Consider the following 115,343-nt stretch of genomic DNA (forward strand, 5'->3'; position numbering starts at 1 on the left):
ATTTTGCTACAAATGATTTTTTACGACTTATACCGAATTTTACATCATTGGTATAAAAACTTGCACTTTTATCTGCTTCATAAAGCATGGGTACAAAAAAACTTAAGGAAAAAGTGGCTAATATAGTAAAAATTTCAAAAAAGGCATATATTTCTACACCTTTAAAGCTATTTGGCCCCATTGTATAAAGGGAAAATCCTAGGGCATATAATATTGGTGCAAGCAATAAAACCCACCTTATGGGCTGCCTTTTTGTTCTTAGCCAGTTAGATTTAATTATATTAAGCATTTTCCTTTTCCTTTCTATTTATAGATAAAACCATAAACAAAACATAAACACCAAGGCTTAGTACAATTCCTAAAATGATTACACTTTTATCCCATAGGGGTGAATTGATGTCTAAAAATGTTCCGTTTGGGTGAACTCCGATGATTGGTGCTAGCATCCTCAAACTATAAGACCAAGGATAAAATTTCCACAAATCTTTAACAGCTGGGGTTGGGGAGATGATTGATAAAATAAAGTTTAGAATTAGCAATACAAAAGCTTTGCTAGATAAACTCATTATAAAAAATGAAAATCCTACTAGAGGCATGACCCCCATAAATAAAACCACTCCTGCCTTTATAAGCATAGCAAGGCTTATATTTTCTTTTAAAATAAAATTAGCAACTAAATAAATTATAAGGATTGATACCATAACTATTGCAAGAACCTCTGTAAGTACTAGCAGAGATTTTGCTACTTTTATCTTTTTCCTATCCAAACCCAAACTTTTTTGTAAATTTAATTGACTTTGTTTTTCTTTTGCCAATATATTTATAACAAGCAGGCTAATTACTATTGGTAATATAAGTAAGGGAAACCAATTAAAGGCAGTTGCTAGTAAAAAGCTTTTGCCCTCAGGACTTTTTCCCATAAGAACATTCATTAATAAATTAAATACTATAAAAATTATGGGTGTTAGTAAAAATATTTTTGCATTTGCAGACCTTTTTTCTTTTAATATTTCAGCTTTTAAAATATTTGCCATATTAAAAACCTTCTTTCTTGATAATATCCATAAATAAATTCTCTAAGTGATCGCTTCCCTTATTATTTTCACCTTCATAGGCTAATTTTCCGTTTACAAGGATACCAACTTTATCGGCAACTTGGTCAATTTCACTTAAAATGTGGCTAGAAATAAGAACTGTTATGCCCTCATTTGTAAAAGATTTTATTAATTCTCTAAGCTCTGCTATGCCCACTGGATCAAGGCCGTTGGTTGGCTCATCTAAAATTAATAATTTTGGATTATTTATAAGAGCCATAGCTATTCCCAGTCTTTGTTTCATGCCTAATGAAAATTCGCGGGCTAATTTATTTCCTGTGTTTGTAAGACCAACTATTTTTAAGACTTTATTTATCCTTTCTTCTTCTATATTTAAAAGGATAGTAAGTACTTTTAAATTTTCAAAGGCCGTTAGATTTGGATAAATAGCTGGGTTTTCAACTATTGAGCCTATTTTAGATAAATCATTTTGACTTATTTCATGACCTCTAAAAATAATTTCGCCGTAGCTTGGATTTATTATTTGGGTTATAAGCTTTAGAAAGGTTGATTTACCAGCTCCATTTGGTCCCAAAAGGCCATAAACTTTTCCTTCTTCAATATTTATGGACACCTTGTCTAAGGCTTTAAAATCTTTGTATACTTTTGTTAAATTTCTTGTTTCAATTATGTTTTTCATAATATGCCTCCCTTTATATTTGCTATTATAAAAGCAAAAAATAACTAAATTATAACCAAATCTATCCCGACTTTTTTACTTGTATTTAATTTCAAATATGGGGTAAAATATAAGTGTTAATCAAATAAGAAATAGAGTTAATATATAGATTAATTTTTAATATAGATTAGAATAAGAAAGGCGAATTATGAATTTACATATGGGACTTGATGTAGGGTCTACTACTGTAAAAATTGTCATCACTGATGAGAATTTTAATACCATTCACCAAGTATATAGAAGACACAAATCTGATATCAAAGAAACTGTAAAGGATGTTTTAACTGAGGCTTATGACCAGTTTAAGGATGATTATATAACTATAAATGTAACTGGATCTGGTGGGATGTTCCTAGAAAAATATATGGGCATCAATTTTGTCCAAGAGGTTATTGCAGAAACCGCTGCAATTAGGAAATTTATTCCGGAAACGGATGTGGTTATTGAGCTAGGCGGGGAAGATTCTAAGATTACATACTTATCAGGGTCGGTTGAACAAAGGATGAATTCTATTTGTGCAGGCGGTACTGGTGCGTTTATTGACCAAATGGCAGCACTTTTGGATACTGATGCTTCAGGCCTCAATGATTTAAGCCAAAATTATAAGAAAATCTACCCAATTGCCAGCCGTTGTGGTGTTTTTGCAAAAACTGACATCCAAGCCTTGATGAACCAAGGAGCAAGTCGTGAAGATATTGCAATTTCAGTTTTTCAATCAGTTGTTAACCAAACTATTTCAAATCTTGCCTGCGGGAGACCTATCCGAGGCAATGTTACATTTTTAGGTGGACCACTGCACTTCTTGCCAGCACTTCGTGATAGATTTGTCGAAACCTTAGGTCAAGATGGCAACACTTTCACAACCCCTGAAGATGCCCAACTTTACGTAGCAAAGGGTGCAGCTATCCTTTCAGCTGAGAATGACGATTATGTACTTTACAGTACTTTGATAAAAGAATTAGAAAAAGACGCTCCTGAAGATATGGAAATGACAAAAAAACTCGAACCTTTATTTACAAGTAAAGAAGAGTATGAGAACTTTGTCAAAGACCATAAAACAGATGAAGTAATTTACCAAGATATATCTACATATGAGGGACCTATATATGTCGGCATCGATGCAGGATCCACCACAAGCAAAATGGTGTGGATTACAGAAGATGCACATATTATCCACGAAGATTACAGGATGAACCTAGGTCGTCCTCTTGAAGTAGTTATAAATATGCTAAAAGATGCATATGCTAAGAAAAATCCAAAGGCATACATAGCCTCATCTGGTATTTGCGGTTATGGGGAAGATTTTATAAAAAATGCCCTTCATGTTGACAATGGAGAAGTAGAAACAATTGCCCACTACCGTGCAGCTAAGTTTTTCAATCCAGATGTTGATTTTATTCTAGACATTGGTGGCCAAGATATGAAAGCCATGCATATCCGTGATGGGATTATCGACTCTATCCAACTAAATGAAGCTTGTTCTTCAGGATGTGGGTCATTTTTATCAACCTTTGCAGCAAGTGTAGGTATGTCTGCAGCAGAATTCCAAGAAAAAGCATTATTTTCCAAAGAACCAGCAGATCTTGGTAGCCGCTGTACAGTTTTTATGAACTCAAAGGTAAAACAAGCCCAAAAAGAAGGCTCTGAAGTAGCTGACATTGCAGCAGGTCTTTGCTATTCTGTAATTAAAAATGCTATCCAAAAGGTAATCAAAGTCCGCGATCCGAAATCTCTTGGAGACAATATAGTTGTCCAAGGAGGAACCTTCTACGGTGATGCAATTTTAAGAGCCTTTGAAAATATCACAGGCAGAAAAACAACACGTCCAGAAATTGCAGGACTTATGGGTGCTATGGGTATGGCCCTAATTTCTCGTGATAATTCAACTGGCCAATCAAGCTTATCTGATATTTCAGAACTAGAAAACTTTACTTATGAGCAAAAAAATGCAAGATGTGGTTTGTGCACCAACAATTGTGCTTTAATCATCAATGTTTTCCCAGATGGTACTAGATATGTAACCGGCAATAGGTGTGAACGCGGTGCCGGAGTTAAAAAAGAAGAAACAATGGCAGATTTAAATATGTACAAGTTTAAAAATGACCTGCTATTTAATAGAAAAACTCTGGGAGATGCCGCTCGTATGGGCAAGGTTGGCTTGCCACGCGTATTAAATATGTACGAAGATTATCCATTCTGGCACAAATTCTTTACATCATTAGGTTTTGATGTTGTTTTATCAGGCAAATCAGACAGAGAAATGTATGAAAAAGGGATTTCTTCTATATCTTCAGAAACTGCCTGCTATCCTGCAAAACTTGCCCACGGTCATATAGAAGATTTGGCAGCAAGAGATGATTTGGATTTGATTTTCTATCCAGCAATTTTTTACGAATACAAGCAATTTGACAAGGCCCAAAACCACATGAATTGCCCAGTTGTATCAGGATATCCAGATGTAATAAAAAATAACGTGGAATCCTTAGCTGGCAAAAAATATATGAATCCATATCTTTCACTAGAAAGTGAAAAAATAATTACCAATAGGCTTATTGAAGAATTTGAAGGCTATGATTATAATGGCAACAAGCTTACTAAAAAAGAAATTAAAAACGCAAGTGCGGCAGCTTGGAATGAGCTACAAAATTACCACGATCAAATAAGGATCCGAGGCAAGGAAATAATTGATTATGTAAATACAAATAATCTAAATGCCATTGTCCTTGCTGGTAGACCTTATCATATAGATTCAGAAGTTCACCACGGCATTCCAGAATTAATCGAATCTATGCATATTCCAGTTATTTCTGAAGATGCAGTTGCTTATAATATCGAAGATGTAGATACAAAAGTCCGTGTTCTTGACCAATGGTCATATCACGCAAGACTTTACCGAGCTGCAGAATATGTTGCAGAAAATCCAAACCTACAATTAATCCAATTAAACTCCTTTGGATGTGGCCTTGATGCTGTAACAACTGACCAGGTCCAAGACTTACTTGAAGCTCACGGCAAAATTTATACATTACTTAAAATAGATGAAGTTTCAAATCTTGGTGCAATAAAAATAAGAATCAGGTCTTTACTCCAAGCCCTAAACCAAAAGAAAATGGAGGGCATAGAGTTTAAAAAAGATTTAGACCGCCTAGATTACGAAACTCCAGAATTTACTAAAAAAATGGTAGAAGAAGGCTACACAATTCTCGCCCCACAAATGGCAAGAGAGCATTTTAGAATCCTAGGCCCAGTTTTCCACCACTATGGAATGAATATCGAATTTTTAGATACAGTAAATGACAAAGTCCTTGACCAAGGGTTAAAATATGTAAATAACGACTCCTGCTACCCATCAATTACAGTTGTAGGTCAATTTATGGAAGCAGTAAATTCTGGTAGGTATGACACAGATAAACTTGCAATCGTAATGACCCAAACAGGTGGGGCCTGCAGAGCAAGTAACTATGTTGGTTACATTAGAAAGGGTCTTCGTGATGCTGGATATCCAAATATTCCAGTAATTGCAATATCTGCCCAAGGTATCGAAACAAACTCAGGACTAGATCTTAGAAAACCATCCACAATACCATTTTTAAAAAGAGGAATCAGGGCAATTATTCTTGGAGATTTGATAAATCGAGTTTCCAATGCAACAAGGCCTTATGAAGTGGAAAAAGGTGCAACCGATAGTTTAAAAGAAGAATGGATTAGCCGCTTAGAGACTAGTGCGCCAACTATGAATGATAGAGAGTACAAAAAAGTTGTTAAAGAAATTGTAGATGATTTTGATAATTTACCAGTAAAAGACATCAAAGTTCCAAAAGCGGGTATTGTTGGAGAAATCCTAGTAAAATTCTTGCCAGAAGCCAATAACAACTTACAAAAAGTCCTTGAAGCTGAGGGAGCAGAAGTAATACTTCCAGACCTAACAGACTTTTTTATGTATTGCATGAAAAACTCAGAACTAAAGGCAGAACTTTACGGCAAAAGCAAAATGACTGCAAGTGTTGGAAAAATAGGAATTGCTATTGTCGAACAATACAGAAAACCAGTTAGAAAGGCTCTCCGTGAGTCAAATAAATTTGATGAGCCAGAATACATCGACCAAATTGCAGAATATGCAAAAGATGTGACAAGTCTTGGAAACCAAGCTGGTGAAGGATGGCTACTAGCTGGGGAAATGATAGAGCTAATTCATGCTGATGCACCAAATATTGTCTGCATCCAACCATTTGGTTGTCTTCCAAATCATATAACTGGAAAAGGTGTTATGAAAAAAATTAGAGAAGAATATCCACAGGCAAATATAGTAGCAATCGACTATGACCCAGGAGCAAGCGAGGTAAACCAAATCAACCGTGTAAAACTTATGATGAGTCAGGCCCGCGATGCCTTAAAGCAAAAAGAATTAGCAAAAGAATTATAAGCAAAAAGAGAGATTAAATTCTCTCTTTTCTTATGCTCTTTTTTAATGGGCAAAACTAGGTATAATAGTTTTAATAAGAGAAGAGGTTTTATGAAAGCAAAAAGATTTTTTTTAAGTTTATTAGTTATTCTTTTGGGCTTTTTTGGAACAAAATTTATCCTAGATAGATTAAATGCCAATCAAGCAGACTTAGCCTACAAAGACATACCAAATTATAATGATAATGCAGTAAAAACAGCAGACGGAGAGTACCTTATCCTCTTAGTTGGAGTAGACAAAAATGGGGATGATGATGATAACACTGACTTTACTCGTACAGATACTATCATGCTTTTAAAGGCAGATACAAAAACTGGAAAGATGGATCTTATGAGTATTCCACGTGACAGTAGGATAAAAATCCGCGACAAATTTGATAAGGTAAACCACGCCCATGCCTTTGGTGGTATAGAACTAACCATGCAAACTCTAAGAAGTTTTTTAGGTCTGGATATAGATTATTATGTGCAAATAAATTATCAAGCACTGATAAATATCGTTGATGCCCTAGGAGGGGTTGATTATGATGTGCCGGAAGGAATTACCATTGATAAGGGTAAGGTGCAAATTAAACCAGGTCCAAATCATTTGGATGGTAATGAAGTAATGTGGTTTTTAAGAACCAGAAATATCTATAATAACGGAGACATAGGTAGGGTAAATACCCAACAAGGATTTGTAAAGGCTATGGTAGATGAAATGGTTAAAAAATCAAAAAATATGAATTTGATGACCTTTATTACCAACTACCTAAAATATGTAAAAACAAATCTTCCAATGACAGCTATTATGGATTTAGCAGGAAATATAAATAATTTTTCATCAGATAAGATGGACACCCACATAGTACCAGGTATGGAACAAACCATAGATGGAACTAGCTATTACATCCCAGATTTTGAAAAAACTTGGAAGATAGTCGATGAGGTTTTCCCAAGCTTTAAGCTAGAAAATTGGAAAAAAGAAGACTCTGGCTATCAGGAATATGAACATTACGATGAAATAAAAGATGAGTCGACCGATAGGGGACTTGAGGATGAGAAAAAACAAGAAGAAGAAAATAACCAAGCTCCACTTCCTCAAACCAAGACCATACAAGAGAATCCAGTAAATCAAAAGCAAAATTTAAACACTGGTCAAAATTACAATACTCAAGAAGAAGAAACCTATACCGAAACAATAACAACAACTACAACGACCACTACAACAAGCAGCCCTGACATGGTAGAAGAATCGCTAAATTCAGAAGTAAGAGAGGATAATGCTGATGAATAGTCAAAGACGTGAAAGAAAAGATGCTCATATCGAAAATTATTTAAAAAGCAAATACAGAGGATCCACTCTTTTAGAAGATGTATACATCGAACACAATGCAACTTCTGATGTTTCCCTTGATGAGATTGATACCAGCATAGAATTTATGGGCAAAAAAATTGCCATGCCCCTAATGGTAGATGCCATGACAGGTGGAGGATCTGCATCTGCAAATATAAATGAAGACCTATCATCCATTTGTGAATCGATAAATATACCAATGGCAGTTGGTAGCGAATCAATTGCTATAAGTGATGAAGAGTCCCGTGATTCCTTTGAACTTGTAAAGTACAAGGAAGATTTATTTAGGATTGGTAATCTTGGTTTTGAACGTGAATACGAAGATTTTGTCTTTGCAAGAGATTTAATCGATGCCCATGCCATGCAAGTGCATTTAAACCTTGCCCAAGAGCTTGTGATGAAAGAGGGAGACAACTCCTACCACTCATCCCTTGATTTGATAGAAAATCTTATTCAGAATTTTTCATATCCAATAATTGTAAAAGAAACTGGATCTGGAATTTCAAAATCAGTTGCCCAAAAATTAGTAAATGTAGGTGTAAAATACATCGACGTTGCTGGTAAGGGTGGGACTAATTTCATAGAAATCGAAGATTTAAGAGACTTTGAAGCAGATTACTCAGACCTTTATAATTGGGGAATCCCAACTGCAAAATCAATTATTGATGTAAGAAGTGTTTCGGATGGTAGCTTTATTATAGCATCAGGCGGGATAAGAAATGCTATGGATATTGTAAAATCAATAATAATTGGTGCTGACATGGCGGCAATGAGTGGTGAAGTGTTAAGCTATCTTCTCCATGGTGGTTATGAAGCTTGCGAAAACTTCCTAAAAGAAATAAATCTAAAAATCAAAATAATTATGGCCCTTCTTGGAGTTAGGAGCATTGATGAGCTTAAAAAGGTTGATTATAAGCTAACAGGAGAGCTAAAAGAACTTGTTGAAGGCTAGGTAATGCTAGCCTTTTTTGGTATAAAATATTGATTTTTTAGGATTTTTGTTAGATAATTGAGGTGAAGAAAAAGAAAGGCGGAAAGTATGCTTGAAAATGACTTAGTAATTGCCCTTAGTTTTGTATTGGCAGTTATTTCTGTAATCTCAATACTTTTTACAGAGAAAAAGGTTTTCTTTGGTATATTATCACTGCTATTATTTGGATTTTTTTACTACCAAAACACCATTTATAATGTAGCTGATAATATGACGATATTGACATTTGTGATGGGAATTACCCTACTTGCCATAGAAATTTTCATTCCAAGTTTTGGGGTAATTGGCATAGCTGGTTTGATTTTAACCATGTATTCAGTAATGGATAGTTTTGCTAGTACGCAAATGGGTTTTTTAATCCTAATAGTAAGTGCCATTGCAATAATTCTTACAGTAACTGTATATGTAAAATTGGGCTTTGATAGAAATCTTTTTGATAGATTCATCCTAAAAAACACAAATTCATCTGAAAGAGGTTACAACAGCAAAAGTAACCATAGTATCTTGCTTGGCAAAAGTGGGGTTACAAAAACTATTTTAAGGCCGACAGGTAGAATTGAAGTAGAGGGAAATGCCTATGATGCAAAATCTGATAGTGATTTTATAGGCAAGGACAGAGAAGTAGAAGTAGTTGCCATAAAAGATGGACACATAATTGTAAAGGAGAAAGTATGGAATTCTTAGCACCAGCAATAATTATAATTGTACTTATAGTATTTTTCACAATGGTTCCGATAGGACTTTGGATAACAGCGAGATTTTCTGGAGTAAATATCTCAATGGCATCCCTAGTTGCTATGCGTTTTAGAAGACTAAATCCAAATGTAATAGTAAATGCCCTTATCAAATCCCACCAAGCAGGCATTCCAATTAGAACAGAAGACTTAGAAAGCCACTACCTTGCAGGTGGTAATATCAACCAAGTTGTCGATGCATTAATTGCAGCAGAAAGAGCAAATATTGACCTTCCTTTTGAACAAGCAGCAGCAATTGACCTTGCAGGACGTAATGTTTTTGAAGCTGTACAAGTTTCTGTAACACCAAAAGTAATCAATACACCAGTAATTGCAGCAGTTGCAAAAAATGGTATCGAAGTAAAGGTTATTGCAAAAGTAACAGTAAGAGCAAATATAGATAGATTAGTAGGTGGGGCAGGAGAAGAAACAATTATTGCCAGAGTTGGTGAAGGTATTGTAACTACAGTAGGTTCAGCTGATTCCCACGCCCAAGTCCTAGAAAATCCAGACAATATTTCTCAAACAGTTTTACTAAAAGGACTTGATAGCGGAACAGCCTATGAGATTTTATCAATAGATATAGCTGATGTGGACGTAGGACGTAACGTTGGTGCAGAGCTTCAACGTGACCAAGCAGAAGCAGATAAAAATATTGCCCAAGCAAAAGCAGAAGAACGTCGTGCCCAAGCTATTGCCCTAGAACAAGAAAACAAGGCAAAAGTAGTAGAAGCAGAAGCAAGAATCCCAGAAGCTATTGCCGAAGCATTTGAAAACGGCAATCTTGGAATAATGGACTATTATAATATGAGAAATATCAACGCAGATACAAAAATGCGCGAAAGCCTATCAGATGTAGATGCGGGTGATTACGATGTTTAATAATAATAAGAATAAAAAAACCACTTATCAGTCCTTTGATTCTTGGATAAATACAGCAAAAAATTCTATAAATGAACTTATAGAAGAAGCTGAAAGAGAAATCGAAGAAGAAGAAAAAAAGAAAAAACAAAGCTTTGAGCCTAGCAAAAAACCAACGGTTTTTAGAAAATTTTCTGATAACAAAGAAGTAAAAGAATTATATCCAAGAAATAAGAATAAAAACGTAATGGATAAAAGATCTCACGAGGGAAAAGTAAATTCCAAGGGTAGCATCAGTGGTAGGACTATGATGGGATCTGAGGGAGATCCAGTAAATCCAGACTTACGCAGAAGGCTTGAAGAAAAAAAGGCTAGAGAGCTTAGAGAAAAAAGAAAAGAAAAAATATACAAAAAAGATGCAAATTATAAGAGAAAAAGTGTAAGAGAAGCCGAAAAACACGAAATAATCGAGTCTTACCAAAAAACTCTTAAAAATAAAGCGAATTTTAGAAAAGCAATCATAATGTCAGAAATATTGGCCCCTCCTTTGGCTAAGAGAAAAAAATTCTAAAAAAGGTATAATAAATACACACAAAAACAATCGGAGGGATTGATATTAATAGAACTATAGCAATTAATAATCCAAATAATGTAAGAATTTTATTTGGGAATTTTGACAAGAATAGAAAATATATAGAAGAACGCTTCAATACCAAAATCAAACTAAAAGAAGATGGCCTACAAGTAAGTGGTGAGGGTATAAATACCGAATTTGCCAAAGAACTTCTTATAGAGCTATTAAATGAAGTTGATAAGAATGGTAGTCTTGAATTTCAAAAAATAAAATACTATGCAGATATGCTAGAGCGTGAAAATAAGGATGTCATCAAACAAGCCCTTGATGATGCAGTTATATCAACCGCTACCGGCAAAGCAATCAAACCTAAAACACTTGGACAACAAGCCTATATTGAAAAAATAAAGAATAATGATGTAGTTTTTGGTATTGGACCAGCAGGTACTGGTAAAACTTATCTAGCAGTTGCCATGGCAGTAAGAAGCTTTAAACAAGGCGAAGTAAATAGAATTATCCTAACTCGACCAGCAGTAGAAGCTGGAGAAAGTCTAGGATTTTTGCCAGGAGATTTGCAAGATAAGGTAGATCCATATTTGCGTCCTTTATATGATGGACTTTTTGAAATATTAGGTTTTGAAACCTACCAAGGATTAGTAGAAAAAGGCCTTATTGAAGTAGCACCCCTAGCTTATATGAGGGGGCGTACCTTGGATAATGCTTTTGTAATCCTAGATGAAGCGCAAAACACAACTAGTGAGCAGATGAAAATGTTCCTAACCCGCCTAGGCTACGGTTCAAAGGCAATTATTACTGGGGATAAGACCCAAGTTGACCTACCACGTGGCAAAAATAGTGGGCTAAGAACAGCAGAACGCATCTTAAAAGATGTAAAGGGCATTGAATTTCAAAATTTCACATCGGTAGATGTTGTAAGGCACCCACTTGTTCAAAGAATTATCGATGCTTACGACAAAGAAGATGCTAAAAATGAAGCTCAAAGAGAAGAAAAACAAGAAAAAAAGCTTGATGATAAGCAAATTTAAGGAAAATATATGAATCTTATTATCTCAAATGAAACAAATGAAAAAATTGACATGGATGAAAAGCTAAAAAGCGTTGTAAAAACAGTCCTGGAAACAGAAGGACTGCCATTGGAATACGAAGTTTCCATTACTTTTGTAGATATAGATGAGATTCACAAATTAAATAAAGAATTTAGGAATGTAGATAGGCCAACTGATGTCCTATCTTTTCCTATGGATGAGGACTTTTCTATCGAGGGTGTAGATACAATGCTAGGTGATATTGTAATTTCTATGGATATAGCAAAAGATCAGGCAAAAGACTTTGGCCATTCTCTTGACCGTGAGATTATGTATCTAACAGCCCATTCTATGCTCCATTTACTAGGATATGACCATATGGATGAGGCGGAAAAAATAGAAATGCGCGCCCGCGAGAAGGAAGTTATGAAAATATTAGGGGTCTTTAAAAATGACTGAAAAAAACGAAAGAGATGCCCTTAAAGAAGAAATAAAAAAAGAAGTCCTAGAGGACTGGAAAAAAGAGCAAGAACGCAAGGAAGCAGCTGATCAAAAACTAAATGACCGCAATTTTGAAAAAGAAGAGCTTTCCCACGGGCAAAAATTTTTAAAGGGCTTTGACTACGCCTATGAAGGTTTGGTTTGGGCCATAAATCACGAAAAAAACATGAAATTTCACTTGCTCGCCCTAGCGATTTTGCTAGTTGCTTCTTTGTTTTTTAACCTGTCTAGGGTTGAGATGATCACACTTGTTTTTGCTGTTTGCTTTGTGTTGGGATTTGAATTATTAAACACTGCTATCGAGCAGGCGGTAAATCTAGCCAGTGGTGGCAAATATTCTCCATTTGCTAAAGCCAGCAAGGATTTGTCAGCAGCGGCAGTTTTTATTGCAGCTTTAAATGCGCTTTTTGTTGCTTATCTGATATTTTTTGATAAATTTATTGATTTTTATAACTCGGTTATAGTAAGAATTACCAGACAACCGTCACATTTGGCAGTCATTACCCTTTCTTTGGTAATAGTAGTTACAATTTTTTTAAAGGGTATTTTTTATGAGGGCCACGGTACAGCCTTTAAGGGTGGATTTGTTAGCGGTCATACATCTTTAGGCTTTTGCATTGCAAGTATTGGTATTATGCAAAGCACAAGCCCCCTTGTAAAACTTTTATTTTTAGGACTTGCAATAATTATTGCAGAAAGCAGGTATGAGGCAAATATACACTCCATGCCAGAAATTATTAGAGGAGCCATCCTTGGAGCATCCATGGCCATGGCTATATTTGGGATATTTTCATGAAAGAAATAGAAAATTTAATTGAAATAGCAATAGAAAATAAGAAAAATTCGTACTCACCTTATTCAAATTTTAGGGTATCCTCGGTTGTAAAAACAAAGTCTGGGGCCATTTATAAGGGAGTAAATATTGAAAATGCAGCTTATTCTCCTTGCCTTTGTGCAGAAAGGTCAGCCATGAGTTCTGCCATTAGCGAGGGAGAAAAAGATTTTGTATACATAGTGATAACCGGCGACAGTCACGACACTTTCCCTTGTGGGGTGTGCAGGCAATTTATAAAAGAATTCGCCGATGATGGTACCAAAATTGTGATAGCAAATAGCCTTAACGATTACAATATTTTTACCATAGATGAGCTTTTGCCACACAGTTTTTCAAGTAAGGATTTAGAAAATAAATGAAATCAGGATTTATATCAGTAGTTGGCAGGGCAAATGTTGGCAAATCAACTCTTATGGAAAAGATTTTAAGGGAAAAAATCTCAATCATATCCAACAAACCCCAAACAACCAGGGATAAAATACAAATAATATATAACGATGAGGATAGCCAAATAATTTTTATAGACACTCCAGGCATCCAAACTCCACAAAACAAACTTCAAGAAAAACTTTTTGAATTTAGTGAGGAGTCATTAAAAGAGTCTGACATTGTCACCTTCATAGTCGACAACTCCCTAGAAATAGGCAGGCTTGATAGCGAAATAATTGAAATGCTAAAACGCATCCATGTTCCAAAAATTTTGCTTATTAACAAAACAGATTTGCTAAGCGAAAGTGAATTTGAACAGATAAAAAATAAATTTGAAGACATGCAAATGTTTGAGCATATTATTGGTATTTCCGCCCTAGAAGATAAAAATATTGACCAATATATAGAAACTATAAAAGAAATGTTAGACGAGGGTCCAGCTTATTATGATAGGGATATGATCACTGATAAGTCAGAGAGATTTATCGTTTCAGAAATCATCCGTGAAAAGGCCCTAAACAATTTAAACAAAGAAGTTCCACATGGCATTGCTGTAAGAATTGATAATTTTAAACAAAGGGATAATAAAAACCTTATCGATATAGATGCAACTATCATTGTTGAGAAAAACTCCCACAAGGAAATTGTAATAGGCAAGGGCGGATCTATGGTCAAGCAAATTGGCATGGAGGCCCGCAAAGAAATCGAAGTTTTTTTAGATAGCAAGGTCAATTTAAAACTTTGGGTAAAAGTCGAAAAAGACTGGCGCAAAAAAGAAAAGTTGGTGGACAGGTTTGGCTACAAATGATCTTTCTGATGTGACAGGTTTTGTCCTAAGAGAATTTCCCTACAAGGAAACTAGCAAAATCATCGAAGTTTTTACCAAGGACTTTGGGAGAATTTCCATAATTGCTAAGGGGACTATGAACAAAAAGTCAAAAACTCTGGGAGTTACCCAAAGATTTGTAAAAGCTTCCTACAATCTATACAAATCTGGCAAAGAATTTTATGGTATAAAAGAAGCAAGCCTTATAAAATCATATTCCAAATCAAATAAAAATTTTGATGTGATTTTATATAAATCTGCAATTTGCGATTTACTTTTAAGAACTTATGATCAGATCCAAATTGATGTGGTCTACAAATTAGTTGAAAATACTTTTGATGCCTTTGAAAATGCAGCAAACAATCAAATAAATATTTTTTTGGCATTTTTATTAAAATACATTTCATTTTCAGGTTTTAAACCAAATTTGAGTACTTGCGGTGTTTGTGGTAAAAAAGTTATTAGCGACGAAGTTTTTTTCTCAGAAAGCCAATCATCTTTAATTTGTGAGGATGATAAGTATATGATCCGCGATAGGATTTTCCTAGACAAAGAAGAATTTGCCTATCTTAAGGGTCTTTTGTACACAAAGTCAGAAGATTTAGAAAATTTAAATCCACCCGAAAATCAAAGTAAAATTATAAGATTAATTATTAACTACACCTTTGATAAGCTAGAAATTAATAGATTTTCTTCCATAGAATGGGTGTTAAAAAAAGCTAACGAAAGGAATTAGTATGTATTTTGAAGATTTAATACTAACTTTAGAAGATTACTGGAAAGAGCAGGGATGCTCTGTAATGTTTTCTTACGATACAGAAAAAGGTGCTGGAACTATGAATCCTCACACTTTTTTAAGAGCCCTTGGACCAGAACCATGGTCAGTGGTTTATGTTGAACCATCTAGACGTCCTGCAGATGGCCGTTATGGCGAAAATCCAAACAGACTTTACCAACACCATCAGTTGCAAGTTTTACTAAAACCAAGCCCAGACAATATCCAAGATATTTATCTAAAATGCCTGGAAAGGATTGGAATTAACCCAAAAGAACATGATATTCGTTTTGTAGAAGACAACTGGGAATCACCAACCCTTGGAGCATGGGGTCTTGGTTGGGAAGTTTGGCTTGATGGGATGGAAATCACCCAATTTACTTATTTTCAACAAGTAGGTGGTATAAACTGCGAGATTGAAAGTGGAGAGATTACAATCGGTCTTGAAAGAATTTGTATGTATCTTCAAGATGTGGACAATGTTTATGACATCAAATGGTCAGAGCATTTGACCTATGGAGATGTATTTAAGCTAGCAGAATACGAAAATTCCAAATTTTCCTTTGAAGATGCTGACAATGATGTTTTGATGAATTTATTTGATATTTACGAAAAAGAAGCAAATAGACTAATAGACCTAGATTTAGTTTACCCAGCCTATGACAATGTACTAAAGACAAGCCATACCTTTAACGTCCTTGATGCCAAGGGGGCTATTTCTGTATCAGAACGTAGCCACTACATCAAAAGAGTACGTGATGTAAGCTCAAAAGTAGCTGAAAAATATATTGCAAAAAGAGAAGAGCAAGGATTCCCTCTTCTAAGAAAGGATAATGATGAGTAGATACTTATTAGAAATCGGTGTAGAAGAGATACCTTCAGATTATATAGAATCGACTAAAAAACAACTAAAAGAAAAATTCCAAAAATTAATTGATGACAATAAATTAACAGTAGATGAAATCAGAGTAGAATCAACACCTAGAAGATTTGCAATCTTTTTAGAAAATGTAAATTCTAATCAAACTGATGTAACAATTTGTGTCAAAGGACCAAGTGCTGCCATTGCCTATGATGAAGATGGCAATCCAAATAAGCCACTTTTAGGATTTTTAAAGGGCCAAGGAGCAGAACTTTCTGATGTAGTTATCAAAGATTTAAATGGATCTGACTATGTTTATATAGAAAAAAAAGAAGAAAGCAAATCCCTTGTCCAAGTTTTAAAAGAAAATGTATATGATTTAGTAAAATCTATCAATTTCAAACGCTCCATGCGCTGGGGAGGCAAATCTATCCGTTGGGCTAGGCCTATAAGATATTTTGTTTCTATTTTGGATGATAAAATTCTAGATTTTGATGCAGAAGGCATAACAGTTTCAAATGTAACCCGTGGTCATAGAACACTGGGCAATGATAAAATAGTTATTAATTCTATTGATGAATACGAAAAACTTTTAAAAGAAAATTTTGTCATCCTTCCATACAAAGACCGTCGTGATATTATTATCCGTGGCCTAAATAAAATAAATATGGAGAAGGGTGGGGAATACATGCATGATGATGATTTGCTAGATGAAGTAATCAACATCGTTGAATATCCAACAGTTCTTGCCGGAGATATTGATACAAAATATTTGGAATTGCCAAAAGAAGTTATCATTACTCCTATGAAAGACCACCAAAGATATTTCCCAGTTTTAGATGAAAATGACAATTTACTGCCATATTTCCTATTGGTTCGCAATGGGGATGGCAATCACGGAGAAAATGTAGTTTCTGGTAACAAAAAAGTTCTAGTAGCAAGACTAGAAGATGCTAAGTTCTTCTATGAAATTGATACTGCAAAGAAATTAGAAGACTATGTAGAAGAATTAAAATCACTTACATTCTTTGAAGGTCTTGGTTCCATGTATCAGAAAACTCAAAGATTAGTTGATCTAAGCGAAAAATACCAACAAGACTTAAATCTTGGAGAAGATATAAAAGAAGATTTAAAACGTGCAGCCTATCTTTCAAAAGCAGATCTAGTTACAAAAATGGTAATCGAATTTACAGAACTTCAAGGAACTATGGGCAAAATTTATGCCTTAAACTCTGGGGAAAATGAGAGAGTAGCAAATGCCATTGAAGAACAATATATGCCAAGATCAGCTGGAGGTGCACTTCCAAAGACAATTACAGGCATAGTTTTATCAATTGCTGATAAAATTGACTCAATAGTTGGTCTTTATGCTATCGAAAAATATGTAACAGGTAGCCAAGACCCATTTGCCTTGCGTCGTTCTGCCCTAGGACTTATCAATATAATCTTACAAAACAACATTGACGTTGATTTAAAAGTATTGATAAATGATGCCTTAATCGCTTATACAGAAGAAAATGAATTACCATTTGACTATGATCTTACAATGGAGAAAACTCTAGAATTTATCAAGGATAGGCTAAAAAATATGCTAATCGATGATGGATTTAGATATGATATTGTAAATTCTGTAATAAATGGTGATGATACAAATATTTTAAGAATTTATCAAAAAGTCCAAGCTGTAAGCGAACTTTTAGAAGAAGATGAAGACTGCCTAAGCTACTTTAATAGGATAAATAACCTTGCCAAGGAAGATATTTCAGCAGATATTAGCAAGGATTTATTCGAAAATGACCTAGAAAAAAGCTTTTATGATGAAATCAGAAGCTTAGGCGACAGGGCCTTCCAATCAAGCGAAGACTACAAAAATGAATTAAAAAGTGTGGCTCAAACTTCAAAGGTGGGTAATGAATATCTAGATAATACTATGATAAATGTTGAAGATGAGGCAGTAAAAAATAATAGACTTTCAATGTTAAATGCCCTATCAAAAAGAATCAGAAAAGTATTTGATGTTAGCCAAATAGTTAAGTAAAAGGAAGAAATATGGATGACGCATTAACTATATTTATAATCAGTGACTCGACTGGGGAAACTGCCCAGACCTATCTAAAATCAGTTACAACTCAATTTCCTGATTTAAAAACTAGTGTAAAAAGAAGATCTGAAATCAAAACAAAAGAAGAAATCGATGAGGTTTTTGAGGAAATAACTGAATATTCAATAATCGTACCAACCATGGCTGACAAAGATTTAGCAAATTACATTTGTGAAAAGGCAGCTGATAAAAATATAGAAGTGCTAGCTATCCTAGAAGAAGGCATTAAGGCCGTTGAAAAAGTCACTGGACAAAAGGCAGTTAGGCAGGTAGGACTTACTAGGGCCCTATCTAAAGACTATTTTTCTATGATCGAAGCCATAGAATTTGCCATCCAATACGATGATGGCAAGGATCCTAGAGGATTTTTAAAATCTGACATAGTCTTGCTTGGAGTTAGCAGGACTAGCAAAACTCCTACAACTATGATTCTAGCAACCAAAAATTATAAGGTGAGCAATTTGCCCCTAGTGCCAGAATCTAGACTGCCAAATGAAATTTTTGATGTGGATTCAGATAGGCTGATTGGTCTGATAATAGACCCAGAAAAACTAGTAAATATCAGAGAAGATCGCTCAAAAGAACTAGGTTTTGAGGGCCAATCAAAATATTCCAAGGAAAACCGCATCCAAGATGAGCTAAATTATGCAAAAGAAGTCTTCAAAGACCTAGATTGCAAGGTTATAGATGTGACAAACAATACTATTGAGCAGACAGCAACCCAAATTGTAGAATATTACAAATCCAAATTTGGAGAAGAAAAATAAAAGGGAGAGATGATGAGTTTAAACAAAATTTTTGTACTAAACTTTGGTGGTCAAACCGACCAACTTATCGTAAGACGCGTGCGTGAACTAGGTGTTTACGCAGAGCTTCATCCTTGCGATGTTGACCTTGACACACTTGATTTAGATGGACTTGCGGGAATTATCCTTACAGGCGGTCCACAATCTGTAAATGATGAAAATTCTTTAAAAACAGACAGCAAATTATTTGACCTAGGAGTACCAATTTTAGGTATTTGCTATGGTTTGCAATACATCAACCAATATTATGGTGGTGAAATAGAAACACCAAAAAACGGTGAGTACGGAAAAACACCACTATTAGTAGATAATAAAAGCGAAATATTTAAAAATGTACCACAAGAATCCACAATTTGGATGAACCACAGAGACAGAGTAAGCAAAATAGCTGATGGATTTAAGAAAACTGCATGGACCCTTAACTGCCCAGTAGCAGGTATGGAAAATAAAGAAAAAAATATTTACGCAGTACAATTCCACCCAGAAGTAGTTCACTCAGAATACGGTAAAGAAATGCTAGAAAGCTTTGTAATAGACATCTGTCATGCAGAAAAAACATGGAAAATGGATGACTTTGCAGAAAAAATCATAGCAGACATCAAAGAAAAATATGCTGGCGAAAAAATGATTTGCGCACTTTCTGGTGGAGTAGACTCATCTGTAGCAGCAACTATTGTTTCAAAAGCAATCGGTGATAATCTTCAATGTATATTTGTAGACCACGGTCTCCTTCGTAAAAACGAAGCAGATGAAGTTATGGAAACCTACAGAAACTTAGGATTAAATGTCAAAAAAGTAGACGCAAGTGCAGAATTTTTAGAAAAACTCAAAGGCGTAGAAGATCCAGAAACAAAAAGAAAAATCATTGGTAACCACTTTATAGAAGTATTCGAACGCGAGGCCAAAGAATTTGGCCAAGCAAAATACCTAGTCCAAGGAACAATCTATCCAGATGTAATCGAATCAGGAAAAGATAAGGCAAGTGTAATCAAATCTCACCACAATGTAGGTGGTTTGCCAGAAGATATGCTATTTGAAGGACTGGTAGAACCATTGCGCGATTTATTCAAAGATGAAGTAAGAGAACTAGGAGAAGCAATAGGCGTGCCACACGATATGGTATGGCGCCAACCATTCCCAGGACCAGGATTAGCTATAAGAGTAATAGGAGAAATTACAGAAAAAAGACTAGAAATAGTAAGAGAAACAGATGCAATCCTAAGAGAAGAAGTAAAAAACACAGGACTTAACGAAGACATCTGGCAATACTTCACAGTATGGACTCCAATTAAAACAGTAGGGGTAAAAGGAGATGCCAGAGTATACGAAAACGTAGTAGCAATCAGAGCAGTAGAAACCACAGACGCAATGAGCGTAGAAGCAGCAGAACTACCATTTGAGCTACTACAAACATTATCAAGCAGAATGATAAACGAAGTAGCTGGTGTTGGTAGAGTAGTGTATGATATAACATCTAAACCACCTGGGACTATTGAATGGGAATAAAAGTATAATATGACTAGGTGGGGGAATGCCATTTTTCAACGGTTTAAACAAACATAAAACTACTTAAAACCATATAAATTTATCTTATTCCCTATCAAAATCCTATCAACATAGGAGGTTTAAGAATGGAATACATCACAGAATTTAATAGGTTAAAACATCACATTATAACTAACTACGGACAGCCTAATTGGCTACTACTTGTTAGAGGTACGGGTCTAACTTTACATGATCCAGAAGTACAACCGTTAAGAGATTTATGGTATGGCAGTGATGATAGTAGTAAACTATCATTAAAAGATTTAAATAACCTGCACCCACAAACAAAACTAGAGTATATCGAACTCAATAAAAAATTAGTTGAATTACTAAATGATTTTGAAAAAGAGTTTGAAGTTTATTATAACTATTTAGAAGAAAGAAATTAAAACGAAAAAATCGAAGATTTTAACAATGGCGCCTTTTGCTATTTTACAAATATGAGTATAATCAACCACTCATTTTGTCAAATAGCAAAGGGCGCCTTAACTTTATCCAAATGTTCTGTATATCATAGGCAAGTGTTAACCGAAAAAATACCCGTAATGAAGCGTAATGGAATAATAAATAGAGCGCGTTGTAGGTTATCTTATAGTGCTATATTTAGTATGTAATGGAGCGCAATGAAGGGTAGTTTTGAATTAACTCTTGCCGTAGGATGAGTGTAGGAGCTAAGAACCTAGATAGACCTCCCGGAATGGTTTTTAAATACTGCTATACAAAGTTGGATGCCTCAAATGCCAATGGATGATTTTGAAGCATCAGTTTTTCTTGCAGTTACTATAATTAGCATTGCTTTAATAGTAATAGGTTTCTTGGGGTATAGTAGAAGGGATATGAATGAAGGAGCTTAAATTGATTGAATAGTAAATAGTGTAATCTAATGATTTAAATTCTTGTGTTGTAGGTTTTAACATTAGTCGATGAAAGCAATTAAATTTTATTATTACAGTTTCATATATTTGATAAGGATAGAAGTATTCTAAACTAGAATTATATTTCGATTCTTTTGGCGACCATTAGAAAGCTAGTCGTTATGTTCCCACGAACGTACAAATTAGTCGATATGTTCCCATATACAACAGTTTCGCTAAAAATCATAAATACATCAATGCTATCAACTCGTCCCACGTTGAAGCAGCAATTCTGATGACGTATTGTGGTTTGGACAAGGAATAATAGGAGTCAACCACAACATGTAGTGGTTTGAGTACGAAAATTGGGTCAAAAACAGGCTAAAAAATACCGTTTTTTGACCCTTTTAAATAGGGCATTTGACAGATGACATTTGATGTTTCGGGATTAAAAATCCATAGGGTGAGGTAGATTAGCACAGAACTTTATTGAATAGAGAAATTAAAAGTGATATAATCAGTTGCATAAGGAGGAGTTAAATATGTGTACATGTATTGCAGTAGTAGATATTACTTTATCTCATTTATAATGAAAAAAATTAAAGGAGGTAAAGGTATGGGTATGTTTTCTATATTTGTTATTGAGAGATTTCATTATCAACCAAACCAAAAATAATTGGTTATAATGAGCTCTTAAGATTAGTTCATTATAACCGGCAAGGAGAAGGTTATAATGAAACAGAAAAACCCGAAAAATACGCAAAATTTCATTACATCTAAAAAGCATGTAAAGGAAATATTAAAATATACGAATATCAATAAACAAGATAAAATAATAGAAATTGGGTCAGGAAAAGGACATTTTACCAAGGAACTTGTGGAAATGAGTCAACGGGTGAATGCTATAGAGATTGATGAAGGTTTATGTCATGCCACGAAAAAAGCAGTTGAACCTTTTCAGAATATAAAAGTTATTCATGAGGATATTTTGAAGTTTAGCTTTCCTAAAAATACAGACTATAAAATATTTGGTAATATTCCCTACAATATTAGTACTGATATTGTAAAAAAGATTGCTTTTGATAGTCAAGCGAAATATAGCTACCTTATTGTAGAGAGGGGATTTGCTAAAAGGTTGCAAAATACCCAACGAGCTTTAGGTTTGCTGTTAATGGTGGAAATGGATATAAAAATTCTTAAAAAAGTGCCACGAGCATATTTTCACCCTAAGCCTAATGTAGATTCTGTATTGATTGTACTTGAAAGGCATAAACCATTTATTTTAAAGAAGGACTACAAAAAGTATAGATTTTTCGTTTATAAATGGGTAAACAGGGAATATCATGTTCTTTTTACTAAAAATCAATTAAGACAGGCGCTGAAGCATGCGAATGTTACTGATCTTGATAAATTATCCAATGAACAATTTTTGTCTGTTTTCAATAGTTACAAATTATTTCAATAAATTAAAAATAATTAAGCGTTCTCTAACTTTAAGAGAACGCTTAATCTTATTACATTGAAAAATGCATTCTATTATTTTCAATTATTATGATATAACATAACTATCATTTTACTTATTTGCATATTTGCACGAAAATATAGTTATCGACGACTATTCTGATAATAGCAACTAATATAGTCAATGATAACTCAAAATTTATTGATATAGTAGGTATATGTGCAACTAATTAGGGAAGATTTTAGCTTGCCATTTCTGAAACAGCTAAAACAAGTATTGCGTAAAGAATGCGCCAGTCTTCCCATGGACTTAAAATGCTTGCTTGGGGCACACATAAAACCCCTTGAACAATCTATTGACAGAGTTGAAGGACTGTCGGAGATTCTAAGACGAAGTAATCCTAAAATGGCTCTATGCCATACAGATATTCATAATTGGAACTTGATGCAACGGGATGAGCAGTTAGTTCTAATTGACTGGGAAGGCTTGAAATTGGCTCCAGTAAAAGCTGATCTCATGTTTTTTGTTGATAAGCCATATTATGATGTATTTATGAACATATACCTGAAATTACACAAAGATTTTTTAATCAATACGGATGCTTTGTTATTCTATCATATTAGACGTAAACTAGAAGATATATGGGAGTTTATTGAACAACTTTTATATGACAATCAAGAGGATAAGGAAAGAAATGAAACTATAAAAGTTCTTGATGGTGAACTGAATAACTTAGTGTTTTGAAAAAAGAATAACGTATTATTAAGCTAAATAATATTGGAGAAGAAAATGAATAAACAAGAATTATATCAAATTGCTTTCAGTATAATTAATCATAAAAAGTTACGGAACTTTGGAACTTCAGGGCATGTTGCGTGCGCGTTGGAGACAAATAGCGGTAACATCTTTACAGGAATATGCATTGACTTGCCCTGTTCTATTGGCTTATGCGCTGAACAGTCAGCTATTGCTGAAATGGTAAAGAACAATGAAACTGCAATCAAAAGGATTATCGCTGTATTTGAAGATGGGAGTATACTTCCACCATGTGGAAGGTGCAGAGAGTTTATTGCACAGATAGATAATCAAAATATAGAGACCCAAATTGTATTACCTGAAATGGAAGAAGTGTTGCTGAAAGATTTATTACCAGAAAGGTGGGATGGCAAATGGAACTGAAAAAGATAACTAGCAGGGTCTTTTATTATCCACATCAACCAGAAACTGATAGGCCTATGTTGGCATACTTAAATGGAGATAAAATTGCACTTGCCATTGATGCAGGAAATTCAGCAGACCATGTTGATGAATTTTATAAATCCCTAGAAATCGAGGACCTAAAGAAGCCAGATTTTACTGTCATCACTCATTGGCACTGGGACCATACCTTTGGAATGCATAAAATTCACGGATTGTCCATTGCACACCATAAAACCAACGAGTTTTTGAAACAGGAAAGAGCCAAACTATCTGACAGTGCATATATAAAATTTTTGATAAATGATGATGAGTGCCTAGCTAGAGAATATGTAGATAATAAAAGAATTATTGCCGTTCTATCGGATATCCAATTTGAAAAAGAGCTTACCCTTAATCTCGGTGGAATAACCGCAATGATTTTTCATACGGTTTCACCCCATTCGGAAGATACGGTGCTTATCTATATTCCTGAGGAAAAAATATTGTTCTTGGGAGATTCAACAAGCGAGGATTTCTACAATGATGGGTATATGGATAAAGAAAAATTAATGTCATTAACAAATTTGATAGAAAGTTTCGACTGTAAGTATTGTATTTTAAGTCATGCAGAGCCTCTAACTAAATCAGATTTATTAGATTACTTAAAATCCATTCTAAAATAATAATCCATGAGGTGTATTGATATGTTCCCATCTACCGATAGCCCCAAAAACGCAGTGGATATGTTCCCGAGAACGGACACACTCAAATGACATTCATTCTATCCTCTCAAGCCATGTTGAGAGCGTGGTATTGATGTCAAAAATAAGATTATAGGTTATAATATTGTTGAAAGTAGTAGCTTTTAGGATTTTTAGAGGGTTTTGTATGAATTTTGAAAAAATTGTAATTAGTTTATTACCTATAGCAGGATGGCTTTTGTCTTTCTTTTATAAGTATAAAGCAAATGGAAATATAAGTAAGTATAGTGGATTTAGAACAGCATTAAGTATGAAATCAAAAGAAAATTTCTTCAAAGATACCTAGATTTGTTAGGGCCAAGTCTTCTGTTGGTGCTTTGTATATTGCTTTTAAGTCTTTCATTAATTCTTTTATGTCTTTGTATGATACATATTTTGTTGAGTTTCTTAATTGATGGATTATGCACTTTTGTATTTCTGCTTTTGGATATACTGCTTCTATAGCTTGTGTGAATCCAGGTAGGTTATCTGTTGATATTATTAGTATATCATCAAGGCCTCTTTCTTTTAGCTGGTTTAATACTAGGAGCCAATATTTGCTTGATTCATTCTCTCCTACCCACATTCCTAGAATTTCTTTAAAACCTTCAAGATTGTACCCTAATGCAATGTATACTGCTTTTTTGACTACTATGTTGTTTTCTCTTACATGGTAATCTATAGCGTCTAAAAATACCATAGGATAGACTTTTTCTAAGGGTCTATTTTGTCATTCTTCTATGGTTGGTAGTATTTTATTAGTTATTTTGCTTACCATTGTTTCAGATATTCCAAATCCATAAATATCTTTGATGTGACTTGATATATCTCTTGTGGTCATGCCTTTTGCGTACATTGATATTATCTGATTTTCTATGTTAGATATGTCTTTTTCGTACTTTTTTAATGCTTGTGGTTCAAAGGATCCTTCTCTATCTCTCGGAATATTTAAATCTATATTTCCATAGGATGATTTTACAGTTTTTTTACTTGAGCCGTTTCTTGTATTAAGTGATAATGGCTTTTCACCATATTCATAGTCTAAATGCTCATCTAATTCTGCTTTAAAAGTTCTTCCATTGTATCGCCTAGAAGTTCTTTTAATACTTCTTGAATGTCTCGTGCATTTTGAGGATTATATTCTTCGATTAACATTTTAGCTATTTTGCTTCCTCTTGATTCGGGTCTTTTTCTTGGCATAAAAATTCCTCCTGATTAGTTTTTTCTTTACCCTAATCAGGAGGTTCTATACACAAAATTTTACACATTCTCGGGCCTACTCCTTTCTATTTATATTTTAATTGATTACATGCCAAAGTTTACATTACTAATTAATTTTGCTATTGACCACTATAATCAATTATAAAAGCTTTTCTAGATATTAGCATATTTTTATATTTGAGATATTTTAAAGTATCGTTGTAAAACTCTAATTTCTCGTTATAATCATTATCGTTATCAAAATCTTCTTTTTTCGGCTCGGTTGGATAAGAGTCTACAAAATCTTCATCTACATCGTAGTAATTACGATATCCTTCTGTGAACGCCAGTGCTTCAGCTAATAGCTTATAATTTATTTTAATCTTAAATTTATCCTCTAATATATATTCAAATATTAATCTGGCATTAAAGTCCAAGTCTGAATAGTATTTTTTGACCCCAAATTTTTCATTATATGCTAATGGCTTATACGACTCTTCTTTTGCCGTTTGTATATAATCATATACTATATCATTATTGTTTTTGAAATGTTTTTTGCTAGGTGGGGTGTCGTATGGTAAGAAATAATTAAACACTTCGACAAACTCATCATAATATTTGTCAACTTGTCTTTGACTAGCCTTACTTATCAGATCCGCATAGCTCTTAAATTTTAAATCTTCCATCTGGTTAGGTTTATCTAAATCTTCTAACTGATAGAATTTATCTTCAATTTTAGGCTTGATTCTGTTTTTTATATCTTTTTTTTCGCTTTCAGTAAAGTAATCGCAATCTGAGTCCAAGTACTTATCAGCTAAATCTACATAAATAAATTTATCTTTCTTATGTTGATGTAGCGTATCCCATTCATCTGGCCCTATATTATAAACTCTCTTTAACATGTCTTTTGTATTCTTTACTATATTATTATGTTCCTTACCATATTTACTATAATGGTTGAATACTTTATCAATATCTTTATTAAATTGATTATTAGGTGTATGTCTTGTCATATTATTATCTCCTTTTAATTAAAAGTTTTTATATATTTATTTACAATTTACCTCATTTGTCGAAAAAATCAATAATATGTCGATAATAAATGGCTAATTTGTAAGATTTTAAATAAAATTCTGTACTTTTTATGTCGATAATATCATGGTATTATATTGGTGAGTACAAGATAGCTATCAATAAGTATTCGAATAGCCAAGATTAAAGGGCTACAAAATTAAGACGAATGTTTCAAATTAATTAATAGTCTTAGGCTATTAATTGTGATGAAAGGATGATAAGATGAAAAATCTTAGTAAATTATTGCTCTTCGATAGCAAAACTTTTTTTGATAGGAAAGAGATAAGAGTTGTTGGTGATGAACCTTGGTATAAATATAGTGCTGATAGTAGTACCAAAACAGTAAAAGGTACTAAATATAAGTGCATAATAGTTCAAGACAAAACGAAATACTCTGATGATACTGTAGGTGGCAACGATGGGGAAGCTTTAGTAATTAAAGTAGAAGATAGTGTGAAACCATATAAAAAGTTTGCAGTTATTAATGCAATTGAACCAGAATGTAAAATATATGGCGAATATAGGAATCAACTATCAGTAGTTGCTAAAGACGTTGAGTTTGAGGTCAGAAATGAAAACAAAAAGATATAAAAGGGGTGCTTACGCACTCTTTTTATTCATCATTAACATCATACTCATGATATTTTTCTCAGTAGTATATCCAAAGCTAAGATTAGAATTTGTTAGATTTGGATTAAAGCTTCCATATATAAATTATCATATCTTTTCGTTAGTGATTGTATTAATTGTTGGTGCACTGTTTGTGTCCTGGTCAATTCGAAATTATTTGAGTAAGGGTTATGAATATGCATTTAATCATTACAGGTTAGATAAGAATGTAAGAAAGCAATTAATTGATAGTGGTTATTATATTGAAAATAAAAGTTTCAACTACTTAGCTATTCCCAATGTAGTAATAGAATTAGATGATGATATGATAAAAGGACAAATAAAGATTGAAAACTCAATTAAATTTGATAAAAAGTTAGAAGATTTAAGGCTTAATGCTTCAATACCTAACTATATTGTGACACAACAATTTCTTGATAAGAATGGTAAATATTATATTTACTCAATTGTATCAAATGAAATTTTCAATCAAAGACTATTTGATGAGGAGTATAAATATGTTGCATGGGCTAACAGTATAAATGATGATTATTCATTAAAACTAACTGATTATGAGACAATACCGATTCATCATATGGGTATAGAAGCACAGACAGGTGGGGGAAAGAGTTTTTTGCTCCAAACCTTAATTATACAAATAGTAAATAAGACAGTGAAACATGAGCTTTATATTATAGACCCTAAGCGATCTGACTTATATAATTTCTCAATACGTGGTTTAAATATAGAAAATGTGGCAGATAAAGAAACTTCTATTGAGTTATTAGAAAAGTTCTATAATAAAATGAAAATAAGGCAAGATGAAATGCAACAAAGTTTTAAACTTCACAGGAATATAGATTATACAGATTTAAATTTGCCAGCTCATATATTGATAATTGATGAATTTGCTGCATTGAAAGCATCATGGAACACTCTAGATAAAAAATCAAGAGACCATATAAATGATATGCTCGAAAACATAGTGTTTATGGGCAGACAATTAGGGTTCTTTATGTTTGTGGTAATGCAAAGATTTTCAGCTGATAGCTTGCCCAAAAGTATAACTGAACAATTAGTAGTAAGAATAGTGTTAGGCGATTCAGATGATCTTACTTATCGAACATTGTTTAGCCAGTCGGTGAATATAGGAAAAATAAATTTAAAACCAGGTATGGGCTACTTATCTTGTCCAGGTGTGGCTAGTATTGATAACCCTGCTTTAATGGTGCTACCGTTTTGTGGGTTTTTAAAGACAGGGCCCCCTCAGGGCGAAGCCACTGAGGGGGCATGATATGGGGTTAGGTAATAACCCCATATCCACCCGTTGGATAACAATCTACAAATGTGTATTTAGTCAAGAAAGGAGCATAAATTATGCTGATAGTAGATGTAGATCAATTTACAATGGTTATAAAACCATCTTACCCATTTGAATATGATGATTGGAGATATGGCGTGGCCATTGATTTGATAGATGAATTTATAGATAAGTCAAAAATATGCTATGTACTAGGGAATATAGTTGAGGCTGATAAGAACTTACCATCTGGTTATACTGAAGGCTATACGATTGAAAATTCATTATATTACTTCTCAATAGCCTTTAACGAAGCTATGCCTAATATGGGTGTAATAGTAAAGTTTAGCGGTCATGCTTGGTCAGTATATATGGAAAACTACGAAAAAATATATGGTGAGAGAATGAACTTGTGGAGATTTTTCTCATTAATTAATTCAGACCTATACGAGTATAGGTTAAGCAGAATAGATCCGTTTGTGGATTTCATTAATGAAGGCATTAATGTGGCTAAGATAAAGAAGTCAATTGAGGCTGGGAGGAGTGAAATAAGGTATGGGAAATCAAGACAAAAGTTTATACGAGAAGATAGTTAAAGATAACTGGCACAAGTCTTATAGGAAGAACACATCTGCAATAAGAGATGTATCAAAAAACTTTAACTGTGAAACACTGTACGTAGGTTCAAAAAAGAAAAATGCTAATGCATTACTACGAATATATGACAAGAAAAAAGAGCAGCTATCATGAAGTATTTAAGACATATAGCTGAGAAAGTAGATGATTGGGTTAGACTGGAAGCTCAGTATTCAAATAAGTATGCCCATCAATTAACGGAAATGCTCAAAGTATGTGAGTCAGATCAAGAGTTTAAAGAAATTATATTGTGTTCAATATTAGACAGATATATGTTTTTCTATACAAAGAGCAATAAACCTACTGAGATGACAAAACTCATGCTAGACGAGTTAGATGAATTAAACTTTACAATGAACTTACCTTCACCTAGAGATAACGAACTTGACAGGTCTATTAATTATTTAACAACTAATAGTGGGCTATTCTCGGTTTTTTATAAAATTAAATTTATATATGGTGAGGAAGGTCTAGAGGATTTTATTATGTATTTGTACGAAGAATTTAAACATAACTATATACCAAATGATGATGTAACAAACTGGCTTATTAAACACAAATCAAATTATATAAATCAAAGTAAGCCATGGATAAGAAAGGACAAAACAGATGACAGTGATGGTTGATAAAGATAAATTAATGGACTTAGGGTTCAAAGAAAACCAAGCAAGAACTATTATAAGATGTGCAAAATTTAATCTTGTAACACAAGGATATCAGCTATATAATAATAAAAGACTGGGGTGCGTCCCTAGCTATGCCGTTGAAGAAATAATAGGTGTTCCTATAAGCGAAGATATTAAAGGAGCACAAAATGAGTAAAAGTAAATATCCATGTGTATATAAAGACAAAAAAGGCAATATATACTATCAAGTAGAACTAGGTGTTAATAAAAATACTGGTAAGAGAATTCAGAAAATGGGTCGAAAAGATGATCAGGGCAAACCTTTCAAAACTTTTAAACAATGTCATGATTATGTAATATCACTTAAAAATAAGTATGCAGAATCTAAGGGAATATTTGCCAATGGAATTGAACTAAATTATTTTATAAATAAGTACTATGTGCCTCACTATAAATCGAAAGTTCAGGAATCGACTTATAAAACTCGAATTCACCAAATAAAGATAATAAAAGAGTACTTTATAGGTACAAAAATTGAAGATATATCGGTTAGAGTTTGTGAAATATTCAAGACAAAATTACTAAATAACCCTAAATACTCACAATCATACTCAGCAATGATTTATGGAACATTTAGGCAGATTTTGGATTATGCGGTCACACTAGATTTTGTATACGAGAATATAAGCAAGAAAACGAAGCCTATACCTAAAGGAAAAGTAAATGTACCTTATTGGACTTTGGAAGAGTTTGAGAAAGTTATATCTACTTTTTGCATAGATGTTTTTTACGAGCATATGTGTTTTGTAATGCTTTGGTTATACTTTAATACAGGTATAAGAGTTGGAGAAGGTCAGGCTTTAACATGGGATAAAATTAACTTTAAAGACCAGAACCTAACTATTAACTCGACAATAGACTTAAAAAGTCCAAGTCAATATAAAATAAAGAATAAAACCAAGACTGAATCTGGCAATAGAATTATATCATTAGATGATACAACAATCAATATTTTGAAAGAATGGCACGAAACACAAAAAGCTCATGGCGTAGATAACTTTGTGATAAGTTATTGTGGGAAGCCATTAGGCAGAAATACAATAGCACGAATAATTGATCGTCATTCAAAACTAGCTGAAGTTAAAAAAATACAGGCTAAAGGATTACGACATTCGCATGTAAGCTATTTAATCAATCATTTTAATGCAGATATTTTAACAGTAAGTAATAGGTTGGGTCACTCAAGTCCAGAAATAACATTAAAACATTATAGCCATCTGTGGCCTAATAGAGACCGAATATTGGCTAATAAAATGACTAATGTAATAAAATTTAAAACATCTGAAAAGTCACTTTATGAATTTAATGGAAACCAAGCAATAAAAAATAATTAGTATAATCCCTATCAAAACCCTATCAAAACAATAAAAAGGGTTTTGAGATAGGCAAATTTCAATAATAGAAGTTGATTGGAACAATTGAATGGGAATAAGCAATAGAATTAATTGGTTAAAATAATATATATAACTTAAGTATAAATAGCGTTGCAGTGGTTTTTATAGGTATTTCTAAATACTCATAGTCAATGTATTTGTTAGCTACTTTGAATATATTTAGATTTAATATTTTTAAAGCTAAAATTAGATTTATTATTTAATTGTTTTTTAATTCAATAAGTACGATTTAAGAGATGATTTGAATCTTTCATTATATTTTAAAATTAAATGTGTAGATACTTACTTAATTATAAATATGATACGAATATATATTGAAAGAAGTATAAAAGTGTATTCAAAATTTATTAAATGGTTTATAAATTCCAAATATGCTTAAAGTAATTACATTTACTATAAATTGTCTAATTAAAAAATACAATAAGCATAATTTAATATATTAATGTATTTAATAAAATACTATTTAAAAAAGTAACTACTGAGCTTAATCAATAATAAATATAAGGATTTAAATAAAGTATGAGAGATGAAATTGGCAGTAATCAAATAAAAACGGTACTAGAAATGACAGGAGAAGAAGCTAATCGATTTTTTCTAAAAAAATCTAGTTATTCAAACTTGGAACTACCAAATTATATTTCTTTTGAATCTATACTTAATAAGTGTGAAGAAATCTATAATGGTATAGATGAAAATAATAGAAATATTGATTATATTAAAAACACAAATTTAGGTGATCTACAAAACTTGAATTATACTATATATATAAATAAAGATGGACATCACAGCTGGAGACCAATTACATTGATAAATCCGTTTATTTATGTTGATTTAGTGAACTATATAACTTTAAAGCAAGATGATAATAGTTTCGATTGGGAGAGTTTAAAGGAAAGATTTTCGGATTTTCAGAGAAATGAAAAAATAAAGTGTTTCTCAATTCCTGGTGAGGCTATACAGAGTAATAAAACGGATGATGGAATTAATATAACTAATTGGTGGAAGAATATTGAACAGAAATCAATTTCGAATGGATTAAAGTATTCATACTGTTTATTTACAGATATTACAAATTTTTATCCATCTATTTATACTCATTCGATTTGTTGGGCTATCCATGGAAAAGAAGAAACAAAAAATAATTTAAGGCAATCTAAAAATTGGTATGGAGGAAAAATAGATTCAAAAATTCAACATATGCAGTACAACCAAACGAATGGTATACCCCAAGGATCTGCAATAATGGATTTTATAGCAGAAATTATTCTGGGTTATGTAGATTTAAAGTTATCTGAGGTGCTCTTAGATTTAAAAAAAACAGATGGAATTGAAATTATTGATTATTCTATATTAAGATATAGAGACGATTATAGGATTTTCTCTAATAACAAAAATGAGTTGGAAATAATTGCGAAAAATCTTCAAGAAGTTTTGCAGACTTTAAATCTAGAGTTAAACTCTAAAAAAACATTTCTTTCAGAAAATATTATTTTTGATTCTATAAAACCTGATAAACGCTATTGGGAATCTAAGAGACAGACTCTGAGAAATTCTTATTTAAATAAAGAAAAATATGATAAAGGCGTTGTAACTTTGCAAAAGCATCTTTTGGAGATAAAAGAGCTTGCTAGTAGATACCCTAACTGTGGCATGATAAAAAAATCTTTAACAGAATTTTATGAAGAAAGAGTGAACTTGCTAGATGATAATCCTGAAGACTTAGAAGTTCTTGTAAGTATTTTAGTAAATATAATGCTTGAAAATCCCATAGCTATACCTCTTTGTATTACAATAATTTCTAAGCTTTATAATATTACTGATAATTCAATATCATTAAACCTTATTACAAATATACTTAATAAGTATAGTAAAAAATCTAATATCGAGTATGTTGAAATTTGGCTGCAAAGATTAGTAATATTAAATAAAGAATTAGATTTCGCAAATGATATTAATTTCAGTTCTAATATTGTTAAATATATATTTAAATTAGAGGGAAATTTAGGAAAGTCTTTAAAAGAAACTAAATTAGAAGAAATATTTTATTTAAAGTGGATTGATGAGATAAAAATAGGTGTATCTTTGGACGAAATAAATAGTATAAAATTAGTAGATGAGAATGAGTATGATGACATGAGTATGGGAGTTAGTTTATTTGAAATAGATATCTTTAAGTCTGACGTATACAATAATATGTAACATAATCTTGTTGATTGAATAAATTTTATAAATTTTGGGAATCATATCATCAAACAAAAATTTAAAAGTTAGGCAATTCATTAATGTATAATTTATATATGAATAATTAAAACTAAAGTTTTAATGATACCTTAATTGAATGCTATACTTATGCATAAAATATGTATGTTTTGTCTAATATAATATTATTATTGATACTGATAGATATAATGGAGTTATATTTGTAGTTGTTTTTCCGAGAATCTTAATATAATTATATAACTTAGGTCAAATACGTCCAATTCCTTATTTATAGGAAGATTTCTTGGTGCAAATTTTGGATTACTAATAAAGTTTTAAGTAGAACAAAACGCATAAAAATTTGAATATTAACTACATTCAAAGAATGATAGCAACTTAAAAATGAAGAGCTATCTTTTTAGATGAAAAAAGACTGATAAATATATCTGCGAAGATTGGCAAGATTACTACCTTACAAAATATTCCAATTTTAGGATATGCTATAGTAGTAGCAAGTGTACTTTTAATTTACACTATATCTTTTTATCCAGACATTAGAAAAGATGGGTTTAATGTTTTTATGGGAGGAACCCCCTTTTTAAAGCATATAAGTTTTAAAGATTTAAATGATCTTTCCTTAAAAAAGGATAATAATAATCTGGACTTAATAATAAAAGCATACGGTAGTACATATATTCAAACCTATGATATTGAAAATAAAGATATAATTTTAGCAAATCTTAAACGTAAAAAAATTTGAAAAAGAGGTCATAATTTGGGAGCAGGATTATGAAAAGGCAATTTAAAATCATTTTATTATTGTCATTTGTACTATTTTTATCATCATGTGGTAATCAAGCTAAAGATGATTTAAGTGTAGGTGTAAATGCTGTAATTACTGAAATCGATGAAAAACAAGAAATATTAACTGTTAAGGATAATCCGGAGGATGGGATTTTTGGTAATCATTCTGTAATAGATGCTAAAGATACACCTGTTATTTATTGTAACTACAAAACTGGAAAAGTGAGTGAGATAGACTTTTCTGACTTAAAAGTTGGAGATGCAATTATTGTAAATATTAGAAACTCTGAGCTAGAAAAATTAAGTGATGATAAATCAGAGAAAAATTTAAAGGTAGAACAAATCCAATTATCAACACAGAGATAAATAAGCATTCTAGAAAAATTATGGTATACTATAACTGAATAAAAAATACGGAGGTAAATGTACATTGATTTTATAAGCAATATGGAAATTTTGATACTACTTTTTAGCCTATTTAGGCTATTTTAGTATGCCATATTGTGAATAAGATCTGTATGTTTATCTTAGGAGAGGTCTATTCACTTTTGTGAATAGGCCTTTTTTATATTTTATTTTTGATATGGCATGCTTCCTTTAGGAGGATTTATGCTTACTATAAAAGATTTAACTATTAATTTAAGAGAAGATGATAGGGTCATTTTAAAAGATTTTGACTTTGTTTTAAATGATGGAGACAAGGTGGGGCTAATAGGTGAGGAAGGCAATGGAAAGTCATTGCTTTTAAAGGCAATCGTAAATAGAAAAGAGATTGAAAGGTACTGTGATATAAGCGGTGATATTTTTAAAAATAATGATATAATCGCTTATTTACCGCAATCATTAGAAGAAAAATATTATAACCATACTACTAATGAGTATTTTTATGAAAAAGTTGATTTAAATTTGCTAGATTATAACAAATTGTATAGGTATATAGATGAGTTTAATCTACCAGAGGATATCTTATCGGATAAAATAAAAATGGAAAATCTATCTGGTGGGGAAAAGATAAAATTTATGCTTCTTATAGAGGTGCTAAAAAATCCCACTATATTTCTATTTGATGAACCTAGTAATGACCTTGATTATAATTCTATGATTTGGCTTGAAAATTTTATGAAAGAACTGGATATTCCCTTAATATTTGTATCTCACGATAGAAAATTACTTTCAAATGTAGCTAATAGGATAATACATCTGGAGCAGATAAAAAGAAGAACTGAAGCAAAACACACTATTTCTAATAATTCCTATGAGGATTATGTCAAAAAAAGAGAAAAATTTATAGATACGGAGATAAATAAAGCTAATAAAGATAGGGAAGAGTTTGATAAAAAATTAGACAGATACAAGAAAGTTCATGATTCTGTTGAGCATAGCCTAAGATCTACAAAAAACGATGTGGAAGGTAGATTACTTAAGGAAAAAATGCACACAGTAAAATCTATAGGCAGACGACTAGAAAAAGAAGAAGCAAATCTTACAGAAAAGCCTGATTATGAAGAAGCGATTGATATATTTTTTGATGGAGATATAAAAGTAGCCAATGGCAAGCAAGTCCTAGACTTTAAACTAGATGAACTTAGGGTGGGAGATAGGCTGCTAGCTAAAAATGTTGAACTTGAAGTCATAGGTCCTGAAAAAATATGCATAATAGGCAAAAATGGTGCAGGCAAAACTACCTTACTAAAAAAGATAAAGAATGAATGTCAAACATTGAACTTAAGGGTAGGCTATATGCCTCAAAGTTATTCTGATTTTGAAAAAGGCGATATAAATGCTATAGAATACTTAGCTGATTCTTTTGTGAAAGATGAGCAAACCAAAGCTTCCACTCTTTTAGGCAGTTTAAACTTTAAAAGAGAAGAAATGTTTAGAAATATAGCTGATTTATCAGGAGGACAAAAGGCAAAATTATTTTTTGCAAAGATGAATCTGGATAAGGCAGAAGTTTTAATCCTAGATGAACCAACCAGAAACCTATCACCCCTATCTAAACCTGAAATCATTGAGGCACTTAAAAATTATAAAGGATCGATAATTGCAGTTTCTCATGATAGAGAATTTATAGATCAAGTTTTTGATAAAATATATGAGTTGGATAATCAAGGTTTAAATACTAAGAAGAATAAATTATAAGTATAAAATTCCCACACAAAAATAATGTGGGAATTTTTATATATCTTCTATAGCTAAATACACAAAATTAGTATTTTATTTATAGTATAATATTTAAGAAGATATTCATTTTATGGAGAATTACTAAAAATTTACAATAAAAGGAAATTAAGATTTGAAAAATAGATATAGTTTTTTAAAAAATAAAATATTGTTTATTGTTTTAACCTTGTTTGTGATTACAGGATGTGAAAATAAGACTGAAACTCCAGAGACTGTGAATTTGGAAGAAAAAGAAATCAAGGGTCCTAGTTTAGTAGAACTAGAAAAATTCCTTTTTGAAAAACTAAATGGCCAGCAGCTTATAAGAAATTATGGTGAAGATACTGGTTGGACAAATTTGGAATTTACTGAGGAAGGTAACTTTACAGGATCATATTTTGGGAAAATAAAAAATGATGGATTTGATGCTGGTCTTACAGATTATGCTTGGATTTGGCATAGGGGTGAGGAAATCCATACTTCTGATTTTAAGGGGAAATTTAAAATTGTTGAGCAAATGAATGATAATGTTTATAAGATGCAGCTTGAAAACTTTGAAATCACTTCAGAATATGGACGATATGATGATATTTATTTTAATGTAGATTTTGCTTTAGGAATAAAGCCAGATGCTGATTATTATCTATATATACCAGGTACACCTGCATCTTTATTGCCTAATGAAGATAGTAGATTAGATAATAATTATAAAAAAGAAGATGCCACAGAAGATAAGACCCAAGGATTTATAATTTGGAATAAGTATGAGGATGAGGTCTTTAATCAGTTGTCTTTGTAGGACTTTAAATAGTTTTCTTAATTTAAATTTTATCCTAATATTTTTGTAATTCTTAATATTATTAAAAGTCGAGTATTTATTAATTTCTAAAATAGAATTCGCGAAGCGAACTTCTACTAATCATTGCCCCACGCAGTGGCGGTGGGGGTTTAAAGGGTATAGGGGGACCGGGGGAAAGGGAGTAAGGGGTCTCCGTTACCCCTTAACCCTATCCCCCGAATCGAAGTAAAAAATTAGAATAAACAAATTATTTTATTATATAATTATATAAAATATTTTTAAACTTTTTTCTTCAATATCCTCATTGCCCATAGGACTGCTATTATTGTAACTCCAACATCTCCAAATATTGCTGCCCACATATTTGCATATCCTAGTAGTCCTGCTATTAGGATTCCTATTTTGACAGCCATTATGAAAATCACGTTTTGCCTTACTGTCCTGTTGGTAAGGTCTGAGATTTTCATTAGCTTGCTCATCTGGCTAAATTCTCCGTTAACTACGAGTATATCGGATGATTCTATAGCAAGGTCAGATGCTGTTTCTCCCATTGATATACCAACATCTGCATTGGTAAGGACTGGGGCGTCGTTGATACCATCTCCTACAAAGACTGTAGGAAGTCCTTTATCTTGGTAGCCTTTCATAATTTCTAGCTTCTGGTCTGGCATTACTTCTGCAAAGTAGTCATCTAGGCCAAGTTCTTTGGCTGTTTCTTCAACTGCATTTTTGCCATCGCCTGATACTACAGCTATATTTTCAAAATGGTTGTGAAGATCTTCTATAGTTTCAAATGATTGGTCTTTGATTTCATCTTCGATTATTACCTTTGCAGCAAGCTTGTCATCTATAGAGACATATATTGCTCTGTCATTTTCTTCTCCATCATAGCCAATAAATCTAGCAGAACCTATCTTGATTAGGTCGCCATCCTTGCTATTAGCTCTTACACCAAGGCCCTTTTCATTGGTCACTTCTTCAAACAAATCATGTTTTTCATCACGGTCTAGACTTTTTACTATCCCTTTTGCGATAGGATGGGTACTCATTAGCTCGATATTGTATATATAATCGAGGATTTTTTCCCTATCATGGTCAGTAAAATATTCTATATCTTTTACTTTGAAATTCCCTGTAGTGAGGGTTCCGGTCTTATCTGATAATAGGACTTTGGCATTTTTTAGTCCTTCAAAATACTGGCTTCCTTTTATAAGGATTCCATTTTCACTAGCTAGGCCTAGGCCTGACATAAAGCTTAGTGGGACTGATAGTACTAGGGCACATGGGCATGATATTACTAAAAATGTAGCTGCCAAGAATATAGAGTCATACCAATCTCTTCCAAAAAATAGGGGAGGGATAATCGCTACTATAAGCGCAATAGCTACAACAATTGGGGTATAGATTCTGGCAAATCTTGTTACCATCTTTTCACTTTCAGACTTGCTTTCTGCGGAATCTTCTATAATCTCCATAATCTTTGCTGCAACAGAATCATCAAATTCTTTCTTAGCTTCCATTTTGATAATCCCTTCAGTAAGAAGAGATGAAGATATAATCTCAGACCCTACTTCGGCTTCTACTGGCATGGATTCTCCAGTGACAGATGATGTATCAAGGAGGCCGTGACCTTCTATAACTACACCATCCACACCAATTTTCTCACCATCACGAACCAGGAGGATATCTCCTACTTCTACATCATCTAGGTCGATTTCTGTAGTAGAACCATCTGGGTTTACCTTATTGGCCACATCAGGCACTAAGTCTAGGAGTCCTTCTATGTTTTGGCGGGACTTATGGCTTGCTATATTTTCAAATAAATCACCAAAATTATAAAAAAGTATTACAGCTATAGCTTCTATCTGTTGTCCCAAGAGAAAGGCTGATATGGATGCTATAGTCAAAAGTAAGTTCTCATCCATGGCCTGGCCACGGATGATTCCCTTAAACCCTTTTATCAAAACATTCCATGCGGATAGCAAGTAGGCTAATAAAAACCCACCCACAATCCATATACTTTCTCCTATATTATTCCTTAATACTGCTAATATAGCAGTAAAAATACCTATAGCTATAAGTTTACTCAGCTCCTTTTTGTGAGCATCTGTCATAGACTCAAACATGTCCTACCTCACTAAGACAGTCCCTGGCTCAAGTTTATCAGCAAGTCTATTAGCCTCATCAAAGATAGCATCTTCATTAGCACCATCAGCTAAGTCCATCTTTAGTTTCAAAGTTAGGAATGATAGGTTAGCATCATTCACTCCATCAATTTTCTTAACAGCCTCTTCAATCTTTGCTGCACAATTTGGGCATAGGTCATCACTTTCTACTTTGTATTTTACTTTCATTATATTCTCCTATTCTTTAATATGTTCTAATCCTGTTTTAAAAATTGTCTTTATATGATCATCGGCAAGTGAATAATATATAGACTTGCCATTTCTTTCTGATTTTACTAAGTTACTATCCTTTAGATACTTAAGCTGGTGGCTAATAGCTGATTGGCTCATATCAAGAGCATCAGCAATGCCCCCTACACTTATAGGACCATTAAATAGCTTGTGGAGTATCCTAAGTCTAGTAGAGTCTGCAAAAACCTTAAAAAGGTCCGAAAGCTCCATTATATCCTCAAGTCTCGCACTTTTTATCGATTCATCCATGTTACCTCCTTACTAAATTTGAACATGTGTTCATATGAGCATTATATCATATATATATGTAAAGTCAACTTAAAAAAGCCTAGCTTAGCTAGGCTATCTTTTCTACATTTCAATAATTTGTCCAATATTTTGTTTTTCGGCAGCTTCTAAGATTTTTTGCCCTACAACTAGGTCTAGGACAGCAGAGCCAGTTGTTTCAAAAAATGTAATTTCATCAGGGTTTTCACGGCCGGCTATTTCACCTAATAGTTTTTGACCAAGTTCTCCAGTGATATTTTTATCTGCATCAAAAATACCTTTTTTGATTGGTTTTATAAAATCCCCAGATTCACTCACTGCACCATCAAAGGTATCTACATATATCTTATCGGCATTTGTAATTATATATTCTGGAATTTCGCTCATTTTTGGAGTATAGGAACCAACACCATTTATATGGCAACCTTTTTTTACTTTTGTGCCATCAAATACAGGGTCTTTTGCGGTAGTTACAGTTGTAATGATGTCGGCATTATCTATTGCCTGATCAGCAGAGCCTACAGCTATGATTTCAAAATCAAAATTAGCTTCAAATTTTTCTTTCATACGCTTTGCGAAATCTTCTGCACGGTCTTTTGATAAATCAAAGACCCTTACTTCTTTTATATCACGGACATTTAAAACTGCTTCAAGTTGTGTTTCTGCTTGGCCACCTGTTCCAAAAAGAGCAAAAATTTTGCTATCAGGATTTGATAGCTCATCTGTAGCTGCTCCTGAAATGGCACCAGTACGCAAACGAGTAAGGTAAGTCCCATCCATTAATGAATTTACTTGACCAGTTTCACTATCTAAAGTAACCATGGTAGCAGGCACAGATGTAAGATTTTTGGCAATATTATCTGGATAAACAGAAACAATTTTCACACCCAAGGCACTTTGGCTTGGAACATATCCATACATATATAAAGATTGTCCGTTATGCTCAGCTACATCTAAATTTGCACGAAGAGGAATATCTGCTCCACCACTTGAATAAGCTTTTAAAGCATTTTTTGTAGCTTCAATAGCAGCCTTCATATCCATAACTTTTTTTATATCAGATTCATTTAAAACACGAATTTGCATAAAAACTCCTTTCATAGAATTTGTATTATTTTGTCTTAATTATATAAAAATATTTTGTCAAAAACAATTTATTTTGAAAAATCGGGGTAAAAACAGAACAAAAGGAGGCTTGATATGGCTAATAAATTATTGGAAGTGGATAACTTAGAATCTTGGTATGAAACTGATAAGAATATTTTGAATGGCTGTAGTTTTGATATAGAAGAAAATGAAATAGTTGCCCTTGTTGGTAGCAATGGATCAGGAAAAACCACCTTGATAAAAACTATTACTGACATTCATCCCAAATTTGATGCTAGTAGGATAAATTTTAATGGGAAAAACATTGATTTTTCTAATGAGGATTTTAAACTCAATCGTATTGCTGTATTTTCTGAAGACAATAGTTTTAAATACTGGACCTTTCCAGAATACAATGAATTTTTGCATAAGGTTTATAATAGGGAAATTGATCAAGAATATCAAAATTATATGATAGAAAACTTTAATTTTACCCAGTACATAAACAAACCTGTTAAAGAACTTTCTATGGGTAATAAAAAGAAATTTTTTATAATTGCAGCTATCGGCTTAAAACTGCCTTTAGTAATTCTTGATGAGCCAGTCGATGGATTAGATTTTGAAGGATCAGTTTTCCTATATAAAATCATCCGTGAATATAAAAAATACGGGTCGATTTTTATGGCAACCCATATTTTAGAATCAATTACTGAATCCTGCGATACATATATTTTGCTAGACCATGGCAAGTTGTCAGAAAAAAATAAGGTCGACAGCAGCCTAACATCTGAAATAATTTTACAAAGTTTTAAGGGGTAGGCCATGACAAAAGTTTTTTTAAAGGATATGCTAGATAGAAGAACAATCTTAAAATATTTTGTAGGCCTTGTATTAATATATACGGGTATGGATTTTTTAATCAAAAAAGACCCTAATCTACTAAGTATCAATTTTGATTTAAAACTTGTACTTTTTGTATCATTTGCCCTATTTACAACTATATTTTATTTTGCAAAAACTTATACATCAACTGAAAACACACTTATGTATTACCAGTTGCCAGTAAGGCGCAAAGATGTAAATTTATCATTTATCCTAAGTTTGCTTATCGATTCCATAATAAGAAAATTTTTGCCTCTTGCAGTCATAGCTTATGTTTTAAAGGCACCAGCTGAATTTTATCCCTTAATTTTTCTTATAATTCCAATAATATGCCTGTTGGGCTCTTTACCTACTAGCACTAATGTTGGGAAAGATAAAAAAATAATGGTATTCTTGCTTTTAATTCTTTCAGTTGCTGTAATAATGTTTTTATTTTACAAGACTGATTTAAATATAGGAATAAAGACCTTGTTTTCAATCCTAACTATTTTTATATTAATAATAATTTTAAGCAACTTTTACCTAAATCAAGCTATATTTTCCCAAGAAGAAATGGGAAAAATTAGCAAATACACAGTGTCTAATTACTTTTTAAAATTTATCCTAGCAGAAAATGTATATTTGATTAACACTGTGGGTATTATTTTAATGATAATATTTGTTTCTTTAATGATGCCGGGTGCAATTAAAATCCCACTTGCCCTAGCAATCGCAACGGTAAATACCCCATTGCTCACAATTTTCTCTACGGATATTGGCATTGCTACATATAAAAAAATGCTGCCAAAGTCAAACAAATCCTTGGATAAGGATTATATAAAAGTCTTACTTATATACTTTGCTTTTGTACATTTAATAATTTTATTAGCAAATCAAGGTCAGATGTCAGCAAAACTTGTTATAAGCCTGATAGCTTTTACAATTATTGATACACTTGTAGCATATGTCATGGAAAATAAATATCCTATTGTAGGCAAGAAAACCACAATGGCGGTTTGGAAGTCTCCAAGAAAGTACATATTGGGTGCAGTTGTTTTTATCTTGGCTTTTGTAGTCTTTGTAATGATTTAAGGAGTAAATAATGAATAGAAAAGTTTTAAGAATCATCATTGCAGTAATATGGTTTGCTGTTGCAATTTTATCCTACACTAGAAATGAAATACCTTTTACAATTATAGGTGCTATATTAGGTATAATATTTTTAGTATTCGCCTTTAAAAATGATGATACAAATAACCCTCATAAGAGTTATTAAATTATGAAAAATCTCCATTTTTTTGGAGATTTTTTTATTTTGGGTATAAATAATCTAAGAATTATATAAGAAAGGAATTATTATGGAAACAGGAAAAATTGCAAAAATAATAGGTATTATTGCCATGCTCTTCTCAGTATATATGTTTTTTGATAGCAGAGGAGGCAAGGGCTTTTTCGTACTACTAATCGGACTTGCTGTTTATGCATTCGGTAAAAAATCAGAAAATGACAGAAATTATGTGCCTAGATAAGAACCATTAAAAAACCTCCCAGCTGGGAGGTTTTGTTGTACATATTTAATTATGGAGAATAATTATGAAAAAAACAAAATTAGAAAGTATAATTGGCGTAGTTTTAGTAATCTTATCAGTATTTATGTTTTTTAATAAGAGGGGCGGATTAGGATTTTTTGTATTTTTTATAGGACTTGGACTTTATATTTATAGTAGACGTGGAACTGATTTTAGATCAATGTAATAAAAAAGGACCATTAATGGTCCTTAATTTTTTGATTATTTGTGAAGTATGTCGCCACTTTCAGCATCTAGCTCAACATCATCGCCATCTTCTATATCTATTTCATAAACAATTCTGTCATCGTCATGGTCGATTTCATATGATTTTACATATCCAGTATTATTTTCTAAAGCCTTTGCCATTGCTTCTTTTGGACTTATGATTTTTGTAAAATCAATTGCTATATCATCATCCATGTCATCGTCATTTTCTTCTTCTTTAGCTAAGACTTCTCCGCTTTCAGCATCGATACTTGCTTCATATTCTTTGTTTTCTTTGAATCCTTCTATGTCGTAAGTGTATTTTCCGTCATCTTCGTCAAGCTCAACAGAAGAAATTTCTATGCTATCATCATCAAAAGCTTCTTTGAATTTTGCTACTGCATCATCAAGGCTAATAGCAAATTCTTTTTCTTCGATACCTGATTTTAGGTCGTCGATTTTTTCTTCTACATTGTCTTTAGCCTTATCAACTTCTTCTGTAACTGCTGCTTCTGTATTATTTGCAGCACTTTTCGCATCTTCTTTAGCTTGCTGAGCATTTTCTCCGCCACATGCTGTAAGAATAGCTGCTAGGGCAAGAGCAGATGCTCCATATTTTAAATTTTTAAATTTCATAAAACCCTCCTTAATGAAATTTGTGTTATTAATATACTACCTTAAATTTATTAAACAAGTTTAGATATATATTAATTATAATCCTAGCTATTGATCAAGTTTATTTAAATCATATTCACTAATCATATTTTTTATATCGTCAAGTTCAGTATTTTCATCTATACTAACACTAATTTGTACGCTAGATTCTACAAGGGGTGATCCCGCTAGAACTACCTTTTCTTTTAAATCATCATCTAGCATTTCGTAAGCTGTTTCACAATTCATCATAGATGATCCTAAATCAAAAAATACTACTAAACCATCTTCAGCAAGCCTTGTCATTTTTTCGTTTATTTCTTCAAAATTTGAACCTAGCTCACCATCTTCTGTACCACCAGAGTATTCTATATTTACACCACCAGCCATTTGTCCTACTAATTCAGTGAGACCCTCAGCTAATTTGTGGCTGTGGCTTGCTATTAAAATATTAATCATTTATTTCTCCTAATCCTGTTTTTATCATTATATATGAACTTGCTGCACCTGGATCTATGTGACCAATTGATCTTTCACCCACATAGGATGCTCGTCCCTTATTTGCTTTTATATCTTTTGTTTTATTCATAGCTTCTTCGGCAACTTTTATAACTTCATCATAAGTTTTGCCTTCATTTAATGCATCTGCAACTGGCTCTAAGACATCAACCATAGTTTTATCGCCAACTTCAGCTTTTCCTCTTTGTTTGACACCTTCAAGACCGCTAGCAAAAGCTTTATTTAATGTATCACGATCTAAATCACTTATATCTTTTAAGCTTGCGGCAAATTTCATAAAAAATGAGCCATAAAGTGGACCGCTTGCTCCACCTACTTTTGATAACAATGTAGTAGCTACTTTGTTAAATAATGTTTTATAATCTCCAAAGTCATCCTCTATAGATTCTTTAGTAAATTTAAAGCCCTTAGCCATATTTGAACCGTGGTCAGCATCACCTATTGATCTATCAAGCTCTGTTAGATAATCTTTATTTTCTATAATTTCGTCTGCAATTTTATTTATTATTTCTTGTACTTGTTTAATTTCCATTTTTTCACTACTTTCTAACTATATCTACTTCTTGGTCAAGTAATTTTAATCTCTCATCATCTACTTTGTAAAGAGTGATTGAAAAACCTGCCATATCCATGCTTGTCATAAAGTTTCCAATATATGTTCGGGCAACTTTTATATTTTTTTCTACTAGGTAGTCAGCAAGGGAATTATTGATCACATATAGTTCCATTTCTGGAGTGGCACCCATGCCATTTACCATTACTGCATATTCACTATCGTTATCTTTTATTTCTTCTAGTAATCTATCAACCATTTCTTTTACAATTTCATCGGCTGATTTCATTTCTTCTTTTTTGATGCCTTCTTCTCCATGTATACCGATACCCATTTCTAATTCGTCATCAGAAAGCTCAAAACTTTCTTTGCCATCAGATGGGTTTGTGCATGGTTTGGTTGCCATGCCGATTGTTTTTATATCTCCTATAATTTTTTGGGCTGCTTTTTTTATTTCTTTTAGACTTGCCCCGTTTTCAGCCATTGCACCTAAAGTTTTGTGAACAAAGATAGTTCCTGCAACACCACGTCGATCTTCTTTTTTATCTACAACTATATCATCATTTACAATTATATAGTCAACGTCAATATCTTCCATTTCAGCCATCTCTTTTGCCATTTCAAAGTTCATTACATCACCTTGGTAGTTTTTAATGATCATAAAAACTCCTTTGCCAGCATCAGCTTTTTTTATAGCTTCGAAAACTTGGTCTGGGGTAGGAGATGTGAAAATTTCGCCAGCAACAGCACAATCTAGCATGCCACGACCTACATAACCTGCGTGTGCTGGTTCATGACCTGATCCTCCGCCAGAAATAATACCAACTTTGCCATCAACTGGTGCATCTATTCTTGCAATTACATTTGTATCAGGAATCCTCTCTATTTTATTTGGATTAGCTTTAACCAAACCGTCTAGCATTTGGTCAACTAATTTTTCTGGACTATTAATGATTTTTTTCATATTTACCTCCAAGTATAAATTCATACTAATAATTTTATACCCACAAAGCCCTGTAAAGTAAGATTGAATTTTCCGGCTAAAATAGTATACTTTATGAGAAATTAATAAAAAATTAAAGGTCAGAGTTAGTCAAAAAACTGGCCTATCATATATAGTTTTAAAGGCAAATCTAAATTTTAGCCTTTTTATTTAAGAAAGGATAAATCTTTGCAAAAATTTAAAATAAATTCTGATTATAAGCCAAGGGGTGACCAGCCAGAGGCTATCAAAACCCTTTCAAATGGTATAAATCAGGGCAAAAAACATCAAATCCTCCGTGGTGTAACAGGATCTGGTAAGACATTCACCATGGCAAATATTATAGAAGAAGTGCAAAGGCCAACCTTGGTTTTAGCCCACAATAAGACCTTGGCCTACCAACTTTTTACAGAATTTAAAGAGTTTTTTCCAGACAATGCTGTGGAGTATTTCGTTTCTTACTACGATTACTACCAACCAGAAGCCTATGTTGCAGCAACTGATACTTATATTGCAAAAGATTCTTCAATTAATGATGAGATTGATAAGATGCGCCACTCAGCAACTATGGCGCTTTTTGAACGCCGTGATGTAATAATTGTTGCATCGGTTTCTTGTATTTATGGTCTGGGTGACCCGATAGATTATAAGGAACTTGTTGTTTCTCTAAGACCTGGCCAAGAAATTGCCCCAGAAGAAGTAATGAGAAAACTAATCGATGTTCAGTATGTAAGAAATGATATTGACTTTGATAGGGGTACTTTTAGAAAACGTGGAGACATCCTTGATGTATTCCCAGCAGGTTTTGACCAAAAGGCAATACGCTTTGAGTTTTTTGGCGATGAAATCGAAGAAATCTCCGAATTTGACTCATTGACAGGCAAAGTAACTGCAAAATTATCCCACGCCTACATTTACCCTGCCAGCCACTATGCTACTACTAGTGAAAAAACAGAACGTGCCATAGTGACTATCGAGCAGGAATTAGAAGAACAGTTAAAATATTTTAACGAAAATAATAAATTATTAGAAGCCCAAAGGCTAGAACAAAGAACTAAATATGATATAGAAATGCTAAAAGAAATTGGTTTTTGTTCAGGAATAGAAAACTACTCTAGACACCTTAGCCAAAGACCAGCGGGCAGTAGACCATACACATTAATCGATTATTTCCCAAAAGATTTTGTAATAATGGTCGATGAATCCCACGTGTCAATCCCTCAAGTTGGGGGTATGTATGAAGGGGACAGGGCTCGTAAGCAAAACCTAGTTGATTATGGTTTTAGGTTGCCATCAGCCCTTGATAATAGACCATTAAAATTTAATGAGTTTGAGTCCTTAGTAAATCAAGCCATTTACGTTTCAGCAACTCCAGGCCCATATGAGATGGATAAGACTGGTGGAGAATTGGTTGAACAAATTATCCGACCAACAGGACTACTTGACCCAATAGTTGAAGTAAGACCAACTGAAAATCAAATAGATGACTTGATTGAAGAAATCTATAAGACAACAGAAAAAGGCGACAGAGCCTTGGTTACAACCTTAACCAAAAAAATGGCAGAAGACCTAACTACTTACCTAACAGAAAATGGTATTAAGGTAAAATATCTGCACTCAGATATAAAAACCATAGAGCGATCTGAAATTATCCGTGAATTGCGTTTGGGAGAATTTGACGTATTAGTCGGCATCAACCTTTTAAGAGAAGGTCTTGATATACCAGAAGTAAGTCTAATTGCAATCCTTGATGCTGATAAGGAAGGATTTTTACGTTCAGAAACATCCCTTATTCAAACCATCGGCCGTGCAGCTAGAAATAGCGAGGGCCATGTAATCATGTATGGGGATAATATTACAAAATCAATGAAAAAAGCCATGGATGAAACAGCCCGCCGCCGTGACATCCAAATGAAATTTAATGAAGAGAATAACATCACCCCACAAACTATTAGAAAAAATATCGGGGAAATGATTCAAGTTACAAAGGCAGCTGAAGAAGCTGAAATAGAAGAATTTAATAGAGAAGATATAGATACAATAATAATTAATCTTGAAAGTCAGATGTATAAGGCCGCAGAAGAACTTGACTTTGAACGAGCTGCAAACATCCGCGATCAGATTAAACATATGAAAGAAAATTTCGTAGGAGCATAATTTGACTGAACACGACATAGTTATAAAAGGTGCCCGCACCAACAATTTAAAAAATGTCGACATCACCCTGCCACGTGATGAAATGATAGTTTTTACAGGGCTTTCCGGATCTGGAAAGTCCACTTTAGCCTTTGACACTATTTATGCAGAAGGGCAAAGGCGCTATGTAGAAAGTCTATCATCATATGCCAGACAATTTTTGGGCAATGTCGACAAACCAGATGTTGATAGCATAGAGGGACTTTCTCCTTCTATATCAATCGATCAGAAAACTACTAATAGAAACCCAAGGTCTACAGTAGCAACTGTAACAGAAATTTATGATTATTATAGGCTCTTATATGCAAGGATTGGAGATGCTTATTGCCCAGTCTGTGGAAAAAAAATCGAAGCCCAATCCATCGACCAAATGGTTGATAAAATCCTAGAATTACCAGAAAAAACCAGGATTCAAATCCTTGCACCTATGATACGTGGAAAAAAAGGCCAACACAAAAAAGCCCTAGAAAATATCCAAAAACAAGGTTTCGTAAGGGTAGTCATAGATGGAGAGCGTCACGATTTGGAAGAAGATATAGAACTTTCCAAAACTAAAAAGCACGATATTTCAATTATAGTAGATAGGATTGTTATAAAAGAAGGTATAGAATCAAGGTTAACTGATTCCCTAGAAACCGCCCTAGGCCTTGCGGATGGAATAATTTTGATAGATGTAATTGACGGTGAATCTTTTATGCTAAGTAGTAAACTTGCCTGCCCAGATGGCCACGTTTCACTTCCTGAAATTACACCAAATATGTTTTCATTTAACGCACCTCTAGGTATGTGTCCAGATTGTAATGGACTTGGTTTTCACCTACAAATTGACCCAGAACTAGTAATTCCAGACTTAAACCTATCTATCAACCAAGATGCAGTAGATGCTTATAGCGGTTCTGCCAAGGACTCTTACTATTATCAAACAATCCGCGCCATAGCAGACCACTATGATTTTTCCTATGATGAGCCACTTAAAAATGCACCAAAGGGACTGATTGATGATATCCTTTATGGTACAAAATATGACTTATCTTTTGTATTTGACTCTAGATTTTCAGGAAGAAAAAGATATAAGGGAAAATTTGAAGGTGCAGTAACCAACCTTGCTGACAGATACGAAAGAACAAATTCTGAAACCCAAAGAAAAAGGTTTAGAGAATTTATGGGAGAGGAAGAGTGTAAGACCTGCCATGGAGATAGGCTAAAACCAGAAGTTTTATCAATCAAAGTTGATGAAACTAATATAGCTGACCTTACAAAATTATCCGTAGAAAATTCTGTAAAATTTTTTAAAGACTTAGAATTATCAGAAATGAAGGCAAATATTGCAGAGCTAATTATAAGAGAAATAGAATCGCGACTTAAGTTTTTAAATGATGTAGGCCTTGGATATCTAACCCTTAATCGTTCTGCATCAACCCTATCCGGTGGAGAAAGCCAACGTATCCGTTTGGCAACTCAAATTGGGTCAGGCCTTGTTGGAGTTTGCTATGTCCTAGATGAGCCATCAATAGGACTTCACCAAAGGGACAATGATAAATTGATAACTTCCCTAAGAAATCTAACAGATATTGGAAATACATTAATAGTTGTAGAACATGACGAAGATACTATACGTGAGGCCGACTTTATAGTTGATATAGGACCTAAAGCGGGTGTTCATGGTGGTGAGGTTGTAGCAAAGGGATCTGTAAAAGATATTATAAAATCAAAAAAATCAATAACTGGAGACTACCTATCAGGCAGAAAATATATACCAATCCCAGCTAAGCGCAGAACTAGCGAAAAATTTATAGAAATAAAGGGAGCGCAGGAAAATAACCTAAAGGGTGTTGATGTCAAAATCCCAATAGGTGTCCTTACATCTGTGACAGGAGTATCTGGATCTGGTAAGTCCTCCTTGATAAATGAAATATTATACAAATCAGTAACCAAAAAGTTAAACAAGACTAAGGTTCGTCCAGGAAAACACGATGAAATACTAGGTCTTGATCAAATTGATAAGGTAATAGCTATCGACCAATCTCCAATAGGACGTACTCCACGCTCAAACCCTGCAACATATACAAAGGTCTTTGATAATATCCGTGATGTCTTTGCTATGACAAATGAAGCAAAGATGAAAGGCTACACAAAGGGAAGATTTTCCTTTAATGTAAAGGGTGGTCGTTGTGAGGCCTGCAAGGGTGACGGTACAATCAAAGTTGATATGATGTTTTTACCAGATGTATATGTACCATGTGAAGTTTGCCATGGCAAACGCTACAATAGAGAAACACTAGAGGTAAAATACAAGGGTAAGGATATATCAGAAGTTTTAGATATGACAGTTGAAGAAGGTATAGAATTTTTTGCTAACCACGCTCCAATTGTCAGAAAACTTCAAACCCTATATGATGTAGGACTTGGATATATAAAAATTGGCCAACCATCAACAGAATTATCTGGTGGGGAGGCCCAAAGGGTAAAACTTGCCACAGAACTTGCAAAAGTTGGCACAGGTCAAACTCTATATATCCTAGATGAGCCAACAACAGGTCTTCATATGGCAGATGTCCATAAACTAATTGATGTTTTAAATAGGTTAGTCGATCAAAATAATACTGTAGTAGTAATCGAACATAACCTAGATGTGATAAAAGTATCAGATTACTTAGTAGATCTTGGCCCTGAAGGAGGAGATGGCGGTGGTACATTAGTAGGCTGTGGCACTCCAGAAGAAATATCCAAAAACAAAAAGTCCTACACAGGTAAATATTTAAAGAAAATTTTAAGTGAAAATAAAAATTAGGAGCAAAAAATGAGTTTAGAAGATAAAAGAGATAACAAGGTAGATACAAATAAAAACGGCAGACCAGTTAGTTTTTCAACTGGTGATGGCAATGATTTTGTAATTGATCTTCCAGGAAAAATCCCTGGTGATGAAAATATCACAACAAATGATATGAATGATGATGAATTAGAAAATTTAATTACTGATATAGAATCAAACAATGCGGAAATTGAAGACCTGCTGCACGAAATGGGAGTAAAAGATATTGACAAACTCCTAGCTGGCGACTATTCAGATTTAGATTTAGAATAATTAAAGCTGGTACATACTTGTACCAGTTTTTTATTATATTCATTCTAAAGTTAATTATTTTAATTTATAACAAATTATTTTTAAATGTGATATAATCTTTATTGGAGAAAAAAGAAAGGAATGCTTATGATTGAAATTAATAATGTATCAAAATCCTTTGGCAGCCTTAAGGCACTAGATAATGTGTCATTTAAGGTTGAAAAAGGAGATGTATTTGGTGTAATTGGCCAAAATGGTGCTGGAAAATCCACATTATTTAGGTCAATAATGAACTTTTTTGATGACTATACTGGATCTATTACATATGATGGTCAGCCAATAAATAAAGTCCCACTTGAAAAAATTGGATTTTTGCCTGAAGAAAGGTCTCTTTCACCAAAAAAGACTATCGAAGAAGAAATAAGATACTTTGCAAAACTCAACCAAATGGACAAAATTCCAGATGAAGAGCTAAAAAGATGGTTTGATAGGTTTGAAATTAAGGGAAAATTAACTGATAAAATCAAATCCCTATCAAAGGGTAACCAGCAAAAAGTCCAACTACTAGCAGCAGTTATCTATAAACCAGAATTTGTTATCCTAGATGAGCCACTTTCTGGCCTAGATCCTTATAATATTAGACTTTTAGAAGATATTATTAAGGAATTAAATCAAATGGGCATGACAATTTTATTTTCATCCCACAATATGGAAAATGTGGAGGCCCTTTGCAATAAGCTGGTTATGATTAAAAATGGACAAATAGTCCTAAATGGTACACCAACAGAGATTAGAAATACCTTCCCAAGGGAGAAAGTTATTGTAGAAACTGATAAAGATTTACTTCCACTAATCGATGGAAAAGTGAAATCTTATACAAAATGTGGAGAGTTATGGAATATTTATTTAAATGATCCAGAAGATAGCAGAGCCATTTATGAAGACATAAATAAAAATATTGGCTTTGTATCACAATTTAGCCAAGCTGCTCCAAACCTAAACGAAATCTTTGCAAAGGTGGTGGAAAGTCATGAGTAGAATAAAAATTGTAATGCAAGAAACCCTAAAAAATCACCTGAAATCTGGTACATTTTGGGCTATGATCTTACTGCCAGTTTTATTTGGAGTTATAAGTGGTCTTGCTGGCTACTTTGCTGCAGCACCTGAAGATAGCCATATGGGTATTGTTGCTAGTGAAGATTTAAAAACTTATTTTGATGATGATAAATATAAATTTGTAAACGAAGATGAGCTTGAAACATTGGTTGAAGAAAAGGAAATTTCTTCATATGCCAAAGTCAGGGAAGAAAATGGCCAGATAATTGCTGACTTTAATGAAGCTGATGCCTCTATGATAGAAATCCTAAAATTTCAAGAAATAATAAATAATATCCAAAATCAATTAAATAGTAAAAATGCTGGCTTAGATCAAAATCAGGCACAAATCCTAGCAAAAACACCTCTAATTAACCAAATAACAGATGAAAAATCTGAAAATAAATTTATAGGCCAAGCCATATACTTTGTATTAATATTCTTAATGTACATGGTCTTAATGAGCTTTGTAAACCTAGTACTCGCTGAGATTGCCACAGAAAAAGGTACTAAGATGATAGAATTTATATTTTCATCTGTAAAACCTGGTGATTATTTTGCAGGCAAGATGCTGGGTAACTTTATTGCAGTATTTGTACAAATTTTCACCTATGTAATATTTGCCATAATAGGATACTTTATTGCAAAATCCAAGGGTCTTTTTGATAACCTAGATTTAAACTTTGCATTGACATCCGAATCATACGCAATGATTGCAGAAATAGTATTACTATTCATATTAGGAATATTTATTTTCCTAGTAATAGCAGGTATGCTAGGTTCCTTTGCTACAAAAGTAGAAGATGCAGGTAAAATGGGAACACCACTTATTTTAGTAACAGTAATACTATTTTTCCTTGCTATCAATCTCCAAAAAAGAGGGGATATTATGCTAACACAAGTCTTAAGCTATATACCACTAGCATCAACATTCTTTATGCCACTTAGACTTTTAAACGGCTATGCCGGCTTAACTGAAGGGTTGATTTCCATAGCTATCCTTATAGTTACTATATTCTTAGTGTATAGATTTGGAGAAAGAGTTTATAAGAGAAATATTTTAAACTATTCTACTGATAACTGGGTAACTAGAAGATTCAAAAAATAAATTTAAATGTAAAAGGGACGAGCGTATGCTCATCCCTTTTTATTATGCCTAGTCAAGTACCATAGCGATTATAACTTGCAAAAAACTAGCAATTACAAATATTATCCAGCTAGCTTGCCAATTTCCAGTCCAAAAGCTGTATATAAAGAAAACACCAATGGCTGTTATCCAAAGCACACCTGATACCTTACCAATCTTTCCTTCTTTTTTCTGGATCTTTGGATCCCTATATTTTAATATATCCCTATATGATGAATATTTTATCATACTATATCCCATAAGGCTTGCGCCTATAGCAGTAAGTATCAAAAATAAGTAGACAGGAATATTGTTTGTTACCCCTGCATTTATCGCTAATACATAAACTGCTGGGGATAGGATAAATATTGTGATTGCTAGGATTATATTTCTTTTAAGAATTGGTTGATATTGATCTAAATTTTTCTTAATAACCCCTTCAACTCCATAAGAAAAATTGTAAGGTTCTTTTTCTATAAACTCAAACTTGCTAGCACCAAAGCCAGAATTTATAAATAGCCCTACTGCTAAAGCAATCAGTGCCAAAAATATAATAACACCTAAACTTTCATTAATATTATCTAGGGTCATATAAGCTATAGGTGAAATTATGACAAGAATGGTTGCAAGGGATATAAGCCTAGCTATTTTTTCATATGCACCGTAATATTGATTGAGTAAATCTAGATCTACGAGCTTAGAAGTATCTTCTACCTTTTCGTCTACTATTATTTGTTCCATACCCAAATCATCATTTAGAAGGAAATCTGTACTCACACCAAAAATTTTAGATAATTTCATTATCTTATCCAAATCTGGCATGGCCATAGTACTTTCCCATTTTGAAACGGATTGTCTACTTACACCAACAAGGTTTGCCAAATCTTCTTGAGTCATTCCTTCTTTTTTTCTCAAACTTATAATCTTATCAGCTAGTATCATAAGATCCTCCTTTATTTTTTCTACCATCATTTTATTAAAAATTGTTTTTACATACCAGCAATTAGCTTTTGAAATTTGTCAACCAGTGGTTGCATTGGCGTAAAATAGCGATTTTTTAAGAAAACTATTATATTAATATATTTATATCCCAAAGGTAATTTTTTTAAAAATATTGTATAATAAAAAAAAGGAGGGTTAAAGATGAGGAAGTTTTTTTATATTTTAATGATGATTTTTATGTCTTCTTGCGGGCAAAAAAATATTGAATCAGCAAAAGAAGCAAAAACTTTAGCCCCCTTAGAGATTAGTAAAAATGATTTTGATAAATTTTTCCTAGATGGTCAGTCTTTTTCTTTGCCAGCAGATTATCAAGACTTTGAGCAAAATGGTATAAAACTTAATGAAGAAGAATTTACCTACCAAAAAATGAGCAAAAGTGGTCAGCAAATGGCAAATTTAAAAAGTAGCACCATTGATCTTGGAGCAACATTTAAAAATACAAGTACAAATCCAATTGATATAAAAAATGGGAAGATAATCGAGCTTTATATAAATAATAACAATGGCAAAAACAAAGATTTTTCCATAGGCGGTTTAAAATGGGGAGATTCCTACCAAAAGGCCAGTAAATCCCTAAAGGATATCCGCACAGCTGAGGCCACTATGAATGATGAAAAAACTATAAATTGTTATACAGAAAAAAATTATGTTTCTCTTTATTTCAAGGATGATAAACTAAGTTCAGCTGCAATATTTTCTAAAAAATTTATGAGAGATGAGGCTTATAAAAATGGGGAATTTGTAATATTTGGCCAAAATGTTAGCTTTCCCTTGACTATAAGGGACTTGGAGCAATTATTAGGGTCTGATATAAATATTGACCAGGATTTGGAAAAACTTGACCCAGTACAAGTAGTCACAACAAAGATTTACTCACCACTTCTTAATGATGTAGAAGATCATACAAAAGTTTACGGACTGGATTTTGAAATAAAAAATACTGGTGAAAATGCAATTTCTCCCAAAGATGGGCAAATAATTAGCATTAAGTCAGACAATAGCTCTGACATATCCGTGGGTAACCTTTATGTGGGTGCAAGCTTAGATGAGCTAAAGAAAATGGATAAGAAAAACCAAAACCCGGGTAGGCTAAAAATTGATGGAAAAATAGAAAATAATCTGGTGAAATTTGTATTTAATGCAGAAAATGAGACAGACTATATATTTCATACAGATGAGGATATTATAAAACTAATTAAGATTATAAACAAAAAGGAGCAATAATGAATTTTACACAGGTAGAATTATCAGAAAAAAAATACTTGAACTTTATATTTTTAAATGCGTCAGTTGGGGGCGAGCCAGTAACAGCAATGTTTGATACCAAAGGCAACAGTCTTTTAAAAAAATCAATTGCAGATAAGATTGACATTACTTATATAGATAGTAAGCCAATTGATGAAAAACGTGGCTGGAGAAGGGCTAGGGTAAATCTTCGCCTTGGAGGCCTTGAAATAGGGTCTGCACCAATCATTGTAGCAAATGATGATTCCTTTGACCTGCCAGAAGACCCAACAGGCAACAAATATCCAGCAGATTTTATCCTAGGTTGGAATATCATTTCTCAACTGTGCTTTAGAGGAGATTTAAAAACCAATGATTTCCAAGTCCAAGTGGATGATTTTAGGGAAAATTCTAGCAAGGAATCTGATAATTTACCGATAATATATGTAGAGTTTGAAGGTGAAAAAATCCTTGCAGGTATAGATACTTCAAAGCCAATCACAACAGTTAGCCAAGATATTTTTGATAAGATATTGAAGGATAAGGATGCAGCAAGCACTATTGAAATGCTAGGCCTTGGCAATGAAAAACTAAGCTATGAAACAAAATTAACCTTTAAAATAGACGATGATAGAATAAGCCTGCCTAGTGCTAGCCTAAACCCAAATCTTAATGAGGGTGATGTAAAGATAGTATTTGGGGCAGACTTATTACAAAATACAACATGGGCCATGTACTGTCCAATGAGATATATGAGGGCAAAGCAGCTTTAGAAATAGGGAGATTCATTCTCTCTATTTTTATTGGACTAAATTTGATATTTTAACATTAATTGAGTCCGCATATTCGAGATATCGTCCCAGTCTTTTCCCCAAATCCCTATTTGCAATTACAAATTTATATAAATATCGGGAAAGATTGCCGTATTTTTCTATATATAAGTAGACCTTATCTAAAGCTTGTATTGTGGAAAAAAATCAATTAGAAGTTATAATATACATATATAAACAAAGGAGTATTTATGAGCAAATCATTAGTTATTCAATCCGATTTTGGTTTAGCTGATGGGGCAGTTTCTGCTATGCACGGGGTTGCTAATATTGTCGATCCAAGCATAAAAGTAGATGATTTAACCCATGACATCAAACCATATAATATCTTTGAAGCATCCTATAGACTTATCCAAACTATTAGATATTGGCCGGAAAATACTGTTTTTGTATCAGTTGTCGATCCTGGTGTTGGCTCTGAAAGAAAAAGTATTGCTGTAAAAACTGCTACTGGTCATTTTGTTATCACACCTGATAACGGTACACTTTCACATATTAAAAAATACATTGGCATTGAGTCTGCAAAAATAATTGACGAAAATAACAACCGCCTGCCTTTTTCTGAAAAAAGTCACACCTTCCACGGACGTGATGTATATTCATACAATGGAGCAAAGATTGCATCAGACAAGGCATATTATGAAACACTCGAAGATTTTAATGTAGATAATATAGAAACTTTAGAAATTAAAGAGGCCTATGTAGAAAATGGCACAATCCATGGAACAGTTGATATTCTAGATATTCGCTTTGGTTCACTGTGGACAAATATCCCCCAAGAAATGCTTGAGGAAAATGGATTTAATACTGGTGATGCGATAAAGATCAAAATCTATCACGATGATACAAAAAAATATGAAAATCAAATCATATACGGACACAGCTTCTCAGATGTAAAACAAGGTGAAGTTGTAGCTTATATAAACTCCCTTATAAACCTTGGAATTGCAATTAATCAAAGCAATTTCTCAGAAACTTATCAAATTGGCACTGGGTCTAGCTGGACCATCGAAGTAGAAAAGATTAATTAGGAGTAATAATGAATAAAAATCAATCAACCACAACAAAAATCGTAGCAGTCGGCATAGGAGCTGCAGTATTTTTTATCCTAGGACGTTTCCTATCTATACCAATTGGGATACCAAACACTTCTCTTGAAACAACATATCCATTTTTAGCATTAATGAGTGCACTTTTTGGCCCAGTAGTAGGTGGACTAATAGGACTTATAGGACACGGAGTAAAGGACTTATTGACTTATGGTCTATGGATTAGCTGGGTTATCTCATCTGGCATCACTGGATTTGGATATGGATTAGCTGCAAAGAAAATAAATATTAGCAATGGAGTTTTTGAAAAATCTGACATTATAAGATTTAATATAGGACAATTATTAACAAACATTCTTGCTTGGGCAGTAGTAGCGCCAGTCCTAGACATCCTTATTTATTCAGAACCAGCAAATAAAGTTTTTGTTCAAGGAATCGTAGCAGCCCTAACAAATTCACTAGCTGTAGCAATCCTAGGCACACTTTTAATCATTGCCTACACAAAAACACAAACAGCAGAAAATTCTTTAAGAAGAGATTAAATTGGAAAATAACACACAAATCAAATTTGAAAACTTTACATTTAAATACAAATCCCAGCAAGAGTCAACCTTAAAAAACATTAATTTTGAAGCTAAAAAGGGCGAAAAAATTGTTATTATTGGTCCAAGTGGATCTGGCAAATCCACCCTAGCCAAGGCAATAAATAGCCAAATACCAAATACTTTTGATGGGGTCACCACTGGCAAAGTGAGCATACTAGATAAAGATATCGAAAATTCTACAATTTTTGATATCTCTCTTTTAGTTGGAACAGTTTTGCAAGATACAGACGGGCAATTTGTGGGGCTGACTGTAGCTGAGGATATTGCCTTTTCTCTAGAAAATGACAATGTTAGCCAAGATTTGATGAAAGAAGCTGTATCAAAATGGGCAGATAGACTTGAGATTTCAAATCTTTTGACCCACAAACCCAATCAAATATCTGGAGGGCAGAAACAACGTGTGTCACTAGCTGGAGTTTTGGTTTCAGATACTCCAATCCTCCTGCTCGATGAGCCATTGGCAAATCTAGATCCAGCAAGTGGTATGGCTACAATGAAGCTAATTGATCAGCTAAACCAAAAGTATAATTATACAATTATCGTCATTGAACATAGGCTTGAAGAAGCCCTAAATTTAAACCCAGATCGTATAATGGTTGTAGATGAGGGGCAAATTTTGATGGATACTAGTCCTTCAGAAATTTTAAAATCTGATATTTTAGAAAAAATCGGTGTTAGAAAACCCCTTTATATCAATGCCTTACAATATGCAGGCCTAGACTTATCCAAAATCACAAATCTAGGATCCTTTGAAAATACAGATCTAAATCAAGATCAACTAGTCTTGGTAAAAAACTGGGCGGATAAGATTGAAATATCAAAGGAACTTAGAGAAAATAATGAGATTCTTAGGGTAGATAAGCTATCCTTTGCCTATGAAAAAAACAATCAAATCCTTGATGATGTTAATTTTACAATTAACAAAGGCGAAGTGGTGAGCATAGTCGGTCCAAATGGAGCAGGCAAATCAAGCCTTGCCAAGCTACTATGTGGATTTTTAAGGCCAACAGCTGGGCAGATTATCTTAAATAATACAGATACTATAAATCTCTCCATAAAAGAAATTGCAGAAAATATAGGTTATGTTTTGCAAAATCCAAACGCCATGATTTCAAAGACAAATGTCAAAGAAGAGGTGGGCTTTGGTCTAAAACTTCGTGGGGCAAGTGATGAGAAAATCGAAGAAGAATGCGAAAAAATACTAAAAATTTGTGGTCTTTATCCCTTTAGAAATTGGCCTATATCAGCCCTTTCCTATGGGCAAAAACGTAGGGTAACCATTGCGTCAATTTTAATATTAAACCCACAAGTAATCATCCTAGATGAGCCGACAGCTGGTCAAGATTATAGGCACTATACAGAAATAATGGAATTTATTCAAAAACTAAACCAGGAATATAAGCTTACAATCTTAATGATTTCCCATGATATGCACCTAATCCAAGAATATACCCAAAGAACATTGGTCTTTGCAGATGGAACACTCTTAGCAGATACCAGTCCCAAAGCCTTATTTTCCAATGTAAATCTCTTAAATCATGCTTCGCTAGCAGAAACTTCACTTTCAAAACTTGCTAGAAGCATTGACTATGACCCAGAAGAATTTATAGAGAAATTTATAAGCTACGAAAGGAGCAGGCTATGAATGATAAAATCCTAGGATACATAGAAAATAACACCATCATTCATAGGCTATCTGGAACTACCAAGCTTATTTGTTTTCTCATGCTTTCAATCATAGTGATGACAAGCTATGATACGAGATTTTTACTTTTTGTAACCATCTTTTCTATATTTTTATTTAAACTAGCAGAAATTCCCTGGGATGCGGTTAGTTTTGTGGTCAAGTTTGTCCTAGTTTTTGCACTACTAAACCTACTTGCAATCTACATTTTTGAACCAGAATACGGGGTAAACTTATATAAGAGCAGGACTGTCATTAGGCAAGGTTGGGGCAGGTATTCCCTAACAAAAGAGCAGCTTTTTTATGAACTAAATGTTGCTATAAAATACTTTTCAACCATACCGCTTGCATTAATATTCATTTTTACAACCAGCCCTAGTGAATTTGCATCAAGCCTAAATAAAGTCGGAGTATCCTACAAGGTAAGCTATTCAGTTGCCCTGGCCCTAAGATATATCCCAGACATCCAAGAATCATACAATGACATAAAATTAGCCAGCCAAGCTAGGGGGATAGAGATGAGTAAAAAAGCAAGCTTGATAGATAGGATAAAATCATCGTCAAATATTGTATGGCCTTTAATTTTTGATAGCCTAAACCGTATAGAAACCATTAGCCAAGCCATGGAACTTAGACGTTTTGGCAAAGAAAACACAAGAACATGGTACTCATATAGGCCCTTTAGAAAAATAGATATATTTGCTATTGTGGTTTGTGCTTTGATTACAATGCTTGGCATATGCTTATTCTTTGTTAATGGCGGTAGATTTTACAATCCCTTTGTCCATTAATGGTGAATTGATAAAACATTTACCAGAAATTAAAGGATTTTGAAACTCTGCAAAATATCTCTGGTCAAGTTTACAAACAAATAATTTTACCTATATGCGGCGGTTTACGTCGCATTTTTTATAAATCATAAATTCCTCTTAAATTTTTGTTAAAAATATGTAAAATTCCTTAATTTAGTCGATTAAAACCCCAAATATTAGGTATAATTGTAATAGAAAGACTTAAGGAGAACTCTTATGAAAAAAATATTCACTATTCTCTTATCACTTATTATTTTTACCTCTTGTGGAGGAACTTCTGAAACTACTAGCAATGCTGATTTTCAAAGCTCCTATACCAGTGGAGAGTCTCTTCGCATAGTAGCAGGTTCAGAAAATAAGGAACTTGAACCTATTATTGAGGAATATGCAAAGGCAAATAAGCAAAATATTGAGATTGACTATCTGGGATCTCTTGATATTATGAGGATGATTGGCACAGAAGATATTACATATGATGCAGTTTGGCCAGCTTCCTCTATTTGGCTAAATTTGGGAGATACTAACCACGTATTAAAATATGCAGAAACCACTTCCCAGTCTCCAATTGTTTTTGGTATCAAAAAATCTTTAGCCCAAGACCTTGGTTTTGTAGATAGGGATGTAGAAACTTCTGAGATTATAGACGCTATAAAGTCAGACAAACTCAAATTTACTATGACTTCAGCCACCCAATCAAACTCTGGGGCTAGTGCCTATCTAGGATTTCTAAATTCTCTAGCAAAAGAAAAAGAGGGCCTAACTAGCGAGGACCTAGCAGATGAAAATCTCAAAGAGCAAATCACCTCACTTTTATCAGGTGTAGAGCGTTCATCAGGATCATCAAACTGGCTTGTGGACTTGTTCTTAAATGGTGATTATGATGCCATGGTCAACTACGAGCAACTAATTATTGCAACCAACCAAAAGCTAGAAGAAGAAGGCAAGGAGCCTTTGTACCTAGTTTATCCAACTGACGGCCTATCTATTTCTGATTCGCCATTAGCCTATGTTGACAAGGGTGATAGCCAAAAAGAAGAGGCCTTTAGAAAATTCCAAGAATATTTACTAAGCGATGAGGCCCAAAGCAAGATTGAACAAACAGGTAAAAGGTCAGCCTTTGGTACAGTGCGTGAGGCAAATAGAGGAGTCTATAAAGCAGATTGGGGCATTGATTTGGATAAGACCCTAAGTCCTGTTAGACTTCCAAAAGCTGATGTCATCATGGAAGCCTTAAATATGTACCAAACAGAGTTTAAAAAACCAGCCTTTACCATCTATGTCCTAGATTATTCTGGTTCTATGCATGATAATAACGGCTATACTCAAATGCTTGAAGCCATGAACCAAGTCTTAGTACCGGAAAATGCAAGTGCCAACCTACTTTTAGGTACCAGCAAGGACTACACAGCCCTTATCCCATTTTCTGATAGGGTGCTTGGGATAATTACAGCAGAAGGTAATGCAGATAATTTAAATAAAATGTATGAAGACCTTGAAAGTAACTACCAGCCACAAACATCAACCTTTATGTATGAGGCTATTATCCAAGCAGTTGATATACTAAAAGACAATAAGGAGCAACTGGCTAATTATAGTCCAGCCATAGTAGTATTAACCGACGGCAGGCCAAATGGTCCAGCTGGCTTTGAAGATCTAAAGGCTAGCTACCAAGACTTAGGCTATGACGTGCCAATATTTTCAATCATGTTTGGGGATGCAAAAGAAAGCGACTTGGAAGAGATTGCTCAAATGTCTAGGGCAAGAGTTTTTGACGGCAGGAGCGATATGATCAAGGCCTTCCAAAATGTAAAAGGATACAATTAATGAATGACAGTAGAAGGGACTTTAGGGCACTTCTTGCAGCACTAATAACTTTTTTTGGCCTCCTAATAGGTGCAAAATGGCACTTTTTGGTAGCAGCAATCTTGGCTGTTGGGGTCTATACAGGTGTATATTTGATAAGCAAACCAAAGCTTATGATAGGCAATACAGAAATCGAAGCCTTGGAAAATGCCGAAGAAATCAAGGCAATTTACCAAAAACTTCAAATAGACCAGAAAAAATTGACAGAGGCTGCAGCAAGCATAAAAGATACCAGCATAAAAGCAAAGACAAATGAACTTGCAAAAATTACCAATGACATAGAATTTTACTTAGAAAACAATCCTAAGGAAATCAGTAAATCAAGGCATTTCCTAGACTATTATATAGGCACAGCTCGTGAAATAGTGGATAATTACAACGACCTAGATAGGGCAAATGTCAGTGCTGATAAGTTTAACGACATAAAGGAAAAAACCAAGGAATCACTTGATTTATTAATAAAAATTTTTGCCAGCCAAAGGGATGCCTACCACAAGGACAAAATCAACAAACTTGAGGTCGAAACAGACCTATTAGAGCAAACTATCAAGCTAGGAGGAGATATTAAATGAAAGAGAAAAAATGGGGACTTATAGTACTTCTTTTAGTAATAGTTGGTGCAGGCGGCTATATGTACTATCAAAATCAGACTCCAAATGATGTATCCATAAGTGGATTTATCGGTGGGGAAAAAATCCCCTTGGTAGAAAATGAAGACTTTAAGCAAAGGGCCAAAAAATCTTACGGTCTAAGCATGGACTACAGAAAAGAAGGATCCCTTGCCATGGCAAGTGTAGATACCAGTGACAGAGACTACTTATGGCCATCCAGCCAGCTAGCCTTAGAGCTATTTAGAAAAAATGGTGGCAAGGACTTGCAAAATGAGATAGTTTTTAACACTCCCATAGTCCTATATTCCAGAAAAATAGTAGTAGATGCCCTCATAGATCAAGGTGTAGTCCGTGAAGAAAATGGAGTACATTTTGTAGATATGACCAAGCTTGCAGGTCTTATGAAAGATGAAAAAACTTGGGCAGATATTGGTCTTTCCCAACTCTATGGGCCAATACTAGTTGATACTACAGACCCAAATGAGTCAAATTCTGGAAACATGTTCCTAGGTCTTTTGGCAAATGCATTAAACGACAATAAACCAGTAACAACCGCAAGCATTGATAATGTAAAAAAGGACATCACCCGCATTTACAATCAAATTGGCTATATGCAAACATCATCTATAGATATGTTTAACCAATTTCTCCGACAAGGAGTGGGATCATTTCCAATCATAGCAGGCTACGAATCCCAATTGCTAGAGTTTTCCAAACAAGAGCCAGATATGTATGAGCAAATCAGAGATGACATCATAATCCTCTACCCAGAGCCAACTGTATGGTCATCCCACGTATATATAGCCCTAACAGATCAGGGAAAAGTAGGACTAAACGCCCTAATGGATAAAGAGATCCAAACACTCGCATGGAAAGACCACGGATTTAGAACCATAGTATCAGGAACAGAAAACCCTGACGAATTCAACGTAAACGGCATGGCAGACCAAGTAACCAAAATAATGCAAATGCCAAATATAGATGTGATGTTAGAACTAATGGAAGCAATAAAATAGGAGAAATTATGCCAGATTATTCACTAGACAACCTTATGGACAACAAGGGACCTGCTACAGACATAAGCCTTGATAAAAACGAAATTGCAGAAGTAACTGAAAAAAGAGTTGAAAAAATCAGCCCAGAAGATAGGACAAAGATTGACCAAATTAAAAATCAAATCGACCTTAGAAACTCACAATTATCATCAGTTTATGGAACAAATGCCCAAAAAGGCATTGCCCAATTCTCTGAGCAAATCTTATCTGAGGTAAGAAGTAAGGATGCGGGAGAAGTGGGAGAGCTGATGACAGACCTACTTGTAAAGGTAAATGATGTCGATATACAAAACTTTGGCGAAAAATCACTTATTGACAAATTATTTGGTGGGCCAAAAAAACAAGTTGAAAAATACTTGGCTAGATACCAAAATATGGAAACACAAATCGATAAGATTTCTGCCCAATTAGAAACAGCCCGCATGGAGCTTTTAAAAGACATTGGAGTTTTTGACAAGCTTTACGAGCAAAATATTGACTATTTTAAAGAGCTTGAAAGATATATCATAGCAGGTGAAGAAGCTGTAGCAGAGATGAGAAGTGAGACCCTGCCAGCCCTATATAAAGATGCTGAAAGTTCAGATGAGCCAATGGCCATGCAAGTAGTACGTGACTTTGAAGAAAATGTAAACCGTTTTGAAAAACGTATATTTGACCTAAAAACATCAAAGGCCGTTGCCCTACAAACTGCCCCACAAATTAAGCTTATCCAAAATAACGACCAATTATTGGTAGACAAAATAACTGATTCAGTCAATAATACTATCCCACTTTGGAAGTCACAGGTTGTAATAGCCCTTGGCCTAAACCGCCAACAAGAGATAGTAAATATGCAAAAACAAGTTTCTGATACTACAAATGAGCTACTACGCAGAAACTCAGAAAACCTTAGAAATTCAACAGTAGAAATCCAAAAAGAAGCCCAAAGATCAACCATAGATGTAGATACCATCAAAGAAGTAAATCAAAATCTTATTGCAACCATCAATGAATCTGTCCAAATCCAACGTGATGCTGCCAACCAAAGAAAGCTAGCTGAAAAAGAACTTATAGATATCCAAAACGAATTAAGAGATGAGCTAGCGAAAACCTTGGCACCAGGCACCAGAGGCGAATAATTTTAGATATATTGAGTTAATCTACTAAAATGTTGAAATTTTAGCCATAATTTAATATAATAGAGTAGATTTGGAGGACTCATGAAAGGCAAAACAATCACAAAATACACATCCCTAGCCCTTGCGCTTGCATTAGTTTTACCAACTACAGCAAAAGCAGCAGAGGGCACAAATACTGAAAATACAATAGCTACAACCATTGGACAAACTAATAATGAAGTAAGAGAAGACATCAAATCAGAACTATCAAGCAAGCTAGATGAAAGTGGAAAAACTGTAAATTACACATTAAACATCACAAATGCTAAAGAAGATGAAGACTTAAAAGCAGTTTTTTATATCCTAGATAGGTCAAATCTTGAAAGTCTAGAAGTGCTTGAGGATGAAGATATCAGCAATCAAGCCGTAAAAACAGAAGGATTTGATGGCGGCAAAAAAATTACTGTTGACTTAAAAAATGCAAAATCTATCAGCTTAAGAGCAAATATCAAAGAAGGCAAGACAAATAATTTTGTTTTTGATTACATATTAGCAAATGATAGTATAAGCACTATAAAAAGAGTGGCTTACGCCCTAGCAAAAGACACAGAAGGCAAAGACATTCTAAAAGAAGAAGAAATCAATGAAGTTTCTTCAACTTTAGCTGGTAAATTTATTGACCAAACAAAGATAGAATGGTCAGATTACTTAGTAAATCCAACAAATAAAGATATAATTAGAAATTATGATTTAAACTTAAGCGAAAATCAAAAAAATCCAGGAAAAATCACAATTGAAACATTCAAGGCAGCTAAAGATGGTTTTGTAAAAGAAAATACAATTGACTTAGACTTTGGAAACATTCAAAATCTAAACCTTCCAGCAAAAGGACTAGTGAAAATATCTTTCCAATCTGATGTTTCAAGTGAGGATAATGCATTTTCTCTAAATGGTGTCGAGCTAAAAAGAGATGCAGAAAATACTGACTTAAAAAATCAAATAGATGATTTAAGCAAAACAATCCAAGAAAATGACAAAGAAATCAAAGATGAGCTTAGGACTATAGATAATAGCTCTATAGCTAAGGCAAGCGAAAATACAGAAATTCATGCAAAAACACAATCATCAGACCAAACAAATCAACAATCTCTAGCCCAAGACATTGAGCAAAGAAATGAGCAAATCCTTGAGCAGATGAGAAAAATTGATAAAAGTCAAGAATCTCAAAGTGTGGAGAATCCAAACAATCAAGCATCTCAAAAGGATGTCAAGGTCGTATCCTTAAAAGATAATACAAGCAATAGTTCAACAAACCCATCACTTACAAACATTAGCCAAATTGATGTGGATAATCTAAGAATTGACATCGAAGATAGAAACACTGAAATTATCAATACTCTAAAAGAAATCGATAAGGAGTATCCAACAATAGTAACACTTGCAAACAAGCAAACAGAGACTGATCAAGATATAAACATAGCTGACCTTATCAAAGAAATTGATGATAGAAACCAAGCAATCCAAGATGAATTGCAAAGAATTTATGGCAAATACGCTGTAAATACAGTAATGGATTTAAATAAATCAATAGATGATGACACATACGAATTACTTACACAAGTAGACACAAACAACGAAAAAGTTAGTCAAATCATCGATCAAGTAAACCTATCAATAGAGGCAAATCAAGCCTTAGATAGTGAAGAAGAACTAGCTAAAATCAAAGCTTTACTAGATAATATCGAAAAATTAGAAAAAAATAACGAAAAAGTTCTAGCAAATGTAGACAGTACCAAGCAAAATCAAGAGTCAGGCGAAAACTTCAAAAATCTAGTGCCAGGCTACTCAGAAAATGTCTACAAAGACCTTGAAAAAGTAGTAACAATAACCCTAGATCCGCTAAGTAAAGTAGAAAACACAGCTACAAAAGAAAGCGCAAGCAAGGCATATCCAACACTTGCAAAATATTTAGAAGATTTAGAATTTGTAAAAGCTATACTAAAATAGGTAAATATAATATCCAAAACACCCGGTACAAGCCTGGGTGTTTTTATATTGCAAAACTATAAATCAAATTAAAGATAAATATCTTATAAAAATTCAACTCGATTATACAAATTTTATATATATTTACATTTTCAAAGAAAAAACTAAAAACACTACTAGAATTTATCTAAGCATTATCATATAATCCAAAGTATGACTAAATTAGTCGGGATAACCATTAAGATTGCCAAAATGTTGCAATCACTGAAATGCATTAGGCAGATTAATTAAGATAAATTTGGTTTTTTTAAAAAATATATAAAAAACATTTAAAAATGCTCACAATTCACGTTAATTTAGTAGTATAATAAATAGAAGTAAAAGACTATAGATTGACGAAATTTTAAAAAAATCAATGAAAAAATATAAATCAAGGGGGAAGATTTATGAAAGGCAAGTTACAAGAGTTTTCTGTAAAACTGCTCGCATCTACGCTTGCAGTTATGATGTCTATACCGGCAAATGCTTTTGCTATGGTTGGTGACAATAGCAACACATACACGGAAAACACATCGGTGATGGGCATACAAGCACCAGAAGAAACAAAAGAAGATCAGGTACATACAGCTTTGCTAAAAAGCGAACTAAGCACAGACGAAAGTGATGATTACATAATCGAAAAATCCGCATCTCTTTCAAAAACAACAGGTCAGATTGATTACATAATCAAAATAATTAACAAAACACCTGAAAAAGAAAGTTCAGATAAGCAAACCACAACATTTGCTATCACACAAAATACAGATTTACTAGACCTAAAGGTAGAAAAAGTCCAAGCCTTAGATGCAAATGGCAATGAAGAAGAAATCAACTACACACAAGGCACACCAAATGCATTTAACAGCACAGACAATATAAGATCCACAGGAATCACAACAAACAAGCCACAAAATGGTGTGGTTTATTACTTGAACGCAAAATTAACAGATCAAGCTTTAAAAGATTTAGAGCAAAAATCCCCTCAACTTGCCCTAGATTTCACAATAGCTTCTCCAGACAATAAAATTTACCAAGATAGATATGCTCTAGAAATAGAAAAAGCAAACACAACAGAAATCACAATAGATAATGAAGGCAACATAGCAAACCCAGAAGGCAGACTAGTAGAAAATCAAGAAAGCCTTCACTTGTATAAGGGTGAGTACAAAGAAGAACAAAAAGGAATCTTCCAAAGCACACCAGCACAAATCATTTGGACAGATTATATAAATGCAAAAGATAACAAAGAATTTACCTACGACATAAACCTAGACCAAGGCCAAGACACAACAGAATCTCAAGTAAAGATTGAGTACTACGAGGCCCAAGAAAAAGGTTATGTCCTAAACGAATCATTCACAAAAACATTAGCTTTTGCAAATAATCTAAAACTATCTATCCCAGAAGGATACCTAGCAAAAGTAGAACTTAACACCAGACCAAAAGCAAATACAAAAGAATTTGCCTATAACGACATCAAAATTCCAAACCCAACATATACAGAAGAAAAAAATGAAGCAAAAGAAGAACAAGCCTCAGATGATGCAGATCCTCTGCCTAATATTTTTTCTAAAAATGATGCAGAGGTAAACTCTTCCAATGATAGCATAACAGACCAAAAGGACCAGAATTTTTCTACAAATTCAAAAACTGATCCTGCTGAAAACCTATCAGCAACAGAAGAAAAAAATGAAGCAAAAGAAGAACAAGCCTCAGATGATGCAGATCCTCTGCCTAATATTTTTTCTAAAAATTATGCAGAGGTAAACTCCTCCAATGATAGCATAACAGACCAAAAGGACCAGAATTTTTCTACAAATTCAAAAACTGATCCTGTTGAAAACCTATCAGCAATTGCACTAAATAAAGATGCATATTTTGATAAATTAAAAGCTGATGACAAACTAACAGCAAATATAGAAGAAGCAACAAACGAAATAGAACAAATCCTAGAAGCATATAATAAAGAAGAAATCAATTGGGATGACTTTAAACAATCAGTACAAAATATCAAAAATGACAAAGAAATTGATGAGAGTCAAACCAAAGATATACTAGCTTCTTTATTAATAGGCCTAAACGAAGAAAAATACAAAGTAGCTAATATCGATATAGACCAAGCGGCAGGATCTGATACAGAAGAAAAGACAGAAGAAACTGCTGACCAAGGAAAAACAGAAGAAGGCAAAGACCTATCAGATAAAACTCCATATGAACAAGCAGCAGCAAAACTAGCTGAAGAAGGCGTGACTATTGAAGACTTCCAAAATTATATGTACGAATTGGAAAGAAAATATAATCTTACAGATGAAGATGCTGATAGGGTCTATACAGAAAATGAAGAAGCTATCAAAAAGCTCATCTCAAAAGCTAAGGAAGAGAAAACTACAGGAGATGTGTTTGCAGTAGACAATCAAAGTGCATTTAGAAAAACTTATCCTTATAAGACAAACTACTGGACATATCAATACTATGACCAAACTAAAAAAACAGTAAATTGGGATATTAGGATTGAGACAGATCAAATCAAGCCATCTCATTTAGAATTTGATAACGTAGGACTAAGTTTATATGCTCCTGCAGCTCAGGGATTAACAAACTTTAAGGTAACTGTTAAAGATAATCTAAGCGATGTTTCTACCAATGATAATGCCAAAAAGGTTCGTGAAAGATCAGATAATGGAACAACTACATTTGCTGATAGCACTTTAGAACAAGATGGAAACTTATATAAATTTAATCTAAACATCTCCAAAGAAAAGCTACCAAATGACTTAATCATCCACGTAGAAGCAACTCCAAAAGATAATCATGCCAAATATCAAATGTATGACCTAGGTCTAAGACTAACTCCAGATAAAAACTACATTCAAACAGTTTATGAAGAATTCAAAAACGACTGGGCAAAACTTGTAGCAGCTATGCCATGGATTATCCCATTTAAATCAGGAGATGGTCAAGTAAGGAAATTTGAAGACGGCTTCAACGTAGTAGACACTAGACTGCCAGCAGACGCAATGATAGCAGCCTACCAAGATGATAAGTACAAAGCTAAATCATACACAGATAAATCTAGGTCAGTATTTGGAGAATTTGCTGGAACAAATACAATAAATTGGCAAATATCAGACACCCTAAGACTCCAAGATGATGAAAGATTCTTAAACAATCCAAAAAACAGTCTAGGTAATGATATCTTTGATACTGCCTTTAATAATAACAACAATACTGGTGATAATCTTTCAATAGAAGTATTACAACCAAATAAAGATGGATCATTTACTCCTCTTCAAGGTGGAGCTATTACAGTTTCAAGTGCAGCTGATTTTAGACAACAACTTAGTTCGAAATTATCAGTTTTAGTACCTGGTACAGTAATCAACTACACATTTGCAAATACCGCTTCCAAACCAACAACCGACTCCACAGCCACCATCAAATTTAGCAATAGATTTGATGATGGAGTAGGCTATTATGGTGGAGAGCAGACTGCTAGTTTAAGGAAGCTAACTGGAAAAGAACAAAGTTCTATCGTTCACGTTACCCAATACAATAATGACTCGACATGGATGATTATAAGAGAGAGTGGAGAGTTTGCACTTTGTATCAACTATGGTCTACAGTATCCAATAATTAAATTAACTGGAGATAACTTAAAAATTCATCAAAAAAACATTAAAGATGCAACCATAGATGATTTAAACAATTATGCTGGATATAGATCATCTATTGATGGTAATGGTCTATATAAAGATAGAGATAAGAGAAATAAGGCTAGAATGTATGATGATATTAAAAGAGCGTTATATCTAGTTGAAAATACTGACTTTCAAAGTGAAGAAGAAAAATACTATGTTGCACAAATTCTAATGTTTAGAATTATCGATATATACTCTACTCCAAAGATGATATCAAACCCAGATGATGCATATAATGAAAATACAAGTCTTGGAAAAAAAGTTATAAATGGTGAACTTCCAAGTGAAAGTGGATTATACACTCAAATTCATTATGATAGTTCAGCTAATAAATTTAAACCTCATAAAGATAAAGCTAATGAAGTTTTTAGAAAAATACCTGAGACTAAAAAAGAATCAAGCAACTACTATATTAGTTCTGCGGATGTAAATGAAGCAGTAGAAATAAACATTTACCCGACATTTGAAGATGGAACAGGAGATAAGAAAAAATTCCAAACTGTAATTAGTTATAAAGCTAAAAACCCTCTAAGAATAAATAAGGTAGATTCAGATAATAGACCTATCTCTGGTGTTAGCTTTAATATATCAGGGAATGGCAAAAATATAAACTACACTTCTGGACAAGAACCAAGCAAGTTTTATCTGCCAGTAGGTAAATATACTGTTACAGAGACTAAAACACCACAAGGATATAACACAATTGACCCATTCACTATTGAAGTTAAAGAAGAGACTAATTCTGTCGAAAGAGCATGGGATGATTTGAGAAGAAATGAAAGTGGAAGTACAACTTACTATTATCCTTCTAACACTGCAGTTATATCAGAAAATAATAACTATTATGTAGATCAAAATGGTACAAGAAAATCATTAGTAAATATTGAAAGTAAATATATAAATGACTTCAAAGAATACCAATCTAGTTTAAAGATTATAAATACTAAAGGAAGACTAGAAATATCCAAAAAACTTCTAGTGGAAGATGGGATCGAATACAACCTACCAGGTATTAAGTTTAAACTTACTGGTAAGGGTAGCTCATATTTGAGAGGAAAAAAAGAAGCTACTACTAATAAAGATGGTATAGCAGTATTTGATAACCTACCATTAAATTCACAATGGACTTTAGAAGAAGTGAAAACGGAAGGTCTATCTGAAGTATATACAAAATGGAATGTATCAGTAAATAGTACTGGAAAAGTTACAATTACTGGTGATAAAGATTCTAGAGATCCAGATAACTTATTTACTATTGATCCATCTGACAGTAGTAAGATTACAGTTAGAAACGAACCAGATGTAAAAGAACCAGGTAACTTTAAAATAAAAAAAATTGATAGCGAAACTAAACAACCTATTAAAGAAGTAGAATTTACCCTTTACGGTAGTGATAAAAAGACACAAATTGGTGAGACAACAAAAACTAATGAAAATGGTGAAATATATTATAGCAATCTACCTAATGGTATATATTATCTAAAAGAAAATATACCGCAAGGTTATAAAGCTATAAGTGAATGGACAACCATTATAGTAAACAACGGCCAAACATCGGTAGTGAATGTAGATATTACTGTTGGTGCTAATGGAGATATGATTAGTTTAGATCCTAAATATTCACTGACCATAGTAAACGAGATTGGTAATGCTATAGATACTAATATAACTGATGGAACAATTAATGCAAATAATTTAAATAACGGAACCTATACTATAAAAGATGGTGATAAGGAAGTATTAACTATTGAAGTAAAAAATAAAAAGATAGTTAATTTAACTGATCCAAATAAGCCATTAAATAACAGTGAGGATGATAATAGCACAGATGATAATCCAGTTAAAGAACCTACAGAGGACCCAAAACCTATAGAAACACAATATCCAAAATATATCGAAGTGTCTAATAATGAGAACTCTGTAATAGTTCAATTCCCAGATTATACTAGTAAGTCTGTTAGAGTTTTTCAAGGAAAAGTTGATACATCTAGCTGGAATACAGGCACTTACACTATCGAAAATGATGGATATGGTAACAGATTAGTAGCATCGGTAAAAGATGGACAAGTAGTTAATTTACAAAAATACAGACTACAAACTCCAGTACCGATAAATGGTAAAACACTATATGTAAAACATGATGGTTACCCAAGCTATATGAACTTTAAAGAATATTCTGAAGTCACTAACACTAATACTGGAGAAATTACAACATATATTATGTTAAAGCCAGACGCCAATAATGGCGGTAACGGTACAGATAAGAATACAATATTTAATATTTATTCTTCTAATAGTACAATTAAAAAGGCTGAATTATTTAGAGTTGGCACTGGTTCAACTAAATCTACAGTAAGTAATGCAATGACTAATCAAAATATGAGAAGTTATATGAATACTACTTATGTAGCAAAACCTGGCACACAAGAATATAGCCAGAATCATCCTATATCGATTAATGGAATTCAAAATAACACAGTTGACTTAAATACAACTAGTGTTAGGGTAAACTTACCGAAAGAGAGATTTGCTAATGACTGGTCGTTTGTATTAAAAATTACATCAGATATAGATAATAAACTAGAGCCAGCATTCTTTAACTATATGTGGAATAGCGAGGCTAGCGGGGAAGCGAGCATTACAGGTGATAGAGATATACCAGCATTGCAAAAATATGTAAAAGTCTCTAAATTAGATAATGTGATATTTGCTAATTTACTAAACACAGTAAAAACCTCATATAACACATTATCAGAACTTATTACACCAACTGTATACGCAGCAGAAGCAGATGTAACTAAATTAGAGCCATCGTTAGTGAATGATCATAATTTGGATAATACAATAGAAGAAAAAACAGTTATTGAAAAAATAAATGATGGTCTAGGATTAATTCAAGACACACCGATATCTAATGTATTGAACTTAACGTTTAACGTAGCAGAAGTACTATCACCTCAAAGCACATCGATCACTAAATCGTTCTTCAATAGTGTATTAAATATCGAAGTAGAAGAAGGAGCAGCTCTTCCATCTATTAGCGATATAAAAATATCTAATGACAAGACAGAGTTTACGGATATTAATTTCGATAACGTCGTAGAATATGAGATCGAAAATATACCAGATAAACCAGGCGAGGGTGAAATTATCGTAAATAAAAAAGATGATAGTAATAATCCATTAGATGGAGTTGAATTTACGCTATATGATTTCGATTGGACAAAAGTAGCTTCTACAAGCGACAGATCTAATCCTCAGACTACTAAGGATGGCGGAAGAGTTAAATGGTCTAACTTACCATATGGTAAATACTGGTTAGTAGAAACTAAGTCAGCTGATGGGTATATTAGAAATTCTGAGCCTAGACTTGTGACTATTTCTTATGAATACAATGTACCTGGTCCTGAGACAGAAGGAAAAGATGTCTCTAATCAGCTAACGTTAAATAGATCTTCAAATCCATCACCAAACATTAGCTCTTCTAGTGGGTCAGAATCTGTAGTTTATCCAAATAACGCAGAAGGACTAAAAGTAAATCTAAATTATAGCGTAAATAGTAATTCAGATATAAAGCCAGGTGATTATTTCTACCTATCTATATCAGACAATATAGATTTTGATGGTGTGTTTAATGTAGATACAGTAGTAAAAGCTGGTGGCCACGATATCATTGGTTCACAAGGTACAGTGGCAAAAGCATCTGTAGTAAAGACTGCCGATGGCAAAAAATATCTAAAATACACATTTACAAATTATGTAAAAGAAAGAAAACTTGAAGATATCAATATGACTCTTCCATTATTTATAAACAGGATAAAAGTCCAAAATAATGGCTATCAAAATATGTCTATTGGTATAGGTAGCCCTACTAATCGAAGTCAGATATTTGAAGATAGAATATATGTTAATTATACAGACTTCTATGATAAGCACCCAAGTGCTAGAATGGTAAACTCTCTACCAACAAAGGTAGACCCTGCTACAGGATATTTCAGAACTATAGTATATGCTAATCAAATGAAAGAGTATTCTTGGAATAAACGTATCACCTTTAGTACAAATCAAAATCTAACAGGTCTAACTTATAAAGTATATGTACAAAACGGTGATCTACCACCTTCATACGGGATAACAACCCCTGGTGGGTTAATAAAAACCTATGGAACATATACTTTAGATAAAGGGTACCAACAGACTATTAATCTAGGACCTAATAATCAATATAATAGTAATACCTATTATGTAGTAATAGAAGGTTACCTAGACAATAAGTCCTTTACTGAGTTCAAGTCAAGAGTTATATATGAGTCATATATTGATAATTACTATAACTCAACTAACTATTACTGGGACAATGAAGTTAAAAACTATCAACCAACATATAAATCAGATGGTAATCTAGTTTACCAAATGCCAGTTGAAGTTACAGTATCAAATAGTAAAAATGAAGTAGAATATACTAAGATAGAAGCGCTAGAAGGATCTGTCGAAAATAACGACACAACTAGCACATCTGAAGTTGATTCATCAGTTACTAAAAATAAAGATAATTCTATTACAGCTATCAACGGTGCTAAGTTTGAACTAAGAAAACTAGATGAAACTGGTAAGTATAAAAAAGTTGAAGGCTCTGGCCAAGAGAGTAAGGATGGCGGAAAACTTAAATGGACAAAGTTAGCTCCAGGCAAGTATGAAGTTTGGGAAACTGAAGCTGCACTAGGCTATGAAACACCTAAAGAAGCCGTAGCTAAATTTACCGTTAATAAAGATGGTCTAGTGTCTAAGGTAGAAAGAGATGAAAATAACGAAGATAATAAAGTTATCTCTCAACCATATATCGGAAATAAAAAAATAGCTAAGGGTAAGTTCAAACTTCTAAAAGTAGACTCAGAAAATAACGCTCTAGAAGGTGTAGAGTTTAATCTAACTGGTCCAAACAGCTATAATAAAACTCTAAAATCAGATGGAGCTGGTGAAATAAGATTTACTGACTTAGAACCAGGCACATACACTCTTAAAGAAACTAGCACACTAAGTGGCTATATTAAGACAAATCAAGAGTGGACTGTTACTGTAAGCAATGGTGTTACAAGTATAAAACCTGTCAATAGCGAAAGCCATACAGCTGATAGTTCTTTAGATGATCTTAACCAATTAAAATCAAAAGGATATCTAATTATTGATGAAAATAGTAACGCAGAAGACCCATCAGTATCAACAATAAAAGTACTAAATAGAAAAGCAACCTACCCATCAACCGGTGGAGCTGGTACATTTGTAGGCTTTGCCCTAATTGGTACAGCTATCATGCTTGCGGGTATTGCATACTTTGCTATATTCCAAAACGATAAAAACAGACGTCGTTCTGATAGATATGGCAGGTAAATTTACAATTAAATAACAACTGAATACAAAAAAAACCCTAGGATAGCCAAATCCTAGGGTTTTTTATATTTATTATAAAAGTCTAATTAATCTTATTATTTATGTTTTATATATATTGGGAAAATGCTCATCTCTTTTTTTATAATCTACTCACAATCATAGTGATAGCAAGGCTTGCAGAAATTTAGCAATCTTTTACATAAAATATATCATCCTAAACTACTGCATTTAATCTGATTACATGGTATAATATCAACACTAAAGTAATATTCTTAGGATTTATTTCAACATAGCTAAATTATACTTAACAAAATATCATGATTATTTATTTTAATTTATAAATATGCGAAAGGGGTTTTAATGAAAGGTAAACTTAATAATTATTTGCTAAAGCTATCCTCATTGGTATTAGCTTTTATTTTAGTTTTTCCAACTGAAATATTTGCTATGGCAATGGATGATAAAGCTAGCACTTACAATGCTTCGACAAGCATTATGGGTCTTGCAACACAAACGCAAAATCCAGAGGAAAACAGTACGGAAAGCACAGGAGAAAAACAAACGCTAATCAAATCAGAGATTAGCATAGACGAGACAGATGAATATTTAATCGAAAAATCAGCAAGCTTATCCAAGACTACAGGACAAATCGATTACAAAATTCTAGTAAAATCAAAAAAATCTGATGACAAAGACAAAAATCAAACAGCAATCTTTGCCATTACCCAAAATACAGACCTAAAAGATTTAAAAGTTGAAAAAGTTCAAGAATTATCTGCTGATGGAACAGAAGAAGATGCAGAATATTCACAAAATACTGCAAGTTTATTCACACCACAAGACAATCAAAGAACATTTGGCATATCTACAACCAGCGCAGAAACTGCAATGGTTTATTACTTGAGTGCAAAATTATCTGATGAAGCTTTGGCAGATATTGACAAAAAATCTCCAAATATGGACTTAGAATTTGCAATCAAAAAACTAGAAAATATCTACCAATCACGCTATGCCCTAGAAATCGCCAAACCACAGGAAAACGACATAATAATAGACCACAATGGTGATCTTAAAAATCAAGAAGAAAGCCTAAAAGAAATCACAGATAATACCCACCAATACAAAGCTATATATAAAGAAGAAAGTCAAGGTCTATTCGCTAATACCCCTGCACAAATCACATGGACAGACTACATCAACAACAAAGATGACAAAGAATTTACCTACGACATAAATCTTGACCAAAACCAAGACACAAGTGAAAGTCAAATAAATATCCAATATTACGAGGCAAGCGAAAAAGGCTACATCCTAAACGAATCATTTACAAAAACATTAGAGTTTTCAAATAGCCTAAAACTATCTATCCCACAAGGCTATATTGCAAAATTAGAATTAAACACAAGACCAAAAGCTAAGACAAATGCAAAAGAATATGCATTTAATGGAATCAAAATCCAAAACCCAAGCTATATAGAAGAAACATTTCAAGCAGGAGAAGAAGAAAAACCATCAGAAGATGACGCTGACCCTCTGCCTGCTGATACTTCAAAAGAAGAAAACTCTAAAACTAAAGAAGAAGATGAAAGACAAAAAACAGAAGAATCCAACAAAAGCGCTCAATCAGCAATTGCACTGAATAAAGATGCATATATTTCAGATTTAAAAGAAAATAGTAAACTTTCAACTAATCTAGAAAATGCAACAAATCAAATTGTTCCAGTATTAGAAAGCTATAATAAAGAAGAAATCAACTGGGATGACTTCAAAGCTTCTATCCAAAATATAGCAAAAGCAGAAAATATCGATTCTGCCCAAGCTGAAGAAATTATATCAGCCCTATTAAGAGGACTAAATGAAGACAAATACAAAGTAGCTAATGTAGATATCAAAGAAGCTACAAATTTTGATCAAACAAGTGAAAATGCTTTAACTAGAGAAGAAATTAAAGCTCTAATCAAAGAAGAATTTGCCAAAGAAAAGTCTGGCCAAATTACAGAAGAAGAATTGGAAGCTTCACTAGCAAGCATTAGAGAAGAAAACAACATTACAAGTGAAGACTTCTTCAATATTCTAAGTGACTTATACCAAAATGAAGAAATAGCAAATGATGGCGAAGAAGACACAACTACTATCAATACTGATCAAACAAAAGAGGAAGCGCTAGCAGAAAAGCTTGCAGAAGAAAATATATCAGCAGAAAACTTCATAGCCTTCCTAAAATCATATGCAAAAACATATGACATAGAAGAAGACGACCTTCAAGCAATTCTTACAGAAAATAAAGATGAAGTTGAAAAAGTAATCGGCGACTTCACTATTGACGAAATAGTGGCGGCTTCTTACCTTGATGAACTAAACCCACATGTGTTTGCTGATACAATTAGTCCATCATTCTCTAATGAAAAATTCATTACAGAACTTGAGTACTTCACAGAAACTCTAACTAGGGCAACAAACGAAGAAGAACTTTTTGAAATAGTTAAAAATAACTTTACTAAAGATGATACAAATTCATCAGACCAACTTATTAGAAGTAATTATGTAGGTTGGAAAATAAATATACCTGGTGTTGACGAATCAGGTATGGATATAACAGAAATCAAAAAAGATAAGTACAAATATGATAACTTGAACTTCTCTATCTACGCACCAGTAGGTCAAAGCCTAAAAGACTACAAGGTTGTAGTAGAAGATGGAGAAGGTGAAACTACAAGCTACTCTGGTTCAATGACAGAGAAAAAGGGTGAACATTACCTTTATAGTTTCCCTATCCAAAAAGATAAACTTACAGAAAAAGGCTACAATATCTATGTAGTGGCAAAGGCACCTAAGAAACGTCAAAACTATGCTATTGGCTTAAAAGTTTCTCCAGACAAAAACTATGTAAATCAACTATTAGATGAATTTTATGAAAATTTTGATGAATTATCACATAAATATCCTTTCCTAATCAAATGGAAGGACACATCTGATGCCAACCCATACAGAAACGGCATAAATCTAATAGATACCAGAATGGTATATTTAGAGCCAAATGGCTGGCAAGACCTCTTCCCATACAACGAATTTAGGTCTCTAGACTACAACGACAATATAACAGACACTGACAACATCAAAAATACAGTATCAATGTTTGGAAATATTGACAAAAATGGTCAAATCACATGGACCATTTCAGAAACATTCCCAGCAGAAGATCTTGTCAACAAAAACAGAGTAGGAATAGATGCCTACTCAGCAAAAACTGACGGTCAAGGACTAACAGGACCAAGCATACAAATCCTAGTACCAAATAATACTGCTGGCTATGATGCTAAGAATTTAGGAAATATTAGTATTAACGAATTACAAAATCAAATAGGCAACAGGCCAGGCACAATTGTAAACTACACCTTTACTGACAAAGCTACAAATAAAGAAGAATTTACAACCCTAAGCCTAGACTCTGGCAAATCTGCATCAATTGCCCACAAGCCTGTATTAGAAAGAAAACCAGAGGATACAGTAGACACAACAGGTCTAGAATACCTCCACAAGGTACAAACCCACAACGATGGCTCTGGCTATGAAGTAGCACTTTCAAAAGACCAAGCCAACACAATGAAGGCATTCATTCCTAAAGACCCAAGTAAAAATCCTAGATACAATGATCCAAACTTCATTGACACTGGTGTTATTGTATTTTGTCTAAATCCAGGAAAACCAGAACCAACTAGACAGTACAAATTTAATGGAACTATTACCAAAGGCGAATGGTCTACAGCTAAAAGTGATTGGGTCAAAAATGGCAAGGCCATTGCTTCCCTTGCTACAGCAAATGAGGCAAAGGCGTCACCACTTTATAAGATGAATGGTAGCGTTGTAAACGACAAATTTTATTCTAGCTTATATGAATATGTACTTAGACTATATTGGTATGGCCAAGAATTAGCAGAAGAATACCATCTTGATGAGCAATCTTACTACAAGATCATCCAATACAACCTATACTACTGGATTGCTGGAGAAAACTACGCAGAATCCTTTAGAAATGGCGGAGGTTATAATCCCGACTACTTCTCAAGTGCTGAATACAGCTATGCCAAAGGGTTAAAGAACCGTATAAGCCAAGGAAAAGATTGGGACAAGGTAAACTATGACAAAGACATCCAAATCTTCTACTACGGACATGATAAGACCAGGTCCTACCAAAACACCATCACAGGTGATACTATGAGAAGATCCGAAAAAGGAAGCGTCACAGTAAATAAGCTAGATAAAGCAGGAACTAAACTTCAGGGAGCTGCCTTCCAGTTACTTGATGAAGATAAAAAAACAGTAATCAAAACCCTTGTAACAGATGAATCGGGAGTAGCGAAATTTGATAACCTTGACTACGGTACTTACTACTTGAAGGAAGTCCAAGGACCAAGAGGATATCAATTTAACGACCAAATTTCAGAAGTTGTAGTCGGAGGAGAAAAAGAACCACATATAAATTTCAACGCTACAAATACTATCAATGAAATTGAGTTTAGAAAAATAGATGAAAAAAAACTTGCACTTAAAAATATAGGATTTAGACTAAAGAGAAATGGGCAATTAACCAGTGATGAAATGGTCAAATCTGGAACTAATGGTAAATTTGGCTGGAAAGCTCTACTACCAGGTTCTTATGAAGTAGTTGAGTATGATCTGTCAGCTCAACCAAACTACTCAGACAATGAAGGTAAGACAGTAGCAACATTCACTGTAAATTCTAACAATACCGTAGAAAATAAAGCAATCATCAGTGAGTTTAAAAATGGAAATAGCACTGTAGATATCATCAATAAGAAAAATTCAGCTCTAGCAAATATAGAATTTACAAAAGTAGATTCCAAAGACTCTGAAAAAGTCCTAGCAGGAGCAGAATTTATCCTAGAGTACAAAAAACCTGATTCAACCATCTACAAAGAACTACCAGGAAGTAGAAAAACCACAGATACCAATGGTAAGATTTCTTGGAAAGACCTAGACCTAGGTGATTACAGGGTAATAGAAACAAAAGCTCCAGGAGCAGACTATGACACAGACATCAACCTTGGAGAAAAAGCTAGATTTGAAGTTGTTGAAGATGGTGAATTCTACAAAGCCACAAAGATAAATGTTGAAAATAATATTATCACAAACGAAACCAAACCAAAAGAAGGTCAAGGTGCCTTTGAGTTTGAAAAGATTGATGAGGACACTAAAGAAAAATTACAAGGAGTAGAATTTACCCTTACTTCTGATGGACAAGTTTATGATGGAAATAAATATTTTGAATACAAGGCTAGCAAGCTTACAGATGAAAATGGTAAGATTCGTTTTGATAAACTATTACCAGGCACATATATACTAAAGGAAACAAAATCACTTCCAGGATATGATGCTAATACTAATACTTGGAAAGTTGTAGTATCTGAGAATAATGAAACTAGAGTTTTTGATGATAAGGGAACTGATATTACGAAGTCAAATGCAAGTAAAATCGAAGCTGGAGATGGAAAAGGACCAATAGAAATCAAAGTAGACTTTACCACTCTAGGAAGTATCAAATCTAGTATAAAACCTACAGATAAACCAAATATCTTTGACCTAGACCTTACTATTACACCATTATCAGATTCGTTTTCAAAAAAAGTGAATATATACTATATATATGATAATGATGCTGATCTAAAAATAATAAAAGACTTAATAAACCGTGCGGACATCAGAGGTAAGGCAGATATAATAAAAGGGATAAAAGTAACAGATAACAATGACCTAAATGATTCAAATAGATATACAAATCAATTCACAAAGATAAAGCAACTTATTGGAACATCATATAAAACCACACCTACTATTGTTTTATCAGTCTTTAGTAATTCATATAACATAATTGGCTTCACTGATAATTACAACATGACTCAAGGAAGAAATGAACTAGCTTTACTTGGAATTCCAATATTTGCCTACCATAGGCAAGAAGTTACTGATCAATATCAAATAGATAAGGTTTATAATAGAAATATTTATCATTTTGAAGAGAATTATAAAACTAATAATTTTTCTGAAGTACTAGATTACATTAATGGTGGAAAATCTAGACTTGAAGGAAAAAATATCCAATTAGCTGCCAAAGATGGTATGACTTTAGATAATGATTTAAATAGTAAAACTATAAATGGTTCAAATTTAGTTGCAAAAAAAGAAAATACTATCACGACAAAAATAAATATTACTAATGCTGAAAAGTTTGCTGGTTATACACTTGCTTTGGACTCATTAACACTCGACAGGACTGATTTAAGCGGTGCAATCCCTTCACTAATGTTTAACACAGCAACAGGCTCCGATAATACATCTGGACAAGGAGATTCTGATGGGGCAAATAATTCATCAGCACCTGCTGTAATGGCATCTCCAATTACCAACAAAAAGAAACAACCAGATTCTGCAAAACTTACTATTAAGAAAGTAGATAGTGAGACAAAGATAGGTCTTGAAGGTGCTAAGTTTAGACTATATAGTACTGAAGAAGATGCGATAAATGATAGATCTTACCTCCAAGAAGTGACCTCAAACGAGCATGGTTACGCAGTTTTTGATAGCATAGAAATTCAACCTAACATAACTTACTATGTAAAGGAAATAGCTGCTCCAGATGGCTATAAGATTACTAGTGCTATAACAGAAGTTAAATCATCTCCAACATCAGATAATACAATAAACGCAGAAATTAAGAACGAGAAAAACAATGCTAAGTTCGAACTTTACAAAAAAGACGCTGATGGAAATAGCCTAGAAGGTGTTGAATTTGAACTTACAAATAATAAAACTAAGAAAACTGAAAAATTAACAACAAATTCTAATGGTTATATCTCATCACCATTGCTTGATGCTAATACAAGCTATGAACTAAAAGAGACAATAACTCTAGATGGTTATAAGCGAAATGAAAAGACAGCAACTATTACTGTTGATGAAGATGGTAATGTTTCTTGGGATGATAATTCTTTAATTAAAGAAAAATATGATCCTAACAGCAAAGTTGTAACAGAAACAACCACCAAAGAAACACCGCTAAGATCATGGAAATCGAATCAGGCAACATACACTAACGCAAGTAAAGCTTGGCCATCATATATGAACACACTGGACTATGCAGAGCTAACAAACCAAGAGACAAAACAAATCACTCAATATATAATGCTTAAACCAGATGATGATAAGAATAGTGGCTACACAGATAAGGCAACTACTTTAAATCTATCTACTAGAAATATTAAAAAGATAGATGAAGTCAAACTATTTGACGTGCTTCCAGAGAAAAAACAGTCTATTGCTCAAGAAATGAGAGATCAGATAGTATCTAATAGTTTGAGCAATCTAAAACTTGTGACTGCTGAAAATGGAAATGCAGGAAATATTACCATGGGTTATGGTAATACAAGATTAACACAAAATACAATCCAACCTAATTCAACTAATGCTTGGATTAAATTCCCAGTAAATGGGACAAATAGTAGATTTGGCGGAAACTGGGCTATGTTAGTTAAGGTAACAGCAACTGTTGATAATGAAAAAGAAGGTTCAGAAATGAAGTTCGACTGGACTACTGACATACCAGATAACTCAAGCACTTCAAGCACTCAACAAATCCCAGCACTAGTAAAAACTGAAGAGATTCCAGGAAACACAACATCACCATCACCAACCTTTATAGTAATAAATGAAAAGAAACCATCTATAAGTTTTGTCAAAAAAGATAAATCGACTGATAGTAACTTATACGGTGCACAATTTGAGCTATATAAAGATGGAAATTTAGTAGAAGGCTCATTAACAACTTCTGATAGCGAAGGTAAATTTGGCTTTGCCAATTTAGAAGATGGAGAATATACCGTATATGAAATAGCTTCACCTCTTGGTTATCCATACCTTGAAGAAAAGCTTGAAGTAGCAACATTTACTGTTGATCATGGTAAAATTACAAATCTTGCAACCAACCAAGCTTTTGGAAATACTAAAACAGAAAATCCAAATATGGACGAAACTTATGTAATTTATAACAAAGTAAATGATATTAAGTTTAAAAAGGTAAATAAAGACGGAGAGGCTCTAAAAGGAGCAACGTTTAAACTTGATAGAGTTTGGGTTACTTACAATGAAAACGGCGAGATTGAATCTAATAGAGAAACAGTATTAAAAGATATTGAAACCCTTGATGATGGTTTAATATCATTATCAGCAACCACTCCAGGCAGATACCAACTAGTAGAAACATCTGCCCCAGAAGGTTACAAGCATATTTCAACCACTAATAAAGCAGGTGGTCTAATAGTAGCTGAGTTTACGGTAGAAGAAAGAAGCCTAGCTATTAAAAATATATCTATTGGAGATAAATATTTCCAAAGTATGGAAGATATTAAGGACAATGATTCATTAAATATAGTCAACAAGAAAAAAGTTAATGGTGAGCTCCAAGTTAATAAAGTTAAAAAAGATGGAGATTCAATTAAACCATTAATTGGTGCAAGATTCTTATTAAAAGATTTGGAATCAGGCCAATATGTAAAGACAGACGGAACATTTACAACAAACTCTGGCGCTGCTCTTACAAATGGAGATGCTACAGTCAATTACCAAAATCTACCAGTTGGAGAATACGAACTAAGAGAGTTCAAATCTCCAGATGGATATATAAGAACTATTAACACTTGGAAGATTGAAGTAAATGATGATGGTAAGACAACTATAAGTGAAAATCCAAAGCTTGATAATGACGTAGAAGCGACTATTACTGAAGAAACAAGCACAACCCCGGCTAATCTACAACTAGAAAATAAATCAAATGAGATAGAATTTACTAAGAAAGATAGCAAGACAGGTGATGCACTAGAAGGTGTAGATTTTGAAATTTGGTGGGACCAACAGGCAAATAGAACAAGTGATAATAACCTCTACAAAAATTATGTTAAAATAAAAAACTCAAATGGTTCTACTACCTTTACAACTGGGGCAGATGGTAAGATAAAACTTACAAATCTAAAAACAGGCCACTATAAGATTTACGAAACCAAAATGCCTGAAGGCTACTACGCTGCCAATAAACCAATAGACAACGAACCTATTAAAGAAGCTACAGGAGAATTTGTAAAAGAATTCTTCGTAGATATCGATGGAGACATCAAAAAGAACGAACATGGTGTCGTAGATGCTGACAATGAAAATCTAATAACTACTATTGAAAACACTCCTTACACAGGTAAATTTAGAGTCCAAAAAGTTGGAGAAGATGGAGTGGAAAAACTTGAAGGTGCAGAATTCGAGCTTTACAAAGTAATAGGTGAAAATGTTGATAAAGAAAACCCTATTAAAGCAAAACAAGTAATAACTCAAGATGAACAAGTGCTAACAGGTTTAGTAGAATTTGCCGACCTAGAAAATGGCGAATACCTATTAGAAGAAACAAAGGCTCCAAAAGGCTACGGTATAAGCAATACAACATGGAATATTAGTGTAAATGATGGAAAGGTAAATATAACATCAACAAATGGATCAGCTGACTTTACAAGAACTGATGATACTATTACCTTAAACGTCATAAACAAAAAGGCTAGTTACCCATCCACAGGTGGTGCTGGTACATTTATAGGATTTGCCCTTATTGGTACGGCGGTGATGCTTGCGGGTATTGCTTACTTTGCTATCTACCAAAATGACAAAAATAGACGTCGTTCTGATAGATATGGCAGGTAAATTTACAAGAAAATAACAATTGAATATTGCAAAAAGGCTTAGGATTCATATCCTGAGTCTTTATTTTGATTTTCTTAATAACTTGCCCATGCAATTACATAAAAAATAAAACCCTAGCTACAATTATAATTACAAACACACCAACAAATAAATCGTAAAACCCACCCAAAATAGCTACTACTTATATATAGAAAAATCTCCTAAATCTTCCCGCAAAAAATTTGCAATATTTTCTTGCACGCTATTAAATCAATAGTATACTAGATAAGCATGTTATATATGACATGCATAAATTTAGTACAAAAACTTAATATTTTATACTTATTGTCCACATTTTTAATATATTGGGAAAAGTTAGGTAAAAAGTTAAATATGACTAAATTAGTATTGTATATATCTTACTTATAACGTATAATATTAAACAAATAGTTACTAATCGATACTCAAATTTAGAAGGCAAATCCGACACAAGTAGTTATAAAAATAACGAATAATGACAGCACGTTACTTTCTTCGGTAAAATAAATTTAGACATAAAACTTGTCTTTGCTAAAGTCTTAAAGTCTTTAGAAAAATACTACAGATTTGACCGAGTATTTTCGGAGTTTTGATAGGCAAATCAAGCCATGGATATCGATAGCACAATGCAATAATTACTATTATTTTAAACATATTGGCCAATATGCAAATATATTGCTAACAATATGTTCTTTAGCTATTGAATCTATTAAAGCTGATATATTATAATTAAACTAAGGTTGATAATTAGTAATTTACATAAGTGATACCACTCACACCCAAACGAAAGTTGTCCAAAGCTAGATTAATTAATATATCAACAAGAAAATTGCTTTTTCGCAAAATAATAAAAAAGGAGAAAAATATGAAAAAAGCAACAAACAAGCTAATGCCATTCTTAGCAGCTTTTGCTATGGTTATTGGTGTATTAGTAGCTCCATTTACCACTGCTAATGCAGATGAAGCTACAGAAACAGAATCTGTAACTATACACAAGATACTACTAACAAAAGAAGCTCTTGATGCACATGATGTGGATAAAGAATATGATGGTACAACAATTGGAAACATCAAAGAATTCTTTGGTGACCAATCAGCTGAAGAAATTGATGGAGTTTACTTCAAACTTCAAAGCCTAAAAAAAGGTATAGCTGAAGATAAAATTGATGTAAACAATGATGATCAATGGGAAGATGTAGTAGGAAAAGAAGGTAAAACAGAAAATAAAGCTGGTTTAAAACTTGATACTAAAGGCCTATCAGGTACTTATAGAATCGTAGAAGACCTAACAAAATCAACTTATAATGGAAAGTCATATTTTGACAAAGAAGGAAATCAACTTTATAAAAAAGGTGAAGACTTCTTTAGACCTAAAAAAGATCAAGAAAAAGAAGATGTTAAAGTAGAAGCAAAGGAAGTAATAACAAAAGAAAACAACTTACTTGCAGACTCTAAAGCAGTTCCAACACTTCTTACATTACCTATGGTAAATGAAAAAGGTACCATCAAAGAAGGTCACGTATATCCAAAGAACACACAAGAAAAGCCAGAAGTTGATAAGGACTTCAAAGAAAATAATGAATTAAGACCTGTTAATGCAGAAGACGCTAAAGAAATCAAAGGCGGAGCAGACGTTAAAGATAACCAAAGAGACAAAAAAGTAGCTACTACTGATTTAGGTGAAAAAGTACCTTACGAAATCAAAACAAATATCCCAGCTAAAACAAAATACAAAACACTAGCTTGGGACGATACAATGAGCAAAGGTCTAACATTCAACGATGACGTTAAACTACAAATCGGTGGAGAAAATGCTGAACTAGGAACAGACTATATCGTTACTTATAAGAAAGCAAATGCAGAAACAAAAGAAACTGGTTTTGTAATTCAATTACTAGATGCTGGTCTTGAAAAAGTAAACAACAAAGATAAAGAAACAGAAATTTACATTACTTACTCAGCAACTGTAAACGAAGATGCAGAAGTAGACGTAAAAGAAAACAACAAACTAGACTTCTACTACGACAACAACGTTTCAGTAAATGGTAAACCAGAACCAACAAATCCAGTTGACGGAAAAATCAAAGTAACAAAAGATTTCCCTAATGTTACTGGTGATTGGGTAAAAGGTGAAGAAGTAATTGTAACAATCATCGATGAGGAAACTGGCAAACCAGTAGTATTTAAAGATGATCAAGAAGCTACAGTTACATTAACTGAAAACAATAAAACACATGAATGGACTGGATTAGACAACAACAAAAAATATAAAGTTGTTGAAACATTCAAACCAAGTGATATCGTAACATACGAAAAATCTGAAAATGGTGAAGTAATCATCCACGATGAAATCAAACCAGAAGATGAACAACCTAAAAAAATTACACCATCAGTTCCAGAAGTAGTTCTTGGTGGTAAAAAATTCGTTAAAACAAACCAAGATGGAACAGAAAGACTAGAAGGTGCTGAATTCTACGTTAAAAACGCAGAAGGTAAATACCTTGTAGAAAAAATGAAAGACGAAAAAGCAGTAGCAGATGCAAAAGCAGCACTAGATGAAGCAGTAGAAGCTTACAACAAATTAGACGCTGAAGCTCAAAATGGCGAAGAAGGCAAAAATGCTAAAGCATTAGTTGATGAAAAACAAGATGCATATGATAAAGCTGTAAAAGCAAATGCTAGTGGTTATGATTGGGGAGAAAAAGCTAACGCAGTAGTACTAAAATCTAATGCTGAAGGTCAATTCGAAATCAAAGGTCTTGCATATGCAGAAGGATACCAACTAGAAGAAAAAACAGCTCCAGAAGGATATGCTAAACGTCAAGAACCTGTTGATTTTAAAGTTGAAGAAGGCTCATACTCTACAAAAGATGTAGATATTAAATATGAAAAAACAGATGCAGAAAATAATGCTAAACAAATCGAAAACAAGAAAGTAACAATCCCACAAACAGGTGGTATTGGTTCACTAATCTTTATCGTAGCAGGTCTTGCACTTATGGGTGTAGCATTCGTAGCTATGAAAAGAAGAAATTCTTACGAAGAAGCTTAAGGCAATATTCATAAGTAAAAAGATATATTAAGAAAAAGCAATCAAAAAACCAGGAATTAATTTTCCTGGTTTTTTATTTTGCCTAAAATAATAAAATCATATGTCAGATTTCTCCACTCGTATCAAAGAAACTCGGTCGAAATGGGAAATTTGGGTCTGCAAACAATTAGAATATTTACATTATCCATCTCGACCAAACAAGCGTAGCGCAGTGCGTGGAGAGATCTGTTTCATATCTTAATCCCTAGCAAACCACTAAAATATATTAGACAAGCACTCCCATTCATTGCTATAATAGACATATGAAAAACTTTAAAAATACTACATATTACACAGACGAAGAGCTAAAAAATTGGATAGAGGATGAGTCTATGAATGACTGGTTGGCGGATACTGCTGATCGTATTCGTAGGGATATCTACGGTGATGAGGTATACATTCGTGGCCTAATTGAATTTTCTATAAACTTTTTATTTCTTTAAGCTATAACTATCATCTCAATATAATGTTCTACTATGAATAAAAGATTGAATCAAAAAAATACGAAATTTATTTATTAATAACAAAGAAAGAGTTAGAGATCAAATGATTAATTGGATATGTAATAATATAGAGGCCTTTACTAATATCTTGCTATCAATTGTTTTTGGTGTATTAACATTCATAATGAGTAAAAATGCTAATAATATCTCTAGATGTTCAAATATTATAGCTTCAAATGCAAATAAAATTATGAATATAAGTAATAAAAATTATGAAGTTTCATTTGATGGACAAAAAAATTATATGCTCAATGAACTAAGTAGACTGGGTAGCATATTAATAGAAGCTTCAAGTGAAAGTATTATTGACAAGCAAAATATAATTGTACAAAAGTATGTCGATGGAGTTATGGATGAAAGATTAAGAAAAAAACTAATTTCTGTTGGAAACAATGGTTCTTTGCTTGCTCATAATAAGATTAAATATTATATAGAGGATAGATTATATAGAGCTAATCCAGATGTAGAGCTACGTGATATAGAAACGGGTGTATTAAATATGCTTGTTTTACATTTTAATTTAGTTAATAACATAAAAAATAGTTACCTAGGATCAGTTGATGATAGTACTACTAATAATAGGCAAGAGGTTAAAGAAATTTTCAACTTCTATTTTCCAGCGCATATTAGATTCAATGAAGAATATATGAATATGCTGGAATACTCATTAGATAGGTTTGATATATAGTATTTGATATTTACTTAATTTCTCAGAAAGTGCAACGTAAGTTTTACGTTGCACTTTTTTTATTTTATACTATCATAAGATTAAGGAGATTCATATGGAAGTATATAATTATGAGTTAAAATCAAAACTTAATGACAAATTTTTAAAGACGGTTTCTTCTTTTGCAAATTATAATGATGGTACTATTATTTTTGGTTTGAATAATGAGGGCCAGCCTATTGGTTTAGATGACTTAGATAATACTAAACTAAAGATAGAGAATAAAATTAATGATAGCATAAAACCAAGACCGATATTTAATATTGATATAGATTTTGAAAAAAGATGCATTATTCTTACAGTTTTTGAGGGTGAGAATAAGCCATACTATTATAACAATAAAGCATATAAGAGGAGTGATTCTTCAGATGTCGAGGTTGACAGACAGGAGCTAAATGATCTAGTACTGTTTGGAAAGAATTTGGATTATGAACAAATATCTAGTGTATACCAAAATTTATCTTTTAGCTATTTTAACAAAGAATCTAACAGACGTATGGGAATATCAGATCCAGATTTAGATTTGCTAAAATCTTTTGACTTATACTCTGATGACAAGGGATATAATAATGCTGGATTATTGATTTCAGATGAGAATAATTATAAGATTATTGATTTTGTAAAGTTTGGTAAAAGTGTTAGCGATATTGATTTTAGAAAAGAAATTAAAAATATTTCTATATTAGATGCTTTTAATCAAATGGTTGAATATTACACTCAGTACTATAATCAGGAAATTATAGTAGGCAAAAGTAGAGAGTTTATTGAAAAAATTCCTTTTAAAGCTTTTAGAGAAGCAATAGCAAATGCCTTAGTTCATAGAAGATGGGATAGGGATGCTTTTATTAGTGTTAGTTTTTATGATGATAGAATTGAAATCTCTTCTCCTGGGGGGTTGCCTAACGGGATTAGTGAACATGAGTACCTTAATCGTAGAGTATCATCTCCTAGAAATCCTATAATATCTAATATATTTTTTCGACTTCGATATATTGAAAAGCTAGGTACTGGCATATTTAGAATTCAAGAGGCTTATAAAGAAAGTGCATCGCATCCGGAATTTGAAGTATCTGAAAACTATATTACTGTTACACTGCCAGTTACTCAGACTATTACAATAGATGATATTTCGATTGATTCTAGAAAAATTATGAAATATTTATCTGATAATGAACTTCTTTCACGTATAGAGCTTGAAGAATTAACTGGATTTAATAAAGATAAAGTTATCAGACATCTAAATGAATTACGTGACAATGGAGTTGTTGAGGTCGTTGGAAATGGTAGAGGAACTAAGTATAAATCTAGAATCTAAGTTTGTTCTATTATCGATTGACTTTCCGTCGCATCTATGCAACGCAAAATGCAACGCAAATTTTACGTTGTACAACGAAAGATTGGGAAAAATTTAACTCATTGACTTCATTAATTCGATTAGGATGACCATTAGGGTTTTATATAGCATCTTTGATATATTAATATGATTACAAGATGAATATTATCTTTAATTCATAAAGCAGATTTCTCCACTCGTATCAAAGATACTCGGTCGAAATGGTTGGTTTTGGTCTGTACTTATATTCTAAAATCAGGATATATTATCCATATCGACTAAGCAAGTGTAATCGTAGCGCATGGAGATATCTGTTATTATGTAGTTAATTCAGATTTCTCCACTCAAAATCAAAGATTTTTCGGTCGAAATGGAAAATTTTGGATTTACACATAACTAGAATACATACACCACCCATCTCGACCAAACAAGCGTAGCGCAGTGCGTGGAGAGATCTGTTTCATATCCCAATTCCTAGTAAAACACTAAAATATATTAGACAAGCACTCCCATTCATTGCTATAATAGACATATGAAAAACTTTAAAAATACTACATATTACACAGACGAAGAGTTAAAAAATTGGATAGAGGATGAGTCTATGAATGACTGGTTGGCGGATACTGCTGATCGTATTCGTAGGGACATTTATGGTGATGCGGTATATATCCGTGGGCTTATTGAATTTTCCAATTTTTGCAAAAACGACTGTTTATATTGCGGCATTCGCAAATCAAATAAAAATGTTGACCGTTACAGATTGACTCCAGAGGAAATAGTTCAATGCGCTGATGCTGGATATATGCTTGGCTTTAGGACTTATGTTTTGCAGGGTGGGGAGGACACATATTACACAGACGATATGATTGTGGACATAGTAAAGGAAATAAAAACAAAACATCCGGACACAGCTATTACCCTTTCACTAGGTATAAAACCTTATGAGTCATTCAAAAGATTTTATGATGCAGGGGCGGATAGATATTTGTTGCGCCAAGAAACATCCGACAGCGAACATTTTAAAAAACTTCACCCAGCTGGCATGACCATGGAAGAACGCCACGAGGCCTTGTGGCAATTAAAAGAAATCGGCTACCAAGTAGGCGGCGGATTTATGGTGGATAGCCCATATCAAACAACTGAGGATTTGATAAAAGACTTAAGATTTTTAGAAAAACTAGAACCAGATATGATAGGCATAGGCCCATTTTTGACCAGCCACGATACACCATTTAAAGATTTTCCAAATGGTTCATACACAAAAACATTAAGATTGGTATCAATTTTAAGAATCCTATTCCCATACGCATTGATACCAGCAACAACAGCCCTAGGCACAATCAACCCACTAGGCCGCGAAATGGGACTAAAGGCAGGAGCAAACGTACTAATGCCAAACTTGTCCCCAACCATGTATAGAAAACAATATCAACTTTATGATAACAAAATTTGTACAGGGGATGAAGCAGCAGAATGCAAGGCCTGCCTAAGCATGAGAGTAGATAGGGCTGGATATGAGATTGTGACTGATAGGGGAGATGTGATTACTAGGAAGGCTGAGTTGGTGTATTAGGGGTAAGAGACAACAGATTTCTCCACTCGGAATCAAAGATTCCTCGGTCGAAATGGATATTTTGGGATTGCAAATCACTAGAATATTTATATTATCCATATCGACTAAGCAATCGAAAGAGTAGCGCATGGAGATATCTGTTATTACTTAATAAAGTCAAATTTCTCCACTCGAAATCAAAGATTTTTCGGCCGAAATGGAAAGTTAGATTTCACAAACAACTAGAATATTCACATCACCCATCTCGACCAAACAAGCGCAAGCGCAGTGCGTGGAGAGATCTGTTTTTACAAATACTTATTATTAGGGAGAAAATATGAGCAGTAATTACTATGTCTACATAATTACCAATGCAACAAATTCTACTGTCTACGTAGGCATGACTCACAACCTAGAAAAAAGAATGTATGAGCATAAAAATCATCTGGTAAAAGGATTTTCTGATAAATATAATGCTGTAAAGTTGGTTTATTATGAATGGACAGATGATAAATTTGGTGCCCTTGCTCGTGAAAAACAATTAAAGAAGTGGAGTAGAATCAAAAAAGACAGAATAATTAATAAGATGAATCCTGATTGGGAAGATTTGACTGGTAATTGGGGTAATGACTTAAGTTCATATTAAGGAAATGATACAGATTTCTCCACTCGTATCAAAGATACTCGGTCGAAATGGATATTTTGATTTTTACAAACAACTAGCATATCCACACTACCCATCTCGACTAAGCAAAGGAAAGCGAAATGCACGGAGAGATCTGCTATTACGTAATAAAGTCAGATTTCTCCACTCAAAATCAAAGATTTTTCGGTCGAAATGGATATTTTAGGATTGCAAATCACTAGATTACATACACCACCCATATCGACCAAATGAGCGCAAGCGAAATGCGTGGAGATATCTGTTACACAAATAGAAAATAAATTCAGATTTCTCCATTCGGAATCAAAGATTCCTCAGTCGAAATGGATAATTTGATTTCACAAACAACTAGGATACCAAACTACCCATCTCGACCAAATAAGCGAATGAGAAATGCGTGGAGATATCTGTAATTATAGAATCAATTCAGATTTCTCCACTCAAAATCAAAGATTTTTCGGTCGAAATGGATAATTTGGGATTGCAAATCACTAGATTACATACACCACCCATATCGACCAAGCAAGCGTAAGCGCAGTGCGTGGAGAGATCTGTTTCAAATTTATAAATCCTATTTCCCCACAAAAAAACCACCAAGATCACACCTGGTAATCTATTTTGTCTATTATCCCTTGCAAGTACGCGATTGTCATTCCGTAGTTTGTCATTGGGATATTTTTTTCTTTGCATTTTTTTACCCTATTCATAACACTTGTGCGGTTAAACATACATGATCCGCATTCTATGATTAGGTCGTATTTTTCTATATCATGAAAGTCTTCGCCTCTGGCAAAGTCTATATTTACATTAGGATATTTTTTCTTAAGCATTTTTGGTATTTTCACTGTGCCTATGTCTTCTTCGATAGGTGGGTGGGTGCAGATTTCTGCAATTAGTATATTTTTTATTTCTTTGTCCAATACTTTTACTGAATCTCTAAAGTATTCTACATCTCCCTTAAATCCACTCATGAGTACTGAAAAGCTTGTTAGTTTGCTTTCTTTTGGACTTTTTTCGTAGACATCTTTAAAAACTTTTGAGTCTGTGATTATTAAATCTGGTGGATTTTTTAAAACATTTAGGGTATTTTCGAAATTTTCCAAACTTGTGCTGATACACACAGCATCTTTGTCGATTAATTCTCTGATGGTCATCACTTGTGGTTTTATCAGCCTATCTTTTGGTGCGGCTTCATCTTGGGGCATTACCAAAACTACTGTGTCAGCTTTTTTTACCAATTTTCCGGTCAAGGTCAAAGGACCATCATTATTAACAACTTTTTTTATTTCTTCAAATAATTTGTACCTATCATCTGTATTTACATTTATAGAAATAGGTCTTAGGTCTTTGAATTTTCCCCTGATTTCTTGTCCAATTTCCAAATCTTGTTTTGGTGCGATAAATATAATTGGCTTATCTTTTGCCTTTAATTGGTCAATGAATTTCAAGTCATCTTCTAGGCTTAATACATAAAGGAAAATATCTGCTTTTTCTAAAACACCTAGAGATTTTGAGATTCTCTTATCAGATAGGTCTGTTGAGTCGTTTATCCCTGCTGTATCTATAAAAATTACCGGCCCCAGCCCGTGGATTTCCATGGGCTTATTGATTGGGTCGGTTGTTGTGCCGTGAGTTGCTGAAACTATGGCGGTTTCTTGGCCTGTAATGTAGTTTAAAAGAGTGGACTTGCCGGCATTTGTGTTACCAAATATGGCAATGTGCAATCTTTCTCCGTTCGAAGTTCTCATATATATAGGTCTCTTTTGCCATTTTCTACTGATGCTAGATTTTCTATGGTTTCTTTTCTGACTTCTTCATTTGGAATGGTGTTGATTTCGCGGCCTATTAGGGCATCGATGTCTGCTTTTGTTTTTGGGCTTGCGTAATCTTCGCCGTATTCTTTTAGGGTTACCAAAGCATTTGGCTGGCAAATATTACCGATTCCCACATTTTTAACCATTTCCATAAATACTTCACCAGTTCTACCTTTTCTATAGCAGGCTGTGCAGAATGATGGAATATGATTTTTTTCTATTAGCCAGTCTACAACTTCATCAAGGGTTCTGTTGTCTGATAGTTCAAATTGGTCTGATCCTTCTGTGACATTTTCAGTGTATCCGCCTACAGATGTTTTTGATCCACCTGAGATTTGGCTGATACCAAGGTCTAACAGTCTGCCACGCATTTTCTCACTTTCACGAGTTGATACTATCATACCTGTGTATGGAGCTGCGATTCTAATACATGCTACTAATTTTTCAAATACATCGTCTGCCAATGCATTTTCAAAGTCTGCTACATCCACATCATCTCCTGGTTGGATACGTGGGACAGAAATTGTGTGTGGGCCGACATTATATTTTGCTTCCAAGTGTTCAGCATGCATTAATTGGCCGATAAATTCGTATTCGTAAGAGTCAAGTCCGTATAAAACGCCAAGACCTACATCATCTATACCTGCATCCATAGCACGATCGTGGGCTGTGGTGTGATAATCGTAGTTTGATTTTGGCCCGTAAGCGTGAAGTTTTTCGTAATTTTCTTTATTATAGGTTTCTTGGAATAGGATATATGTTCCTATTTCTGCATCGTGAAGTTTTTTGTAGTTTTCAGTGGTTGTTGCAGCAATATTTACATTTACCCTACGAATTGCACCGTTTTTGTGGTGGATATTATAAATTGTATCGATAGATTCTAGGATATATTCAATAGGGTTATTTCTAGGATCCTCTCCTGCTTCTAGGGCCAGTCTTTTGTGTCCCATATCTTGAAGAGCTATTACTTGCTCGCGGATTTCCTCTTGGCTTAATTTTTTGCGAGGAATGTGTTTGTTATGTCCGTGGTATGGGCAATATGTACATCCGTTGATACAGTAATTTGATAAGTATAATGGGGCGAAAAGAACTATACGATTGGCATAAAATTTAAGTTTTAATTCTTTAGCAACCTTAAATATTTCCTCATTTAGGTCATCTTCGCAACAAGATAAAAGCACAAAAGCTTCTCTGTGGTCTAGGCCCTTTGCCTTTCTAGCCTTTTCTAATATTTCTATGATAAGCGGTCTATTGTGTGCATTTTTGCGACCGTAGTCTATTGTTTCTAATATTTCTTCATGGTTTATAAACTCAGCTGGGTCTGAGCTTTTTGGATTATATTTTGCCATAAAATCTCCTTTCCTCTCTGATTATAATACTAAATTAATCGGATTTACAAGTATAGAAAAATATTTGCAATCAGTATTTCTTTCAGAAAGTAAATTTAAATTTGCATGATTTTTAACTATGTTTTTAGATATTGTAATTTTCTTCTAAAATGTCTAAATTTACCTATCTTTTATCATTGTATATTACTAGTATTTAAGATATAATATATCTGAATAAGTCTAACTAGAATTATAAGAAATTATTTTATAAATATTAAATGACAGGAGTTTATTATGTTAAGGAAGAAAAAGTACAGCTTTATGGCTGGATTGCTAAGTATATTTATGGTCTTAGCTGCAATATTCTCGCCAGTATCACAAGCTGCAGAGACAGAAAAAACAGGCAATAGCCATCTTACAATTAAAATACCTAGAAATGGTAGAGATGCAGAAGAGTCAAGCGCTCCACGCGAGTTAAAGGTCTATAAAATAAGTGATAAGAACTTAACTAGCGATGAGCTTGTAGAAAAGCGTCTAAAATTTGATGCAATGACAATTGCAGAAATTGAAGATAATCTTAATCTAAAAGGCGAAACTTTAAAATCAACAGTAGTGGATGCTCATGATATTATCGAACTAAAAGGACTTACACCAGGTGCATATCTATTAAAAGAAACAGATGAATCAGCAGAAAGCCACGAATATAGGGTGACAAGTTCAACTACAAATATCCAAGAAGGCATTATTGATGTTCAAGAAGTAAATGTAAAAGTTGAACAAAATAAACCTTTGAAATTACACAAATATGGCCTAGTTTATGAAGAAAAATTAGATGATGACACAAATCGTACTCCACTTGAAGGTGTAGAATTTAAATTAATTAACAATGCAAGCGGAGAACCTGTAGCACTAACAAAAACAGGTGAAGGTACATATGCATACCAAGGTAGAGAGGGAGATGTAACATTAGTTACAAACAAAGAAGGTAACGTTATTATTGAAAATCTTCCTGTTGGTAATTACAAATTCACGGAAACAAAAGCCCTAGAAGGTTATGTAATTGATAATCCAGATACTGATTCTTTTGATTATACTAGGAAAGATGGCCATGAAGTATCTATGGATAATAAAAAAGGCGAGACTAAAAATGTACAAGTTGGCCTTCACAAAATAGATGAAGAAACAAAAGAAAGTCTTGCTGGAGTAGAATTTAGACTTTACCTAAAATCAGGCGATATACTAACACCAGTTGGAAAAGACGAAAATGGACAATACGATGTAGGCAAACAATACTCTGATGTTTTCAAAACTGATGAGGATGGAAAAATAGCAGTTGAAAAACTACCAGCACTAGCTGATTCAGATGAATATGTGTTTATCGAGGTAAAAGGTCTTGAAGGCTACCACCTAAATAAGGACAACTATTATCCAGTAAAAAATAATGAAGTTTTAACAGTAGAAAACTACAAAAACCCAACTCTAAATGAACTAAAACTTAACAAAGTAGACTCATTTACAAATGAACCAATTGATAAGGTAGGGTTTGAGCTTTATAGAGTAAGAGTGGTTGACAATGACGATAATACCAAAAAAATCACTGAAGAAAAAGTAGTACTTGCTGGAAGCAATGGTTCATACGAATTTAAAGAAAATATTGTTCAATCAGAAGAAGTTCACCAACTTTATACAGACGAAAAAGGACAAATAGTAGTAAAAAATCTACCAGATGGAGAATACTTCTTTAGAGAAAAAGAGCCACATAAGGATTACAATTTACCAGAAAATCGTGGCAAAGAGTCTGAAAGACTAAAACGTAAGAACATAACTTACACAATGAAAAATAGACCTATCAATCCACCAGGAGTAAATCCTCCAGGTTCAAATATAGGTAAGGGCTCATATAATTTTATAAAAGTAGATGACTCAAAAGAAGCAAAAAGACTTGCAGGTGCTACATTTGCCCTTTATAAAATAAATGATAAAGGTGAACAAATTCCTGTAGAGATAAATGGCAAAAAATATACAGTAAAATCTGGATCAAATGGTGAGTTTAAGGTAGAAAACCTACCTTATGGAAAATACGCCCTTAGAGAAACAGCCGCACCAAGCGGATATATTCCAGAAGTAAAACCAATTGTATTTGAAATTTCAAATAAATCTGCTACCAATGAAGCAATTATGATTGTAAACAAGCCAGATACTCCAAAACCACCAGTGGTAACACCACCAGGAAGCACTCCTCCAAGGTCAACCACACCACCAACAAGAACAACAGTCCCACCAACAAATACTCCAAGAACATACTACGTGCCAAAAGATACACCAGGTATACCAAGAGGCCCACTAGTAAAAACAGGAGACATCAGAATCCTAGTATTTATTGCAATCGGACTAGTAATGATACTATTTGGTAACCACATAGTAAGAAAAGAAGAAAAAACTCAAATAGCAAACGCTCCTTCAATATAAAAATATAATTTTAATTTCGCTCTAAATGTTTTGAGATGTTTAAGTTAAATTGATTTAAAGGAACTTTTAATGGATATCGCGAAGCGATTCCTTCCCTACTTGAGCGCACCCCGCGAAGGGGCCGTTTAGGGGTGAAGTTTGCGGGGTGGTTTGGAGGGTACTTTGGAGGGGGTATCGGAACCCCCTTAAAGTGGCCCTCCAATTTGCGAAGTGTTAAGTTTGTAGTCTAATTACAAATAATACCAAATTAAAATTAAATGCAGAATAATAGCGGAAAATTTATAATAAAAACCGCTCAAAGGTGCTTAGGCAAAAGCACCTTTTTTAATGAAATCGAGAGGCACTATGGCTTTTAAAAAGAAAAAACGAGCACAAGAAAAACCAATAGAGGATAAGTCAAATCCAAATAAAAAAACAAAAAAGAAAAAAAAGCCACAATCCAAGGCTTCTAAGTGGGCTTGGCGACTAATATTTTTACTTGGCATAGTCATAATGCTATACCCACTTATAAACAGACTTTATTATCGTATTGACTCTACAGAGCAGGTCGATACTTTCAAATCTGGAACAGAAGACCTATCTACAGAAGAAGTAAAAAGACGAATGGATTTGGCCCACGCTTATAACGAATCCTTGTCTGGGAAAATCGCTGATGACCCATATACTAGGGAAAAACAAGAAGAGGGCCGCAAAGAGTACGCCCGAATGCTGGAAGTAGCAGAGATGATTGGTCATATTGAAGTCCCACGTATCAACCAAGACTTACCAATTTATGCTGGTACAAGTGAGGATATCTTACAAAAAGGCGCAGGCCACTTGGAAGGTACTTCCTTACCTGTTGGAGGCAATAGCACCCACGCAGTTATAACAGCCCATTCAGGTTTACCAGAAGCAACTCTTTTTACAAATCTTAGAGAGCTAGAAATTGGGGACAAATTTTATGTTCACAATATCGAAGGGGTTATGGCCTACCAAGTAGACCAAGTCAAAGTTATCGAACCATCAAATTTTGATGACCTAGTCGTAGCACCAGGACACGATTATGTGACCTTGCTGACATGTACACCACTTATGATAAATACCCACAGGCTAATTGTAAGAGGACACAGGGTACCATATGTACCAGCAGTTGATGAGGAATTAATAAGGACTAATAAGGCAAATTGGATGTTTAGAATATTATTTTTCGTAGCTTTATTCTTGATTTTAGTACTAATTATAAGGCTAATAAAATTAAGAAAAGAAAATAAAGATTATTACAAACGCCTAGAAGAAATACGCAAAGAGCAAGAAAATCTTAAAAATATGTTTATGAATAGTTCTTCTAACAAAGGATATGGTTCTTACCAAGGTGGATCAGATATGTTTGAGCAAATGCGAAATACAGATGATTCTAATAAGACAAAGGGTGACATAGATGAATAAGGATAGGTTAAAGAAAAACTTACCCTTTGCCCTAATCTTTTTGCTTGGACTATTGATATTTGCTTATCCCCTTATCAGTCAAAAATATTATGAGATTGAATCTGGTAATGAGGTCGTAGAATTTAGAAAAGAAACAGAATCTATCGACAAAGAAGAAGTTAAAAGACGTATGGACCTAGCCCGTGCCTATAACGACACCCTAGATCCATCGCGTTTATCCGACCCATTTACTGAAGAAGAAAAAGCAGGACGTAAGGAATACGCCCGTATGCTAGAAGTAAATGAAATGCTAGGGCACGTTGAAATTCCAAGAATAGGACAAGACTTACCAATCTATGCTGGTACAACAGATGAGGTTTTGGAAAAAGGACTTGGCCACTTGGAAGGCACATCATTACCTATCGGTGGAACTAGCACCCATGCTGTTGTCACCGGCCATAGGGGACTTCCAAATGCCAAACTTTTCAGAAATCTAGACCAACTTGTAGAAGGGGATGTGTTTTATATCCATAATATAGAAGGCACTTTGGCCTATCAAGTAGATAAAATCCAAGTGGTTGATCCATCAGATTTCAATCCTGTTTTGGTAGAAGAGGGCAAGGACTATGCAACACTGCTAACCTGTACACCATATATGATTAATTCGCACAGGCTATTGGTAAGAGGTCACAGAATCCCCTACCAAGCAGCTATTGATGATGGGGTAGCAAATGTCAAAAGACTAGCCCCAGATTTCTTGCAATTATTTCTTATTCTCTTGCCAATTATTGCTCTTTTGCTAATAATTGTAATTAGAGAAAGCAGGAGAAGAAAAACACTAAGTACGGAGGTAAAAACTATTGAAGAATCGATTAAGACTTACAAAAAGTAGTACAATTGGATATTTGCTAATTCTTTTAGGCTTGCTTTTTGTAACAATACCACTAATTAGAAGAACTTATAATGATTACTCAGCCCTAGCCTCCAGAAAAAGATTCGAAGAATTGCAGACAAAAAGGTCAGCCGAAGAGGTAGCAACAGAGACTCAAAACGCAGAGGAATACAACGAAGTTGTAAAAAATTCTGATGTAACAGTTTCAGATCCATTCACTGCAGAAGACTATCAAACTAAATACGAAAAATTTACCAAAACAAACACACCATTTGCCTATCTTTCCATACCAAAATTAGACAAGCACTTACCACTATATCTTGATGCAAGCTTAGAGCACATTTCTCTAGGAGTTGCCCAAGTAGATGGAACATCAATCCCCATAGGTGGGGCAGGAACTAGATCAGTAATAGCTGGCCACAGGGGATGGTGGACAGATACTATGTTTTTATATGTAGACCAACTACAAGCAGGTGACTATGTTTATATAGAACGTGCAGAAGAAACTATGAGATATGTAGTCCATGACAAAGAAGTCATCGGACCCTACGATTGGGACAAATTAGCTCCACGAGGCGAAGAAGACATCATAACTCTTTTGACATGTAGTCCATTTATGCCACCAAGACCAAACAGGCTATTAATTAACTGCTATAGGGATGAAAGCGCTATTGCCGAAGAATTTAATATTCCAGACAAAGACTTGCCAGCAAGTCAAAATGAAGACGCAGATGGCAAGACAGATAATATGGTAAAAATAACTAGGATAGCAACCTTAATCTTTTCTATCCTCGGTACAATATTATTCATATTAACACTGATTAGATTTATTAGAAGACTAAAAGTAAATATTGCATATGCAAAATAAAAGAAACCTTGTACTATTGCAAGGTTCTTTTATTGCAAAAAATTTTTAAAATTCATGATGACAAGTGAAAATTTTATAGTATACTTATAAAATATTAGCCACAATTCATACTAAAATACTATGATAAATGTTTTCCTACAATAATCTTGAAATTCCAATATTTTTCTAATGTAAAATTTTAATAATAATTTCGAAATATGTTTGAAATGTGAACAAAAAAATGGTAAAGTAATTATGTTAGAAATAAAAGAAATTAAAATTTAAATTAATAATATTAATATATAAATGCTAAAAAATAAAGAAAGGGGGACTGTTAAGTTTGAAATATAAGTTAATGTCCGCAATTATGGCTTTTTCAATGCTAGTTTCATCAACTATTGCTCCACTTGCAGCAAGCAAATCATATGCAAGTGCAGAAATAGAAGAAAATCCAACTATCATGAATGAAAAAATCGATGAAGTAGGAAATGATGAAAAACCAAACGAAATAAGCGACACAAAACTTGATATTCCTGATAAAACTGAAGAAATTAATGAAAATTCTCCAGTAGAAACAAAAACGGAAAAAGAGAAATCAGGAATACAAGCTGAAGAAGAAACTAAAAAAGAAACAACAACAGAAGAAAATTTAGAAGAAGAAATAGAAGAAAAAGTAAAAATAGTCAAAAAATCTGTTGATGTGGATTTATACGAAGACAGTTCCTACTATACAATATCAAATGAAGACATCGACATCAAAATCACTGGACAAATGCCAGAAAATGGCACAATAAAAGCCTACGAAATCCAAAATGCAGTTACAGATATGGAAAAAGTAAATGTACTTGGATTTGGATTTGGAATATTTGATAAAGATGGCAATCTATATGATAAAAATCTTGCTGATGAGTACGAGATTGAAATAAGATCAGAAAAAATATCAGACTTAGATAAAATTTACATTTACGAAAAAAATAAGAATAATGTTAGATTTACAGAAACAAGGGATTTTTCAAAACTATCTGACAAAGTAAAAGTGGATAGCAGAGCAGATGAATTTGCTATTGCCAAAGATATTGAAAAAGAAGAAAAACAAACTCAGATAGAAAAAACAGGTGAAGAAGAAAAATCTCCATTCTTATCGACTGAAGATAAAAAAGAAGTTAATGAAAAAAACTTAGCCGAAAAAGAAATTGAAAAACCAAAAGACATGTTAGATAGCTTAACAAATTCGGCGATTGAAAAACAAGATACTGAAGCCAGCAATGAAAAAGCAGATGAAAAAACCTCATCAGACCTAGAACTAGTAGATTGGAAAAAAGACTTATTAGATACCTTTGCTGGTAATTTAGAAAATGAAAAACCAGTAGATGAAGAAAATAGTGAAGAAACATCTAATAATGAAGAAACTGTAAAAGAAGACAATCAATCAGAAAATCTTACCACTGACTTACAAGTAACTGATGAGAAAGAAGAAGGTTCAGAAGTTAAAACAGATGCTACTACAGAATCTAACAAAAATGAAGAATTAGATAAAGAAACTAGTAAAGGAAATATCGAAAAATCTGAAACTAACGAAGAGATAGAAGAAAAACTAACATATCAACAAGTTTTAGCAGAAATATACACAGATAGCTCTTATGGGCAAAAAGCAGATGATCAAACAAGGATAAAACTTTCAGGTAAGCTACCTGGATATACAAAAGTAAAAGCATATCCAGTAGAAATCACAATTGAGGGCAAGGAAGTCCTAGCTGCTTATGATATTACAATCTTTGATGAAAATGATGATGAATACAAAGTCACAGAAAAAAATGACATCCAAGTTCAAATCACAAATCAAAAGATAAAAGAAGCAGATGAAGTAGATGTATATCATAAAGAAAATAAATTTGCTCCAGAAGAAAAGATTAGTGTAGAAAACAAAAGCAAGGATACAGTAACTTTTAAGGCAGAAAGCTTCTCGATTTATGCCGTTACATCACCAGAGGCTCGCGCTATCACATTTGTATTTTTAAACAAAAATGAAAAAGGTGAAAGAGAAGTGTGGGATACCCAAACAATTAGAGATGGTGAAAAACTTATTGAACCAGAACTACCTATCTTTAGCTATAAGGGTAAGTTTGAAGGCTGGCATTATTATGATATAGAAACTGATACTTTAGGTGAGAAATTTGACTTTGATAAACCAGTTGCTGTAACAGAATCATCTCCTAAAATCATATACCTAAAGGGAAAGTATCCAGATGTTGCCTATATCAACTTTATAGATAGAAAAGAAGTTAAAAATAGTGATGGCAGTATAAGATATGTGAATGAAGTCCTATCCACAAAGGAAATACCACTAGGCAGTAAGGTTACAACAGAAGATGTACCAGTACTCCCAGGAGAAAGTGGAACTGTATTCTCACACTGGGCTACAAAGCCAGAAGGAAGCACAGCTTTTGATTTTAACACTCCAATCACAAAGGGCTATATCCAAAGTGTACAGGGCGCAGACAATTTCGTTAAACTTAACCTATATGCAGTATTTAAAAAAGCACTTACAGTCACCTTTGATTCCCAAGGTGGAACCCATGTAAATAATCAAGTGGTATATAGTGGAAACAAACTAAATTTAAATGATTTGACAAAACCAGTAAGGCCAGGCTATGACTTTAAATACTGGTCGACTTCACCAAATGGAAGGCAATTCAATGCAAACACCCCTATCACCAAAGACATGACCCTTTATGCCGTGTGGACTCCTAGGGTGGTTAAATACACTATCAACCATTTTATGGAAAACGCAGATGACAGTGGCTACTCCCTCTATAAATCGGAAACAAGAACTGCTAATGCAGGAACATACACAAATGCTGATTCAAGCACTTATAAGCTACCAGCTTCAACAATGAATAATGAAAAGATACACTATGTTCGAGCTGATGAACGAAAAATCATAAGAGGGGATGACTCCACAGAGATCAATCTCTACTATGATAGGGATAGATTCACATTTAGAATTTTTGAGTCATATGTTTTCTATGAGACTGACGTTGTAAAAGTAGACTTAAAATGGGGAGCAGATACCAAACCTTATTTCGAAGAAGCTCTAAGAAAGTTGCCTTCAGGTTACACTTTTAAGGAAAATGGTATTGCTGGTCAGACTGTTACTAGTCCTCCAAGGATGCCAAAAAATAACTACCAACTACTAGCCTGGCGTGAAGGTAAGAATGAATGGAATGTGAGAATCATAGATGTTGAGACCAATCAGCTAATAAGACTTGATGCAAAAACATCTCAATTAAGCTCATCACTTCAAGGTTATACTGGTGGAGAAATAATACCAGGCTATACCTACAAATATGTAGAAAGACCAGGAAATGACTTTGCTAGACCAAGCACAAGGCACGCAGATGGTAAAACGTCTGAACAAAATGAGGTATGGGTTTTCTATCAAAGAAATAGACATACGCTAACTTTTGCTACCAATGGTAATGGACCTGATATCGTAAGAGATAACATTCTCTATGATTCATCCTTGGCTAAATACGCCCCAGAAAATTATATAATTGGGCAAACAAAAAATGGTGAAGGCAAAATATTTGCTGGATGGTTTGATAATTCCAACGGTGCGGGCAATCCTGTAGACCTAAAAACTATGACCATGCCCGACAATGACTTAAAATTATACGCCAAATGGGAAGAGCCAATATATACAGTTAGAGCATATAAACAAAGAAACAACCCCGATGCAGGTGTTATTGAACTAAAAGTAAAAAGGGGAAATACGGTAGATAGGACTAAGCTTAGCGCTGACAAACCTCCCGTTGCCCAACAAACCCAAGGATCAGAGCTTAGGTGGTATGCATATATCAACGGAACACTGACAGAATACAACTTTAATGATCCTGTATATAGCGATTTATTTTTATATCCTGTTTGGCTAGCTCCAGTGGGGGATGAATTTAGACCTCTATCACAAATTTATAGAGTCAAGTACAAGGCTCCTCAAGAAGGCGGCACCGACTATATCTACACAGACCCAAACGACTATGTAAACAATGCTGAAGCCATAGTCATACCACCATATGTAAACAATGACTATAGGTTCCCACCTGATAAAGATAATCCAACTGGCAAACAACTATCAATGCCAAAAGATAAAGTTTTTGAAGGTTGGGTCATAGATAAAAATTCAGAATTTACTAGTGTCACAGATCCAAATATGCTTAATAAAATCTACCGACCAGGAGATATAGTAAATGTAATAGGTAATATTATGTTTAAGCCGGTATTTAACGAGTTTAGGGTTACAAAACTTACCCTTAAAGAAATCGCTCCAAATGGTAGTAAGTTAGATGATATAGTCTATGAATCTCGAAATAAACCATCAAATTTGCCAAGTGGTATAAATGATAATAGACCAACTGAAGATTTAAGAAATAATGACATCATAAAATTACCACAGCCAAGAGCTACAAATACAACTGGGTTTACATTTTTAGGCTGGTCCACAACTGAAGATCCAACTCAAGGTAGGATTTTTAAGCCTGACCAAGAAGTTATGATCACAGATGAAAACACGCCAAACATTCTCTATGGTATATGGGAAAGAGACAAATACAAAGTAACTATTAGAAATGATGTTATAGGCGATTACATCACAGATAATGATAAAAAATTCAAAGTTTCATATACCTTAGAAGGTAAAACTTATGAAAAGGTCTATACAATAGAAAATGGTGCATCAGTAGATGTTGAAATTCCTTATGGAAGCAATATAAGTATTGAGTCATTATCTGATCGATTGGTAAAATATAAGTATAAAGATTCTATTCATAATAGTAAAACCTTTAGTTTAGATTCTTTAGTTGGAGATATAGAAGTCATATTTGAAACTCAACCCATACCGCCACCTACAGGCATAATCGATAACATAGCCCCTATGGCTATAATGCTAGCCCTAGCTATTATGGCCTTTGCATATAGATTTTACAAAAAAGATAAAGTAGCAGGGGGGATTGATGAATGAATTAGAAAAAATAGAACAATATTTAGAAAATCTTAAGTTTAAAAAACAAACTTTAGGCGGAGTGTCTGAGGCAGATGTGTTGGCAAAAGTCCAGCAGCTCTCAGATCTCTATGCCGAGGCTTTTAAAAATCAACAGATTAAATATGAAACTCTACTAGATGACAAGAATAGAGAACTAAAAGCATTAAGAGAGAATAGCAATGAGTGAAAAAATAAAAGTAACTCATGCGGATAGTAAAACCTCGCTAGATCCTGTCGATTTTACAAATATTAATAAAATCATCAGACAAAAGCGAGTTAATGTCTCAAATAAAAATGCAATTAAAGGTTTTTTTAAGAAATTATTTCTTATTATCTTAGTATTATGGTTGTTGTTCACTTTCATTTTTGGATTTTTCGTAGTCTATAATGATGATATGTTTCCAAAAATGGTACCAAGTGACTTGTTGATGTACTATAGACTCGATAGAGACTTCTATGTGGGTGATGTAGTAGTGGTAGGTAAGAATGATGCAGACTATGCGCTACGAATAGTAGCAAGTGGTGGAGATGAAGTAGACATCTCTGATGAAGGACAGTTGATAATAAACGGATCATATCAGGCAGAAACAAATATTTTCTACCCAACAAGGGAATACGACGAAACAACAATTGATATCAAATTCCCAATGAAACTAAAAGAAAATGAAGTTTTCGCCTTAGGAGATATGAGAAAAGGTGCCAAAGACTCTAGATACTTTGGACCAGTTGAAAGAGATGAAATAAAGGGAAAAGTATTCGCCCTTTATAGAAGAAGTAAATTTTAATTGGAATTATCAATTACATGGAGAATTATCATCTGAGAATTTCGGTATATAACAAAGATTTTCAAAAAAAGATTTCTCCACTACGCTTCGCTCCGGTCGAAATGACAAACTAGTGAGCATGAGAAAGTTTTAAAGCATGTAAAAACGTATAATCCCACGCTGTCACCCTGAGCGCAGCGATAGCGGAGTAGAAGGGTCTCATAAATGAGATACCAATTAAGCTTAGGAAAAATAAAAATAGGAGAAAAAAATTAATGAATTTAAACAATATTTTCAAAAAAGTAACAGGTGTTGCATTAGCAGCAACATTATCATTTGGTGCATTTGCTGGGAATGCATTTGCAGCAGCAACAGATCCAATAAACGGAGAAAACAGCACAAAAGCGTCAACTGAAGCACCAACTCTTAAGAAAACTGTTACAGGTGGTAACTACTTTGGTGGTGGTACTTTTAACTTTACAGTTACACCAGATAAAGCTCCGGATGGCGCATATACAGGTTACACATCTAGACCAGCTGCTAACTTCTTATCACTTCAAAATTCAGGTGCATTAACATTACAACCTGGTGTTAAAGAGGGAGAACTTACAGTTAATATTGACCAAGCTGCTGTAAATAATGTACTGCCTGGTGTTTATAGATTTAACATAACAGAAAATGATACAACAATTGCTGGTATTACAAAAGATCCTAGTACAATGACTGTTGATGCATTTGTAACAACAACAAATGGTACTGATAGAAAAGTTGAATATTTCATAGTTTCTGAAAACGGTCAAAAAGCTAATTTGAATTTTGAGAACAAATTAGAAACTCAAGATATTACACTTACAAAAACAATCAGTGGTAACCAAGCCAACCTATCTGATCAGTTTACATTTAATATTGTAGTTAGTTCAGCTACAGACAAGACAGTATCTTATACAATAACAGATGCCTCTGGTACTGCAAAAACAGGCCAAGTAACCACAGGAAAAGGTATATCATCTACACAAATGACAAATGGTAGCACAATTAAAATTGAAGGTCTAGCTGCTGGAGATAAACTAGCGGTATCAGAAACTGATTCGAATAACTATGGCGGCTATGAAGCTACTGCAACTTACAATGGAGCCGATGTAATAAAAAATCATTCATTACCTGTAACTGATGCATCTTTTACTGTTGCAGCAGGTGGAGATACTATTCAATGGACAAACAGCAGAAAAGCTGAAATCCCAACAGGTCTTATAGAAAACATCGCACCATTTATACTAGCAATCGCAGCAGCAGGAATTGTATTCTTCGTATACTTCAATAGAGATAAAGAAGAAGAACTTGCTTAATAATTAGAAAAAATATCAAAAATTAAAATCCCGCCAGATTAAAAACGGCCCCTAGTCCCGGGAAGGGACTACCAAACAATTATTTTTTTATACCAAAACCCAAGGCTTGAGATTAATAAATCAATTCCAAAGAAAGGAGCAAGCAATTTGCAAACAGTAGCAAATATATCGCGCATTGGCGAGAAAATATTAGACCGTATGGTCGCAATAATCTTAATATTGGTCATGCTTTTTGCAGGATACTCCCTATGGAATTCATATATGCTTTTTAGGGGTGGATTTGCTGGAGATGATCTTTTAAAATATAAACCTCAAATTACCGAAGATGGCGAAAATCCTACTCTGTGGGACTTGATGAAGATAAATGAAGATGTAGTAGCTTGGGTTACTATCGATGATACAAATATAGACCATCCAGTAGTCCAGGGTGAAGATAATATGGAATATGTAAACAAAGATGTTTACAAAAAGTTCGCCTTAAGTGGTGCAATATTCCTAGATTATAGAAATAATAAGGAATTCAAAGATCCCTATTCACTTTTATATGGCCACCATATGGACCAGGGTGGGATGTTTGGGGATGTGGTTTTATTTGAAAAAAAAGATTATTTTGACAAACACAAAACTGGCACACTTTTCTTACCAAAAGAAACCTATCGCATAGAAATATTTATGGTTAGCAAAATAGATGCCTATGATAGTGTGATTTTTAATCCATCGTCAATTGCATCCATGGATAATAGGCAAGCTCTGATTGAACATGCTAGAAAAACAAAGCTGCATGAAAGAGACATTAATATTGGAAATGACAGAATAATTGCTTTATCAACCTGTGAGAAGGCAACTACAAATGGTAGAACTGTTGTCCTCGGTGTAATAAGACCTATGAATGGAGATAAATAATGAAATCATTAAAAAAATTAGAAAAATTAATATTAATGGCGATGATAATATTATTTCCATTTTCTATGGCAAAGGCAGCCGAAAAAATAAGTGTCCCTATATCTGTGGAGTGGAATTATGAAGGCCAAAAATGGGCAAATAGTCCCCACTTTGCAAATGTTATTATCCAAGCTCAAAACGGTGCACCAGAGCCAAGCGTAAGTTCATTTAACTATCCGGGTGATTATAAAATAGAATTTTACCAACCAAACTTTACAAAAGCTGGCAAATATGAATATCTAATTTATCAGACTAATCAGGATTTTAAAGAAGAAGGCAGGACAGTTACATTTGATAAATCAAATTACAGATTAATATTTTTTGTACAAAATGGACCAGATGGCTTGATAACAACAGCTTATGCTTACAATGAAAATAAATACGATGCAAATGATTTGAATGCAAATAAACAATCAAAAATCACTTTTGTAAATGATGATCCACATATTCATAAAAATAATGGAGAAATTGTATATCCTAGCGACCCATATCACCCATTTCATCCAAACAACCCATGGTATCCATATGATCCTAACAATCCAATAAATCCATACCTGCCAAGCCAACCAAATAGACCAACAGATCCTACAAATCCAGATAGGAATGAAGATAATACGCCGATTTATCCAACAGAACCAAGCGACTCAGACAAAGAAAATGACCCAATAAATCCATCAAAACCACCTGTTCCAGGCAGGTCAGATGATTATTGGCCAGAATATCCAAAACCAAGTAATCCGAAACAACCAGAACCTTGGCTGCCATGGCCATGGAGTCCGACTGATTCTGACAAAACAGAAAATCCAATCACACCAGCCAATCCGCCTAAAATAATTGAAGGCGAAAAACCATGGTGGTGGGATAAAATAACCGATGAAGACTTCGATCCTCAAAAGCCACCAATTGATCCAACAGACCCAGAAAATCCAACAAAAGCTGTTGATACTACAAGACCAACTGAGCCTTGGTGGTGGGAAATATTATATCCAGGAAAAACATTTGACCCAACAAATCCTGATAAAGCAGTAGAAAAGCCACCACAACAAAAACCATGGTGGTGGGACAATTTATTCCCAGAAATTCCTTACAATCCTGAAAATCCTAAAGTTCCAATAGAAGATGAAAAAAGACCAAATGAAGAAGATGATAAGGAGGATGTGGATAAGGCTAATAAAGACAAAAATGTAAGCCCACCTAATGGAAATGAAGATAATGACCAAAATGCAAAACCAGTTAAAGAGAAAAGAACTCCAAAAGCTGATAATCAAAATTCAGATGATAGTGAAGACGTCAATGCTTTTAGAAAAAATGGCAAAAACAGAAATGCAAGTGACCGTGTAAAAACTGGCATAGAAAGTATAGGAATGTGGTTAATTATTATGATTATGTCCGCTCTTGTACTTTATAAATTAGAAGATCAAAAAAGAAAAAAATCACATCAAGTTTAAAATTCAACTCTAGGGAGTAATCCTTAGAGTTTTTTTATACATTTGATAGCTTTTTCGACAAAGCTTGAAATATCAAGCTTTTAAAGTAATTTTGCTAACTAGAAATTTTGACAAAAGTTGCTAAATATTGTATAATTTACTCAACTATGATTAAGTAATAGACTTAAGTTTAAAGAAAATTAGGAGCTAGAAAATGAAAAACAAAAAATTATATGTAGGAACTCTTGCTCTAGCACTATCCATCGGGGCCATAGCTCCTCTGGGAAATAATGCGATTAGTTCTGTGGCATATGCTAGTCAAATTGGTGAGGAGAGTCAAAATAATAATGATTTACAAAGTCTAAAAGTTTTAGTTGATGAAGAAGATAATGTTCATAAGTCAGCAAGTTATAATAACTCTTCAAAAACTGAGAAAGCTAATTACGATAATGCGGTTAAAGCAGCTGCAAGTGCAAATGAGCAAACTACTGCTACTGAAATTCAAGAATATATTAAGAAAATCAACGATGCAAAAGCAAGTCTTGGAGCGAATTCTATTTCTACATACAAACAACGTGAAGGACTAAGCTCTACAATTGCTATTGCAGAAAAGTTATCAAATGTTATTGCAAATAATTCTAATGTATCAAAAGCTGATAAGGATAAATTAGCAAATGCAATTAATTCTGCAAAGTCTGACGAAAATAACTTAGAAATAGATGCAGATGAAATCAATTCGGCTAATAAAACATTAGCTCAAACTATCAATGATGTTATTAGCGATAACAATCTAGATGCTAACAATTCATCATTGTCAAATGAAGAAATTGAGAAAATAACTCCACCAAATAATGCAATATATGGTAAAACATTTAAAAAATTAGGAAATCTTATAAACGAAGTTAGAGATTTTTCTGAAACAACAGACTATTCAAAACTAAGTCCTCAAAATACAGTAGACTTAACAAATGCGTCAACAAGTGCTAAGGAAGTATTTGAAAATAAAAATTCTACTGAAGAACAACTAAATACAGCTTATAAAAAATTAAATGAGGCCTATAATGATGCACTTACAGTAGTAAATTCACAAAATACAAAAGCTAGCAGATTAATAGTATCTATTAAAAATGAAACAGCTAATAAACCTAGTAGCTATGATAAAGCAGGAAAAACTGCTCAATTAACATACGATATTGCAAAAGCTAGGGCTAATGAGTTGATTTCTAAAAATAGTACAAATGAAGATGAGTTAGAAAAAGCATTAAACAACCTAAACCTAGCAAAACTAGCCCTAGCTCCAGTTGAAACAAAAACAATTGATCAAAATCCTAGTCAAAAAACACCAAAAGAAAATCTTAATGATTTAATAAATAATGCTGATGATTATAGGGCAAAAGACCCTTACAAATCAGCAAGTGATGCTGCTAAAAAAGCTTATGATGATGCAATAACAACTGCAAAAAATATTTACAATAACAGTAAATCTACAGATGCTCAATACAATGCAGCTATTCAAACCATAAAAGAAGCTGAAAATAAGTTAGCAAATCCAGTAAATGAAGACCAAAAAATATATGAGCTAGCAAAAAATATATTGCACGGTTTTGTAAATAACAAGGACCAAGTTACAAAAAATTCAGTATATACAAATGCAGACTCTGATAAAAAAATAGCATACGACAACGCTATTGCAGATGCCAACAAGCTTTTAGTAAAAATTGCCAATGGCGAATCTGTTAGCCTTGACCAGCTACATGAAAACATAATAAAAGTTGGCAATGCATTAACAGACTTGGGCTATAAAGAAGAATTAAAATACCCATCTACATTAAAAGAATTAATAGACGAAGCACCTTCATTTAGACAATCTTATGCATATTATTTAAAAAATAATAGTGAAAAAGATGCTGACAAAGCACTAATCAAAACTTATGAGGATTTGATAAAGTTAGTAAGCGACACTTTAGAAACTCTAAGTAAAGATGCGGGTCTATCGCAACAATATGTAGATAGAATTAATGAAATCAAAAGACAGATTGCAGGTCAATCTAGCAATTCTGCTCAAGAAGAAAGTAAGAAAATCTTAAAAGAATTGATTGATTTAGCTACAAAAGTACAAGCACATCCAGATTATGTAACTGTATCAGATACTCAAAGCAAAAATTTAAATGAGGCAATTATAGCTGCGAGAAGAGCACTAAGTAATGATAATGCATCAGATATTGCAGCTGCTAGGACTTATCTAACAAATCAATTAAACCAAAGCGAAATAAAGCCAATAGTTGAGAAAATAAAAAATAAAAATGAATCTGAAGATTTAAAAGAAAAATCACCAAGA

The 115,343-nt window shown here is 33.4% G+C and carries 88 protein-coding genes and 1 pseudogene (2 of these 89 cut by a window edge); 72 read left to right on the top strand and 17 right to left on the bottom strand.

The window, feature by feature from the left end; genetic code table 11:
- The 3 genes in view from OC526_RS01440 to OC526_RS01450 are tightly spaced (at most 1 nt apart) and all read right to left on the bottom strand, a layout consistent with a single transcriptional unit that may run on beyond the window.
- On the bottom strand, window positions 1-289 hold the start of the coding sequence (locus tag OC526_RS01440) for a lantibiotic ABC transporter permease (RefSeq protein WP_262121589.1). Its footprint begins 446 nt before the window's first position; the window shows 289 of its 735 coding nt (coding positions 1-289); its start codon is at window positions 287-289; the stop codon falls past the left edge of the window.
- Window positions 282-1,034, bottom strand: coding sequence for an ABC transporter permease (locus tag OC526_RS01445; RefSeq protein ID WP_262121591.1), 753 nt, complete (start codon window positions 1,032-1,034; stop codon window positions 282-284). Before OC526_RS01445 ends, OC526_RS01440 begins: the two co-directional genes overlap by 8 nt.
- A gap of 1 nt (window position 1,035) precedes the next feature.
- Complete coding sequence (locus tag OC526_RS01450) at window positions 1,036-1,734, bottom strand: lantibiotic protection ABC transporter ATP-binding subunit (protein WP_316043763.1); 699 nt, start codon at window positions 1,732-1,734, stop codon at window positions 1,036-1,038.
- Between the two features lie 187 nt (window positions 1,735-1,921).
- Between OC526_RS01450 and OC526_RS01455 the strand changes: the two genes are divergently transcribed.
- The 22 genes from OC526_RS01455 to OC526_RS01555 all read left to right on the top strand — a co-directional run bounded on the left by OC526_RS01455 (window position 1,922) and on the right by OC526_RS01555 (window position 24,634).
- Window positions 1,922-6,196, top strand: coding sequence for a 2-hydroxyacyl-CoA dehydratase (locus OC526_RS01455; protein ID WP_262121594.1), 4,275 nt, complete (start codon window positions 1,922-1,924; stop codon window positions 6,194-6,196).
- A 90-nt stretch (window positions 6,197-6,286) separates the two neighbouring features.
- The gene (locus OC526_RS01460) at window positions 6,287-7,510 is read left to right on the top strand and encodes an LCP family protein (protein WP_262121596.1); all 1,224 of its coding nucleotides are present in this window, start codon (window positions 6,287-6,289) and stop codon (window positions 7,508-7,510) included.
- Complete coding sequence (gene fni, locus OC526_RS01465; protein WP_262121966.1) at window positions 7,503-8,522, top strand: type 2 isopentenyl-diphosphate Delta-isomerase; 1,020 nt, start codon at window positions 7,503-7,505, stop codon at window positions 8,520-8,522. The genes OC526_RS01460 and fni overlap by 8 nt, the downstream gene beginning before the upstream one ends.
- Window positions 8,523-8,609: 87 nt before the next feature.
- Complete coding sequence (locus tag OC526_RS01470; RefSeq protein ID WP_262121598.1) at window positions 8,610-9,245, top strand: NfeD family protein; 636 nt, start codon at window positions 8,610-8,612, stop codon at window positions 9,243-9,245.
- Complete coding sequence (floA, locus tag OC526_RS01475; RefSeq protein WP_262121601.1) at window positions 9,233-10,177, top strand: flotillin-like protein FloA; 945 nt, start codon at window positions 9,233-9,235, stop codon at window positions 10,175-10,177. Before OC526_RS01470 ends, floA begins: the two co-directional genes overlap by 13 nt.
- Complete coding sequence (locus tag OC526_RS01480) at window positions 10,170-10,727, top strand: hypothetical protein (protein ID WP_262121603.1); 558 nt, start codon at window positions 10,170-10,172, stop codon at window positions 10,725-10,727. Before floA ends, OC526_RS01480 begins: the two co-directional genes overlap by 8 nt.
- A gap of 86 nt (window positions 10,728-10,813) precedes the next feature.
- On the top strand, window positions 10,814-11,776 hold the full coding sequence (locus OC526_RS01485) for a PhoH family protein (RefSeq protein ID WP_262121967.1): 963 nt from the start codon (window positions 10,814-10,816) through the stop codon (window positions 11,774-11,776).
- A 9-nt stretch (window positions 11,777-11,785) separates the two neighbouring features.
- The gene (ybeY, locus tag OC526_RS01490) at window positions 11,786-12,235 is read left to right on the top strand and encodes an rRNA maturation RNase YbeY (RefSeq protein WP_262121605.1); all 450 of its coding nucleotides are present in this window, start codon (window positions 11,786-11,788) and stop codon (window positions 12,233-12,235) included.
- Entirely contained in the window at window positions 12,228-13,073 is an 846-nt protein-coding gene (locus tag OC526_RS01495) for a diacylglycerol kinase (protein ID WP_262121608.1), read from the top strand. The genes ybeY and OC526_RS01495 overlap by 8 nt, the downstream gene beginning before the upstream one ends.
- A complete protein-coding gene (cdd, locus tag OC526_RS01500) occupies window positions 13,070-13,471 on the top strand; it encodes a cytidine deaminase (RefSeq protein ID WP_262121610.1) in 402 nt (133 codons plus the stop codon). The genes OC526_RS01495 and cdd overlap by 4 nt, the downstream gene beginning before the upstream one ends.
- Window positions 13,468-14,349: a GTPase Era gene (era, locus tag OC526_RS01505; RefSeq protein ID WP_262121613.1), complete on the top strand. Its 882-nt coding sequence runs from the start codon at window positions 13,468-13,470 to the stop codon at window positions 14,347-14,349. Before cdd ends, era begins: the two co-directional genes overlap by 4 nt.
- Complete coding sequence (gene recO, locus OC526_RS01510) at window positions 14,336-15,103, top strand: DNA repair protein RecO (RefSeq protein WP_262121615.1); 768 nt, start codon at window positions 14,336-14,338, stop codon at window positions 15,101-15,103. Before era ends, recO begins: the two co-directional genes overlap by 14 nt.
- 1 nt (window position 15,104) lies before the next feature.
- Window positions 15,105-15,986 carry a glycine--tRNA ligase subunit alpha gene (gene glyQ, locus OC526_RS01515; protein WP_262121617.1) on the top strand — a complete coding sequence of 294 codons (882 nt, stop codon included), beginning with the start codon at window positions 15,105-15,107 and terminating at the stop codon, window positions 15,984-15,986.
- The gene (gene glyS / locus OC526_RS01520) at window positions 15,979-18,042 is read left to right on the top strand and encodes a glycine--tRNA ligase subunit beta (RefSeq protein ID WP_262121621.1); all 2,064 of its coding nucleotides are present in this window, start codon (window positions 15,979-15,981) and stop codon (window positions 18,040-18,042) included. Before glyQ ends, glyS begins: the two co-directional genes overlap by 8 nt.
- A gap of 11 nt (window positions 18,043-18,053) precedes the next feature.
- Window positions 18,054-18,872, top strand: a complete 819-nt coding sequence (locus OC526_RS01525; RefSeq protein ID WP_262121623.1) for a pyruvate, water dikinase regulatory protein — start codon at window positions 18,054-18,056, stop codon at window positions 18,870-18,872.
- A 12-nt stretch (window positions 18,873-18,884) separates the two neighbouring features.
- Entirely contained in the window at window positions 18,885-20,417 is a 1,533-nt protein-coding gene (gene guaA, locus OC526_RS01530) for a glutamine-hydrolyzing GMP synthase (protein WP_410050263.1), read from the top strand.
- Window positions 20,418-20,542: 125 nt separating this feature from the next.
- Window positions 20,543-20,845: a hypothetical protein gene (locus OC526_RS01535; protein WP_262121629.1), complete on the top strand. Its 303-nt coding sequence runs from the start codon at window positions 20,543-20,545 to the stop codon at window positions 20,843-20,845.
- A gap of 1,081 nt (window positions 20,846-21,926) precedes the next feature.
- Entirely contained in the window at window positions 21,927-21,986 is a 60-nt protein-coding gene (locus OC526_RS08335; RefSeq protein WP_146743586.1) for an erythromycin resistance leader peptide, read from the top strand.
- 57 nt (window positions 21,987-22,043) lie between these two features.
- Entirely contained in the window at window positions 22,044-22,775 is a 732-nt protein-coding gene (erm(A), locus tag OC526_RS01540) for a 23S rRNA (adenine(2058)-N(6))-methyltransferase Erm(A) (protein ID WP_094398249.1), read from the top strand.
- 216 nt (window positions 22,776-22,991) lie between these two features.
- Window positions 22,992-23,516 carry a phosphotransferase gene (locus tag OC526_RS01545; protein WP_001176020.1) on the top strand — a complete coding sequence of 175 codons (525 nt, stop codon included), beginning with the start codon at window positions 22,992-22,994 and terminating at the stop codon, window positions 23,514-23,516.
- 45 nt (window positions 23,517-23,561) lie between these two features.
- The gene (locus OC526_RS01550) at window positions 23,562-23,951 is read left to right on the top strand and encodes a cytidine deaminase family protein (RefSeq protein WP_001041171.1); all 390 of its coding nucleotides are present in this window, start codon (window positions 23,562-23,564) and stop codon (window positions 23,949-23,951) included.
- Entirely contained in the window at window positions 23,942-24,634 is a 693-nt protein-coding gene (locus OC526_RS01555; RefSeq protein ID WP_019108018.1) for an MBL fold metallo-hydrolase, read from the top strand. Before OC526_RS01550 ends, OC526_RS01555 begins: the two co-directional genes overlap by 10 nt.
- Before the next feature lie 334 nt (window positions 24,635-24,968).
- On the opposite strand, the pseudogene OC526_RS01560 reads toward OC526_RS01555, so the two are convergent.
- The 3 genes and pseudogenes from OC526_RS01560 to OC526_RS01570 form a co-directional block, all read right to left on the bottom strand.
- Window positions 24,969-25,796: pseudogene (locus tag OC526_RS01560) on the bottom strand (IS256 family transposase).
- On the bottom strand, window positions 25,745-25,891 hold the full coding sequence (locus OC526_RS01565) for a hypothetical protein (protein ID WP_262121634.1): 147 nt from the start codon (window positions 25,889-25,891) through the stop codon (window positions 25,745-25,747). Before OC526_RS01565 ends, OC526_RS01560 begins: the two are co-directional and overlap by 52 nt.
- A 140-nt stretch (window positions 25,892-26,031) precedes the next feature.
- Window positions 26,032-26,904 (bottom strand): hypothetical protein, encoded by an 873-nt coding sequence (locus tag OC526_RS01570; RefSeq protein WP_262121636.1) that lies wholly within the window; start codon window positions 26,902-26,904, stop codon window positions 26,032-26,034.
- A 283-nt stretch (window positions 26,905-27,187) separates the two neighbouring features.
- On the opposite strand from OC526_RS01570, the gene OC526_RS01575 reads away from it, so the two are divergent.
- The 10 genes from OC526_RS01575 to OC526_RS01620 all read left to right on the top strand — a co-directional run bounded on the left by OC526_RS01575 (window position 27,188) and on the right by OC526_RS01620 (window position 37,555).
- Window positions 27,188-27,556, top strand: coding sequence for a hypothetical protein (locus OC526_RS01575; protein ID WP_262121638.1), 369 nt, complete (start codon window positions 27,188-27,190; stop codon window positions 27,554-27,556).
- The gene (locus tag OC526_RS01580) at window positions 27,537-28,868 is read left to right on the top strand and encodes a hypothetical protein (protein ID WP_262121640.1); all 1,332 of its coding nucleotides are present in this window, start codon (window positions 27,537-27,539) and stop codon (window positions 28,866-28,868) included. The genes OC526_RS01575 and OC526_RS01580 overlap by 20 nt, the downstream gene beginning before the upstream one ends.
- A gap of 83 nt (window positions 28,869-28,951) precedes the next feature.
- On the top strand, window positions 28,952-29,470 hold the full coding sequence (locus OC526_RS01585) for a hypothetical protein (RefSeq protein WP_262121642.1): 519 nt from the start codon (window positions 28,952-28,954) through the stop codon (window positions 29,468-29,470).
- Window positions 29,471-29,782: 312 nt separating this feature from the next.
- A complete protein-coding gene (locus OC526_RS01590; RefSeq protein ID WP_262121644.1) occupies window positions 29,783-30,136 on the top strand; it encodes a hypothetical protein in 354 nt (117 codons plus the stop codon).
- Complete coding sequence (locus tag OC526_RS01595) at window positions 30,120-30,332, top strand: DUF3173 domain-containing protein (protein ID WP_262121646.1); 213 nt, start codon at window positions 30,120-30,122, stop codon at window positions 30,330-30,332. Before OC526_RS01590 ends, OC526_RS01595 begins: the two co-directional genes overlap by 17 nt.
- Window positions 30,325-31,530, top strand: coding sequence for a tyrosine-type recombinase/integrase (locus OC526_RS01600; protein WP_262121649.1), 1,206 nt, complete (start codon window positions 30,325-30,327; stop codon window positions 31,528-31,530). The genes OC526_RS01595 and OC526_RS01600 overlap by 8 nt, the downstream gene beginning before the upstream one ends.
- Window positions 31,531-32,109: 579 nt before the next feature.
- Entirely contained in the window at window positions 32,110-33,789 is a 1,680-nt protein-coding gene (locus OC526_RS01605; RefSeq protein ID WP_262121651.1) for an RNA-directed DNA polymerase, read from the top strand.
- Window positions 33,790-34,578: 789 nt separating this feature from the next.
- Window positions 34,579-34,959 carry a hypothetical protein gene (locus tag OC526_RS01610; protein ID WP_262121655.1) on the top strand — a complete coding sequence of 127 codons (381 nt, stop codon included), beginning with the start codon at window positions 34,579-34,581 and terminating at the stop codon, window positions 34,957-34,959.
- Between the two features lie 243 nt (window positions 34,960-35,202).
- On the top strand, window positions 35,203-36,735 hold the full coding sequence (locus tag OC526_RS01615; protein ID WP_262121657.1) for an ATP-binding cassette domain-containing protein: 1,533 nt from the start codon (window positions 35,203-35,205) through the stop codon (window positions 36,733-36,735).
- 154 nt (window positions 36,736-36,889) lie between these two features.
- Complete coding sequence (locus OC526_RS01620; protein WP_262121659.1) at window positions 36,890-37,555, top strand: hypothetical protein; 666 nt, start codon at window positions 36,890-36,892, stop codon at window positions 37,553-37,555.
- A gap of 278 nt (window positions 37,556-37,833) precedes the next feature.
- Here OC526_RS01620 and OC526_RS01625 read toward each other — a convergent pair whose 3' ends face one another.
- The 4 genes from OC526_RS01625 to OC526_RS01640 all read right to left on the bottom strand — a co-directional run bounded on the left by OC526_RS01625 (window position 37,834) and on the right by OC526_RS01640 (window position 41,325).
- Window positions 37,834-39,681 (bottom strand): heavy metal translocating P-type ATPase, encoded by a 1,848-nt coding sequence (locus tag OC526_RS01625; protein ID WP_262121662.1) that lies wholly within the window; start codon window positions 39,679-39,681, stop codon window positions 37,834-37,836.
- A gap of 3 nt (window positions 39,682-39,684) precedes the next feature.
- A complete protein-coding gene (locus OC526_RS01630) occupies window positions 39,685-39,909 on the bottom strand; it encodes a cation transporter (RefSeq protein WP_040398200.1) in 225 nt (74 codons plus the stop codon).
- 9 nt (window positions 39,910-39,918) lie between these two features.
- Window positions 39,919-40,221 (bottom strand): ArsR/SmtB family transcription factor, encoded by a 303-nt coding sequence (locus OC526_RS01635; RefSeq protein WP_262121666.1) that lies wholly within the window; start codon window positions 40,219-40,221, stop codon window positions 39,919-39,921.
- Window positions 40,222-40,323: 102 nt separating this feature from the next.
- Complete coding sequence (locus tag OC526_RS01640) at window positions 40,324-41,325, bottom strand: ornithine cyclodeaminase family protein (protein ID WP_262121668.1); 1,002 nt, start codon at window positions 41,323-41,325, stop codon at window positions 40,324-40,326.
- 114 nt (window positions 41,326-41,439) lie between these two features.
- Here OC526_RS01640 and OC526_RS01645 point away from each other — a divergent pair, with 114 nt between their 5' ends.
- From OC526_RS01645 to OC526_RS01665, 5 genes are all read left to right on the top strand, one after another.
- Complete coding sequence (locus OC526_RS01645) at window positions 41,440-42,144, top strand: ATP-binding cassette domain-containing protein (protein ID WP_262121670.1); 705 nt, start codon at window positions 41,440-41,442, stop codon at window positions 42,142-42,144.
- A gap of 3 nt (window positions 42,145-42,147) precedes the next feature.
- Window positions 42,148-43,278 (top strand): hypothetical protein, encoded by a 1,131-nt coding sequence (locus tag OC526_RS01650; RefSeq protein WP_262121673.1) that lies wholly within the window; start codon window positions 42,148-42,150, stop codon window positions 43,276-43,278.
- A gap of 10 nt (window positions 43,279-43,288) precedes the next feature.
- Entirely contained in the window at window positions 43,289-43,462 is a 174-nt protein-coding gene (locus OC526_RS01655) for a hypothetical protein (protein ID WP_262121676.1), read from the top strand.
- 82 nt (window positions 43,463-43,544) lie between these two features.
- The gene (locus OC526_RS01660; protein ID WP_262121677.1) at window positions 43,545-43,715 is read left to right on the top strand and encodes a hypothetical protein; all 171 of its coding nucleotides are present in this window, start codon (window positions 43,545-43,547) and stop codon (window positions 43,713-43,715) included.
- Window positions 43,716-43,779: 64 nt separating this feature from the next.
- Window positions 43,780-43,941, top strand: a complete 162-nt coding sequence (locus OC526_RS01665) for a hypothetical protein (RefSeq protein ID WP_262121679.1) — start codon at window positions 43,780-43,782, stop codon at window positions 43,939-43,941.
- Window positions 43,942-43,976: 35 nt separating this feature from the next.
- Here the strand turns inward: OC526_RS01665 and OC526_RS01670 are convergent, their stop codons facing one another.
- The 4 genes from OC526_RS01670 to dhaK all read right to left on the bottom strand — a co-directional run bounded on the left by OC526_RS01670 (window position 43,977) and on the right by dhaK (window position 46,651).
- Window positions 43,977-44,597: a PepSY domain-containing protein gene (locus OC526_RS01670; protein WP_262121680.1), complete on the bottom strand. Its 621-nt coding sequence runs from the start codon at window positions 44,595-44,597 to the stop codon at window positions 43,977-43,979.
- Between the two features lie 87 nt (window positions 44,598-44,684).
- A complete protein-coding gene (gene dhaM / locus OC526_RS01675; RefSeq protein WP_262121682.1) occupies window positions 44,685-45,074 on the bottom strand; it encodes a dihydroxyacetone kinase phosphoryl donor subunit DhaM in 390 nt (129 codons plus the stop codon).
- Window positions 45,067-45,666 (bottom strand): dihydroxyacetone kinase subunit DhaL, encoded by a 600-nt coding sequence (dhaL, locus tag OC526_RS01680; protein ID WP_262121684.1) that lies wholly within the window; start codon window positions 45,664-45,666, stop codon window positions 45,067-45,069. The genes dhaM and dhaL overlap by 8 nt, the downstream gene beginning before the upstream one ends.
- A gap of 7 nt (window positions 45,667-45,673) precedes the next feature.
- Window positions 45,674-46,651 carry a dihydroxyacetone kinase subunit DhaK gene (gene dhaK, locus OC526_RS01685; RefSeq protein WP_262121686.1) on the bottom strand — a complete coding sequence of 326 codons (978 nt, stop codon included), beginning with the start codon at window positions 46,649-46,651 and terminating at the stop codon, window positions 45,674-45,676.
- A 207-nt stretch (window positions 46,652-46,858) separates the two neighbouring features.
- On the opposite strand from dhaK, the gene uvrB reads away from it, so the two are divergent.
- The 5 genes from uvrB to OC526_RS01710 all read left to right on the top strand — a co-directional run bounded on the left by uvrB (window position 46,859) and on the right by OC526_RS01710 (window position 54,132).
- Complete coding sequence (gene uvrB / locus OC526_RS01690) at window positions 46,859-48,826, top strand: excinuclease ABC subunit UvrB (protein WP_262121687.1); 1,968 nt, start codon at window positions 46,859-46,861, stop codon at window positions 48,824-48,826.
- Window position 48,827: 1 nt separating this feature from the next.
- Entirely contained in the window at window positions 48,828-51,656 is a 2,829-nt protein-coding gene (uvrA, locus tag OC526_RS01695) for an excinuclease ABC subunit UvrA (protein ID WP_262121688.1), read from the top strand.
- A 9-nt stretch (window positions 51,657-51,665) separates the two neighbouring features.
- On the top strand, window positions 51,666-51,950 hold the full coding sequence (locus OC526_RS01700) for a hypothetical protein (protein ID WP_262121691.1): 285 nt from the start codon (window positions 51,666-51,668) through the stop codon (window positions 51,948-51,950).
- Window positions 51,951-52,076: 126 nt separating this feature from the next.
- A complete protein-coding gene (locus tag OC526_RS01705; protein WP_262121693.1) occupies window positions 52,077-52,967 on the top strand; it encodes an ABC transporter ATP-binding protein in 891 nt (296 codons plus the stop codon).
- Entirely contained in the window at window positions 52,960-54,132 is a 1,173-nt protein-coding gene (locus OC526_RS01710; RefSeq protein ID WP_262121696.1) for an ABC transporter permease, read from the top strand. The genes OC526_RS01705 and OC526_RS01710 overlap by 8 nt, the downstream gene beginning before the upstream one ends.
- A 48-nt stretch (window positions 54,133-54,180) precedes the next feature.
- Here the strand turns inward: OC526_RS01710 and OC526_RS01715 are convergent, their stop codons facing one another.
- Window positions 54,181-55,092: a helix-turn-helix domain-containing protein gene (locus OC526_RS01715; RefSeq protein ID WP_262121698.1), complete on the bottom strand. Its 912-nt coding sequence runs from the start codon at window positions 55,090-55,092 to the stop codon at window positions 54,181-54,183.
- A 201-nt stretch (window positions 55,093-55,293) separates the two neighbouring features.
- Here OC526_RS01715 and OC526_RS01720 point away from each other — a divergent pair, with 201 nt between their 5' ends.
- From OC526_RS01720 to OC526_RS01810, 19 genes are all read left to right on the top strand, one after another.
- Window positions 55,294-56,376 carry a hypothetical protein gene (locus OC526_RS01720; RefSeq protein ID WP_262121699.1) on the top strand — a complete coding sequence of 361 codons (1,083 nt, stop codon included), beginning with the start codon at window positions 55,294-55,296 and terminating at the stop codon, window positions 56,374-56,376.
- On the top strand, window positions 56,376-57,149 hold the full coding sequence (locus OC526_RS01725) for a retroviral-like aspartic protease family protein (RefSeq protein WP_262121701.1): 774 nt from the start codon (window positions 56,376-56,378) through the stop codon (window positions 57,147-57,149). Before OC526_RS01720 ends, OC526_RS01725 begins: the two co-directional genes overlap by 1 nt.
- A 248-nt stretch (window positions 57,150-57,397) precedes the next feature.
- On the top strand, window positions 57,398-58,237 hold the full coding sequence (locus OC526_RS01730; protein WP_262121704.1) for an S-adenosyl-l-methionine hydroxide adenosyltransferase family protein: 840 nt from the start codon (window positions 57,398-57,400) through the stop codon (window positions 58,235-58,237).
- Between the two features lie 8 nt (window positions 58,238-58,245).
- Window positions 58,246-58,797, top strand: coding sequence for an ECF-type riboflavin transporter substrate-binding protein (locus OC526_RS01735; RefSeq protein WP_262121706.1), 552 nt, complete (start codon window positions 58,246-58,248; stop codon window positions 58,795-58,797).
- A gap of 1 nt (window position 58,798) precedes the next feature.
- Complete coding sequence (locus OC526_RS01740; RefSeq protein WP_262121708.1) at window positions 58,799-60,505, top strand: ABC transporter ATP-binding protein; 1,707 nt, start codon at window positions 58,799-58,801, stop codon at window positions 60,503-60,505.
- Window positions 60,502-61,335 carry an energy-coupling factor transporter transmembrane component T family protein gene (locus OC526_RS01745; RefSeq protein ID WP_262121709.1) on the top strand — a complete coding sequence of 278 codons (834 nt, stop codon included), beginning with the start codon at window positions 60,502-60,504 and terminating at the stop codon, window positions 61,333-61,335. The genes OC526_RS01740 and OC526_RS01745 overlap by 4 nt, the downstream gene beginning before the upstream one ends.
- 237 nt (window positions 61,336-61,572) lie before the next feature.
- Window positions 61,573-63,180 carry a substrate-binding and vWA domain-containing protein gene (locus OC526_RS01750; protein ID WP_262121710.1) on the top strand — a complete coding sequence of 536 codons (1,608 nt, stop codon included), beginning with the start codon at window positions 61,573-61,575 and terminating at the stop codon, window positions 63,178-63,180.
- Window positions 63,180-63,791 carry a 5-bromo-4-chloroindolyl phosphate hydrolysis family protein gene (locus OC526_RS01755; RefSeq protein WP_262121711.1) on the top strand — a complete coding sequence of 204 codons (612 nt, stop codon included), beginning with the start codon at window positions 63,180-63,182 and terminating at the stop codon, window positions 63,789-63,791. Before OC526_RS01750 ends, OC526_RS01755 begins: the two co-directional genes overlap by 1 nt.
- Window positions 63,788-64,846, top strand: a complete 1,059-nt coding sequence (locus OC526_RS01760; RefSeq protein ID WP_262121712.1) for a hypothetical protein — start codon at window positions 63,788-63,790, stop codon at window positions 64,844-64,846. Before OC526_RS01755 ends, OC526_RS01760 begins: the two co-directional genes overlap by 4 nt.
- 8 nt (window positions 64,847-64,854) lie before the next feature.
- Complete coding sequence (locus tag OC526_RS01765) at window positions 64,855-66,003, top strand: toxic anion resistance protein (RefSeq protein ID WP_262121714.1); 1,149 nt, start codon at window positions 64,855-64,857, stop codon at window positions 66,001-66,003.
- An 81-nt stretch (window positions 66,004-66,084) separates the two neighbouring features.
- Window positions 66,085-67,989, top strand: coding sequence for a hypothetical protein (locus OC526_RS01770; protein WP_262121716.1), 1,905 nt, complete (start codon window positions 66,085-66,087; stop codon window positions 67,987-67,989).
- Between the two features lie 425 nt (window positions 67,990-68,414).
- Window positions 68,415-77,093, top strand: coding sequence for a SpaA isopeptide-forming pilin-related protein (locus tag OC526_RS01775; RefSeq protein ID WP_262121718.1), 8,679 nt, complete (start codon window positions 68,415-68,417; stop codon window positions 77,091-77,093).
- A gap of 360 nt (window positions 77,094-77,453) precedes the next feature.
- Window positions 77,454-86,846: a collagen binding domain-containing protein gene (locus tag OC526_RS01780; protein ID WP_262121720.1), complete on the top strand. Its 9,393-nt coding sequence runs from the start codon at window positions 77,454-77,456 to the stop codon at window positions 86,844-86,846.
- An 883-nt stretch (window positions 86,847-87,729) separates the two neighbouring features.
- Window positions 87,730-89,916: a pilin N-terminal domain-containing protein gene (locus tag OC526_RS01785; protein ID WP_262121722.1), complete on the top strand. Its 2,187-nt coding sequence runs from the start codon at window positions 87,730-87,732 to the stop codon at window positions 89,914-89,916.
- 302 nt (window positions 89,917-90,218) lie between these two features.
- Entirely contained in the window at window positions 90,219-90,398 is a 180-nt protein-coding gene (locus tag OC526_RS01790) for a hypothetical protein (protein WP_262121723.1), read from the top strand.
- 103 nt (window positions 90,399-90,501) lie between these two features.
- The gene (locus tag OC526_RS01795; protein ID WP_262121724.1) at window positions 90,502-91,146 is read left to right on the top strand and encodes a hypothetical protein; all 645 of its coding nucleotides are present in this window, start codon (window positions 90,502-90,504) and stop codon (window positions 91,144-91,146) included.
- A 94-nt stretch (window positions 91,147-91,240) separates the two neighbouring features.
- Window positions 91,241-92,500 (top strand): ATP-binding protein, encoded by a 1,260-nt coding sequence (locus OC526_RS01800; RefSeq protein WP_262121726.1) that lies wholly within the window; start codon window positions 91,241-91,243, stop codon window positions 92,498-92,500.
- Between the two features lie 550 nt (window positions 92,501-93,050).
- Window positions 93,051-94,091 carry a [FeFe] hydrogenase H-cluster radical SAM maturase HydE gene (gene hydE, locus OC526_RS01805; protein ID WP_262121730.1) on the top strand — a complete coding sequence of 347 codons (1,041 nt, stop codon included), beginning with the start codon at window positions 93,051-93,053 and terminating at the stop codon, window positions 94,089-94,091.
- A gap of 316 nt (window positions 94,092-94,407) precedes the next feature.
- The gene (locus tag OC526_RS01810; RefSeq protein ID WP_262121731.1) at window positions 94,408-94,716 is read left to right on the top strand and encodes a GIY-YIG nuclease family protein; all 309 of its coding nucleotides are present in this window, start codon (window positions 94,408-94,410) and stop codon (window positions 94,714-94,716) included.
- 617 nt (window positions 94,717-95,333) lie between these two features.
- On the opposite strand, the gene hydF is transcribed toward OC526_RS01810, so the two are convergent.
- Window positions 95,334-96,482 carry a [FeFe] hydrogenase H-cluster maturation GTPase HydF gene (gene hydF / locus OC526_RS01815; protein WP_262121733.1) on the bottom strand — a complete coding sequence of 383 codons (1,149 nt, stop codon included), beginning with the start codon at window positions 96,480-96,482 and terminating at the stop codon, window positions 95,334-95,336.
- A complete protein-coding gene (gene hydG / locus OC526_RS01820; RefSeq protein ID WP_262121735.1) occupies window positions 96,479-97,897 on the bottom strand; it encodes a [FeFe] hydrogenase H-cluster radical SAM maturase HydG in 1,419 nt (472 codons plus the stop codon). The genes hydF and hydG overlap by 4 nt, the downstream gene beginning before the upstream one ends.
- Window positions 97,898-98,170: 273 nt before the next feature.
- Between hydG and OC526_RS01825 the strand changes: the two genes are divergently transcribed.
- The 11 genes from OC526_RS01825 to OC526_RS01875 form a co-directional block, all read left to right on the top strand.
- Window positions 98,171-100,345 carry a collagen binding domain-containing protein gene (locus OC526_RS01825; protein WP_262121737.1) on the top strand — a complete coding sequence of 725 codons (2,175 nt, stop codon included), beginning with the start codon at window positions 98,171-98,173 and terminating at the stop codon, window positions 100,343-100,345.
- Window positions 100,346-100,690: 345 nt separating this feature from the next.
- The gene (locus OC526_RS01830) at window positions 100,691-101,770 is read left to right on the top strand and encodes a class C sortase (protein ID WP_262121738.1); all 1,080 of its coding nucleotides are present in this window, start codon (window positions 100,691-100,693) and stop codon (window positions 101,768-101,770) included.
- Window positions 101,763-102,641 (top strand): class C sortase, encoded by an 879-nt coding sequence (locus OC526_RS01835; protein WP_262121740.1) that lies wholly within the window; start codon window positions 101,763-101,765, stop codon window positions 102,639-102,641. Before OC526_RS01830 ends, OC526_RS01835 begins: the two co-directional genes overlap by 8 nt.
- Window positions 102,610-103,509, top strand: a complete 900-nt coding sequence (locus OC526_RS01840) for a class C sortase (protein ID WP_262121742.1) — start codon at window positions 102,610-102,612, stop codon at window positions 103,507-103,509. The genes OC526_RS01835 and OC526_RS01840 overlap by 32 nt, the downstream gene beginning before the upstream one ends.
- Before the next feature lie 319 nt (window positions 103,510-103,828).
- Complete coding sequence (locus tag OC526_RS01845; RefSeq protein ID WP_262121745.1) at window positions 103,829-108,505, top strand: InlB B-repeat-containing protein; 4,677 nt, start codon at window positions 103,829-103,831, stop codon at window positions 108,503-108,505.
- Complete coding sequence (locus OC526_RS01850) at window positions 108,498-108,713, top strand: hypothetical protein (RefSeq protein WP_262121746.1); 216 nt, start codon at window positions 108,498-108,500, stop codon at window positions 108,711-108,713. The genes OC526_RS01845 and OC526_RS01850 overlap by 8 nt, the downstream gene beginning before the upstream one ends.
- The gene (gene lepB / locus OC526_RS01855; protein WP_262121748.1) at window positions 108,706-109,311 is read left to right on the top strand and encodes a signal peptidase I; all 606 of its coding nucleotides are present in this window, start codon (window positions 108,706-108,708) and stop codon (window positions 109,309-109,311) included. The genes OC526_RS01850 and lepB overlap by 8 nt, the downstream gene beginning before the upstream one ends.
- A gap of 254 nt (window positions 109,312-109,565) precedes the next feature.
- Window positions 109,566-110,636: a Spy0128 family protein gene (locus OC526_RS01860; protein WP_262121749.1), complete on the top strand. Its 1,071-nt coding sequence runs from the start codon at window positions 109,566-109,568 to the stop codon at window positions 110,634-110,636.
- A gap of 147 nt (window positions 110,637-110,783) precedes the next feature.
- The gene (srtB, locus tag OC526_RS01865) at window positions 110,784-111,539 is read left to right on the top strand and encodes a class B sortase (RefSeq protein WP_262121751.1); all 756 of its coding nucleotides are present in this window, start codon (window positions 110,784-110,786) and stop codon (window positions 111,537-111,539) included.
- Window positions 111,539-113,026, top strand: a complete 1,488-nt coding sequence (locus OC526_RS01870) for a hypothetical protein (RefSeq protein WP_262121752.1) — start codon at window positions 111,539-111,541, stop codon at window positions 113,024-113,026. The genes srtB and OC526_RS01870 overlap by 1 nt, the downstream gene beginning before the upstream one ends.
- A 193-nt stretch (window positions 113,027-113,219) precedes the next feature.
- Window positions 113,220-115,343, top strand: partial view of a hypothetical protein gene (locus tag OC526_RS01875; RefSeq protein ID WP_262121753.1) — the 5' portion only. The gene runs 633 nt beyond the window's last position; 2,124 of the gene's 2,757 nt are visible here — the first part of the coding sequence; its start codon is at window positions 113,220-113,222; its stop codon lies beyond the right edge, outside the window.

The sequence above is a fragment of the Anaerococcus sp. Marseille-Q5996 genome (genome assembly GCF_946893725.1).
GTDB classification, from domain to species: Bacteria; Bacillota; Clostridia; order Tissierellales; family Peptoniphilaceae; genus Anaerococcus; species Anaerococcus martiniensis.

Excerpts from the sequence above, each read along its gene's own strand:
- OC526_RS01445 (WP_262121591.1), bottom strand. The coding sequence starts at position 1,034 with ATGGCAAATATTTTAAAAGCTGAAATATTAAAAGAAAAAAGGTCTGCA.
- OC526_RS01450 (WP_316043763.1), bottom strand. The coding sequence starts at position 1,734 with ATGAAAAACATAATTGAAACAAGAAATTTAACAAAAGTATACAAAGAT.
- OC526_RS01455 (WP_262121594.1), top strand. The coding sequence starts at position 1,922 with ATGAATTTACATATGGGACTTGATGTAGGGTCTACTACTGTAAAAATT.
- OC526_RS01460 (WP_262121596.1), top strand. The coding sequence starts at position 6,287 with ATGAAAGCAAAAAGATTTTTTTTAAGTTTATTAGTTATTCTTTTGGGC.
- fni (WP_262121966.1), top strand. The coding sequence starts at position 7,503 with ATGAATAGTCAAAGACGTGAAAGAAAAGATGCTCATATCGAAAATTAT.
- OC526_RS01470 (WP_262121598.1), top strand. The coding sequence starts at position 8,610 with ATGCTTGAAAATGACTTAGTAATTGCCCTTAGTTTTGTATTGGCAGTT.
- floA (WP_262121601.1), top strand. The coding sequence starts at position 9,233 with ATGGAATTCTTAGCACCAGCAATAATTATAATTGTACTTATAGTATTT.
- OC526_RS01480 (WP_262121603.1), top strand. The coding sequence starts at position 10,170 with ATGTTTAATAATAATAAGAATAAAAAAACCACTTATCAGTCCTTTGAT.
- ybeY (WP_262121605.1), top strand. The coding sequence starts at position 11,786 with ATGAATCTTATTATCTCAAATGAAACAAATGAAAAAATTGACATGGAT.
- OC526_RS01495 (WP_262121608.1), top strand. The coding sequence starts at position 12,228 with ATGACTGAAAAAAACGAAAGAGATGCCCTTAAAGAAGAAATAAAAAAA.
- cdd (WP_262121610.1), top strand. The coding sequence starts at position 13,070 with ATGAAAGAAATAGAAAATTTAATTGAAATAGCAATAGAAAATAAGAAA.
- era (WP_262121613.1), top strand. The coding sequence starts at position 13,468 with ATGAAATCAGGATTTATATCAGTAGTTGGCAGGGCAAATGTTGGCAAA.
- glyQ (WP_262121617.1), top strand. The coding sequence starts at position 15,105 with ATGTATTTTGAAGATTTAATACTAACTTTAGAAGATTACTGGAAAGAG.
- glyS (WP_262121621.1), top strand. The coding sequence starts at position 15,979 with ATGAGTAGATACTTATTAGAAATCGGTGTAGAAGAGATACCTTCAGAT.
- OC526_RS01525 (WP_262121623.1), top strand. The coding sequence starts at position 18,054 with ATGGATGACGCATTAACTATATTTATAATCAGTGACTCGACTGGGGAA.
- guaA (WP_410050263.1), top strand. The coding sequence starts at position 18,885 with ATGAGTTTAAACAAAATTTTTGTACTAAACTTTGGTGGTCAAACCGAC.
- OC526_RS01535 (WP_262121629.1), top strand. The coding sequence starts at position 20,543 with ATGGAATACATCACAGAATTTAATAGGTTAAAACATCACATTATAACT.
- OC526_RS01550 (WP_001041171.1), top strand. The coding sequence starts at position 23,562 with ATGAATAAACAAGAATTATATCAAATTGCTTTCAGTATAATTAATCAT.
- OC526_RS01555 (WP_019108018.1), top strand. The coding sequence starts at position 23,942 with ATGGAACTGAAAAAGATAACTAGCAGGGTCTTTTATTATCCACATCAA.
- OC526_RS01565 (WP_262121634.1), bottom strand. The coding sequence starts at position 25,891 with ATGCCAAGAAAAAGACCCGAATCAAGAGGAAGCAAAATAGCTAAAATG.
- OC526_RS01570 (WP_262121636.1), bottom strand. The coding sequence starts at position 26,904 with ATGACAAGACATACACCTAATAATCAATTTAATAAAGATATTGATAAA.
- OC526_RS01575 (WP_262121638.1), top strand. The coding sequence starts at position 27,188 with ATGAAAAATCTTAGTAAATTATTGCTCTTCGATAGCAAAACTTTTTTT.
- OC526_RS01580 (WP_262121640.1), top strand. The coding sequence starts at position 27,537 with ATGAAAACAAAAAGATATAAAAGGGGTGCTTACGCACTCTTTTTATTC.
- OC526_RS01585 (WP_262121642.1), top strand. The coding sequence starts at position 28,952 with ATGCTGATAGTAGATGTAGATCAATTTACAATGGTTATAAAACCATCT.
- OC526_RS01590 (WP_262121644.1), top strand. The coding sequence starts at position 29,783 with ATGTTTTTCTATACAAAGAGCAATAAACCTACTGAGATGACAAAACTC.
- OC526_RS01595 (WP_262121646.1), top strand. The coding sequence starts at position 30,120 with ATGACAGTGATGGTTGATAAAGATAAATTAATGGACTTAGGGTTCAAA.
- OC526_RS01600 (WP_262121649.1), top strand. The coding sequence starts at position 30,325 with ATGAGTAAAAGTAAATATCCATGTGTATATAAAGACAAAAAAGGCAAT.
- OC526_RS01605 (WP_262121651.1), top strand. The coding sequence starts at position 32,110 with ATGAGAGATGAAATTGGCAGTAATCAAATAAAAACGGTACTAGAAATG.
- OC526_RS01610 (WP_262121655.1), top strand. The coding sequence starts at position 34,579 with ATGAAAAGGCAATTTAAAATCATTTTATTATTGTCATTTGTACTATTT.
- OC526_RS01615 (WP_262121657.1), top strand. The coding sequence starts at position 35,203 with ATGCTTACTATAAAAGATTTAACTATTAATTTAAGAGAAGATGATAGG.
- OC526_RS01625 (WP_262121662.1), bottom strand. The coding sequence starts at position 39,681 with ATGTTTGAGTCTATGACAGATGCTCACAAAAAGGAGCTGAGTAAACTT.
- OC526_RS01630 (WP_040398200.1), bottom strand. The coding sequence starts at position 39,909 with ATGAAAGTAAAATACAAAGTAGAAAGTGATGACCTATGCCCAAATTGT.
- OC526_RS01635 (WP_262121666.1), bottom strand. The coding sequence starts at position 40,221 with ATGGATGAATCGATAAAAAGTGCGAGACTTGAGGATATAATGGAGCTT.
- OC526_RS01640 (WP_262121668.1), bottom strand. The coding sequence starts at position 41,325 with ATGCAAATTCGTGTTTTAAATGAATCTGATATAAAAAAAGTTATGGAT.
- OC526_RS01645 (WP_262121670.1), top strand. The coding sequence starts at position 41,440 with ATGGCTAATAAATTATTGGAAGTGGATAACTTAGAATCTTGGTATGAA.
- OC526_RS01650 (WP_262121673.1), top strand. The coding sequence starts at position 42,148 with ATGACAAAAGTTTTTTTAAAGGATATGCTAGATAGAAGAACAATCTTA.
- OC526_RS01655 (WP_262121676.1), top strand. The coding sequence starts at position 43,289 with ATGAATAGAAAAGTTTTAAGAATCATCATTGCAGTAATATGGTTTGCT.
- OC526_RS01660 (WP_262121677.1), top strand. The coding sequence starts at position 43,545 with ATGGAAACAGGAAAAATTGCAAAAATAATAGGTATTATTGCCATGCTC.
- OC526_RS01665 (WP_262121679.1), top strand. The coding sequence starts at position 43,780 with ATGAAAAAAACAAAATTAGAAAGTATAATTGGCGTAGTTTTAGTAATC.
- OC526_RS01670 (WP_262121680.1), bottom strand. The coding sequence starts at position 44,597 with ATGAAATTTAAAAATTTAAAATATGGAGCATCTGCTCTTGCCCTAGCA.
- dhaM (WP_262121682.1), bottom strand. The coding sequence starts at position 45,074 with ATGATTAATATTTTAATAGCAAGCCACAGCCACAAATTAGCTGAGGGT.
- dhaL (WP_262121684.1), bottom strand. The coding sequence starts at position 45,666 with ATGGAAATTAAACAAGTACAAGAAATAATAAATAAAATTGCAGACGAA.
- dhaK (WP_262121686.1), bottom strand. The coding sequence starts at position 46,651 with ATGAAAAAAATCATTAATAGTCCAGAAAAATTAGTTGACCAAATGCTA.
- OC526_RS01700 (WP_262121691.1), top strand. The coding sequence starts at position 51,666 with ATGAGTTTAGAAGATAAAAGAGATAACAAGGTAGATACAAATAAAAAC.
- OC526_RS01705 (WP_262121693.1), top strand. The coding sequence starts at position 52,077 with ATGATTGAAATTAATAATGTATCAAAATCCTTTGGCAGCCTTAAGGCA.
- OC526_RS01710 (WP_262121696.1), top strand. The coding sequence starts at position 52,960 with ATGAGTAGAATAAAAATTGTAATGCAAGAAACCCTAAAAAATCACCTG.
- OC526_RS01715 (WP_262121698.1), bottom strand. The coding sequence starts at position 55,092 with ATGATACTAGCTGATAAGATTATAAGTTTGAGAAAAAAAGAAGGAATG.
- OC526_RS01720 (WP_262121699.1), top strand. The coding sequence starts at position 55,294 with ATGAGGAAGTTTTTTTATATTTTAATGATGATTTTTATGTCTTCTTGC.
- OC526_RS01725 (WP_262121701.1), top strand. The coding sequence starts at position 56,376 with ATGAATTTTACACAGGTAGAATTATCAGAAAAAAAATACTTGAACTTT.
- OC526_RS01730 (WP_262121704.1), top strand. The coding sequence starts at position 57,398 with ATGAGCAAATCATTAGTTATTCAATCCGATTTTGGTTTAGCTGATGGG.
- OC526_RS01735 (WP_262121706.1), top strand. The coding sequence starts at position 58,246 with ATGAATAAAAATCAATCAACCACAACAAAAATCGTAGCAGTCGGCATA.
- OC526_RS01745 (WP_262121709.1), top strand. The coding sequence starts at position 60,502 with ATGAATGATAAAATCCTAGGATACATAGAAAATAACACCATCATTCAT.
- OC526_RS01750 (WP_262121710.1), top strand. The coding sequence starts at position 61,573 with ATGAAAAAAATATTCACTATTCTCTTATCACTTATTATTTTTACCTCT.
- OC526_RS01755 (WP_262121711.1), top strand. The coding sequence starts at position 63,180 with ATGAATGACAGTAGAAGGGACTTTAGGGCACTTCTTGCAGCACTAATA.
- OC526_RS01760 (WP_262121712.1), top strand. The coding sequence starts at position 63,788 with ATGAAAGAGAAAAAATGGGGACTTATAGTACTTCTTTTAGTAATAGTT.
- OC526_RS01765 (WP_262121714.1), top strand. The coding sequence starts at position 64,855 with ATGCCAGATTATTCACTAGACAACCTTATGGACAACAAGGGACCTGCT.
- OC526_RS01770 (WP_262121716.1), top strand. The coding sequence starts at position 66,085 with ATGAAAGGCAAAACAATCACAAAATACACATCCCTAGCCCTTGCGCTT.
- OC526_RS01775 (WP_262121718.1), top strand. The coding sequence starts at position 68,415 with ATGAAAGGCAAGTTACAAGAGTTTTCTGTAAAACTGCTCGCATCTACG.
- OC526_RS01780 (WP_262121720.1), top strand. The coding sequence starts at position 77,454 with ATGAAAGGTAAACTTAATAATTATTTGCTAAAGCTATCCTCATTGGTA.
- OC526_RS01785 (WP_262121722.1), top strand. The coding sequence starts at position 87,730 with ATGAAAAAAGCAACAAACAAGCTAATGCCATTCTTAGCAGCTTTTGCT.
- OC526_RS01790 (WP_262121723.1), top strand. The coding sequence starts at position 90,219 with ATGAAAAACTTTAAAAATACTACATATTACACAGACGAAGAGCTAAAA.
- OC526_RS01795 (WP_262121724.1), top strand. The coding sequence starts at position 90,502 with ATGATTAATTGGATATGTAATAATATAGAGGCCTTTACTAATATCTTG.
- OC526_RS01800 (WP_262121726.1), top strand. The coding sequence starts at position 91,241 with ATGGAAGTATATAATTATGAGTTAAAATCAAAACTTAATGACAAATTT.
- hydE (WP_262121730.1), top strand. The coding sequence starts at position 93,051 with ATGAAAAACTTTAAAAATACTACATATTACACAGACGAAGAGTTAAAA.
- OC526_RS01810 (WP_262121731.1), top strand. The coding sequence starts at position 94,408 with ATGAGCAGTAATTACTATGTCTACATAATTACCAATGCAACAAATTCT.
- hydF (WP_262121733.1), bottom strand. The coding sequence starts at position 96,482 with ATGAGAACTTCGAACGGAGAAAGATTGCACATTGCCATATTTGGTAAC.
- hydG (WP_262121735.1), bottom strand. The coding sequence starts at position 97,897 with ATGGCAAAATATAATCCAAAAAGCTCAGACCCAGCTGAGTTTATAAAC.
- OC526_RS01825 (WP_262121737.1), top strand. The coding sequence starts at position 98,171 with ATGTTAAGGAAGAAAAAGTACAGCTTTATGGCTGGATTGCTAAGTATA.
- OC526_RS01830 (WP_262121738.1), top strand. The coding sequence starts at position 100,691 with ATGGCTTTTAAAAAGAAAAAACGAGCACAAGAAAAACCAATAGAGGAT.
- OC526_RS01835 (WP_262121740.1), top strand. The coding sequence starts at position 101,763 with ATGAATAAGGATAGGTTAAAGAAAAACTTACCCTTTGCCCTAATCTTT.
- OC526_RS01850 (WP_262121746.1), top strand. The coding sequence starts at position 108,498 with ATGAATGAATTAGAAAAAATAGAACAATATTTAGAAAATCTTAAGTTT.
- lepB (WP_262121748.1), top strand. The coding sequence starts at position 108,706 with ATGAGTGAAAAAATAAAAGTAACTCATGCGGATAGTAAAACCTCGCTA.
- OC526_RS01860 (WP_262121749.1), top strand. The coding sequence starts at position 109,566 with ATGAATTTAAACAATATTTTCAAAAAAGTAACAGGTGTTGCATTAGCA.
- OC526_RS01870 (WP_262121752.1), top strand. The coding sequence starts at position 111,539 with ATGAAATCATTAAAAAAATTAGAAAAATTAATATTAATGGCGATGATA.